The organism is Bacillus sp. JCM 19034, from assembly GCF_001310635.1.
GTDB lineage: Bacteria > Bacillota > Bacilli > Bacillales > Bacillaceae_D > Halalkalibacter.
Genome location: NZ_BAXR01000001.1, coordinates 460,079 through 575,421, shown reverse-complemented (window position 1 = coordinate 575,421; position 115,343 = coordinate 460,079). Strand labels below are relative to the sequence as shown.

General features: G+C 35.9%; 118 protein-coding genes, 25 pseudogenes and 3 riboswitches (1 of these 146 cut by a window edge). Of the genes and pseudogenes, 103 read left to right on the top strand and 40 right to left on the bottom strand.

The genetic code is table 11. The features are described 5' to 3' along the window. Both JCM19034_RS03040 and JCM19034_RS03035 read right to left on the bottom strand, forming a co-directional pair. Positions 1-107: the 5' portion of a glycosyltransferase gene (locus tag JCM19034_RS03040; RefSeq protein ID WP_062047158.1), read on the bottom strand. Its footprint begins 658 nt before the window's first position; the window shows 107 of its 765 coding nt (coding positions 1-107); it begins with the start codon at positions 105-107; its stop codon lies off the left edge, out of view. Between the two features lie 258 nt (positions 108-365). Next, positions 366-1,112: a sulfotransferase gene (locus JCM19034_RS03035; protein ID WP_062047156.1), complete on the bottom strand. Its 747-nt coding sequence runs from the start codon at positions 1,110-1,112 to the stop codon at positions 366-368. A gap of 183 nt (positions 1,113-1,295) precedes the next feature. Between JCM19034_RS03035 and JCM19034_RS03030 the strand changes: the two genes are divergently transcribed. Next, the gene (locus JCM19034_RS03030; protein WP_062047155.1) at positions 1,296-2,087 is read left to right on the top strand and encodes a PHP domain-containing protein; all 792 of its coding nucleotides are present in this window, start codon (positions 1,296-1,298) and stop codon (positions 2,085-2,087) included. Between the two features lie 167 nt (positions 2,088-2,254). Beyond that, positions 2,255-3,106 carry a CsxC family protein gene (locus tag JCM19034_RS03025; RefSeq protein WP_062047152.1) on the top strand — a complete coding sequence of 284 codons (852 nt, stop codon included), beginning with the start codon at positions 2,255-2,257 and terminating at the stop codon, positions 3,104-3,106. A 34-nt stretch (positions 3,107-3,140) separates the two neighbouring features. On the opposite strand, the gene JCM19034_RS03020 is transcribed toward JCM19034_RS03025, so the two are convergent. The 6 genes from JCM19034_RS03020 to JCM19034_RS24515 all read right to left on the bottom strand — a co-directional run bounded on the left by JCM19034_RS03020 (position 3,141) and on the right by JCM19034_RS24515 (position 5,563). Next, the gene (locus JCM19034_RS03020; RefSeq protein WP_062047150.1) at positions 3,141-3,569 is read right to left on the bottom strand and encodes a glycosyltransferase; all 429 of its coding nucleotides are present in this window, start codon (positions 3,567-3,569) and stop codon (positions 3,141-3,143) included. Beyond that, positions 3,542-3,778, bottom strand: coding sequence for a DUF3880 domain-containing protein (locus tag JCM19034_RS24530; protein ID WP_370621805.1), 237 nt, complete (start codon positions 3,776-3,778; stop codon positions 3,542-3,544). The genes JCM19034_RS03020 and JCM19034_RS24530 overlap by 28 nt, the downstream gene beginning before the upstream one ends. Next, complete coding sequence (locus JCM19034_RS03015) at positions 3,733-4,107, bottom strand: hypothetical protein (RefSeq protein WP_062047148.1); 375 nt, start codon at positions 4,105-4,107, stop codon at positions 3,733-3,735. The genes JCM19034_RS24530 and JCM19034_RS03015 overlap by 46 nt, the downstream gene beginning before the upstream one ends. 31 nt (positions 4,108-4,138) lie before the next feature. Further along, a complete protein-coding gene (locus JCM19034_RS24525) occupies positions 4,139-4,507 on the bottom strand; it encodes a hypothetical protein (RefSeq protein WP_370621787.1) in 369 nt (122 codons plus the stop codon). Positions 4,508-4,589: 82 nt separating this feature from the next. Further along, complete coding sequence (locus JCM19034_RS24520) at positions 4,590-4,742, bottom strand: hypothetical protein (protein ID WP_370621786.1); 153 nt, start codon at positions 4,740-4,742, stop codon at positions 4,590-4,592. A 26-nt stretch (positions 4,743-4,768) separates the two neighbouring features. Further along, positions 4,769-5,563 (bottom strand): hypothetical protein, encoded by a 795-nt coding sequence (locus JCM19034_RS24515; RefSeq protein ID WP_370621785.1) that lies wholly within the window; start codon positions 5,561-5,563, stop codon positions 4,769-4,771. A 232-nt stretch (positions 5,564-5,795) separates the two neighbouring features. On the opposite strand from JCM19034_RS24515, the gene JCM19034_RS22750 reads away from it, so the two are divergent. The 7 genes from JCM19034_RS22750 (at position 5,796) to JCM19034_RS02980 (ending at position 10,421) form a co-directional block, all read left to right on the top strand. Then, complete coding sequence (locus JCM19034_RS22750) at positions 5,796-6,041, top strand: hypothetical protein (RefSeq protein WP_231686777.1); 246 nt, start codon at positions 5,796-5,798, stop codon at positions 6,039-6,041. After that, the gene (locus JCM19034_RS03005; protein WP_231686776.1) at positions 6,041-6,679 is read left to right on the top strand and encodes a GNAT family N-acetyltransferase; all 639 of its coding nucleotides are present in this window, start codon (positions 6,041-6,043) and stop codon (positions 6,677-6,679) included. The genes JCM19034_RS22750 and JCM19034_RS03005 overlap by 1 nt, the downstream gene beginning before the upstream one ends. Positions 6,680-6,834: 155 nt before the next feature. Beyond that, positions 6,835-7,395, top strand: a complete 561-nt coding sequence (locus JCM19034_RS03000; protein ID WP_062047146.1) for a sugar O-acetyltransferase — start codon at positions 6,835-6,837, stop codon at positions 7,393-7,395. 224 nt (positions 7,396-7,619) lie between these two features. Further along, positions 7,620-8,516: a DUF2268 domain-containing protein gene (locus tag JCM19034_RS02995; protein WP_062047144.1), complete on the top strand. Its 897-nt coding sequence runs from the start codon at positions 7,620-7,622 to the stop codon at positions 8,514-8,516. Between the two features lie 444 nt (positions 8,517-8,960). Next, entirely contained in the window at positions 8,961-9,467 is a 507-nt protein-coding gene (locus tag JCM19034_RS02990) for a hydrolase (protein WP_370621784.1), read from the top strand. A 103-nt stretch (positions 9,468-9,570) separates the two neighbouring features. Next, entirely contained in the window at positions 9,571-9,924 is a 354-nt protein-coding gene (locus JCM19034_RS02985; RefSeq protein WP_082393716.1) for a DUF4440 domain-containing protein, read from the top strand. 104 nt (positions 9,925-10,028) lie between these two features. Next, positions 10,029-10,421 carry a RidA family protein gene (locus JCM19034_RS02980; protein WP_062047140.1) on the top strand — a complete coding sequence of 131 codons (393 nt, stop codon included), beginning with the start codon at positions 10,029-10,031 and terminating at the stop codon, positions 10,419-10,421. Between the two features lie 135 nt (positions 10,422-10,556). Here the strand turns inward: JCM19034_RS02980 and JCM19034_RS02975 are convergent, their stop codons facing one another. Then, on the bottom strand, positions 10,557-10,985 hold the full coding sequence (locus tag JCM19034_RS02975) for a DUF2383 domain-containing protein (RefSeq protein WP_231686775.1): 429 nt from the start codon (positions 10,983-10,985) through the stop codon (positions 10,557-10,559). Between the two features lie 518 nt (positions 10,986-11,503). Here JCM19034_RS02975 and JCM19034_RS21500 point away from each other — a divergent pair. Continuing rightward, positions 11,504-11,689: pseudogene (locus JCM19034_RS21500) on the top strand (IS110 family transposase); the annotation flags it as partial. Positions 11,690-12,091: 402 nt separating this feature from the next. On the opposite strand, the gene JCM19034_RS02970 reads toward JCM19034_RS21500, so the two are convergent. Beyond that, positions 12,092-12,682 (bottom strand): GntR family transcriptional regulator, encoded by a 591-nt coding sequence (locus tag JCM19034_RS02970; RefSeq protein WP_062047136.1) that lies wholly within the window; start codon positions 12,680-12,682, stop codon positions 12,092-12,094. A gap of 304 nt (positions 12,683-12,986) precedes the next feature. After that, positions 12,987-13,100 (bottom strand): annotated as a pseudogene (locus JCM19034_RS20780) (IS3 family transposase); the annotation flags it as partial. 316 nt (positions 13,101-13,416) lie between these two features. Here JCM19034_RS20780 and phnD point away from each other — a divergent pair. The 15 genes and pseudogenes from phnD (at position 13,417) to JCM19034_RS02905 (ending at position 24,083) form a co-directional block, all read left to right on the top strand. Further along, entirely contained in the window at positions 13,417-14,337 is a 921-nt protein-coding gene (gene phnD / locus JCM19034_RS02965; protein ID WP_062047134.1) for a phosphate/phosphite/phosphonate ABC transporter substrate-binding protein, read from the top strand. A gap of 1 nt (position 14,338) precedes the next feature. Beyond that, a complete protein-coding gene (gene phnC / locus JCM19034_RS02960) occupies positions 14,339-15,175 on the top strand; it encodes a phosphonate ABC transporter ATP-binding protein (protein WP_062047132.1) in 837 nt (278 codons plus the stop codon). Then, positions 15,172-15,966 carry a phosphonate ABC transporter, permease protein PhnE gene (gene phnE / locus JCM19034_RS02955; RefSeq protein WP_062047130.1) on the top strand — a complete coding sequence of 265 codons (795 nt, stop codon included), beginning with the start codon at positions 15,172-15,174 and terminating at the stop codon, positions 15,964-15,966. The genes phnC and phnE overlap by 4 nt, the downstream gene beginning before the upstream one ends. Before the next feature lie 17 nt (positions 15,967-15,983). Further along, positions 15,984-16,781 carry an ABC transporter permease gene (locus JCM19034_RS02950; protein ID WP_062047129.1) on the top strand — a complete coding sequence of 266 codons (798 nt, stop codon included), beginning with the start codon at positions 15,984-15,986 and terminating at the stop codon, positions 16,779-16,781. A 38-nt stretch (positions 16,782-16,819) separates the two neighbouring features. After that, the gene (locus JCM19034_RS02945; protein WP_156323853.1) at positions 16,820-17,569 is read left to right on the top strand and encodes a tyrosine-protein phosphatase; all 750 of its coding nucleotides are present in this window, start codon (positions 16,820-16,822) and stop codon (positions 17,567-17,569) included. Positions 17,570-17,635: 66 nt separating this feature from the next. Beyond that, a pseudogene (locus JCM19034_RS24510) lies at positions 17,636-17,835 on the top strand (IS200/IS605 family transposase); the annotation flags it as partial. A gap of 270 nt (positions 17,836-18,105) precedes the next feature. Next, positions 18,106-18,303, top strand: a complete 198-nt coding sequence (locus JCM19034_RS02940) for a hypothetical protein (RefSeq protein WP_062047124.1) — start codon at positions 18,106-18,108, stop codon at positions 18,301-18,303. A gap of 52 nt (positions 18,304-18,355) precedes the next feature. Further along, positions 18,356-19,061: pseudogene (locus JCM19034_RS02935) on the top strand (DNA alkylation repair protein). Between the two features lie 300 nt (positions 19,062-19,361). Beyond that, positions 19,362-19,841: a hypothetical protein gene (locus JCM19034_RS02930; RefSeq protein WP_062047122.1), complete on the top strand. Its 480-nt coding sequence runs from the start codon at positions 19,362-19,364 to the stop codon at positions 19,839-19,841. Between the two features lie 163 nt (positions 19,842-20,004). After that, complete coding sequence (locus JCM19034_RS21490; protein WP_156323852.1) at positions 20,005-20,166, top strand: hypothetical protein; 162 nt, start codon at positions 20,005-20,007, stop codon at positions 20,164-20,166. Between the two features lie 19 nt (positions 20,167-20,185). After that, positions 20,186-20,722 (top strand): AAA family ATPase, encoded by a 537-nt coding sequence (locus JCM19034_RS02925; protein ID WP_062047120.1) that lies wholly within the window; start codon positions 20,186-20,188, stop codon positions 20,720-20,722. 190 nt (positions 20,723-20,912) lie between these two features. Beyond that, positions 20,913-21,794 (top strand): aminoglycoside 6-adenylyltransferase, encoded by an 882-nt coding sequence (locus tag JCM19034_RS02920; RefSeq protein WP_062047118.1) that lies wholly within the window; start codon positions 20,913-20,915, stop codon positions 21,792-21,794. Positions 21,795-21,930: 136 nt separating this feature from the next. Further along, complete coding sequence (locus JCM19034_RS02915; protein WP_062047116.1) at positions 21,931-22,338, top strand: hypothetical protein; 408 nt, start codon at positions 21,931-21,933, stop codon at positions 22,336-22,338. Positions 22,339-22,599: 261 nt separating this feature from the next. After that, positions 22,600-23,170: pseudogene (locus tag JCM19034_RS02910) on the top strand (GNAT family N-acetyltransferase). 361 nt (positions 23,171-23,531) lie between these two features. Further along, entirely contained in the window at positions 23,532-24,083 is a 552-nt protein-coding gene (locus JCM19034_RS02905) for a GNAT family N-acetyltransferase (RefSeq protein WP_062047114.1), read from the top strand. A gap of 40 nt (positions 24,084-24,123) precedes the next feature. Here JCM19034_RS02905 and JCM19034_RS02900 read toward each other — a convergent pair. Then, positions 24,124-25,355 (bottom strand): annotated as a pseudogene (locus JCM19034_RS02900) (aminopeptidase). Between the two features lie 115 nt (positions 25,356-25,470). Further along, positions 25,471-25,514: riboswitch (PreQ1 riboswitch) on the top strand. Positions 25,515-25,643: 129 nt separating this feature from the next. Between JCM19034_RS02900 and queC the strand changes: the two are divergent. The 6 genes and pseudogenes from queC (at position 25,644) to JCM19034_RS02875 (ending at position 28,656) form a co-directional block, all read left to right on the top strand. After that, positions 25,644-26,357 carry a 7-cyano-7-deazaguanine synthase QueC gene (queC, locus tag JCM19034_RS02895; RefSeq protein ID WP_062047112.1) on the top strand — a complete coding sequence of 238 codons (714 nt, stop codon included), beginning with the start codon at positions 25,644-25,646 and terminating at the stop codon, positions 26,355-26,357. Beyond that, positions 26,311-26,736 carry a 6-carboxytetrahydropterin synthase QueD gene (queD, locus tag JCM19034_RS02890; protein WP_062047110.1) on the top strand — a complete coding sequence of 142 codons (426 nt, stop codon included), beginning with the start codon at positions 26,311-26,313 and terminating at the stop codon, positions 26,734-26,736. Before queC ends, queD begins: the two co-directional genes overlap by 47 nt. Beyond that, positions 26,733-27,440 (top strand): 7-carboxy-7-deazaguanine synthase QueE, encoded by a 708-nt coding sequence (queE, locus tag JCM19034_RS02885; RefSeq protein ID WP_062047108.1) that lies wholly within the window; start codon positions 26,733-26,735, stop codon positions 27,438-27,440. The genes queD and queE overlap by 4 nt, the downstream gene beginning before the upstream one ends. 15 nt (positions 27,441-27,455) lie before the next feature. Then, a pseudogene (gene queF, locus JCM19034_RS02880) lies at positions 27,456-27,951 on the top strand (preQ(1) synthase). A gap of 88 nt (positions 27,952-28,039) precedes the next feature. Continuing rightward, the gene (locus JCM19034_RS21485) at positions 28,040-28,207 is read left to right on the top strand and encodes a hypothetical protein (protein WP_156323851.1); all 168 of its coding nucleotides are present in this window, start codon (positions 28,040-28,042) and stop codon (positions 28,205-28,207) included. A 197-nt stretch (positions 28,208-28,404) separates the two neighbouring features. Next, positions 28,405-28,656: a hypothetical protein gene (locus JCM19034_RS02875; RefSeq protein ID WP_062047106.1), complete on the top strand. Its 252-nt coding sequence runs from the start codon at positions 28,405-28,407 to the stop codon at positions 28,654-28,656. A gap of 46 nt (positions 28,657-28,702) precedes the next feature. Here JCM19034_RS02875 and JCM19034_RS02870 read toward each other — a convergent pair whose 3' ends face one another. Further along, positions 28,703-29,215, bottom strand: a complete 513-nt coding sequence (locus JCM19034_RS02870) for a manganese efflux pump (protein WP_062047104.1) — start codon at positions 29,213-29,215, stop codon at positions 28,703-28,705. Between the two features lie 82 nt (positions 29,216-29,297). Between JCM19034_RS02870 and JCM19034_RS22745 the strand changes: the two genes are divergently transcribed. From JCM19034_RS22745 to JCM19034_RS02850, 4 genes and pseudogenes are all read left to right on the top strand, one after another. Continuing rightward, positions 29,298-29,720, top strand: coding sequence for an aminotransferase class V-fold PLP-dependent enzyme (locus JCM19034_RS22745; RefSeq protein ID WP_062047102.1), 423 nt, complete (start codon positions 29,298-29,300; stop codon positions 29,718-29,720). Positions 29,721-29,776: 56 nt separating this feature from the next. After that, the gene (locus tag JCM19034_RS22740; protein ID WP_370621783.1) at positions 29,777-29,962 is read left to right on the top strand and encodes a hypothetical protein; all 186 of its coding nucleotides are present in this window, start codon (positions 29,777-29,779) and stop codon (positions 29,960-29,962) included. A 221-nt stretch (positions 29,963-30,183) separates the two neighbouring features. Beyond that, positions 30,184-30,824 (top strand): annotated as a pseudogene (locus tag JCM19034_RS02855) (nitroreductase family protein). 77 nt (positions 30,825-30,901) lie between these two features. After that, the gene (locus JCM19034_RS02850; protein ID WP_062047099.1) at positions 30,902-31,186 is read left to right on the top strand and encodes a hypothetical protein; all 285 of its coding nucleotides are present in this window, start codon (positions 30,902-30,904) and stop codon (positions 31,184-31,186) included. Here JCM19034_RS02850 and JCM19034_RS02845 read toward each other — a convergent pair. After that, positions 31,175-31,753: a hypothetical protein gene (locus JCM19034_RS02845; protein ID WP_062047097.1), complete on the bottom strand. Its 579-nt coding sequence runs from the start codon at positions 31,751-31,753 to the stop codon at positions 31,175-31,177. The genes JCM19034_RS02850 and JCM19034_RS02845 overlap by 12 nt on opposite strands. Positions 31,754-32,009: 256 nt before the next feature. Between JCM19034_RS02845 and JCM19034_RS02840 the strand changes: the two genes are divergently transcribed. The 4 genes from JCM19034_RS02840 (at position 32,010) to JCM19034_RS02825 (ending at position 37,046) form a co-directional block, all read left to right on the top strand. Further along, entirely contained in the window at positions 32,010-34,853 is a 2,844-nt protein-coding gene (locus tag JCM19034_RS02840; protein WP_062047095.1) for a 2-oxoglutarate dehydrogenase E1 component, read from the top strand. Positions 34,854-34,868: 15 nt separating this feature from the next. Then, entirely contained in the window at positions 34,869-36,098 is a 1,230-nt protein-coding gene (gene odhB / locus JCM19034_RS02835; protein WP_062047093.1) for a 2-oxoglutarate dehydrogenase complex dihydrolipoyllysine-residue succinyltransferase, read from the top strand. A 105-nt stretch (positions 36,099-36,203) separates the two neighbouring features. Next, positions 36,204-36,404, top strand: coding sequence for a DUF6501 family protein (locus JCM19034_RS02830; protein ID WP_062047091.1), 201 nt, complete (start codon positions 36,204-36,206; stop codon positions 36,402-36,404). 24 nt (positions 36,405-36,428) lie between these two features. Further along, a complete protein-coding gene (locus JCM19034_RS02825) occupies positions 36,429-37,046 on the top strand; it encodes a DedA family protein (RefSeq protein ID WP_062047089.1) in 618 nt (205 codons plus the stop codon). Between the two features lie 22 nt (positions 37,047-37,068). Here the strand turns inward: JCM19034_RS02825 and JCM19034_RS02820 are convergent. Next, positions 37,069-38,665: pseudogene (locus tag JCM19034_RS02820) on the bottom strand (ABC-F family ATP-binding cassette domain-containing protein). Between the two features lie 164 nt (positions 38,666-38,829). Then, the gene (locus JCM19034_RS02815; RefSeq protein WP_062047087.1) at positions 38,830-39,090 is read right to left on the bottom strand and encodes a hypothetical protein; all 261 of its coding nucleotides are present in this window, start codon (positions 39,088-39,090) and stop codon (positions 38,830-38,832) included. A gap of 85 nt (positions 39,091-39,175) precedes the next feature. Here JCM19034_RS02815 and JCM19034_RS24505 point away from each other — a divergent pair, with 85 nt between their 5' ends. From JCM19034_RS24505 to JCM19034_RS02790, 6 genes are all read left to right on the top strand, one after another. Next, positions 39,176-39,883: a RecQ family ATP-dependent DNA helicase gene (locus tag JCM19034_RS24505; protein WP_370621782.1), complete on the top strand. Its 708-nt coding sequence runs from the start codon at positions 39,176-39,178 to the stop codon at positions 39,881-39,883. After that, positions 39,880-41,280 carry an RQC domain-containing protein gene (locus JCM19034_RS02810; protein WP_370621804.1) on the top strand — a complete coding sequence of 467 codons (1,401 nt, stop codon included), beginning with the start codon at positions 39,880-39,882 and terminating at the stop codon, positions 41,278-41,280. Before JCM19034_RS24505 ends, JCM19034_RS02810 begins: the two co-directional genes overlap by 4 nt. A gap of 67 nt (positions 41,281-41,347) precedes the next feature. Next, complete coding sequence (locus tag JCM19034_RS02805) at positions 41,348-42,190, top strand: DegV family protein (RefSeq protein ID WP_062047085.1); 843 nt, start codon at positions 41,348-41,350, stop codon at positions 42,188-42,190. 14 nt (positions 42,191-42,204) lie between these two features. Continuing rightward, positions 42,205-42,546: a bacillithiol system redox-active protein YtxJ gene (ytxJ, locus tag JCM19034_RS02800; protein ID WP_062047082.1), complete on the top strand. Its 342-nt coding sequence runs from the start codon at positions 42,205-42,207 to the stop codon at positions 42,544-42,546. 136 nt (positions 42,547-42,682) lie between these two features. Beyond that, positions 42,683-43,627 (top strand): DUF4349 domain-containing protein, encoded by a 945-nt coding sequence (locus tag JCM19034_RS02795; RefSeq protein WP_062047081.1) that lies wholly within the window; start codon positions 42,683-42,685, stop codon positions 43,625-43,627. A gap of 23 nt (positions 43,628-43,650) precedes the next feature. Next, the gene (locus JCM19034_RS02790; RefSeq protein ID WP_062047079.1) at positions 43,651-44,328 is read left to right on the top strand and encodes a hypothetical protein; all 678 of its coding nucleotides are present in this window, start codon (positions 43,651-43,653) and stop codon (positions 44,326-44,328) included. Between the two features lie 91 nt (positions 44,329-44,419). On the opposite strand, the gene JCM19034_RS02785 is transcribed toward JCM19034_RS02790, so the two are convergent. The 3 genes from JCM19034_RS02785 to JCM19034_RS02775 form a co-directional block, all read right to left on the bottom strand. Next, positions 44,420-44,920 carry a GNAT family N-acetyltransferase gene (locus tag JCM19034_RS02785; RefSeq protein WP_062047078.1) on the bottom strand — a complete coding sequence of 167 codons (501 nt, stop codon included), beginning with the start codon at positions 44,918-44,920 and terminating at the stop codon, positions 44,420-44,422. Between the two features lie 132 nt (positions 44,921-45,052). Then, complete coding sequence (bshB2, locus tag JCM19034_RS02780) at positions 45,053-45,724, bottom strand: bacillithiol biosynthesis deacetylase BshB2 (RefSeq protein ID WP_062047076.1); 672 nt, start codon at positions 45,722-45,724, stop codon at positions 45,053-45,055. 16 nt (positions 45,725-45,740) lie between these two features. After that, positions 45,741-46,088 (bottom strand): YojF family protein, encoded by a 348-nt coding sequence (locus JCM19034_RS02775; protein WP_062047074.1) that lies wholly within the window; start codon positions 46,086-46,088, stop codon positions 45,741-45,743. A gap of 143 nt (positions 46,089-46,231) precedes the next feature. On the opposite strand from JCM19034_RS02775, the gene JCM19034_RS02770 reads away from it, so the two are divergent. The 5 genes and pseudogenes from JCM19034_RS02770 to JCM19034_RS02750 all read left to right on the top strand — a co-directional run bounded on the left by JCM19034_RS02770 (position 46,232) and on the right by JCM19034_RS02750 (position 50,104). Next, positions 46,232-46,567, top strand: a complete 336-nt coding sequence (locus JCM19034_RS02770; RefSeq protein ID WP_062047073.1) for a hypothetical protein — start codon at positions 46,232-46,234, stop codon at positions 46,565-46,567. Next, entirely contained in the window at positions 46,561-47,013 is a 453-nt protein-coding gene (locus JCM19034_RS02765) for a S1C family serine protease (RefSeq protein ID WP_062047071.1), read from the top strand. Before JCM19034_RS02770 ends, JCM19034_RS02765 begins: the two co-directional genes overlap by 7 nt. A 123-nt stretch (positions 47,014-47,136) precedes the next feature. Next, the gene (locus JCM19034_RS02760) at positions 47,137-47,427 is read left to right on the top strand and encodes a metal-sensitive transcriptional regulator (protein WP_062047069.1); all 291 of its coding nucleotides are present in this window, start codon (positions 47,137-47,139) and stop codon (positions 47,425-47,427) included. Positions 47,428-47,484: 57 nt separating this feature from the next. Further along, the gene (gene copZ / locus JCM19034_RS02755) at positions 47,485-47,694 is read left to right on the top strand and encodes a copper chaperone CopZ (protein WP_062047067.1); all 210 of its coding nucleotides are present in this window, start codon (positions 47,485-47,487) and stop codon (positions 47,692-47,694) included. A 14-nt stretch (positions 47,695-47,708) separates the two neighbouring features. Then, positions 47,709-50,104: pseudogene (locus JCM19034_RS02750) on the top strand (heavy metal translocating P-type ATPase). 82 nt (positions 50,105-50,186) lie between these two features. On the opposite strand, the gene JCM19034_RS02745 reads toward JCM19034_RS02750, so the two are convergent. Further along, a complete protein-coding gene (locus tag JCM19034_RS02745; protein WP_062047065.1) occupies positions 50,187-51,113 on the bottom strand; it encodes a transcriptional regulator in 927 nt (308 codons plus the stop codon). A gap of 188 nt (positions 51,114-51,301) precedes the next feature. On the opposite strand from JCM19034_RS02745, the gene JCM19034_RS02740 reads away from it, so the two are divergent. Continuing rightward, positions 51,302-52,372: a branched-chain amino acid aminotransferase gene (locus JCM19034_RS02740; protein ID WP_062047062.1), complete on the top strand. Its 1,071-nt coding sequence runs from the start codon at positions 51,302-51,304 to the stop codon at positions 52,370-52,372. A gap of 42 nt (positions 52,373-52,414) precedes the next feature. On the opposite strand, the gene JCM19034_RS02735 is transcribed toward JCM19034_RS02740, so the two are convergent. After that, entirely contained in the window at positions 52,415-53,419 is a 1,005-nt protein-coding gene (locus tag JCM19034_RS02735) for a DoxX family membrane protein (RefSeq protein ID WP_062047060.1), read from the bottom strand. A 178-nt stretch (positions 53,420-53,597) separates the two neighbouring features. Between JCM19034_RS02735 and JCM19034_RS02730 the strand changes: the two genes are divergently transcribed. From JCM19034_RS02730 to JCM19034_RS24500, 9 genes and pseudogenes are all read left to right on the top strand, one after another. Then, positions 53,598-54,386, top strand: a complete 789-nt coding sequence (locus JCM19034_RS02730; RefSeq protein ID WP_062047058.1) for an HAD family hydrolase — start codon at positions 53,598-53,600, stop codon at positions 54,384-54,386. Between the two features lie 164 nt (positions 54,387-54,550). Further along, positions 54,551-55,531: a ring-cleaving dioxygenase gene (locus JCM19034_RS02725; protein ID WP_062047056.1), complete on the top strand. Its 981-nt coding sequence runs from the start codon at positions 54,551-54,553 to the stop codon at positions 55,529-55,531. Positions 55,532-55,542: 11 nt separating this feature from the next. Next, on the top strand, positions 55,543-56,151 hold the full coding sequence (locus JCM19034_RS02720) for an alpha/beta hydrolase (RefSeq protein ID WP_062047053.1): 609 nt from the start codon (positions 55,543-55,545) through the stop codon (positions 56,149-56,151). Positions 56,152-56,264: 113 nt separating this feature from the next. After that, entirely contained in the window at positions 56,265-56,615 is a 351-nt protein-coding gene (locus JCM19034_RS02715) for a hypothetical protein (RefSeq protein WP_062047051.1), read from the top strand. A 71-nt stretch (positions 56,616-56,686) separates the two neighbouring features. Beyond that, complete coding sequence (locus JCM19034_RS02710) at positions 56,687-57,031, top strand: hypothetical protein (protein WP_062047049.1); 345 nt, start codon at positions 56,687-56,689, stop codon at positions 57,029-57,031. Continuing rightward, on the top strand, positions 56,986-58,578 hold the full coding sequence (gene helD / locus JCM19034_RS02705) for an RNA polymerase recycling motor HelD (protein WP_062047047.1): 1,593 nt from the start codon (positions 56,986-56,988) through the stop codon (positions 58,576-58,578). Before JCM19034_RS02710 ends, helD begins: the two co-directional genes overlap by 46 nt. Positions 58,579-58,639: 61 nt before the next feature. Then, positions 58,640-59,625, top strand: a pseudogene (locus JCM19034_RS02700) (aldo/keto reductase). A gap of 202 nt (positions 59,626-59,827) precedes the next feature. Next, a complete protein-coding gene (locus JCM19034_RS02695; RefSeq protein WP_370621781.1) occupies positions 59,828-60,373 on the top strand; it encodes a CAP domain-containing protein in 546 nt (181 codons plus the stop codon). Between the two features lie 231 nt (positions 60,374-60,604). Continuing rightward, positions 60,605-60,688, top strand: a pseudogene (locus tag JCM19034_RS24500) (YjcZ family sporulation protein); the annotation flags it as partial. 164 nt (positions 60,689-60,852) lie between these two features. Here JCM19034_RS24500 and JCM19034_RS02690 read toward each other — a convergent pair. After that, on the bottom strand, positions 60,853-61,083 hold the full coding sequence (locus JCM19034_RS02690; RefSeq protein ID WP_370621780.1) for a hypothetical protein: 231 nt from the start codon (positions 61,081-61,083) through the stop codon (positions 60,853-60,855). 133 nt (positions 61,084-61,216) lie between these two features. Here JCM19034_RS02690 and JCM19034_RS02685 point away from each other — a divergent pair, with 133 nt between their 5' ends. The 4 genes and pseudogenes from JCM19034_RS02685 (at position 61,217) to JCM19034_RS02670 (ending at position 66,597) form a co-directional block, all read left to right on the top strand. Next, positions 61,217-61,909 carry a class I SAM-dependent methyltransferase gene (locus tag JCM19034_RS02685; protein ID WP_062047043.1) on the top strand — a complete coding sequence of 231 codons (693 nt, stop codon included), beginning with the start codon at positions 61,217-61,219 and terminating at the stop codon, positions 61,907-61,909. A gap of 275 nt (positions 61,910-62,184) precedes the next feature. Continuing rightward, positions 62,185-63,664: pseudogene (gene zwf, locus JCM19034_RS02680) on the top strand (glucose-6-phosphate dehydrogenase). 208 nt (positions 63,665-63,872) lie between these two features. After that, positions 63,873-65,515: pseudogene (locus JCM19034_RS02675) on the top strand (catalase). Positions 65,516-65,730: 215 nt separating this feature from the next. Then, positions 65,731-66,597, top strand: a complete 867-nt coding sequence (locus JCM19034_RS02670; RefSeq protein WP_062047041.1) for a 5'-3' exonuclease — start codon at positions 65,731-65,733, stop codon at positions 66,595-66,597. Positions 66,598-66,676: 79 nt separating this feature from the next. On the opposite strand, the gene JCM19034_RS02665 is transcribed toward JCM19034_RS02670, so the two are convergent. Beyond that, complete coding sequence (locus tag JCM19034_RS02665; RefSeq protein ID WP_062047347.1) at positions 66,677-67,924, bottom strand: MFS transporter; 1,248 nt, start codon at positions 67,922-67,924, stop codon at positions 66,677-66,679. 418 nt (positions 67,925-68,342) lie between these two features. On the opposite strand from JCM19034_RS02665, the gene JCM19034_RS23890 reads away from it, so the two are divergent. After that, a complete protein-coding gene (locus JCM19034_RS23890) occupies positions 68,343-68,477 on the top strand; it encodes a hypothetical protein (protein WP_269431650.1) in 135 nt (44 codons plus the stop codon). 69 nt (positions 68,478-68,546) lie between these two features. Here JCM19034_RS23890 and JCM19034_RS02660 read toward each other — a convergent pair. Further along, a pseudogene (locus tag JCM19034_RS02660) lies at positions 68,547-68,971 on the bottom strand (CBS domain-containing protein). A 135-nt stretch (positions 68,972-69,106) separates the two neighbouring features. Here JCM19034_RS02660 and JCM19034_RS02655 point away from each other — a divergent pair. The 4 genes from JCM19034_RS02655 (at position 69,107) to JCM19034_RS02640 (ending at position 71,910) form a co-directional block, all read left to right on the top strand. Continuing rightward, the gene (locus tag JCM19034_RS02655) at positions 69,107-69,415 is read left to right on the top strand and encodes a hypothetical protein (RefSeq protein ID WP_062047039.1); all 309 of its coding nucleotides are present in this window, start codon (positions 69,107-69,109) and stop codon (positions 69,413-69,415) included. Positions 69,416-69,626: 211 nt separating this feature from the next. After that, complete coding sequence (locus JCM19034_RS02650; RefSeq protein ID WP_062047037.1) at positions 69,627-70,157, top strand: RNA polymerase sigma factor; 531 nt, start codon at positions 69,627-69,629, stop codon at positions 70,155-70,157. After that, a complete protein-coding gene (locus JCM19034_RS02645; protein WP_062047035.1) occupies positions 70,154-70,963 on the top strand; it encodes a hypothetical protein in 810 nt (269 codons plus the stop codon). The genes JCM19034_RS02650 and JCM19034_RS02645 overlap by 4 nt, the downstream gene beginning before the upstream one ends. 317 nt (positions 70,964-71,280) lie before the next feature. Next, positions 71,281-71,910 (top strand): LysE family transporter, encoded by a 630-nt coding sequence (locus tag JCM19034_RS02640; RefSeq protein WP_062047032.1) that lies wholly within the window; start codon positions 71,281-71,283, stop codon positions 71,908-71,910. Here JCM19034_RS02640 and JCM19034_RS02635 read toward each other — a convergent pair. Both JCM19034_RS02635 and JCM19034_RS02630 read right to left on the bottom strand, forming a co-directional pair. After that, positions 71,897-73,242: pseudogene (locus JCM19034_RS02635) on the bottom strand (amino acid permease). The gene JCM19034_RS02640 and the pseudogene JCM19034_RS02635 overlap by 14 nt on opposite strands. A gap of 141 nt (positions 73,243-73,383) precedes the next feature. Further along, positions 73,384-74,258, bottom strand: a pseudogene (locus JCM19034_RS02630) (dimethylarginine dimethylaminohydrolase family protein). A gap of 114 nt (positions 74,259-74,372) precedes the next feature. Between JCM19034_RS02630 and JCM19034_RS02625 the strand changes: the two are divergent. Together JCM19034_RS02625 and JCM19034_RS02620 are read left to right on the top strand one after the other, a co-directional pair. Then, a pseudogene (locus tag JCM19034_RS02625) lies at positions 74,373-75,658 on the top strand (glycoside hydrolase family 18 protein). A 51-nt stretch (positions 75,659-75,709) separates the two neighbouring features. After that, a complete protein-coding gene (locus tag JCM19034_RS02620) occupies positions 75,710-76,348 on the top strand; it encodes an MOSC domain-containing protein (protein WP_062047030.1) in 639 nt (212 codons plus the stop codon). 292 nt (positions 76,349-76,640) lie between these two features. Here JCM19034_RS02620 and thiC read toward each other — a convergent pair. Then, positions 76,641-78,413, bottom strand: a pseudogene (gene thiC, locus JCM19034_RS02615) (phosphomethylpyrimidine synthase ThiC). A gap of 120 nt (positions 78,414-78,533) precedes the next feature. Next, positions 78,534-78,648, bottom strand: a riboswitch (TPP riboswitch). 171 nt (positions 78,649-78,819) lie between these two features. Here thiC and JCM19034_RS02610 point away from each other — a divergent pair. Genes JCM19034_RS02610 through JCM19034_RS02595 form a run of 4 tightly spaced genes read left to right on the top strand, consistent with a single transcriptional unit; the run spans position 78,820 to position 81,639 of the window. Beyond that, positions 78,820-79,140 (top strand): hypothetical protein, encoded by a 321-nt coding sequence (locus JCM19034_RS02610; RefSeq protein ID WP_062047028.1) that lies wholly within the window; start codon positions 78,820-78,822, stop codon positions 79,138-79,140. After that, a complete protein-coding gene (locus JCM19034_RS02605; RefSeq protein ID WP_062047026.1) occupies positions 79,137-79,592 on the top strand; it encodes a BMP family ABC transporter substrate-binding protein in 456 nt (151 codons plus the stop codon). Before JCM19034_RS02610 ends, JCM19034_RS02605 begins: the two co-directional genes overlap by 4 nt. Positions 79,593-79,651: 59 nt before the next feature. Next, on the top strand, positions 79,652-79,819 hold the full coding sequence (locus JCM19034_RS02600) for a hypothetical protein (RefSeq protein WP_156323850.1): 168 nt from the start codon (positions 79,652-79,654) through the stop codon (positions 79,817-79,819). Positions 79,820-79,836: 17 nt separating this feature from the next. Beyond that, positions 79,837-81,639: a PAS domain-containing sensor histidine kinase gene (locus tag JCM19034_RS02595; RefSeq protein ID WP_062047022.1), complete on the top strand. Its 1,803-nt coding sequence runs from the start codon at positions 79,837-79,839 to the stop codon at positions 81,637-81,639. Between the two features lie 5 nt (positions 81,640-81,644). On the opposite strand, the gene JCM19034_RS02590 is transcribed toward JCM19034_RS02595, so the two are convergent. Then, complete coding sequence (locus JCM19034_RS02590) at positions 81,645-82,352, bottom strand: MmcB family DNA repair protein (protein ID WP_062047021.1); 708 nt, start codon at positions 82,350-82,352, stop codon at positions 81,645-81,647. A 224-nt stretch (positions 82,353-82,576) separates the two neighbouring features. Between JCM19034_RS02590 and JCM19034_RS24495 the strand changes: the two genes are divergently transcribed. From JCM19034_RS24495 to gndA, 6 genes and pseudogenes are all read left to right on the top strand, one after another. Continuing rightward, complete coding sequence (locus JCM19034_RS24495; protein WP_370621779.1) at positions 82,577-83,200, top strand: AAA family ATPase; 624 nt, start codon at positions 82,577-82,579, stop codon at positions 83,198-83,200. Next, positions 83,197-83,547, top strand: coding sequence for an AAA family ATPase (locus JCM19034_RS24490; RefSeq protein ID WP_370621778.1), 351 nt, complete (start codon positions 83,197-83,199; stop codon positions 83,545-83,547). Before JCM19034_RS24495 ends, JCM19034_RS24490 begins: the two co-directional genes overlap by 4 nt. Continuing rightward, positions 83,544-84,641 carry a DUF58 domain-containing protein gene (locus JCM19034_RS02580; RefSeq protein ID WP_062047019.1) on the top strand — a complete coding sequence of 366 codons (1,098 nt, stop codon included), beginning with the start codon at positions 83,544-83,546 and terminating at the stop codon, positions 84,639-84,641. The genes JCM19034_RS24490 and JCM19034_RS02580 overlap by 4 nt, the downstream gene beginning before the upstream one ends. Beyond that, the gene (locus JCM19034_RS02575; RefSeq protein WP_062047017.1) at positions 84,631-85,398 is read left to right on the top strand and encodes a hypothetical protein; all 768 of its coding nucleotides are present in this window, start codon (positions 84,631-84,633) and stop codon (positions 85,396-85,398) included. Before JCM19034_RS02580 ends, JCM19034_RS02575 begins: the two co-directional genes overlap by 11 nt. A gap of 146 nt (positions 85,399-85,544) precedes the next feature. Further along, positions 85,545-85,964, top strand: a complete 420-nt coding sequence (locus JCM19034_RS02570) for a DUF4129 domain-containing protein (RefSeq protein WP_062047015.1) — start codon at positions 85,545-85,547, stop codon at positions 85,962-85,964. Positions 85,965-86,057: 93 nt separating this feature from the next. Further along, positions 86,058-87,463 (top strand): annotated as a pseudogene (gene gndA, locus JCM19034_RS02565) (NADP-dependent phosphogluconate dehydrogenase). 61 nt (positions 87,464-87,524) lie between these two features. On the opposite strand, the gene JCM19034_RS02560 reads toward gndA, so the two are convergent. The 4 genes from JCM19034_RS02560 to JCM19034_RS02545 all read right to left on the bottom strand — a co-directional run bounded on the left by JCM19034_RS02560 (position 87,525) and on the right by JCM19034_RS02545 (position 89,623). Continuing rightward, positions 87,525-87,710 carry an H-type small acid-soluble spore protein gene (locus JCM19034_RS02560; protein WP_062047013.1) on the bottom strand — a complete coding sequence of 62 codons (186 nt, stop codon included), beginning with the start codon at positions 87,708-87,710 and terminating at the stop codon, positions 87,525-87,527. 69 nt (positions 87,711-87,779) lie between these two features. Next, on the bottom strand, positions 87,780-88,730 hold the full coding sequence (locus JCM19034_RS02555) for a calcium/sodium antiporter (RefSeq protein WP_062047011.1): 951 nt from the start codon (positions 88,728-88,730) through the stop codon (positions 87,780-87,782). 46 nt (positions 88,731-88,776) lie between these two features. Next, a complete protein-coding gene (locus JCM19034_RS20765; RefSeq protein WP_062047010.1) occupies positions 88,777-89,145 on the bottom strand; it encodes a VanW family protein in 369 nt (122 codons plus the stop codon). A gap of 217 nt (positions 89,146-89,362) precedes the next feature. Then, positions 89,363-89,623 carry a hypothetical protein gene (locus JCM19034_RS02545; RefSeq protein WP_062047009.1) on the bottom strand — a complete coding sequence of 87 codons (261 nt, stop codon included), beginning with the start codon at positions 89,621-89,623 and terminating at the stop codon, positions 89,363-89,365. Positions 89,624-89,728: 105 nt separating this feature from the next. Here JCM19034_RS02545 and speD point away from each other — a divergent pair, with 105 nt between their 5' ends. From speD to JCM19034_RS22735, 3 genes are all read left to right on the top strand, one after another. Next, positions 89,729-90,532 (top strand): adenosylmethionine decarboxylase, encoded by an 804-nt coding sequence (speD, locus tag JCM19034_RS02540; RefSeq protein ID WP_062047008.1) that lies wholly within the window; start codon positions 89,729-89,731, stop codon positions 90,530-90,532. A gap of 61 nt (positions 90,533-90,593) precedes the next feature. Next, positions 90,594-91,553 carry a sporulation integral membrane protein YtvI gene (gene ytvI, locus JCM19034_RS02535; RefSeq protein WP_062047007.1) on the top strand — a complete coding sequence of 320 codons (960 nt, stop codon included), beginning with the start codon at positions 90,594-90,596 and terminating at the stop codon, positions 91,551-91,553. After that, a complete protein-coding gene (locus JCM19034_RS22735) occupies positions 91,553-91,702 on the top strand; it encodes a hypothetical protein (RefSeq protein ID WP_231686773.1) in 150 nt (49 codons plus the stop codon). The genes ytvI and JCM19034_RS22735 overlap by 1 nt, the downstream gene beginning before the upstream one ends. Positions 91,703-91,724: 22 nt before the next feature. Here the strand turns inward: JCM19034_RS22735 and JCM19034_RS22160 are convergent, their stop codons facing one another. Beyond that, positions 91,725-91,880, bottom strand: a complete 156-nt coding sequence (locus JCM19034_RS22160; protein WP_197276331.1) for a hypothetical protein — start codon at positions 91,878-91,880, stop codon at positions 91,725-91,727. A 133-nt stretch (positions 91,881-92,013) separates the two neighbouring features. Here JCM19034_RS22160 and JCM19034_RS02530 point away from each other — a divergent pair, with 133 nt between their 5' ends. Continuing rightward, entirely contained in the window at positions 92,014-93,393 is a 1,380-nt protein-coding gene (locus JCM19034_RS02530) for a Glu/Leu/Phe/Val dehydrogenase (RefSeq protein WP_062047005.1), read from the top strand. Positions 93,394-93,682: 289 nt separating this feature from the next. Here JCM19034_RS02530 and JCM19034_RS02525 read toward each other — a convergent pair whose 3' ends face one another. Beyond that, positions 93,683-94,672 (bottom strand): AbrB family transcriptional regulator, encoded by a 990-nt coding sequence (locus tag JCM19034_RS02525; RefSeq protein WP_156323847.1) that lies wholly within the window; start codon positions 94,670-94,672, stop codon positions 93,683-93,685. 216 nt (positions 94,673-94,888) lie between these two features. Here JCM19034_RS02525 and JCM19034_RS02520 point away from each other — a divergent pair, with 216 nt between their 5' ends. Beyond that, a complete protein-coding gene (locus tag JCM19034_RS02520; RefSeq protein WP_082393689.1) occupies positions 94,889-95,269 on the top strand; it encodes a hypothetical protein in 381 nt (126 codons plus the stop codon). Further along, positions 95,259-95,819 (top strand): hypothetical protein, encoded by a 561-nt coding sequence (locus JCM19034_RS02515; RefSeq protein WP_062046996.1) that lies wholly within the window; start codon positions 95,259-95,261, stop codon positions 95,817-95,819. The genes JCM19034_RS02520 and JCM19034_RS02515 overlap by 11 nt, the downstream gene beginning before the upstream one ends. Positions 95,820-95,884: 65 nt before the next feature. Here JCM19034_RS02515 and JCM19034_RS02510 read toward each other — a convergent pair. Next, positions 95,885-96,525 (bottom strand): annotated as a pseudogene (locus tag JCM19034_RS02510) (trimeric intracellular cation channel family protein). A gap of 168 nt (positions 96,526-96,693) precedes the next feature. On the opposite strand from JCM19034_RS02510, the pseudogene JCM19034_RS02505 reads away from it, so the two are divergent. After that, a pseudogene (locus tag JCM19034_RS02505) lies at positions 96,694-97,865 on the top strand (LL-diaminopimelate aminotransferase). Between the two features lie 48 nt (positions 97,866-97,913). On the opposite strand, the gene JCM19034_RS02500 reads toward JCM19034_RS02505, so the two are convergent. Then, on the bottom strand, positions 97,914-98,870 hold the full coding sequence (locus JCM19034_RS02500; protein WP_062046993.1) for an L-lactate dehydrogenase: 957 nt from the start codon (positions 98,868-98,870) through the stop codon (positions 97,914-97,916). A gap of 179 nt (positions 98,871-99,049) precedes the next feature. Between JCM19034_RS02500 and JCM19034_RS02495 the strand changes: the two genes are divergently transcribed. After that, positions 99,050-99,892, top strand: a complete 843-nt coding sequence (locus tag JCM19034_RS02495) for a hypothetical protein (protein WP_062046991.1) — start codon at positions 99,050-99,052, stop codon at positions 99,890-99,892. 120 nt (positions 99,893-100,012) lie between these two features. Further along, positions 100,013-100,531: pseudogene (locus JCM19034_RS02490) on the top strand (methyl-accepting chemotaxis protein); the annotation flags it as partial. Between the two features lie 92 nt (positions 100,532-100,623). On the opposite strand, the gene JCM19034_RS02485 reads toward JCM19034_RS02490, so the two are convergent. From JCM19034_RS02485 to JCM19034_RS02460, 4 genes are all read right to left on the bottom strand, one after another. Continuing rightward, positions 100,624-101,367, bottom strand: coding sequence for a glycerophosphodiester phosphodiesterase (locus tag JCM19034_RS02485; RefSeq protein ID WP_062046988.1), 744 nt, complete (start codon positions 101,365-101,367; stop codon positions 100,624-100,626). Positions 101,368-101,751: 384 nt separating this feature from the next. Then, positions 101,752-102,834: a tyrosine-type recombinase/integrase gene (locus tag JCM19034_RS02480; protein ID WP_062046986.1), complete on the bottom strand. Its 1,083-nt coding sequence runs from the start codon at positions 102,832-102,834 to the stop codon at positions 101,752-101,754. 646 nt (positions 102,835-103,480) lie between these two features. Further along, positions 103,481-103,678, bottom strand: coding sequence for a hypothetical protein (locus JCM19034_RS02475; protein ID WP_156323846.1), 198 nt, complete (start codon positions 103,676-103,678; stop codon positions 103,481-103,483). A 1,341-nt stretch (positions 103,679-105,019) separates the two neighbouring features. Then, complete coding sequence (locus JCM19034_RS02460) at positions 105,020-105,694, bottom strand: TatD family hydrolase (protein ID WP_082393687.1); 675 nt, start codon at positions 105,692-105,694, stop codon at positions 105,020-105,022. Between the two features lie 224 nt (positions 105,695-105,918). Here JCM19034_RS02460 and JCM19034_RS02455 point away from each other — a divergent pair, with 224 nt between their 5' ends. The 13 genes and pseudogenes from JCM19034_RS02455 to cysI all read left to right on the top strand — a co-directional run bounded on the left by JCM19034_RS02455 (position 105,919) and on the right by cysI (position 115,322). Further along, positions 105,919-106,677 (top strand): DeoR/GlpR family DNA-binding transcription regulator, encoded by a 759-nt coding sequence (locus JCM19034_RS02455; protein ID WP_062046978.1) that lies wholly within the window; start codon positions 105,919-105,921, stop codon positions 106,675-106,677. A gap of 135 nt (positions 106,678-106,812) precedes the next feature. Further along, positions 106,813-107,624 (top strand): annotated as a pseudogene (locus JCM19034_RS02450) (histidinol-phosphatase). Positions 107,625-107,774: 150 nt separating this feature from the next. Continuing rightward, positions 107,775-107,972 (top strand): hypothetical protein, encoded by a 198-nt coding sequence (locus tag JCM19034_RS02445; protein ID WP_062046976.1) that lies wholly within the window; start codon positions 107,775-107,777, stop codon positions 107,970-107,972. Positions 107,973-108,014: 42 nt separating this feature from the next. Then, a riboswitch (TPP riboswitch) is annotated at positions 108,015-108,125 on the top strand. 80 nt (positions 108,126-108,205) lie between these two features. Continuing rightward, positions 108,206-108,823, top strand: coding sequence for an ABC transporter permease (locus JCM19034_RS02440; RefSeq protein WP_197276330.1), 618 nt, complete (start codon positions 108,206-108,208; stop codon positions 108,821-108,823). Next, entirely contained in the window at positions 108,799-109,074 is a 276-nt protein-coding gene (locus JCM19034_RS22155) for a hypothetical protein (protein ID WP_197276329.1), read from the top strand. The genes JCM19034_RS02440 and JCM19034_RS22155 overlap by 25 nt, the downstream gene beginning before the upstream one ends. Continuing rightward, the gene (locus JCM19034_RS02435; protein ID WP_062046974.1) at positions 108,992-110,035 is read left to right on the top strand and encodes an ABC transporter substrate-binding protein; all 1,044 of its coding nucleotides are present in this window, start codon (positions 108,992-108,994) and stop codon (positions 110,033-110,035) included. The genes JCM19034_RS22155 and JCM19034_RS02435 overlap by 83 nt, the downstream gene beginning before the upstream one ends. A gap of 15 nt (positions 110,036-110,050) precedes the next feature. After that, positions 110,051-110,365: an ATP-binding cassette domain-containing protein gene (locus JCM19034_RS23885; protein ID WP_197276328.1), complete on the top strand. Its 315-nt coding sequence runs from the start codon at positions 110,051-110,053 to the stop codon at positions 110,363-110,365. Continuing rightward, positions 110,337-110,792 (top strand): ABC transporter ATP-binding protein, encoded by a 456-nt coding sequence (locus JCM19034_RS23880; RefSeq protein WP_269431655.1) that lies wholly within the window; start codon positions 110,337-110,339, stop codon positions 110,790-110,792. The genes JCM19034_RS23885 and JCM19034_RS23880 overlap by 29 nt, the downstream gene beginning before the upstream one ends. A 22-nt stretch (positions 110,793-110,814) precedes the next feature. Further along, complete coding sequence (tenA, locus tag JCM19034_RS02425) at positions 110,815-111,480, top strand: thiaminase II (RefSeq protein ID WP_062046967.1); 666 nt, start codon at positions 110,815-110,817, stop codon at positions 111,478-111,480. A 255-nt stretch (positions 111,481-111,735) separates the two neighbouring features. Continuing rightward, positions 111,736-112,122 (top strand): flavodoxin domain-containing protein, encoded by a 387-nt coding sequence (locus JCM19034_RS24485; RefSeq protein ID WP_370621777.1) that lies wholly within the window; start codon positions 111,736-111,738, stop codon positions 112,120-112,122. Continuing rightward, the gene (locus JCM19034_RS24480) at positions 112,067-112,231 is read left to right on the top strand and encodes a flavodoxin domain-containing protein (RefSeq protein ID WP_370621776.1); all 165 of its coding nucleotides are present in this window, start codon (positions 112,067-112,069) and stop codon (positions 112,229-112,231) included. Before JCM19034_RS24485 ends, JCM19034_RS24480 begins: the two co-directional genes overlap by 56 nt. Before the next feature lie 26 nt (positions 112,232-112,257). Beyond that, positions 112,258-113,577: pseudogene (locus JCM19034_RS02420) on the top strand (assimilatory sulfite reductase (NADPH) flavoprotein subunit); the annotation flags it as partial. A gap of 26 nt (positions 113,578-113,603) precedes the next feature. Then, entirely contained in the window at positions 113,604-115,322 is a 1,719-nt protein-coding gene (gene cysI / locus JCM19034_RS02415) for an assimilatory sulfite reductase (NADPH) hemoprotein subunit (protein WP_062046965.1), read from the top strand. Positions 115,323-115,343: the final 21 nt, after the last annotated feature.

Here is a 115,343-nt window from a genome sequence, read left to right as displayed (position 1 = left end):
CATGATGATTCTTCAGTTATAATAAAATCATACTTCTTTGCCTTATGAATATAGTCGGATATTCGGTACGGATCGTTGACTACCCATAATCCGATAGGAACTTTCAAGTGCTTAAGGTATTGTAGTGCCTGGTGTGTATCTTGACCAAATAAAACGATTATCGTAGGTTGAAATTCTTTTAACTTTCTCTGTAAGGACTGTTGTGCCCCATTTAGGAATAAATGATCTAGAAACTGGAAATCATCTCGGTCTTTTTCTAACTGCTTAAAAGCGAGAGTTAGACTTGGTGTTAGATCAGATAACGTTTTTTTCCTGAAGAAATATACAATAAGCGAATCATCGTATCACCTCAATCATAAAGTTCATTACCAATCGAATTTCCGACCAAGTAACTCATTTAATTCTTTGTTATATGGTTCGTAAAATGCTTGTAGTTTTCTCTTCGTATTAGGATTCATGTTAATTGCTGTTTGACTTTTCTGATAACGTTTATAATCATTTAATTGAAATTCTTCAATGTCTAAAAAACGTAGAACACGTTTATATGAAGATTTCGGATTTCTGAAGAATTGCTCGCTTTTAATGATATGAAACTGTTCAATTGGATAATACTTTAGCCATCTTTTTATTTGTTTACTATAAATCCCTCTTTCTAAATAATCGATCCAGCGATTATTATGGTTGTGTAAGCCTGCCTCAATAATTGAATCGAATGAGTACTTTTCTGTATCGTTATAACGAAGTCTTTTCTTTTCTTTCTCAAATTCCATTTTATATTGAGAAAATGCACGTTCTACCGGATTGCGTAATAAGATGATAAGTTTTATATTTGGAAAATGTTTATACACTCTTTCCGGTACGATAGCATTATATAAATAACGAGGTGTTGCCTCGCCAGTAATCATATTTGGCGAATGGATAAATTGATTTTTATACCATTCAATTCCTTTACCATAAAACTTCGTATCAAAAAAATGAATCTCTCTTCTAGTTTTTGTTGGATTAATTTGAGGATGTTGTATTAAGTAATGGTAAAGAGATGTGGTTCCACACTTCTGAGCACCAATGATTAAATACGAGGGGAATGGATGACTCGTAATCGAAGAAGTCAAAGTCAATCTCCTCTCTTTCGATTGATTTACGTAATATCGTAGATACCGATATAATTAGAAATCGTATATAATTACTTATGTATAAAAGATTGAGGATGTTCACTAATCAATTAGAAGTCTAGGCCTATTTTTATATAAAACGATTAAAGAATGTTAAATATTAGTGAGTGGAGGCTGAATAGTTTGGATTTAAATCAAGCATTACAAACTAAATTTGATTTACACATGCACACAACGGCATCTGATGGAGACTATACCCCAGCTGAATTAGTAAAAAAAGCATATAAGTGTGGCTTAGAAACGATTGCAATCACCGATCATGATACGTTAGATGGAATTAAGGAGGCACAAAATGCAGCTGAAAAATATCATATAACGGTTATACCTGCTGTCGAGCTAAGCACAAAGTATAATGGTAATAGTGTTGATATATTAGGGTATAACATTTCTCCAAGTGAGGAATTAAATGAAACGTTAAAGCTTTTACAAGTAGGAAGAATTGATCGTGCAAAACGAATTATCGAAAAGTTCAATGAGATTGGCTTCAAAATAACAATGGAAGATGTAAAAGAGTATAGTGAAGATGGCGTTATTGCAAGGCCACATATTGCTAAGGCGATCGTAAAAAAGGGTTATGTGGCAGACTATCAAATGGTATTTGATGAATATTTAGCGGATGGGAAACCATGTGCTTTGCCGAAGAAAGTATTAACTCCAAAAGAAGGGGTCGAGATCATTCATCAAGCAGGTGGCTTGGCTGTTTTAGCTCATCCTGTTTATTTAGAGTTACAAGTCGTTGAGCAATTACTCCAGTTTCCATTTGATGGAATAGAGGTCTGGCATCGTAATCATAAAGAAGAGCATCGTCAATTGTTTAAACAACTTGCACAAGAAAATCAGCTTATTATGACAGGGGGCTCTGATTTCCATACGGATGAACATTCGTTGGGGGAATTTGGTTTTACGAGGGCATAAGGTTATAGTGATTTGTTCGTGAGGGATTAAACCATTTTATGTCATTTTATTTGAAAATTGATGGTAATGTCTAAACCTGTCTTTCATCCCTGCATATGTAAGTAGTAAATCAACTAACGACTCACAGTTGTACGGTTGGTTAAAAACTTACAATAAGGAGTGACAGCATGAACAATAATCGAAACGAATTTGTCCGTAGTGAAAATGGGTTAATCCCTGCTGTTGTATCAAATAGGAAGAAGAAGGTATCGGGTTATACAAATCAAACGTGTCCAACAGCAAATAATAATCAAAAATGTCCCCCAGCAAAGCAAAATCAAAAGGCTAAAGTCAAGCAAATAGATGCAGAGGCAATTGGTTTAGGAGTAGAAGGAAATGTATTAAATGTACCGGTTATTGATGCACCAGTTGCATTAGCAGAGGTAGAATTAGCTGCAAATGTCGAGGCTGATATTACTTTACCGACGTATGCAACAGAAATTAAGAACATTCGCAAAAATGTTTCGTTAACGCAGTGTAAGGCGGTTCCATCATTAGCTGGTCCAAATTTTGTTACATTATTTATTTCAGGGATCATTCATAAAAATATTCAATATTCAGATGGAAGTGGTTTTATTAGAGACTACGCGGTAGATGTACCGTTTAGTACAAACCAAACAATTGCACTTGTTAATCCACGAGATAGAGCCAATGTTAGTGTGAAGAACTCCGTTACTGAGCGTAGGGAATTAGCTAAGAATGGACATGGTGCTGACCGCTGTACTCATGGCCAAGTTAACTTTGAATATTTCAATGAACCAATTAAATGTAAGCTACTAGCATCATTTATTAATGAGGTTGATATTACAAATGATTTTGACAAGCAAGGTCGTTTCCGTTGTATAACAGAGAAAATGGAAGTGATTCTATTCATTAAATTAACTCAAAATCAGCAGGTTGCAATTGGCGAAGCTGAGAATGCTGAAACAGAATCAATCCGCACACGTATTCAGGAGTTAAACGAACAAAACGAACTATAATATAACAATCAAAAGAGATTGCGTAGTCAATTGACTATTCAATCTCTTCTTTTATGATTGTCATCATTTTTTCAATCCGCTGCAAAAATGTATGATCTGTTAAAACTCGTTTTCGAGCATTGAGGGCAATTTGCTTTCGTTCCTTTTGATTTTTTAAGTAATAGGATATTTTAGCGAGCAGGTCATTTGTATCATCGTAAGATACAATTTCTTTTCCTAGCTCAAAATGATGTTCAATGTCGTTCTTATGTTCAATTAGTTGAAATTGTTGAGCACAAGCTACGTCAAAGGTACGGTTGTTTATACTCATGCTCTTTATTTGATGTTTGTTATGATTTTGTTTTAAATCAGCCGGACGATGTGGGTTTAAATGAATAGAAGCTAACGGCAATAACTGATTCACTTCGCTTGGAGCCAACCATTCAGCTTTAACTGTTAGCCTTGGATATTTCTTAGTTGGCAAATAGTTATCCCAATTTTCCCTACGATTAAAATCGAGTAATGAGATGATGTAAGAATTTTTTGAATTAGCTTCACTCGATTAGGATAAGGGGTACCGATTAACATCAAATCATATTGCTTTACACACGTTGAGTTTATTGGCTTGTAAATAGTAGGATCAGTTCCTAACGGTAAATAATGAGTATTCGGATGACCTGCTTGACGGTATATCGCTGCAGCAGCTGAATCAATAGTAAATACATAATCAAATGAAAAGATGGTTTGATGGTATCATCGATAAAATAAGGGTCCTCTGTTAACCAAACAGCTGTAGCGATATTTTTATCCTGTAACATAGTTATCGTTTTCGTTTGCAAGTTGTTTCCGAGTAATGTAAGAATTAGATCATGACTGTTAATATGACTATGTTGAATCAATTCTTGTTCACTAAAAGCTGAATCTTGTCTGCTTTCGCCAAGTACATGTAATGCTTTTGCAATAGTCTGATCAAAATAGTGATAAATATTTGGATAACCTGATTGTACATACGCAATGTTCACTTCGGTCACCTCTAGTTAATCGTCTGCTCTTTTAAAGAAATAATAGTCCATATATCGTTGCAATGCTTAAACCGATCACAACGGGGAAGAAGCTTTTGCGTACAAGGTCAATAACAGAAATACGAGCAAAGCCTGCAATTGCGATAATTGGTGACCATGCTACTAATGTTCCTCCACCAACCCAAATCGCTCCTACTTGACCAATAGCTGCGAGCGTTGCGGCATCTACTCCAGAAGTATGTGAAAAGGCTTCTGCGATCGAACCGATTAACAACAAACCAGAAAAGCCAGAACCATCTAAGCCGGAAACCATTCCTAAAACTAAGATACCAAATCCAGTAAAGAAGGCATGATCAGGAATGAAGCTTTGACTAGCATGAACGAGGTCAAATAGAAACATTGGAGCTTCGTCTGCTTCAATTCGAAAAATACTTGCCGCATAGTTATTACTACCAATAAAGAAAAACCTGCGACTGGTATGACTAGCCCATCACTTTAAAAGCATAAACAAATCCGTTAATAAGGTGGTCACTTACTTCTTGTAATGACCTTTTGAAATTACGAACTCCAGCAATTAGTAACAAAAGGATGATCGCTGTCCCACCAATTAATGAAGCACCTGATCCATCTTCCATATCCGGAAGATAAGAGGTGAACGTTGCTACGATGACATAAATGACAATGGCGAGGAAAGAAATCGGGACAATGACAGCAAACCAGTTACTATATGGCCCTTTTTAATCACTAAATGATCATCGTCGACTTTTGTCGCATTCTCCCCTTTCTGCTCCCAGCTGACAATATTTTTATTAGAAGGTGCTACAATGTCTTTCCTTATAAGAAAATATACGATCGATAAAGCGATTACACCGGTTATTAAAGACAAAATAAGAGAGCGATCAGCGACAGCTGTTGCAGAAATGATCGAAGAAGCAGATGCTGATAAGCTAGGTGCTACTTGCAGCACGAAATCTGAGGACAATGCCATTCCATGTCCAGCAAGCGATACGGCTAATGCTGTCGCTAAAGGTGATAATCCTGAGCGGATGGCGACTGGAATAAGAAGTGCACCGATAAGCGGTACTGCGGGAGCTGGCCAGAAAAATAAAGATAATGCATAAGTTACGAAAACGACAATCCAATAAGACCAATGACCATTAACCATTATTTTCTGAAAAGGGATAATCATTTTTTTGTCTGCTTCAATGGATTTTAGCCCTTGTAGTAGGGCAGTCATTATCGCAATGATGAGAAAAATATGAAACAGTTCTCTGGCAGCAATTAAATTAGCGTTAAATATAACATGAATGCCGTCTAGAAATGAATGTGTATAAACGGCACCAACGATATATGTCATGATTAAAGCAGGGACAACGACATTTTGGCGTAATAGCATTGTTAAAATAATGAGACAGGTGCCTGTTAAGTAAAGCCAATGTGCTAAAGTTAATTCCATGACTGTGTTTCCCCCTTACGTCCATATGCTACTTGCTACTGTAGTTTATGAATAAAAGCATGGGCAGGTGATGAATTTCTACGTCCGCCATTTGGTATATCTTGTCTAATGGTTGGTAGTACTGTACTTTAATTACGCTGATGTTGCGTTAGTAAATGTATGGAAACTTGAATTGGTAAACTTAGAAGACTGTGGGATAATAATAGAAAAAGTTAGGGGATGAGCAGAGGAAATGAGAGGTTTAACGTTTGTTAAGGATTACAAACATAATGAGAAACTGAGGAGGAGCTTTAATGAGCTTGCCACTTTGATTTTTGACTTGAATTTTGAAGCTTGGTATACAAAAGGATTTTGGAATAACCGTTATATACCCTATTCTTATGCAGAAGGGGATAAAATTGTAGCAAACGTGTCAGTTAACCTCTTAGCCTTCGTCATAAATAATGAGAAAAAAGAGCGATACAAATCGGTACGGTGATGACTCATCCAGAATATCGAAATCATGGACTTTCAGCAAGCTTAATAAATCTGGTTTTAGAAGAATATAAGAATCATTATGATTTCATGTACCTATTTGCCAATCAACACGTTTTAGATTTTTATCCTAAGTTTGGCTTCCAACGAGTAAACGAATATCAATTTTCAATGACCTATTCACCACATCAATCAGTTGAAGCAGGTCGTATTCGTAAGTTAGATGGTAGCAATATCAAAGATCTAAAATTTATTTATAAAGTTGCCTCCGAAAGAGTACCTGTTTCTAATCTGTTCGGCACATTAAACAGTCAAGGGGTGCTCATGTTTTATTGTATTTATGTGTTCAATAATGATATTTACTATATAGAAGATCAAGATGCGATCGTTATTTTTAGAACAGAAGGCAGGCAAACTGATATTTTTGATATTATTAGTAAAAAAGAAATCAACATTCATCATATTCTTCCGAAGATCACAAATAGAGATACGAATAAAATCGTTTTTCACTATACTCCGAGTTATAAAGGAATTGATGCGCATAGTCAAACTTTTAGTGGTGCTGATGTATTGTTTGTAAAAACGAGCGGTAGTAACTATTTCCCATTAAACGTTAAACACCCTATTACCTCACAGGCATGAAACCTTACCTTGTGATACATTCAACTTAAAGAAATGGGATTTTACATATTGCAGATTGATGAGAAAATATACTACATAAGCTTTATTGGGGGTTTTTTGAAGTGAAACATAGGATAAGGGATTGTAGATCAAACGAAGGAAAGTAGGTATGTTAAATGAAAACAGAAAAAGAAAAAATGTTAGCTGGAGAAATGTACAAACCTTCTGATTCTCAATTATTAAAGGAACGTGAGGAAGCAAGACGAAGGGTGAGAATCTATAATCAAACAATTGAAACGGAAATTGAAAAACGAACAAAACTATTAAAGGAGTTACTAGGTACAGCTGGAGAAAACATCTATATGGAGCCGAACATCCGTTTTGATTATGGTTACAACACGCACGTAGGAGAAAACTTTTTTGCCAACTTCGATTGTACGATTTTAGATGTTTGTGAAGTAAGAATCGGTGATAATTGTATGCTAGCTCCTAGAGTGCAAATTTATACTGCCACACACCCCATTCATCCAACTGAACGTAATTCTGGCAGAGAATACGCAAAACCGATTACGATTGGAAGTAATGTCTGGATCGGTGGAGGTGCCGTAATAAATCCAGGAGTTACAATAGGAGACAATGTCGTTGTTGCATCTGGTGCTGTCGTTACGAAAGATGTACCAAATCATGTCGTTGTAGGTGGAAACCCAGCCAAAATCATTAAACAAATAGAGTTATAAAAGTTTTGGTAACTCTTATATTAAATGAAGATCGTATGAATTGTGTTTATAGACGTTTAAAACTCGTGCGTTGCTGCAATATGCAGTAACGTTTTTTATTTTTTCTCTATTCAGGGAGGATGAGCTGAAAATGATGTTTGACATTAACGCTGCGTCATACATTATGCTTTTATTTAAAGAATTCCGTAATGATTCTACTAATTATAGAAAGGGGTAATCCACTAATGAAGATTGAAGTCGTTAATACAGTAGAGCAATATAAAGCATTAATAAATAAGGACTTAGACGATAGGGATATTTATTTTAAGGACAAGATGATGAAGCCTTTTGAATCAATGTGGTTATCAATAAATGTACCTATGAATGCAAAACAACAAGGTGGCTATGATGTGAAAATGGCAACACAAATGTTAGGATTTGAGAGTTTAGAAAATACCGAAAGTATCAAAGAGGCTTTAGTTAAGTTAATAGAGTTAAATATAGAGTATCTTGCTCGTAAAACGCTCAGTGAGTGCCTCAAAGCTTCAGAAAAAGCAGGCTTGAAGATTAGTTCAGATTTACTCAAATTTGCTGCTTTTATCTCCGCTAAAGGAAACCCACATGTATATAATGATTATGTCGGGTTCGGTGGCATTCCTGGCTATATTATCATTATGCTGAGACCGAATGACTATAACATACCTAGGATTCCTTCATTAATTGCTCATGAATTTCATCATAATTTGAGATTTTCTTATTTTGATTGGAATCATGGTAATGTTACGTTAGGTGACTATATTGTAATAGAAGGTCTTGCAGAATCGTTTGCAACGGAAATGTATGGAGAAGAATATTTAGGTCCTTGGGTTACATCAATTGTGGGTGAAGAGCTAGAGTATTCTACTCATGTTATAGGAGAAAATGTAAACCAAAAAGGTTTCGCTGAAGTAAGTAGTTATATGTTCGGGGATGAACAAGCAAAAAGTCAGGGCTATAATCCAGTAGGGCTTTCCGCTGGAGCTGGTTACGCTGTTGGTTATCAAGTAGTCCAAAGTTTTTTAAAGAAGCAGAATAGAACAATATATGATGCTACGTTACTTGGTACAGATGAAATCATCAAAGGTTCGGGTATGTTTAGATAATTCTTGCTGTTGTTAAGAACTAGGAGCTGTTTACCCGGCTCCTTTTTGTATTAATAGAACATATACATGGTTTGCGATAGCATGGTAATAGTTGGTATTTAAAGACATGGATATGGGAATTAATGTTATAATTACTTGATAAATGTGATTGACATATTAGATTTATTTAACATGTGATTAAAGGAGTCTATTACAAATAATCGACCAAGATTAATGATCAATTGATTATAGGATAGGAGTTTTAATGTAATGACATAGATTGGTTAAATAATTTCTGAAATGGGTTCTACTATATTGGAAAACTTAAATTAGGTTTATTAAGAGAAGAAATAGGGGGAAATAAATTGGGTTCTAGAATAATGCACGTGATAATTGCAAACAAAATTGCTGATAACTTATCGATTAAAGATAAAACATCATTTCTTATCGGGGGAATTGCAGCCGATGCAGCTTCACAAAAGACTCTTCGCACTTTTCAAAGGAGATGTTAAAGACTATTCTCGATATATTGACTACAATGAATTCGTACATAAATATGGCTTGAATAAAAATTCCGATTATATACTTGGATATTATACTCACTTAATTGCTGATGACATTTGGCTTAAAGGATTTTATTTGCCTTGGTTAAAAAACCGAATGGAGGCAGATGAAAACGTCAGTAATCAATACCATAATGACTTTCAATTACTTAACGGGAAACTATTAGAGTACTATGGTTACAGGCAACAATTAAGTGATGCATTAAATAGAAGTGTAACAATCATTGAAACCGAAGAAGTAAAATCTAGCGATATTAAGAAGCTTATCCCATATGTATTAAGTGATATGGATTATAATAGGAACAATATTGAAAAACCACTAACAGTGTTCACTCTTGAACAGATCATAGGTTATATAGAGACTTCAGTTGATAAAGGTTTAATATGCATTAAATCTTTAAAAATATAATGTAATTGATAGATTAGTTTTCGCAAAATTGATTAAGTATATTGAGATGATCTTACTTAATGGAGGAAATGAAGTTGAATAGGGGGAGAGTTTGGTGGAAGATATGTTATTAAAAGAACAAATTCTGTATCTTGAAAAGAAGTTAATGACGTATACGTATAAAGAATTAAATGAGCATCTCTCAGATGATTTTTTAGAGTTTGGAAGCTCTGGTAATGTATTCGATAAAAACGTTCAGCTTGATGAAGCAAGAAATGATCACGCTCTCACTAGTCCTATTCAATATACAGTAAATGATTTCCATATTAAACTACTGGCCCCGGATGTTGTTTTAGCAACATATCGCACAATGAGGCATAACGATCATAAAAATACAATACGAAGTTCTATTTGGAAATGTAATGATGGTAAATGGCAAATGGTATTTCATCAAGGAACACCAACTCAAACTTCCTAAATTGTGGAAATGATGAATGCTAGATTTTTGGTAAACGCGTAACTCAAATCCTGTTACAATGTATTATATCTTTGTTTTAAATTAACAGTAAAGGAATGATTTAAATGAAAACCTCGCGTAATCCAGAAACCGTTCATCAACCAGTAGCACCATATGTACATCAAATAGAGGTAACAGGTCGTAATAGATGGCTTACTTTGTCTGGACAATTAGGTATGGAAGTAGACGGATCAATACCAGAAGACTCATTAGAACAGCTCCAGCTAGCCTTAGAGAATATAAGAAGAAACCTAAAGTCAGCTAATATGGACGTAGAAGATTTAACAAAGTTAGTGTTTTACTTAGTAGGAGAATTTGATGCAGATAAAAGAAGGAAAATCATTGGAGGTTTTTTAGGTGAGCATCTGCCATGTACAACTATGATTTATGTAGTTGCATTGGCAGCACCAGTGTTTAAAGTAGAAGTAGATGCATGGGCATGTAAGGAGATGGATTAGTTACTTCTAAAAAATATATTACATGGTATGAGACACTTTATTTAGCAAACGAGTTGCCGTACCTTGTGACACAGGGTTAAAAAGTGAGTATAAAAATTAGTAGGACCATCAATTTGCTTTGATGGTCTATTCACGTTAATGGAGAAGGTGCTGTAACTTTTCAACATGTCTTCGGTTCGTGTCAAGCACTTCTTTAACCATTTTTTTGCTAGTCTCATCTAAATCTCCTCGAACCATTTCCTCTGAATATTCCACTCCATAGTGATCGATTCCTTTTATTGCATCTTCAATGATTTTATTGGCATCATCAGGCAGCATGACTTTGTGCATGAAACTGTGCATGGATCCAGTGATCCCTTCACTATCAGCAGGCATTCCTCCTAAATCCTGAATACGCTCAGCTAGTTTTGCAGCACTATGCTTTAACTCTTGCTGCATTGTTTGAAATTCCTGTCTTAATTCAGTCTTATCAAGCTCTTGAATATAATGCTCAAATGATCGTATACCCATGTATGTTCCTCTTAGTAAAGTATTTAATTCCTCAATAACTATATCATTCTGCACATTGATCACATCCTTTTTTAATTTGATTTTCATTCCGATGATTATTTTATAGCATATCCATAATTTGTTTATTTACTATGGGTTGGTAAAAACCTTTGAAATTTAATATTCTGGTTACAATGGACGTAGTTGCTACGAGAGTAATACTAAGTGGAGATGTTGAGATTGAAAACGAGCTACATTTGCATTACACTCTTCAAAAATGAATTGAGATGATTCGGTTTTTCCGAGTTTCCATCTATTTATTATAGGTTTTTTAGTTTTTGATTAGTTTTATAATAAGAGTAGAATATAGGTAGTCAACTAAGAGTCAAAAATCAGTATTATCTATAAATAAACTACAAATCGTAAACATTACTCAGGAACTGCTAGTAATACCCCGTAGATAGCCTTAGGCAAATGCCTTAAAAAGAAAAAATCTCCCAAATACTAATTGAAAAAAATGGATAGTTTATTGTTAATCGATGCATGTCAAGAAAAGTAAAGAACTCGATGACAATTGGCCGATACTCTGTACTAATCTTTAGATGGCATTTATGCGGAACTAAGAGAATGCGTAAAATTTGAGATCGGCTATCTGTACATTTAATGATTACAGAAGGTCGCATTCAAAATCTGATTCAACGCTATTTTCAGAGTTTTCCGATGTATTTGCAGATTGGGAAGGAAATGCAGTTCTCTTTACCAAGGGAATGATCACCTTTAATTGATTTTTTTGTAAAGTTATTCGTTTTTACTATCGCACTTATTTTGAAGAAGAGTATCTAACATAAGAAAGTCATTAGCTGTGCGTTAAAAAGAGACTGGTAAAAGAATACCCTATTAAAGAGACTTTTGGATTTTAAAGTGATCGCCTTTGAAGGCCTTGTAATGTCTTACCTATGTAGTAATGCAGCTTTGGTAGTTTCGTTACTATCGGCGAATCAGAAGTTGTAATCTTCAAGGCCTTAAATTACTGTTATCCTACCACAACATTTGATTTAGAACCTAAAAAAAACAGAAAAGCCTTGAAGATTCGGAAATTCGGCAGAAGCTAAGTACCTCTAACTATATATTCCAACTTTGATTAAACCGTTTTCGGCTGTTAGAGAGCTGATTTTTTATGATTATTTTAATTGTGTCATAGGCTTCTGCTCGATTGCTCTAAGTAATTTTAGGTTATAATCGTTCGCGGAGTAATGTTTCTCATTTGGGCTGCGTTTCCACCTTAGAATGGCTGAGCGTAAGGTTCTTAAACGTAATGAATCATAGGTTTCGATCATTATTTGATTATTAGAAGCTTCGATCATTGCTCTGCCGAATAAAATGGATTGTTCCACGTATTCGATATAATTTTCCGCTTCAGTTGCTTCCAATTGTAGATTTAAATGATATTTTAATTTGTCTATATCAAAAGTAATTAAACCATCAGCTGCTAGATCGACTGCATAGTTTTTCATGGAATCATTTAAGGCAGCGATATCTAATAATTCTTTATTAGAAGTATCCTTTACTAGAATACCGAGATTTTTAAATGTAACGACAAAACCTTCAGAAGCGAGCCTCGATAATGCTGTTCTTATCGGTGTTCTACTCATATTCATTTCCTTAGATAGTTCATTCTCCGAAAGAACTACTTCAGGTAATAACTCTCCGTAGACGATTTTATCCCTTAATTGTTGGTAAGCCTTGTCGGCTAATGATTCAGTAGTTGCCATACATATACATCCTTCCTATGTGTTCATAAACTTTAGTTACTATATCAATATTATCACAAATTAATTGTATACAAATTTTTGAAAAATAGATAGATTTACAATACTTTTACATGAACCCTAAATTATTTTAATAAACAGTCTGTAAGGTAGTAAATGAATCGAAATACAAGTTGTATTCAATTAAAATACAAGGAGGAGGTTAACAACGAATGGACTGTCAACACATAATTAGGCAATATTTTTAAGGCGTTTTGATTTTTAAGTAAATGGACTTAAACTCAGTGCTTGAAGCTAATTCTTGATAAACAAGATAGGCATCTTTCCTTTTGCAAGTACTATAACCGATTAACTCACGATTAAAGAGATCAATAAATATCCATATATAGTGCCATTTTTTATTGACTCGTACATATGTTAAGTAATCCGGTTATCCTTTGCTTTGAAAAATTAGAATTTTGACTTTGAGATACCCAACAAAAGTTGAATGGGTTAAGTCATATTCATGAATAGTCACTTTACGTGATTTCCCATCATGATAAAGGACGATTTGTCTTTTAAATTCTACTGAATGTACGACGTTTACTTTTGGTCAGCAAAAATTATCTTTACTTGTAGTCACCTTGTCCTTAAAAAATCTGTCCAACTTTTACGTATATAAAACGAATGCATTCGTCGTAGCTATTTGACTGTGGTACTACTTAAAAATCTATCATAATAAAAGGGAGATATTTAAAATGAAGACATTATTAAAAGGAATATTATTTAGCGGATTAATTTTATTTGTAGCAGCTTGTAGCAGTGTAGTTGATGGGACTTCAGAGCAAGGTGAAAATAACGAATGGCCAAAGGAACTGTCTATCGTGCAAATGCCGAATGAAGATAATCCAAATGCAGCTTCTATGCATTCGCAACTAAGAGAGCATTTAGCAGAAGAGCTTGGAGTAGAAGTGATTGAATATGAAGGTGGTAACTATGCAGTTGGTATTGAAGCGATGGCTAGTGAGAATATCGATATAATGCTTGTTACACCAATGAGTTATTACCAAGCGCTAACCAAAGCGAATGCAGAACTACTTGTGACACCACAGTCGGGTGAGAAGATGGAATACTATACGGCTTTTATTACACAAGCTGACAATGATGAGATTAATAGTATTGAAGATTTAGAAGGAACGAACTTTGCATTCGTTAATGCATCGTCATCATCTGGATATCTTTATCCAAAAGGAACGTTAGTACAAGAATTAGGGCTTGATCCAGATTTAGTCGAACAGTCAGGTTACTTTTTTAATAATGTTGTTTTCTCACAATCGCATCAAAATAGCTTTACGGGTGTTGCGATGGGAGACTTTGAAGCAGCAGCAGTGTCAGCAGGACAATATGAGATGATGCTTGAAGCATTAAATATTGATGAGAATGAGATTAAAGTGATTGGACGTACACAGGATATTCCGGATCCTTCTTATGCCATCCGCGGGGATTTACCAGAAGATTTTAAGGCAGCCGTTGTAGAAGCATTTGTCAGCTTTGATGATGTTGAGTATTTTGAGGCTATCCATGGAGACGCCGAAGTCCGTTTCAAGGCAACTGATCAGGATTATTATGCAGAAACGATTGAAATGTTAGATTCAATTAATGCGTTGGAGGAAGAATAAAATGAATCCGATCCTTTCGATTAAAAACTTAGTGAAGGTATATGGAGAGAAGACACGTGCGCTAAACGGTATTTCACTCGATTTCTATCCAGGTGAGTTTATCGTTGTGATCGGTCCATCTGGAGCTGGGAAATCGACATTTATCCGCTGTATCAATCGTTTAGTGGATCCGACGGAAGGACAAATTGTTTTTGCGGGGAAGAATTTAGAGAAGTTGGGAGCACGGAAGCTACGAAAAGAACGCTCAAAAATTGGAATGATCTTCCAACATTATAATTTAATCGGGCGAACGAATGTGATTAAAAACGTCCTACACGGGAGATTATACAACACGCCTATTTATAAAAGTATCTTTGGTCTATTTAGTCACGAAGATAAAAAAGAAGCGATTGAACTCTTAGAGAAAGTCGGGTTAGAGGATCAAATTTACAAACGTGCCAATGCACTTTCCGGTGGACAGATGCAACGTGTTGGGATTTGCCGTGCGCTATTGCAAAGACCAAAGCTTCTCCTAGCCGATGAACCGATTGCATCACTCGATCCAAAGTCAGCAAATATAGTGATGGAGCAGCTTCACAACATTTCAACCGAAAAGAAACTAACGTGTATCGTGAATCTGCACCAGGTGGACTATGCGATGAAATTTGCAACAAGAATTATTGGGATTAAAAAAGGTGAGGTTGTCTTTGATGGAGCACCTGCACAATTGACAGAGGAAATGACGCAGCATATATATGAAGGAAAAGAATCACAAATGAAACTACAAAAAGAAACGGTAGTTCAACGAGTGCCCGAGGATCATAGAGAATTACAATTAACTGGAGGACAAAAAGGATGAAGCAATACAGACAAAAGATAAAGCTTGATCAACAGGATCCGAAAAAGCTGCTATTGATTGTCGCTACTATTACAGTGATGCTTCTATTTTCCATCATGTATCTTAGAATTTCAGTGATTGACATGGTGATGGGGTTACCGAACTTTCTTTTCTTCTTCTTTGAAAAGTTCCTCCCTCCTAAATTAGATAATATAATGCAGTACATTCCAGCAGTTGGAGATACGATTGCTTATGCAGTTATTGCAACATTTCTATCAAGTATTATCGCATTAATTCTTGGGATTCTTATCTCAGAAAATACAAATAAATTTAAAAGTATTCGAGTGGTATGTCGCGGGTTTGTGTCCATCCTACGTAATATACCATTTGTAATCTGGGGTGCACTCTTAGTTTATATTTTTGGACTAGGTGGCATTGTAGGAGTTCTCGCGCTAATTCTCGTAACGATTGGATTTTTAGGGAAGAGCTACGCAGAATCGATTGATGAAATATCAGGAGAGAAGCTAGAAGCACTCCGAGCAAATGGCTCGTCCTATTTTCAAATTCTGCTCCATGGAGTGATTCCACAATTTATTCCTTCATGGATTAATTGGACGCTATTCTCATTTGAAATTAATGTACGTGCCTCTGTTGTAGTAGGGCTAGTAGGTGCTGGTGGTATCGGGGTTCTAATCGATACGAACATCAATTTATTCCGGTACCAGGAAGCTTTAGGAATTATTCTAGTCGTTGTAACAATTATTTTATTAACCGAATTTGTTACAAACAAAATCCGGACTAAGATAGCATAAGGGAGGATTGATTCACTATGGAAACGAATTATATTCGTGTTACGTCTAAAGGTACAATTTGGAAGACAATCCTCCTTATTGTCATTCTAGGAGCAATCTTTCTAATATCAGCCAATATGGTTAATTTAAACATGGCACAATTCTTTGAGCGCTTGGAGAATTTCCCAAACGTCTTAAGAAGTATGATAGCCATTGATTTAACGATTATTCCAAGAGCCTTACTCGAAATCTTGACGAGCTTATCGCTAGCCTTTCTAGCTTTAGTTGTCGGTGTCATTTTAGCGTTATTTCTAAGCTTTCTCGCAGCGACGAATATTGGCCCAAATAACATCATATCTGGCTTGATTAAGGGGGCCTTTGCTGTCATTCGCTCTGTCCCGTCACTTGTGTGGGGACTAATGGTTATTGCTAGTCTAGGTTTTGGGAATACGTCTGGATTTATCGCGATGCTATTCTCTTCGATTGGTTACTTGGTGAAAATGTTTACTGGAAGTATTGAGGATGTTGGGACAGACGTTATTGAAGCGATGCGTTCAACAGGTGCTTCCTGGTTCAATATTGTCTACCACGGACTCTTACCACTTGTGATTACTTCATTTGTCGCCTGGATCACGGTTCGTTTTGAAGGGAATATTTCTGAATCCATTAGTCTCGGAATCATTGGGGTAGGTGGAATCGGACTATTATTAACACAAGCAATTAGCTCATACAATTATGCACAAACAACGACAATTGTCATTCTAATCTGTAGCTTCATGCTCGTGATTGAATATTTAATGACTTTTATCAAGAGTAAGATTACACATGGGAATTGATAACGTTTAGAGAAGGTGAAAGGGGATAAATAAATTTGATGAATGCAAAGTTACATTGGGTACGTTTACCGCTTGAAGGAGTGGAGAACTGCCGTGAATTAGGTGGGTATAGTACAAATAATGGAGAGCAAATGAAGTGGCATTCATTTTTACGTTCGAGTGATCTCCATGAGTTGACTGAGATGGATATTTCATTTTTAGAAGATTACGGTGTAAAAACAGTCATTGATTTACGTGGAGAGGATGAGGTTACGAATAGATTGAATCCTCTAGCTGAAAGGCCGTTTTGCAACTATCATAATATTCCATTGGGGGGACAGCTGATACAGGAATTAAATTCAACGAAGGACATGACGATGGGAGAATCGTATATTTTCCTTTTGAAACATAGCGAACAAATAAAAACGATCTTCAATACGATTGCAACAGCAGAAGATGGTGTCATATTGTTCCACTGTGTAGCTGGGAAAGATCGTACAGGCATTTTAGCGATGTTATTACTTGGGCTAGCAGGTGTAGAGAGAAAAGATATCATCTCTAATTATGAGGTGACATATACAAATATGGAGTCCTTTAATCGATCTAAAAAAGATAGAGTTCTACCTGCTCATGTACCTGAAGCATATCTGTATTCAAGTAGGGAATATATTGAAGCAGCGTATGATTATATTATTGCAACACATGGCACATTTGAAAAATATCTATTGGCAAAGGATATTGATCAAGAAATGATTGATTGCGTGAAGAAAAGATGTGTTGACATAAGTGTTGGAGTGAAGCATATATAGAAAGCATGGAGTGGCAGGTGACTTTGGGATAAGAGGTTGCCTGTTTTTTATTTTGTGAGATTGAATAGAAGACAAGCGGGATATGTTAAGAACATTATGCAAAGGAAAGGTGTAGCTTGTAAGGATCACATACTTACTTTGGTCAGTATCCAAAGATAAGCGTGTCTTCTTTTGCAGGATATATAAAAGGGAAAAGTAGTCTAATGAATTTTGACGCATCTGTCTTTAGCGATACAGTAGGAAGAAATAAAAAAGTAATTAAGAATATTACTAGTGTTGCATTAATTTAATTTGAGTATAAGGAATACTCAAAATGTTCAATAATCTTACTTTGTGCAAAGAGAAAGTCCTTTATAATGGATAAGGCAGGAATTATCCCGTCCCAATCCACTAGTAAGGGATGGCTAAGATTACACAAAAAGGCGTTCCTTTTATTAGGGGCGTTTTTTCTATGTAAATAAAAGGGAATTAATGTTAAAATAATGTGAACTGTAAATGACCTGTTTGATGTCAGTGTTTTCATAAAGGGAGATATTATGTCTAGGTTAATGAAATCAATGTTACTCTGGATGACCGTATTTCCGTTAACGGTAATCTCTCTTTTATTACTAATTGACAATATTTCAGGTGAACCGATTAAGCCTGTTTCTTATTTGCCTAACTTTCTAGGTTTTGCATTAGGTGGACTGTTCATCGGCTTTATATTGTATCATGTGAAAAAGTTCAAACAATAGAAGTCATTTTCATACGTAACTTATGGAGGCGATCCTAGGGAAGTGACAAATGATGGATTTAATAACGATTATGCAAGAACTTGAAGCACTCGGTAAGGAACGAACGAAAAAAATATACATTTCCAATGGTGCCGTGAGCCTCTATTTGGTGTGGCTACCGGTGCTATGAAACCAATGGCAAAGAAAATAAAAATAAACCAACGTTTAGCAGAGGAGTTATATGCGACGGGGAACTACGATGCCATGTATTTTGCAGGCATTATTGCAGACCCAAATGCTATGACGGAGTCGGATTATGACCGTTGGATGGATGATGCATATTTTTATATGCTTTCAGATTATGTCGTAGCCGTAACTTTATCAGAATCAGGTATGGCACAAGACGTTGCTGATAAATGGATTGAAAGCGGTGATGAGTTAAGAATGTCAGCAGGGTGGAGTTGTTATTGCTGGCTTATAGGGAATCGAAATGACGATGAATTTTCCAAAAGTAAGATTGCCAATAAGCTTGATTCGCTGAAAAATTCTATTCATCGTTCACCTGAGAGAACGAAAGCTTCAATGAATAATTTTCTATATAACGTGGGGGTTTCATATTTGCCATTACATGAGAAGGCAGTCGAGATAGCAAAGGAAGTTGGAATAGTGGAAGTCAAACGAGACAAGAAAAACCTAGTCTTTTGAACGCTTATGAAAGTATTCAAAAAGACATAGAAAAAGGGAGGATTGGGTTCAAACGTAAGTATGTTAGATGTTAACTAACGCTAGGGAAATAGTACAGAGAAATATGGATTAATGTCTTCCAAATTAAAACGATCCCTACCTTAATATAAAAAGACCATATTTCCTACCTTTAATCGTGAGAGGGCACAATCTAATGCAAGCTATAAGATTGAAACTTGAAACATAAATCGTAAACACCACTCCGAAACTGCTAGTAATACCCGTAGAAAGCCACAGTGCAAATGCCTTAAAAAGAAAAATCCCCAAATACTAATTGAAAAAAATGGATAACTTATGCCAGAATGAGAAGAGCATCGATGAAAGGAGGAGGTTCTTTGCGAAAGCTGAAAGGAATCGCCTTAGTTCAAGTGATGATGGTAACAGGAGGATGTATGATGAATGCACCAGATGTTCCTGCGTTTGAAGATGAATTTACGCGAGAATTTATGAAGTCGACGAAGGAAGTGGAGGAAGGGTTTTATTTGTTTGAATCGAAAACAGGAGGGTATACGATTTGGTTTCCGGAGAATGCGGTAACTGAATCTGAATATTATTACCAACAAGGTGATGGAAGAGAAAGTATGAGCATAATGGAGATGTATGGTGATAATTTAGTATATCGTGCTAGGCTCCAATATGAACATAGTGGTTTAACCGATTCAATAGATACTCAATTAAGCGTCTTATCTAGCCTAGCTGGGGGGTATGAGGGGAATTACGAGAAATTTATTTTGAAGACAATACATATTATTATGCTAAGGATGTATATGAAACAAAAAGAGGATTTAAAGTATATCGTTTTTTTAGTTATATAAAATCTAATTTATATCAAAAAAATATTAAATTTACTTATGAAGCATCTTGCTATAATTTTTGGGATACATGTAATGTGGATGTGGATCAACAAGAGGAACATGCACTCTAGTTAATGAAATCAATGGAGTTTCAAGAATAAGTAATGTGAGCAGGTGAATACTCATGGATTCGCAAGGTGTTTTAAATGAAGAACTATTAAGAGCTAGAATTGTTAGATTGGAATATGATGAGGTAACTGAGTCGGAAGTCAGAAGAATAATACTTGAAGAAACAGGTAAAAAGGCACCTGAAAATTACTTTTTCTTTAAAGAAACATTTACATAAAGGTAAATAAAGGAGAATAATAGTGAAAAAAATTCACATATTGGGGGCTTCTGGAGCAGGTACTACAACACTTGGTTCTTCATTATCAAAGGTGTTGGCTCATACCCATCTAGATAGCGATGATTACTTTTGGACAACTAAATTCACGAAACAAAGAGACGTACCTGAAAGAAGAATGCTACTTGAAAAAGATTTATCATTATATGAAAACTGGATTCTTTCCGGTGCAGTTTGTGGTTGGGGTGATCATTTCAAACATTATTTCGATCTAGTTATATTTTTATCGATTCCTCAAGACATCAGGCTTGAAAGGCTAAAACAGAGGGAATTCGAGCGTTATGGAAATGAAATAGTAGCTGGTGGTAGCAAATATGATCAATCAAAGACATTTTTAGAATGGGCCTCCCTATATGATAGTGCTGGAATGGACGTTAGAAGTAAAGCGTTACATGAGCATTGGATGGCAGAATTGTCTTGTCCAGTATTAAAAATTGAAGGGGATTATACAATTAATGAAAGAGTCGATCTTGTTTTAGATTACATAAGTACGGAATGAATTATTTAGTTGCTTCGACTCTATTAGGTGACACAGTTCATTCTGTATATAACCGAAGACATTTAAATTATTCGAAAGAATGAAGGAGACAGATGGTGAATGCTTACCAGTTAGATTGAATTTATCCCACTCACAAGCTTCTCCATTGTATTTTGTTAATAAACTAGCTATTAAATAGGAGGGGAAGTAATTGAGAAATGAAAAAGAAATGATAGAACTTATAATAAACTTTGCAAAAGAAGATGAACGTATCCGGGCCGTTTATATGAATGGCTCAAGAACAAATCCGAATGTTCCAAAAGATATTTTTCAAGATTATGATGTTGTGTTTGTCGTGACGGAAACGATAACTTTTATAGAGGATAAGAAGTGGATTAGTGAATTTGGAGAATTAATCATGATGCAGGAACCAGACAAAAATGATTTTGGCAGAAATATCGATTTAAATTTCATAATGTCTTATGGTTTTTTAATGCTTTTTTCAGATGGAAATCGCATCGACCTTCGTCTCCAAACAAAAGAAATCATGATTGAAGAGTATGGTAAAGATAAGCTTACTTTGCCCTTAATGGACAAAGATAACCTTTTGCCAGCAATTCCTTGTCCTACTGATATTGATTACCATGTTAAAAAGCCAACCAAAGCAGAGTATGAAAGTTATACAAACAATTTCTGGTGGTGTTTACAAAACGTCGCAAAGGGCATTTGGCGTGATGAGCTTCCGTATGCAAAACTCATGTTTGAACACACGACAAGAGAATCTTTGGATAAAATGGTTACATGGTGGATTGGGATCCAACAAGAGTTCCAAGTTTCAACTGGAAAGTTCGGGAAGTATTTTAAGCAATACCTACCAGATTCATTATGGGAAATGTATGAAAGAACCTATTCAAGTTCTGATTATTCTACTATGTGGGATTCAATATTTGTTACTTGTGAATTGTTTAGAATCTTATCCCAAGATGTTGCTAAGCATTTTCAATTCACGTATCCAATTGAAGATGATAAAAACATGACTAAATATCTTAAAGACGTCAGAGATTTACCTATAAATGCAAAGGAAATATATTAAGTAAATGGACGTTGCACCCTGCAAAAAAAAGTATACAGGTGCATTAGTTAATCCCTCCTTTTTTAACAGAAGCAGGAGCGTTTTTTCGCTAAAATGGAGCCAAAATATTGTAGGAATGATTTAGGAGGAAGAAACAATGTTTAAGGAGCTTTTTGGGTTTAAAGATAGAGATTTATTAGTAAATATTAACTTGGAAAATATCAAAAAAAAGATGTATGAAATCGGATTTAATAAGGAAATTGTCGAAGACATAATGGTTGTTTTAGAAAAGAGGTTTCGACAAAATAGCAAAGAAAATTTTCAAGATTGGTTTTACGGACTGAATTATCGTTTACCAGAGGAATTTAATGATGAAATTGTTGCGATTAAGATTTACGAAAAGCATTCCCAGTTGATTGAGGAGCAAATAAAAATATTAGAAAATGAAACAAAGTTATCTTGGGAAATACAATCAGAAGATATTATAAACATCAATGAAAAAGCAAGAAAAGTTCAGTTAGTCCTAAGAGATAGACTCTCAGCCATCGCCTTAGATTTATGCTAGTGATAAGCATTTCTTTTAGAAGGGAGATGCTTTCTTTTGGTAGTATAGGACTAGTGAAGTAGGCATTTGAAATCACAAATAGAGAGTATCACTCATAAGGGACGTTTCGATTGCTCGTTACAATCTAAAATATGCTTTATAATACTTAATTATATTGAAGGCTCAATGGTAGTGACCGTTTTTGTTTAAGCATAGAGTGTGGGATTGTTATCTTATTGTTAATTTGTGTAAAAACTAAAGGTGAATAGGGGAAAGACTATTATGTTTGATGAGTTGGTAGGGGAGAAAATTCGCATTGTACCGTTAAAGCGAAACCATGTACAAGAATTATATAATATAAGTAAGGATAAGATGATTTGGAAACACTTGCCAACGGAAATTATAACTATAAATGATATGAACACTTTTGTAGAAGAGGCATTATGCAAAAAGGAATCTGGAATAGAACTACCGCTAGTTGTGTTGCTTCGTAGTAACAACAACATTGTTGGCACCACACGTTTTCTTAATATATCAAATACACATAAAAGTTTGGAAATAGGGTGGACTTGGTATTCTCCATCTGTTTGGGGAACACGTATCAATACAGAATGTAAATACTTGTTATTAAGATTTTGCTTTGAAACCTTTAAACTTTATCCGAGTTCAATTCAAAACAGATGAACAAAATATAAGGTCACAAAAAGCAATAGAAAAAATAGGTGCTGTAAAGGAAGGAATTTTAAGAAATCATATGATACGTAAAAACGGGTCCTACAGAAACTCTGTATTTTACAGTGTTATTGAAAGTGAATGGAGAACTGTAAAGAATAGATTGGAGAGTATGTTATAGATTTTTAACACAATCTGACTTTTGTAAAAAATGTAGTGAAACAGTTGTATTCTTCCTAGTGCAGGTTAGGTTCTACATTATTGTATCTATCTTAAAAGGTAAAATATTATTGAACGAACGAATACTCCAAAAAAAAGTAAAAGGGAATTAATGTTAAAATAAAGAGGCCAATTTAACTCTATAATAATACTATTAAAAAAGAATGTGAAAGATTGAAGATAATTTCTATAGTACCCATAATTGTTATATCCATATGTGCTTACAGTACCTGATCTTACAGTGAAGTAAATCAATTAGTTGCAGCGGATCATGTTTTAGAGTTTAAGTATGACTATAAAGTATAGGAACAAGGAGGAAGGTTGTGATTCAATTAAGATTCTTTCAAAGAACAGATTTTCAACAACTAATAGATTGGATCGACACTCCACAATTTTTACTCCAATGGGGTGGTCCTAATTTTAGTTTTCCATTAACTGAGAGGCAATTAGAGAATTATGTGAAGAATGCCAACGATGTTAATTCTCACGTATTCGTATACAGTGTTATAGATACTATCACTGAGGATTTAGTAGGACATATTTCACTAGGGAATATTGACAAACAAAACAAATCTGCAAGGGTTGGGAAAGTGTTAGTTGGAGATAAAAATGTAAGAGGTAAAGGGATAGGTCAACGAATGATGAAAGAAATTCTCAAAATTGCATTTGATGAACTTAACTTACAGAAAGTTAGTCTAGTTGTTTTTGATTTTAACACTTCGGCAATAGCTTGTTATGAAAAAGTGGGGTTCGTAAAAGAAGGTTTACATAGAGACGCGAGAAAAATAGGTAATGAATATTGGAGTTTATGGGAAATGAGTATTTTAGAGAATGAGTGGAAGAAGATGAATCGTTCAGATAATAAAGAACGCTAGAGCAATGATACGTTCATTACTCTAACGTGAATTAATTTTCTTAAAACGCCCAGTTTCCATCACGGAAGATCGGCTCACGTTTGCCGTCTTCATAGACGCCATCGATGTTCATATCACTAGAACCCATCATAAAATCAACGTGAGTTAAGCTTGTGTTAAGTCCATTCTTTTCTAACTCTTCTTTTGACATTTCTTTTCCGCCTTCAATACTAAACGCGTAGGCGGAGCCTAAAGCTAAATGATTGGAGGCATTTTCATCGAATAACGTATTGTAGAAAATAATATCGGCATTCGAAATAGGTGAATCATGAGGGACAAGTGCAACTTCACCAATGAAGCTAGAGCCCTCGTCTGTTTCGAGTAGACGCTTTAGAGTTTCGTAGCCTTCTTCAGCTTTGAAATCAATCACTTTCCCGTCTTTAAATGTTAGTGAAAATTGATTAATGAGTGTACCGCCATAATTTAATGGCTTTGTGCTCGCAACCGTTCCGTTAACTCCTGTTTTCTTCGCTGATGTGAAAACTTCCTCAGTAGGCATGTTTGCTACAAAAGGTACACCATCTTTATTAACACTTCCCCCACTAACCCAAAGGTGTGTTTAGGTAATTCAATGACTAGGTCGGTTCCTTCAGATTGATAATGAAGGGCATGGTAATGTTTTTCATTCAATGTTTTCATTTTCGAATCGAGAGTTCCTAAATGTTCTTTCCATGCGGATACAGGGTCAGCAAGATCAATTCGTGTTGCCGCAAAAATAGCATCCCAAAGCTGCTCCATTGCTTTATCTACTGACAAATCAGGGAAGACCTTCTGTGCCCAGCCTTCAGAAGGAACAGCAACAATTGACCAGCTTACTTTATCGCTCATAACATATGAGCGGAATCCTTCCATTGCCTTACCGCTAGTTTTATTCCAATTAGAAACTCGTTGTGGATCAGCATTTTTTAACAGATCAGGGTTTGAACCTGTAATACTTAGAAAAGCGGCACCCTTTTCGGCTAACGTTTCATGGCCTTTGGCGATCCACTCAGGAAATTCGTGAAACGCTTCATCTGGAGCTAGCTCAAATTTTGTTTTTGTTATTTCTTCGTCACTCCACTCAACATGGACATTTTTTGCTCCTGCTTCATACGCTTTTTTCGTGACAAGGCGGACGAGCTCAACTGCTGAGATTGGTGTTCGAATAACAAGTGTTTGTCCTTCTTGAATGTTTACACCAACTTTTACGGCTAGCTCGGCATATTTCTCTAATTTTTCTTGAAAACTTGACATAAAGACATTCCTCATTTCTATTGTAATAATCGTTTCCATTAAATACTATACCAATATTATCATGGAGAGAAAAGATTAGCGTCTTTCCAGTCTTTTATGCTATCATGGTGGTGGAAAGAAAGAGGTTCGCGAACTCCCTCTATAAAAAACTAAGGTGATAACTGTACAGCGGGTACAGTTTTCTTGTCGTTTGAAGGTTTTAACTACTTAAATGATTAACCTTTTTGGAGTGATCGAATGCTCGTTCTTCATAAATAGCCTATGTGCTAGTTAAAGGAGAAATGAGACATGAAAAAAGAAAAAGCAGTCGTCGTCTTTAGTGGGGGACAGGATAGCACGACTTGTTTATTTTGGGCATTGCAACAATTTGAAGAAGTGACAACCGTAACATTTGATTACGGACAACGTCATCATGAAGAGATTAACTGTGCTAAGGAAATTGCTGATGAGTTAGGTGTATCCTTTCATGTTTTAGATATGACTTTCATAAATCAGCTTTCCCCTAATGCCTTGACACATCATGATATAGAAGTGAAAGAAGGGGAAGACGGGGAGTTACCGTCAACCTTTGTACCTGGACGCAATCATTTATTCTTATCATTTGCTGCTGTGTACGCTCATAGTATAGGAGCGAAGCATATCGTAACAGGTGTTTGCGAGACGGATTTTAGTGGATATCCCGATTGCCGCGATCAATTCGTTAAGTCATTAAATGTGACACTTAATTTGGCGATGGACAAGCAATTTGTTATCCATACTCCGCTTATGTGGTTAAACAAAGCAGAGACATGGGAACTCGCTGATCAGCTTGAAGCACTTGAATTTATCCGTGAAAAAACAGTAACTTGTTATCATGGAGTGCGTGGTGATGGCTGTGGAGAGTGCCCATCGTGTAAACTAAGAATGAATGGTTTACAACAATATTTAAAAAGAAAAAGAAAGGAGGGGAGCATAAATGCTACAGCAATTTTATCCGCAAGTACCTCATTCATATCGCTATGAATTAAATAAAGATATGAACTTGTCTGCGGCTCACTTTATTCCAAATGAAAAAGCGGGAGTTTGCCAAAACATGCATGGCCATACGTACTTTATCAATGTAACAATTGCTGGCGATCAGCTTGATGAACTCGGGTTTTTAATTGATTTCAAACAAATAAAGGACCTTGTTCATAAACGTTACGATCATACATTATTAAATGATCATGCTGAATATGAAGAAGTATTTCCAACAACTGAACGTGTTGCAGAGCAAATTTGGAAGACGATACATGCAAAACTAATTACACTTCCACATCAGCCAAAATGCTTACAAGTTCTCGTTCGTGAAACACCAACAAGTTATGTTGTTTATCGTCCTAAACCGGAGGAATTACAATGAAAATCCCGGTAATGGAAGTTTTTGGCCCGACGATTCAAGGTGAAGGTATCGTAATTGGCCAAAAGACGATGTTTGTTCGTACAGGTGGCTGCGATTATCGTTGCTCATGGTGTGATTCGAGCTTCACCTGGGATGGTACTGGGAAAAGTGAGTTAATGGAAGCTTCTGCGATTGTCACTTCTCTTAAAGAGATCGGTGATAATCGCTTTTCTCATGTAACGATCTCTGGAGGTAATCCCGCTTTGCATAGAGGCTTAGGGGAATTCGTAAGTTTATGTCATCAAGAAAATTGGACCGTAGCGATTGAAACACAAGGGTCTATATGGCAAGACTGGCTGTTTGAGGTCGATGAAGTAACAGTGTCACCAAAACCACCCAGTTCAAACATGGAAACAGATTATACGAAGCTTGATTATATGTTGTCACAGCTTTCTATTAATAAAGTAAGTTTAAAAGTTGTTATTTTTGATGAAAGAGACTTTGATTATGCTCTTCATATTCATAAACGCTATCCGGAAGTTAGGATGTTTTTACAAGTCGGGAATAACGAGTTAACAATGATGGATAATGACCAACTCATTTCTAAGCTATTACAACGTTATGAATGGTTAGTTGAGCAAACGCTGAGAAGTTCGGAAATGAATAATGTGAGAGTATTGCCGCAGTTGCATACATTTTTATGGGGAAATAAGCGCGGTGTTTAAGAAGGAGGCAGCCAAATGAGTGGACGATCGGATAAAGAGTTAGAAGGTGTTGAATTACTTGGTAATCAAGGTACAGAGTATACATTCTCATATAATCCTTCTGTATTAGAAGTGTTTGAGAACAAGCATCAAAATAGAGACTATTTTGTGAAATTTAATTGTCCGGAATTTACATCACTATGTCCAAAGACGAATCAGCCAGATTTCGCAACAATTTATATCAGCTATATACCTGATGTGAAAATGGTAGAAAGTAAGTCGTTAAAGCTATATTTGTTCAGCTTCCGTAATCATGGTGATTTCCACGAAGACTGCATGAATATTATTATGAACGATTTAATTGAATTAATGGATCCACGTTATATTGAAGTATGGGGGAAATTTACTCCTAGAGGTGGAATATCAATTGACCGTATACGAATTACGGGAAGCCAGGAACAAAATATGAAAAATGGCTGAATATCGTTTGATGAATCATGATATGTATCCTGAAACAGTAGATAATCGCTAACTTTCAGTAAACTTAATATCGTTTAAAAAGAGGATTAATAGGCAATTGTATAGAATAGTTAGTGTAATTCTTTTAGGAGGTGATGATGGTGCGTCAAGTGAAAGTTATTAAAACATCTTCATCCAAAACGATGGAGGATCGCATTAATGAAACGATTGCTAATTTAAGTGGGGAATTTATTGATATTAAATTAACTGGAGCGTATGATGGCTCAAGTGAACGGTTTCTAGCGATTATTATTTATGAAAAAAGTTAATTTCTTAACACCTGTAATGATTGTCATTACGGGTGTTTTTATGATAATTACTGTCGATTAAGGAGTAAGGTCCTTTAAAATTGTGTTGTACTTTGTAGATTACTGCGCTTGCCTAGGAAATATTCCTTTGTAATAGTTGCCGATTTCCCTTGTAACGATTAAGATAGATTTAGATTATTTGAAAGTGAGGAATACGTATGAGCATACCTCAATACCCCGAAGACTTTACTGACCGAGTTCGTAATAAGCGAACAACTGATGAAAAACTACATAATCGCATTAATGAAGAAATTCATCAAATAATTCAATTTATGAAAGAAAATAACACGAATAATCATTCTGTATCTTTTGAAGATGTTCTTATTATTATTGATCGAATTTATGAAGACGATGATGATTACTTTGAAATCTCAGTTGCTAAGCAGCATAGTGTAGGTATTGTGAGATAAGAGAACTCAAGAGGCTAATCCCTCATGAGTTCTTTTCATGTTGCTGTTATTTCAGTAATTTGATCACACCTAGAAAGAAGAATAAGAAACAAGGTAAGAGACGTAAATAATGTAAAATAATTCTCCTAGCCGTAATATGGCCATAAATGATTCCGGTTATAAAGGCGATAAAGATTAACAATCCTGCTAATGGAGCAAAGAAGATTGGATGATTCAAAAAACCAGCTTGGAAACCATAGCCTATATTATCGATATTAATAAATAATGTAATGATTAAAAAGAAGGATTTGCGGTAATATCGTATTTCGTAAAAAAGGTGGTAAAAGGATAACCCAATTAAAAAAAGACCTGATATATTATCTGTTAATGATATCGGTATGAAATCTCCTACTATTTTACCGATACCCATTGTAATTAGAAGAACAATACTTGAAAAGCAAGAGATGACAGTAATGATAGAAATGGGGATGCGAATGCGTTTAAGCCCGAATAAAAAGCCGATTGCAAAAGCATCAAGACTAACTAACAAAGCCATTAGAAAAATCGTTATATAGGTCAAGAAGAATCACCTCAGTAAAACTATATGAAAACAAGCTAGGAACTAGTCTACAAAATCTATAATCATAATGGAGTGAGCACATGTGGCGATTTATTTAGATTATAATGCTAGCACCCCGATTGCCAGTGAGGTGATTGAAGCAATGAAACCTTCTTTTCAGCACCATTTTGGTAATCCATCTACGAATCATTTTGCTGCTGTTGAGGCAAAACGATCAATTCAGGGTGCACGTCAAAAGGTTTCGTCCATCATTGGAGCACAAGCAAATGAGATTATCTTTACGAGTGGGGGCACAGAGTCAAACAATCACGTGATAAAAGGAGTAGTAGAAGCATGTAAACAACGAGGGAGACATGTTATCACGTCTACGATTGAGCACCCTGCTATTCTTGAACCAATACGCTATTTAGAGGGGAAAAATGGGGTAGAAATTCGCCCATATATGCTGGCCATGAGAAAGGGATACGTGCCGGTACAGAAAATGTATTGTTTATTACCGCATTAGGAGAAGCATGTCGGCTTTGTAATGAAAAATTACATGTTATGCAAAAGGTTAAACAGATGCGTAACGACTTTAAAGTTGAATTAAAAAAAGCATTTGGAGAACTCGTTGTCATTAATGGGGACTTGGAAAAAAGTTTACCTAATACATTAAATGTCAGTTTCAAAGGGAAGGTTGGACAAGATATTCTTACTATGATTCCTGAAGTTGCAGCATCTACAGGGTCTCCCTTATCATTCGGGTGAGGTATCTCTTTCACCTGTCTTAGAAGCAATGGGAGTTGCTAAGGAGGTTGGAATGGGAGCGATTCGTTTTAGCTTAGGTAGGGAGACGACAAAAGACGAGTTGAATCAAGTTATTCAGTTATTAAATGAGCGCCTTAATTGAGCATAACAGTTTACACTTATAGGAGAACTTAGGTAGTATAGATATGGGAAAAAGAGTATGAAAGGAAGATAAAAAAGAAATGAGTATCCAACAACAGATAGCTAGTGCAACATCGATTATGAGAAATCGCCACTCCGTTAAGCATTATAAACGAGGCCTAATGATTTCCAAAGAAGAAATGAATGAGTTAATTGAGATTGCTACATCTGCACCATCTGCATGGAATCTGCAGCATTGGCGTTTTTTAGTAATTGATGATCAACAGCAAAAAGAAAAATTATTACCGATTGCTTACTACCAACAACAAATTGTTGATAGCTCCGCTGTAATCGTCTTATTAGGTGATTGCGAGGCTGGCCAAGAAGCGAATGGAATTTATTCATCAGTCGTTGATAAAGGCTAATGACTGAAGAAGTAATGAATACACTCGTTAGCCAAATTGAACGCGCATATGAAAATGGAAATAATACATCATTTGCTCGTGACGCAGCTTTTTTAAATGCTTCCTTAGCTGGTATGCAATTTATGCTGGCTGCTAAGGAAAAAGGGTACGATACGTGTCCAATAGGTGGATTTAAACGAGACGAATTAATCGAGGCGTTCCATATTCCAGCTCGTTATGTACCGATTATGTTGATGACGGTTGGAACCGCAGAAAAGGAAGCCTATCCGTCTGAAAGAAAGCCAGTAGAAGAAGTAACGATTTATAATAGTTTTTAAGTAATAGATAGAAAAGAAGTCCTCCTACCGGACTTCTTTTTCATAATCCAACAGCTGCTATGAAAGAGGAGATAATAATGATTGATTTAGAATTTAAGAGTTATGATGAGTGCACACTATCTAATTTTGAACTAATTGATTCCTACGACGTGAACCATTGGACCCATTATGTGATTCGGTTTTCTGGAAATATCCCTAAAGAATTAATTGACCCGGAAGCACTAGTAATTGCTTCTTCAGATCAAACGATTTTACAAATTGTATTACGAGATGAGGGCTGTGATTGTCATTTGTTTCAATTTACTGAAACAGAAAAAAGGCAGCTTGAAAAATGGATGGAGGAAAATGTGCTACTTAATTGATTGGAAATATTGAATGACTTCATTCGGATTATGTAACAAATCAATAGAACGCTCTTTCAGCAAATGACTATGCTGCTTTTGAAACTCACGTGTTTCATGATGCATCGCTTTGATTGCACTTGTCATAGTAAGCTGTTCCTCCTCGGTTAATTGCTCTTCAATTGTTGAACAAATAAAAGAACGACAAACGGCATTTTTAAACTTTGGCTGTAACGAACAGCCTTTCCCAATTTCAAATAGTTGACAAATTGAATGGTTTATTTTTAAATCCTCTTCTTCTAAGCTAGTAAAATCGTCACAGCTTATGTTCTGAAATGATTCATCTATATTTGCTTGTAACAAAATCGTATAAGGACGAATAATGGTAGCCGGATGCTGATAAATCTCCCAAAATTGTTTAATATCGTCTTGACACATTTTACTAATTTCTAGTAATTGGAAAGTTGGACTATATGAACAGCAACCGACCTTTGTTATATAGGGATTTGGTGGCTGGAAATGTGGATCTTGACAATTAAGACAAGCTTTTGAAAGTATTTGATTGTTTTGCTGGTCAATTTGAATCATCTTTAACCTCCTATCGTTGTAAAATATCATATTTTTTCACTTTCGTAAAAGGAATCTTTCTTATTTGCTAAAATGCTCAAATATATAACAAAAAATATCGAAACGAATGTCAAATAATTTGACAAAATAATTCTATGAATATATGGAGTTAAACTTTAACAAATGCGTACAATATGTTAAAATACGTCTGTAAGCGTTATATATTGATTTCTATCATAGATGTTAGTGAGGAAGCAAATTAGGAGGTAATGACATCATGTCAAGCAAGGAGCACAATCCGGGAGAACCATGGCAGGGGTTTCATGGTCCGAATCTTGGCGTCGCCATTGAGTTGTACGAATCATATTTAGAAAACCCCAATTCAGTTGATGACCATATGCGTAAATTATTTGAAGAATGGGGGCCTCCACCAACTGACCAAGATACGGCATCAGGAAGTCGTGATTTTGTTTCAGCTTCACAAGTTGAGCCTTCATCAAATCAGATGAGGACGTATGTGAATGCGGTAAAATTAGCAGATATGATACGACGTAAAGGGCATTTAGCATCAGAAACCAATCCAATTAACCAAACAAATAAGCATTCTGAACTATTCGAGTTAAAACAATATCAATTGACGGAAGAAGCGTTAAAAGCTGTACCAGTCGATTTAATTTGTCCAGATGCTCCTGCTTATGTTAAAGATGGATTGGATGCTATTAATTATTTGAAAGAGGTGTATACAAAGAAAATCTCTTTTGAATTTAACCATGTTCATGATATAGAAGAGCGGCAATGGTTAGTTCAAATGGTAGAATCTGGGGAGTATATACCGTCATTTACAAAAGAAGAAAAAGTAAATTTATTAAAACGTTTGACACAAGTAGAAGGATTTGAAAAATTTATTCATCGTACATTTGTTGGTCAAAAACGTTTCTCAATTGAAGGTTTAGACATGCTTGTACCGATGTTAGATGAAGCGGTTCGAGATGTTGTACATAGTGGTACGAAACACGTTCTAATTGGTATGGCTCACCGCGGTCGATTAAATGTATTAGCGCATACGCTTAATAAGCCTTATAAAATGATTTTTTCTGAATTTTTGCATGCTCCAAAAGATATTCTTTCATCTGATAATTCGACAGGCACGAAAAATGGTTGGACTGGGGATGTGAAATATCATTTAGGTGCGGATCGACAAATTCGTGATGAGAGTACAGCTGAGGCGATTGTTTCATTAGCGAATAACCCGAGTCATTTAGAATTTGTCAGTCCAATCGTTGAAGGCTATGCTCGTGCAGCACAAGAGGATCGTAGTGAAAAAGGCTTTCCGAAGCAGGATGTTTCAAAAGCGTATTCTATCTTAATTCACGGTGATGCTGCGTTCCCAGGACAAGGAATCGTTACAGAGACCCTTAATTTAAGTCGGTTAAAAGGATATCAAGTAGGGGGATCTCTTCATATTATCGCTAATAATAACATTGGCTTTACAACTGAAACGTATGATTCGCGATCAACGACATATGCAAGTGATCCGGCAAAAGGTTTTGAAATTCCAATCATTCATGTTAATGCTGATGATCCTGAGGCCTGTATTGCGGCGATTCACTTTGCAGTACAATATCGTAATAAATATAAGAAAGACTTCCTCATTGATTTAATTGGCTATCGCCGTTTTGGACACAATGAAATGGATGAACCTGCAGTTACGCAACCAGGTACTTATGAAAAAATTCGTAAGCATCCAACTGTACGAGCGATCTATGCGGAACAATTATCTCAAAATAATATTGTAAATAAATTATATGGTGACGAGTTAGATCAGGAGTTTCAGTCAGCACTGCAAGCTGATTACGATGAAGTTGTAGCAAAGAAAAGAGAGAAGTCTTTAGTACTATCTCCACCAGATTACATTGTTAATGGCTTGCCTAAAGTGAAAACGAGTGTTCCCCTTGAAACGTTAACGAGTATTAACGAACAGTTGCTTGATTGGCCGAAAGAATTTAAGCCAAATACAAAGCTTGAAAAGATCTTAAAGCGTCGTGGTGAAGCCTTTAAAGGTGGAAAAGTGGACTGGGCATTAGCGGAAACGTTAGCGTTTGCAACGATCTTACATGATGGAACACCAATTCGTCTATCAGGTCAAGATTCAGAGCGGGGGACATTTGCTCATCGGCACCTCGTATTACATGATCGAACGAATGATGAGGTTTTTACTCCGCTTCAGGAATTTGAAGCTGCCAATGCATCATTTGCCGTTTATAATAGTCCGTTAACAGAGCAAGCTGTTGTTGGTTTTGAATATGGCTATAACGTACAATCTCCTGAAACTCTCGTTCTTTGGGAAGCACAATTTGGTGATTTCGCAAATGGTGCACAAGTCATTTTTGACCAATGGGTATCAGCTGGACGTGCAAAATGGGGACAAAAATCAGGTCTAGTCATTTTACTTCCGCATGGTTATGAAGGGCAAGGGCCAGAACACTCTAGTGGTAGAGTAGAACGATTCTTAGTATTGGCTGCTGAGAATAACTGGACAATTGCCAATTGTACGTCAGCAGCACAATATTTCCATATATTACGAAGACAAGCAAAAATTCTTAAAAAGAATTCTGTAAGACCTTTAATTATTATGACACCGAAAAGTTTGCTTCGGAACCAAGATGTTGCCTCAACTCCTGACGCTTTTACAGATGGTGAATTTTTACCAGTTTATGAGCAAGCTGGTTTAGGAGAAAAGATTGAAAAGGTAGAACGTATTATATTATGTAGTGGAAAAGTAGCCATTGATTTAGCTGATTATATTAAAAAATCAGACCAAGATTGGGATTGGTTGCATATTGCAAGAGTAGAAGAGCTTTATCCATTTCCAAAGCGACCAATTCGTCAGATGTTCTCTAAATATAATAATCTTAAAGAAGTTGTATGGGTTCAAGAAGAACCAAAGAATATGGGAGCATGGCCTTTTATGGAGTCAAGAATAAAAGATATTGCACCAGAAGGCGTTTCTGTTAGCTATATAGGTCGTACGCATCGATCTAGTCCATCAGAAGGGGATCCTGTCTCTCATAAAAAAGAACAACAACGTATTGTAACAGAATCTTTGACACGTAAACATTAAGAGGAGGCCATTACGGTGATAGAGATTAAAGTACCAGAATTAGCGGAATCGATTACAGAGGGAACGATAGCGCAATGGTTAAAGGGAGTAGGAGAGCAAGTAAATCAAGGGGAATATATCGCCGAGCTTGAAACAGATAAAGTAAACGTCGAGATTATTGCCGAACATTCAGGTGTTATTAAAGAATTCACGAAGCAGCCAGGTGATACAGTAGAGGTAGGCGAAGTGATTGCGATAATTGATGAGAATGGTTCAGCTTCAACTCCTTCTGCACCAGTTGAGGAGCGGTCAGAACAAGCACAACCTGAACAAACACAACCTGCTGTAGAAAAAAATGAAGAAGCACAAGCCAATGAACGATTGCTAGCCTCTCCAGCTGCTCGAAAGTTAGCAAGAGAAAAAGGTATTGATCTACATGCTGTTCAAACAACTGACCCTACGGGAAGAATTCGTAAACAAGATGTCGAAGGGCATCAAACGAAGCCTGCACAGCCAGCAGAAAAGCCGCAAACAGCTAATAAAGTGGAAACAACTATTGATGAAAAACCAGTAGAGCGTATCAAAATGTCAAGACGTCGTCAAACAATTGCGAAACGTCTAGTTGAATCGCAACAAACAGCGGCGATGCTAACAACTTTTAATGAAATTGATATGACTGCTGTAATGGATGTCCGTAAGCGGAGAAAGGATGCTTTCTTTGAAAAGCACGGAGTGAAACTAGGCTTCATGTCATTCTTTACAAAAGCAGTCATCGGTGCTTTAAAAGAATTCCCGTTATTAAATGCTGAGATTCAAGGCGATGAAATTATTAAAAAGAATTACTATGATATCGGTGTTGCCGTTTCAACTGATGATGGGCTTGTTGTTCCAGTGGTACGTGATGCTGATAAACTAGGTTTCGCTGGTATTGAAAGAGAAATTTCAACTCTAGGTATGAAAGCTCGTGACAATAAATTAGCTCTATCAGATTTACAAGGCGGTACTTTTACAATTACAAATGGTGGCGTATTCGGTTCGTTATGGTCAACGCCTATATTAAATGCACCTCAAGTAGGTATTTTGGGAATGCACAAAATTCAGTGGCGTCCAGTTGCGATTGATCAAGAAAATTATGAAAACAGACCGATGATGTATATTGCATTGTCTTATGATCATAGAATTGTTGATGGAAAAGAAGCAGTAAGTTTCCTCGTACGTATAAAGGAAATGCTTGAAGACCCTGAAACATTACTTCTAGAAGGTTAATTTCTTTAGTGTGAGGATGTCTAAACAGACGTCCTCTTTTCCTGTTAAGAATATTTAAATTCATGTTATACTATATTGACAACATCATTAGAGGAAGTGATTAGTTTGATTCATTTAAGCTGGGATAAACGTAAAACGATTAGAGAGGTCGAGTGTATCCACACGAATGCGAAAAAATACATGGTAGATCGTGCGTTAACAAAAGGGAAAAAGTATGAATTGAAAAATGAAACGGATGAGTTTTATTTTGTAATCGATAATACCGGAGCAGTTGGGGGCTATTATAAAGATTATTTTAAAGGCTAAGCCTAACCTAGGGGAGGGAATAGGATGGAGTCAGATCTATCGATATGGGTTTCGCTCATATACCAATACGGTTATTTAGCGTTATTTTTCATTTTGATTATAGGTCTTTTCTTGTTCCCTGTTCCTAATGAAGTGTTATTAATGAGTTGTGGCTTAATTGCAACAAAAACATTTCTATCACCATTTCCGACATTTTGCGTTTTATTTGCTAGTGTTCTATTTCATGGGAGCATGTTATATATAATAGGGACAAAAATCAAATTACGTGCAGCTGGTTCATTTGAACAATCTGAAACTTCCAAGTGGAGGAAAGCAGCATATAAGGGTAAAGAGCTACTTGATTGCTACGGACTTAAGGTAGCAAGTTTCAGTTACTTTTTTCCGTTCCTTCGTCATGCTGTACCGCTTGGGATGGGAATGTCAAAGGTCCATTACAGGTGGTTTGCTATTGTGGCTTTTTCTTCTGGATTTATATGGACTAGTTTGTATTTTTGGATTGGTTTTTATTTTGGACGTATGATCTCAGATTGGACATCATTTGTGTATTCTCTTATTGTGATGATGGCAATTATTGTATTCTTGTTTTTCCTCGTTCATGTAGGAAAAAGTTGGTTACGTAAAAAAGGACAAAGCCCTAGTTAATTAACTAGAGCCTATCTTTCATTTATCCTTTTTTCCGAAACTCTAAATATTCGTTATAATTCATTTGCTTATCAATGATACCCTCATCAGTAAATTCAATAATTCGATTTGAAATCGTTTCATTAAATTGGTGATCATGTGAACTAAAGATCATCGCACCTTTGAAATTAATTAACCCATTATTTACAGCTGTAATTGATTCTAAATCAAGGTGGTTCGTCGGCTCATCAAGAAGTAACACGTTAGCACCACTAAGCATCATTTTTGAAAGCATACATCGTACCTTTTCTCCACCGGACAATACGCTAGCCTTTTTCTTTACTTCATCTCCTGAAAATAGCATTCTTCCAAGAAATCCACGTAAAAATGTGTCACTATCATCTTCCGGAGAGTATTGACGTAACCAGTCAACTAAGTTCAGATCACTGCCTTCGAAATACTCCGAGTTATCTTTTGGAAAATAAGCTTGTGAGGTTGTAATTCCCCATTTAACTTGACCACTATCGGGTTCTAATTCTCCAGCTAAAATCTTAAATAACGTAGTCTTGGCAATTTCATGGTCACCAACAAGAGCAATTTTGTCCTCACGGTTCATTGAAAAGCTTACGTTATTTAATACTAGTTGACCATCAATTGACTTACTAATCCCTTCAACACTCAAGACATCGTTTCCGATTTCACGTTCAGGTGCGAAATGAACATACGGATACTTTCGAGAAGATGGTCGAATATCATCAAGTTCAATTTTGTCTAGTAGTTTTTTTCGTGATGTAGCTTGTTTTGATTTAGATGCATTCGCACTAAATCTTGCAATAAAGCTTTGTAATTCTTTAATTTTCTCTTCTTTTTTCTTTATTTTGATCTTGGGCCATCTTTGATGCAAGCTGGCTTGATTCATACCAAAAATCATAATTTCCGACGTAAATTTGAATTTTACCGAAATCAAGATCAGCGATATGAGTACAAACTTTGTTTAAGAAGTGTCGGTCATGTGAAACAACGATAACGGTGTTCTCAAAATTAATTAGAAATTCCTCTAACCATTGAATCGCTGCTATGTCTAAATGGTTCGTAGGCTCATCTAATAAGAGGACATCTGGCTCACCGAATAATGCCTGGGCAAGAAGGACTTTTATTTTTTCCGATCCAGTTAATTCCGCCATTTTTTTCGTGTGCAACTCTTCTTTTATGCCGAGCCCTTTTAAAAGAATAGCAGCCTCTGATTCCGCTTCCCATCCGTTAAGTTCTGCAAATTCACCCTCAAGCTCAGCCGCTTTTATACCGTCTTCATCAGTAAAATTCTCTTTCATGTAAATAGCGTCTTTTTCCTGCATGACCTGATATAGACGTTGATGCCCCATGATCACTGTTGTGAGAACTTCTACCTCTTCATATTCAAAGTGATTTTGTTTAAGTACAGCCATTCGTTGTCCAGGTTTTAGGTGAACGTCACCTTTTTGTGGCTCAATTTCTCCTGACAACACTTTTAAAAATGTTGACTTACCTGCTCCATTTGCACCGATAAGCCCATAGCAATTTCCAGGAGTGAATTTAATATTCACGTCTTCAAATAATTTTCGATCTCCATATTGTAAACCTACATTTGTAACTGTTATCATTTATTACATTTCCTCCAAAGTCGTTATATCGACTGAATTATACCATTCTAAGAGAGAAAGAGATAGTGATATCATATAATTTCATCAATTTTTTAATGGAAATGGAAGAAATGAATGAGTTTATTGTATATGGTCGTCGTATAAACGAATATATGCTACGATCATTATGTTAAAAAGATATAGACGAGTAAGCCAGCAATCGCTGCGATCATAATGATAAAGAGTAACTTCGATGATTTTATGGAGTAATTGACGATCACTCCCCCTAATAAAATTGCATAATAAAGCGTTAAATCAAGAGGGAAAAATTGGTATGAATCTATAAATGGAGCACCAGTAAAGAGCCATATGAAGACAGGCAAAAGCATGAGGACACTTAAAATAATGATACAGATTGTATTATAGCGTTTTAACGACTCTTGCATGTTACACACCTCTTTTTTCATCGTTACCTATAAGATAACCATTTCATATTGATCACATACAATTAATGAGTAAAGGAGAAAATTGATGGAATCGTTAATGAATACAGCCAATCATCATTTAAAAACGATATACGGGTACGACTCATTTCGTAAAGGACAGGAGCAAATTATTCAATCTGTTTTATCTAATAATGATACGCTCGGGATCATGCCTACTGGAGGAGGTAAGTCGATCTGTTACCAAATTCCAGCCATTATGTTCTCTGGATTAACAATTGTCATATCACCTTTAATCTCATTGATGAAGGATCAAGTTGATTCATTAGAAGAGCTTGAGGTTGCTGCTACTTATATAAATAGTTCACTATCAGCAAATGAAGAAAAAAATCGTTATGAAGGTATGTTACGAGGTGATTACCAATTAGTTTATGTCGCACCAGAACGGTTGGAGCAAAGCCAATTTCAATCGGTTATCAATCAAATTGATATTTCGCTCATTGCAATAGATGAAGCTCATTGTATGTCACAATGGGGCCATGATTTTAGACCGAGCTACTTAACAATACCCGAGTGGATTCAACAGTTGAATAGTTCACCAGTCGTATTGGCTTTAACCGCAACTGCAACGAAACAAGTTCAAAAAGATTTACAATCATTTCTAAATGTAACAGATGAACATACGATCGTTACAGGATTTGCCCGAGATAATTTACGATTTCAAGTAAAGAAAGGAATTGACAAAAAGGCTTATATTTATAACTATGTAAAAATAGAGGACAAGATTCTGGCATAATTTATACGGCTACACGTAAAGATGTAGAGTCTATTACTGAACATTTACAATCAAAGCAAATCAAGGTTTCTGCTTATCATGGGGGAATGGCTGATAAGGAACGCAATGTTGCTCAAGAAGCATTTATACACGATCGTTCTACTGTGATTGTGGCAACGAACGCATTTGGGATGGGGATTGATAAGTCGAATGTCCGCTATGTCATTCACTATCAGATGCCTCGTACGATTGAGGCTTATTATCAGGAGGCCGGTCGTGCGGGGCGTGATGGAGAAGAAAGTGATTGTATACTGCTGTTTTCTCCACAAGACATTCGAACACAATCATTTCTTATTGAACAATCATCATTAAGCGAAGATAGAATGAAACTTGAATATGGAAAATTGCAGCAAATGACAAGCTTTTGCCATACTGAACGGTGTCTTCCGTTATATTTACTCGATTATTTTGGTGATCGTTCAAATGAAGTGTGTCGTAAATGCTCAAATTGTAATAAAAAAGGTGAGAAGGTTGACCGAACGAAGGAAGCACAAATGATTTTCTCATGTATAAAAAGAGTAAGAGAAAAATTCGGGAAAACAATCATCGCTCAAATTTTAGTTGGCTCACAAAATCAAAAAATAAAACAATTACGCTTAGATCAATTACCTACATATGGATTATTGAAAACGTGGAGCCAAAAGGAAGTAGCTCAGTTAATAGATTTGCTCATTGCCGAAGGATATATCAAGCCTGCTGGTCATGCGTATCCGACATTGTCGTTATGTGAAAAAGCATTGCCCATTTTAAAAGGGGAAGAGTCAATTTATGTTTACGCACAAAGAGAAGAAGAAGCACGAGAGGAACAAAATGATGTGTTTGAGGCGTTAAGGGGCCTACGAAAGACAGTTGCAGCTGAACATAACATTGCACCGTATATGGTTTTTTCCGATCGAACGTTGCGAGAAATGAGTCAGTATATTCCGCTTACAAAAGAGGAGTTTCTAAACATTAACGGAGTAGGTGAGCAAAAGTGGGATAAATACGGTCAACTATTTCTAAATGTTTTAATTCCGTTTAAGGATCGCAGGCCAGAGCAGCCGATTATAGAGCATAAACAACCATTAAGGAAACAAAGAGCCCATTATTTAGAAACTGCAAACCGTTTTAAAGAGCAAGCATCTGTTCAAGCTTTAGCAAACTATTTTTCATTAAGTGAATCGACGATTATTAAACATCTCGTACGTGCTGAGCAAGAAGGAAGTGAATTGAATTTACAAAATTATGTTGATCAAGATAAACAAATTCTTATTCAGAATGCAGCAAAAGAGTATGGAACAGATAAGCTTAAGCCGATTAAAGAAGCATTGCCAGCATCGATTTCATATCAAGATATTCGTTTCACATTATTGAAATAAAATGAGATCATTATCATAACAATATTGTGGTATAGTAGTAACAAGATTACTTGTAAGGAGAGCTTTTATGACGATTAAAATTGTAACGGATTCTACTTGTGATTTACCGATAGAGGTTATAGAAAAGTATGACATTACCGTAATACCACTTTCTATTGCGTTTAAGGGAGAAACCTTTTTAGATGGGGTTGATATAACAAAATCGGAATTTTTGAGGAAACTTGTATCTTCTAAGGAATTACCCAAGACATCCCAACCTTCCATCGGCTATTTTTCAAATGTATATGAGCAGCTGCTTAGCGAAGCTGAAACAACACATGTTATTTCGATTCATATAACCGAAGGTATGAGCGGTACGTATCAGACAGCTCATGCTGCAGCACAATCATTTAACGGTAAAGTGACGGTTGTTAACTCCGCTTTTATATCGCAGGCTCTTGGGTTCCAAGTTTTAGAAGCGGCAGAATACGCAAAAAATGGGAAATCAGTTAATGACATTTTGGCACATATTAACCAAGTTCGCGAGCATACTTCTTTGTATATGATGATTGATACGTTAGAATATTTAGTAAAAGGAGGACGCATTGGACGAGGTAAGGCGTTAATCGGTTCTTTTTTAAAAATGAAGCCAATCGCATCATTAGCGGATGGTGTGTATACACCGGTGGCTAAGGTGCGGACTGAAGCAAAGATTTTATCATTTTTTAAGCAGAAATTTGAGGAAGAAACAAAAGGGAAGATCGTTAAACGAATTGGAATTTCTCAAATCGATGCAGCACAACTAACAGCTAAAGTTGAGAGTATGATTCGCTTACTAACAGATGCTCCCCTAATGATTACTGAGACATCTCCGATTATTAGCACGCATACAGGTCCAGGTGCTCTAGCATTTATGTACTATTACGAATAATGAGGTGTGTGGAAATGAATGAAAAAGTAAAAGAGCTTGTATCAATGGATGATTGGAAGGTACTTTTGGAAAAAGGAACACCAACGCTTTTATTAAAGCATAGTACAACATGTCCAATTAGTGCTGAAGCATATAACCAGTTTATGGCTTATGTTGAAGGGCAAAACAGTGACAACAATGTTGAATTTGCACTCGTGAAGGTTATTGAAATGAGACCAATATCTAATCAAATTGCTGAAGATCTTCAATTAAAACATGAGTCACCACAATGTGTTTATATGAAAAACCAAGAAGTCGCATGGTCGGCAACTCATTGGAATGTTACGGAAGAAGCCATTAAGGAAAATGTTAATTAAATTCAAAAAAGCTCCATGAAGGTTAAATCCCTTTTATGGAGCTTTTTTCTATAACTGGAGTACTGTTTGTGTATGCTATCTCTAAAGTTGAAACCATCGTTATATTCAACACGTCTCATATGTAAACGAACATGGGGTGGTCGAAGATGAAACGAATGATTTTCGTAATTTTTATTTAGTTTTTTCACTTTTTTTGGTTGGATGTCAAAATAATGGGAAAGAATTAATTTCAGAGGATACTTCTGAATATGCTGTTGAAAGTGAAAGTTATTCGGTTGGAGTAGAAGGATATGCAGGTTTCGATGAAGAAGCAAGTAGTGAGAGTTATTCGGTTGAAGTAGGAGAATATTCAGGTTTCGATGAAGCAGCAAATACTGAGATAGGTGAAATAGACTTTTCTGATCAGCGGATGGTCAGTTATCAAGCAAATATGAATGTCGATGTTGAAAATGTAACCGAGAGTATCGGCTATATTCAGGAGCTAGCTTCTCGTTATAATGGTTATTTAGTTGAATCTTCCTATACAGAATCAAAAACGGATCCAAATGCTTCATTGGTATTTAAAATCCCTGACTCCTCTTTCACCGATTTTATGGAGGAAGTGAGTAATCATGTTCGTGCAGTGACGTTTCAAGAGATATATACACAGGATATGACGGAGGAATATGTTGATTTAGATTCACGATTATCATCAAAACAAGCTGTTGAGAAACGGTTATTGCAATTTCTTGAAGATGCTGAAGATACCGAGAATGTTTTAGCTATTTCAAAAGAATTAGCGAAAACACAGGAGGAAATCGAACGGATTTTAGGTAGAATGAGATACATTGAAAATAAAGTAATATACTCTACTGTGTATCTATATTTAAAAGAAGATCTTGTGAGGATAGGTACTTTACAAGGGGAAGGAGAGCTAAATACATGGCAAAAGGCTAAAAAGTTATTTATCGATACAGTTAATTTCGTATTATCTCTTTTCTCAACAGTTATTGTATTTTTAATTGGATTAAGTCCAGTGATGATCCCGCTTATCATCTTGTCCCTTTTAATCTGGCTAAAAAGGAAACGTAGTAGAACATAATTTCATTATTTGGAGGGTGAAATATGAAAAAGCTACTGAAAGTAAGTATCGGAATTCCTATGATAACTATCCTCACAGCGTGTGGCACTCAAGGTGAACTAGACCCTGTTGAAGAGCAACAAGGAGAGCAAGCGAGCGTTCCTAGCTTTGAAGTTGAAGATGAGAATGAAGAAATAGAGGAAGAGGCCCCTGAATATGAGGACGTTATAACTGAACCAATGAAGGAACAAAGTGAGCAAAGTGATATCAAAGAAATCATGGTTCATGTTGAAGGGGAATCGGAGTTACGAGAAGCTCAATTTCACCGAAGTGATTATCATTACGGTGTGTATATTCTAGATGGATTTACGTTTACTAGTGAGGAACCACAACGTGATGTGATCGTGTCCACCTATGATGAAGAATATTTTACAAGGATTATTACTCATTCAGGGGAAGTTAGCCCAAGTGATATTAAACAAAACTTATTAGATAATACGGATGCAAAGCTTGACGAGGTACAAAATCAAATAGAAGGTGCAGATTTTGTATTACGTGAAGAATATTTAGATGAAAATGGAAAAATGACGGTCATTTATCATGCCGTTAAGTCATATGAGGATGACAGAGTTCTGCAATTTACTGTTTTTTTACCAGTGAGAGAGCCGATTGAAGGAATTGCTCCAAGTATGTGGTCGATGTTAAATACAATCGAATGGTAACTATAAAGGAACGAGACATATATGATGAATAAAAGCTTTTATGTCTCGTTCGCTCATTATCCGCAACTCATAAGTAAATTCAAGTACCTCATTAAAAATTTGGCCGCCATTCAATTTCGCCAAACTGTTCTTCTTCATTAACTTCGACATCAAAATGATGCTTCTCATAAAAATGGATGAGTCTATCGAGATGGTCCCAGTCACGCTTGGCAAGATCGCCTTTAATACGATGGATGTTCTGATCTTTCGCATGGTCTTTTAAATAATCAATACAAATGGATCCATATCCTCTATTTTCTTCCCCTTTTATATCACCGATAAAAAGGGTGAACTCTTCAATGTATTGAGCTTGCAACATAAAATCCCAATGTCCGCGATAGGCGGAATTACATTGATGTATCATAATGTGGCATGAGTTTCCATCGTCCATCATGGATACAATCACCCATTCTTCCTCTTTCGTTTGTTCAATTCCAATTACTTGCTTATCCTTAGCAATTTCCTTCACATTTTGTTGCATTCGAAAAAGCTGGAATTCGATATCCTCACGCGTTGCTTGCTTTTCTTCCGTGCGTCGCTCGGTTAAAAGCACAGAATCACTCCTTTATTTACCGATTTAACAGTAGATACTACACAAGTAATATAGTATACAAGAGAAAAAAAAGAAGTGCAAGTTGTCCCAAAAAGGATTGAATCTCTTTTTGGGACGGTTGTTTGTATTGTTTTAAAAAGCAAATGGGTATGTCCAAAATCGTTCAGTTTCTAGCCAAGCTAATGCCTCCGGATCACCTTTTTTCCATTTTGGCTCCATGTCCTCTAGCATCCACGCAGTTTGTGATAGGTGTGCACGTAACGCTTCTATCTTAATTTCTGCATAAGGTTTAATATCTACGATAACGTCCGCTTCTCCAATGTCATGTAAATGGTTATTGGAAAAGGCGAGACAATGAACTTTAGGTCTCTCAGCAATTGGTAATGATTGTACAGCATTTATAACAGCATAAGCAGTCGCTTCATGGTCAGGATGTACTGAATGACCTGGATAGAAGGTAATTATTAATGATGGGTTAAGTTCCTTGATTAAATTTAACACAACCGCTTGCAATTCTTCCTCTGGTTCAAACTCAATCGTTTTATCACGATAACCTAACATTCGTAAATCATCTATACCGATAACATTAGCGGCATTTTCCAATTCCTTCTTGCGAATTAATGGTAGAGATTCGCGAGTGGCAAATGGGGGATTTCCTAAGTTTCTTCCCATTTCACCTAATGTTAAGCATGCATATGTAACGGGTGTTCCCTGCCTTGCATGCATGGCAATCGTTCCAGCAGCTCCAAACGTCTCGTCATCGGGATGGGGGAAGATAACGAGTAATTGTCTCTCTTTATTCATAATAACCTCTCCTTTCTTATGAAAATGGTTTCTCACTGATTTGCAGGGCTACAGCTAATTTTCCATCGGAGCCATGACCAGCTAATAATAGTCGTTCTTGACTGTCAATTTCAAAGTGTGTTAAACCTTCTGCATATATCCAACCTAACTCAAGCTTTAAACCGACTCGAAAAGGCCCGTTCCCCGTAATCTTACTGTGATTATAAGTCACTTTTGCATTTCTAATAAAAGCTCCAGCTGAAAAAAACGATTCATCATGGTGAGAAGCGTAGGCACCGTTAGTCGTTTCTAAATGAATAAATATTGGCTTTTGACAATAGGAATCAAGTTTATGTTGAACTTCTTCAACAAGAATGGGTTGCATTGATTAACCTCCTTACCTATAGAACTGATTTCTATTATATAGCAAATATTTGTTGGCAAACAGTAATACGCCTATCAATTTACGGGCTGTTTCTTTTTTGGTAAACTAAGAATAGAATTGAACAAGAAAAAGGTGATCACGTAGTGAAAGAAACAGATGAAATTAATAATGATTCATTTGAAGAACCAGCTCCGGAAGATTTCCTAGAAGAAGAAGAGACAGAGGAAGATAAGAGAAGAAAAAGACGGAAAAAGATCGTGTATCGCTTGATAGGGATTGGTGTTGCGTTATTATTAATTAGTCAATTGTTAAACTTATGGTTTGACTTACTCTCTCCACAGTCCCGTGAACTAGCTCGGGTATCTGATGAATTAAGTATGAATGAAGAGGTAGAAGTATATAAGGAATCAGTTGCCGTTATTGTCGGTAGTAATAGTCGCGGAACAGGATTTTTCATTACCCTAATGGGTATATGCTAACGAATCACCATGTTATTGATCAAAATGAGCCTTTTCGTATTAGTTTGCCAAATGGTGATCAATACATGGCTGAAGTGATTGATTCTATTGAAAACCCGGATTTAGCTCTTCTAAAAGTGGAAGGAGATGATTTGCCCTATTTACCATTACGGGAATATGGAGCAAAGATCGATGAAAAGGTTTATGTAATAGGAAATCCTGGTTTACAGCAATCGATAGTTAGTGAAGGTGAGATAGATCGGACAGAAGGCCATTATCAACGAATGCGTATTACAAATACAATATTACCAGGTCATAGTGGAAGTCCTGTTTTATCAAAAGATGGTCAAGTGGTAGGGGTTGTTTATGCGCGTACAATTGGGAATGATAGTGGATATGGGTTAGCAGTCCCACTAGAACAAATTTATGAGCATTTTCCTCATTTAAAAGAAGAACTTTATAATTGATTTAAGCATTTTGACTTTAGCGTCTGGGTTGTCTATACCTTGTGTATATGGCAATCTTTTTTTCGTATACTCTCTTATGATATAATGGAAATATACCTATACTAGGTATGAGGAGGGGAATAGATGTCAAGTGAAAAACATACACATCGTCAAGCTGATGAAAAGACACAGTTACTTAATCGCTTAAAGCGAATTGAAGGGCAGGTACGAGGAATTCAAAAAATGGTAGAGGAAGATCGCTACTGCGTAGACATATTAATACAAATATCCGCCATTCAAGCAGCAATGAAAAAAGTGAGCTTGAATCTAATGGAAAATCATACGAAACATTGTGTAAAAGGAGCGATCAAAAAAGGCGAAGGGGATGAAGTAATTTCTGAACTAATGGAGGTAATTGAAAAAATAGTGAAGTAAAAACATTTGAATACCTTAGGGGGGTATAGTATAATCCGAAGGAAGGAGGTAAGAAAAATGGATAAAATAAAATTACATGTTCAAGGAATGTCTTGTAGTCATTGCATTTCAGCAATAGAGGGAAGTGTGAGTCAATTGAACGGAGTAAAGATGGTGGAGGTTCAACTAGATCAACAAACTGTTACTGTTGCGATTGATTCCAGCTTGATAACAACGAGTGAAATCAAAAATGCGATTGAAGATCAAGGCTATGATGTCATTGATTAATTCAAATAGGGGGGATGAATATGGCAAATAAAATGACACTCCCTATAGTGGGTATGACATGTGCTGCGTGTTCCACTCGAGTAGAAAAAGCAATAAAAAAGCTTGAAGGTGTTAAAGATGCTTCTGTTCAATTAACAACTGAAAAAGCATTTGTTGAATATGACGATCATCAAACTAGTTTGGAGGAAATTACCGATAAAGTTGGTCAGTTAGGTTACTCGGTGCCTTTGAATAAGCTAGAATTTAACGTTATCGGAATGACATGTGCTGCATGTGCTAATCGAATTGAAAAAAGACTGATGAAAGTAACAGGCATAATAGAAGTCAACGTCAATTTAACGACGGAAAAAGCAACGATTTCCTTTATAGAAGGTTTCATTGATGAAGAGAAAGTGAAACAAATTGTTGAAAAGCTCGGATATGAATTTGTCTCGGTTAAAGTGAATAATAAGGTATACAAAGAGGATGAACGAAATAAACAATTGAGGAGGTTTTTCGTTTCCCTGATATTAACCATTCCTTTAGTATGGTCAATGGTAACCCACTTTCAGTTCACTTCTTTTATTTGGATGCCAGAAATCTTTATGAATCCGTGGTTTCAATTTCTACTAGCGACACCTGTACAATTTGTAGTAGGTGCACAGTTTTATAGAGGTGCTTATTATGCACTGCGTAATAAAAGTGCAAATATGGATGTACTCGTAGCATTAGGAACGTCTGCTGCTTATTTTTATAGCATTTATTTAGCGATTGAAGCAACACAATTAGGTATTCATATGCCTAATCTTTATTTCGAGACTGCTACTGTTATTATTACGCTAATCGTTCTCGGTAAATTATTTGAAGCAAATGCGAAAGGACGAACGAGCGAAGCGATTCAAAAGCTATTAAACCTCCAAGTGAAAACGGCAAATGTCGAAAGAAATGGGGAAGTTGTGGAAATTCCAATAGAACGAGTAGTAGTCGGTGATACATTGGTCATTAAGCCAGGGGAGAAGATACCGGTTGATGGAGAAGTACTCACTGGCACTACAACGGTAGATGAATCAATGCTAACGGGGGAAAGCATTCCTGTTGAAAAAACAGTCGGAAATTCAGTTATTGGTTCAACTATAAATAAAAACGGTTCAATTAAAATGACTGCTACAAAAGTTGGGCAAGATACGGTTCTCGCTCAAATTGTTTCTATTGTAGAAAAGCACAAGGATCAAAACCATCTATTCAACGGATGACAGATAAAGTGTCGGGGGTATTTGTACCAATTGTCGTTATGATTGCCGTAGCTACTTTTATTACATGGTATTTTTTCGTTGACCCGGGGAATGTAACTTCAGCATTAGTTCCGACCATATCTATATTAGTCATTGCATGTCCGTGTGCATTAGGACTTGCAACACCGACGTCAATTATGGCTGGTTCGGGTCGAGCTGCCGAAAAGGGATTACTCTTCAAAGGCGGAGAATACCTTGAGACAGCAGGCTCAATCGATACAGTCGTTTTAGATAAAACAGGGACAATTACAAAAGGTGAACCAACGTTAGTTGCTGTTGAATTTCCAGAAAAAGAAGATTACTACTTGAAGTTAGTCGCTTCGGTAGAATCATATTCCGAACACCCAATTGCTGAAGCGATCGTTTTAGGTGCTAAAGAGCGTCAAATCTCAATACTTGATGTCGATCAATTTCAATCAATACCTGGTCATGGTGTTAAAGCAACTGTTGAGAACCGTAAAGTCATTATTGGGAATAGAGCTTTAATGGATTTAGAAAGAATTGAAATTAACCCATTATATTATAATCAATTAGAGTTTCATGAAAGAAACGGAGAAACGGCGATGCTAGTTGCTGTAGAGCAGAAATGTGTAGGAATTGTGAGCGTAGCCGATACCGTTAAAGAAACATCAAAAGATGCGGTTGCCGCATTACAGCAGCTTGGCTTAGAGGTAATGATGTTAACTGGAGATAATAAGCTGGCGGCACAATCAATCGCAAATCAAGTTGGGATTGATCATGTTATAGCGGAAGTGCATCCTGAGCAAAAAAGTGAAGCAATCGATCAGCTGAAGTCACAAGGTAGAAAGGTTGCAATGGTTGGAGATGGAATAAATGATGCACCAGCTTTAGTGACAGCGAACATTGGCATGGCGATTGGAACTGGAACGGATATTGCTATTGAAGCAGCTGATATAACATTAATGCGTGGGGATTTACGTAGTGTTGCTGAAGCTATTATATTAAGCCGAAAAACAATGAAAAATATAAAACAAAATCTATTCTTTGCGTTTGTCTATAATAGCTGTGGGATACCAATTGCAGCGGCAGGGTTGCTTGCCCCGTGGCTAGCTGGAGCTGCAATGGCTTTTAGTTCTGTTTCAGTTGTCTTGAATGCATTGAGATTACAGAAAGCGTAATGCATACTAATAGATGAAAAGAGGTGTAGAATATTTCTACACCTCTTAAGATGCTTTTATATAATGACACTCTGCTACTATGTTATGCCTTTTGGTCTTCGAGACCTTTTGCATAAAATAAACGAAATACAATATCTTGATTGTAGTTACCAAATCCTGAACCAAATAACGTAACTCCTCCAATATGTTCGGCATCATCATGGATTGCAATTCGAAACGTCCACTGTTTTTCCTCGATATCGATATCAGAAATTGTATGATTAGAAATTTTAATTCCGTCAAGAAACGTACCGGTTTCCGTTACTCGTATACATTTTAAAAGACCGTATTGATTTATGACACGTGGCCACCAATCAGGAGTATATTTCCCAAGACTATCACCAAAGTCACCAGGACTGGTCCATTTCCCAAGCTCAACTCCATTAAAAATAAACGAAATATCAGAAGGCCAATGCTCATTTGTTAATGGTGCTTCAGAGGAAAGCTCCATTGAGATCTCAAGCGCTTTCGGTGTTTCATTTGAGAGTAGAAAATTAGGAGCTTTATACTCAATAAATCCTTTTCCAAACCAAAGTATTTTGGCATTAAACCGCTCAGGGTCTAAAAAATAACGAACATCATCGAAGTGTCCGATGACCTTTTTTTCTGTAGCGAGACCACAAGTAGGCTCAATCGAAAAATCTGTGAAATGTCCAACGGAAATCGTTGTTTGATGGAATTCTAGTGATTGATTTTGTTTAATAGGAAATAAAACATTTATTTCATCCACATTTAAAATACAAAGCTTTTGTATCCCAGCTTTACCAGGGACCATTTCCGTTCTTATTATGGATGCTTTTTCTAACTTTTTTATGTGCATCGTCATAATTGCACTACTTAGCCCAACCGCTTCAGCTAATTCTCTTATATTTGAAGACTTTTCTGATAGGATTTGAATAATCGATAGGCGTACAGTGCTTGCTAAAGCTTCAAAGACTGGCAATGATTTGTTCGATATATCGAGTTGCATCTCGTTCCTCCAACTAAATTAATTGATTACGGTTCCATATTTATGTCTTTTTATTATACATATAAGAAATCTTTTAATCAAATAAAGGCTGTAAATAAAAGCTTCATAGAGATAATTGGATAATTGCATTGTATTGAGCGTCTTCTTTGAATTAAAATAAAGTCATGGTAATTGAAAGGAGTGCAAAAATGAGTACATTACATATTGAGCAAGTAGCAAAGCGGAAAACGATTCCTAATACGAGTGAGCTAGTGTTTGGAAAGCATTACAGTGATCATATGTTTTTAATGAATTATGAAGAAGGAAAAGGATGGTTTGACCCTCGGATTGTCCCATATCAACCGATTTCACTGGATCCAGCTGCAATGATTTTTCACTATGGACAAACAGTTTTTGAAGGGTTAAAAGCGTACAGAACTGATGATGATCAAATACTGTTGTTTCGGCCTGAAGAAAATGTCAAACGATTGAATCGCTCTAGTGAGCGTTTAAGCATACCAAAAGTAAATGTTGAAGAAGTATTACAATATTTAAAAGAGCTTGTAAAACTTGATCAGGAATGGATACCGACAGAAGAGGGGTATTCATTGTATATACGCCCCTTTATCATTTCAACAGAACCTAATTTAAGCGTAGCACCCTCAAAAACGTATACATTTATGATTATTCTATCGCCAGTTGGTTCCTATTATAAGGAAGGAATTCAGCCTGTTCGTATTCATGTTGAAGAGAATTATACTAGAGCGGTTAAAGGTGGTACTGGGTTTGCTAAAACAGCAGGAAATTATTCTGCTGCTTATAAAGCACAAGAAAAAGCTACTGAAGAAGGGTATTCTCAAGTCCTTTGGTTAGATGGAATTGAAAAAAAATACATCGAAGAAGTTGGAAGTATGAACGTCTTCTTTAAAATAAATGGTGAAGTGATTACACCTAAATTGAATGGCAGCATACTTGAAGGAATTACGAGAAAGTCAATTATTGAATTACTTAATAGTTGGGAAATGAAAGTTTCAGAACGCCAAATTTCAATTGAAGAATTATTTGCTGCTTATGAAAAAGGCGAAGTTGAAGAAGTGTTTGGAACAGGAACGGCTGCAGTTATTTCTCCAATTGGTGAAATGAAATGGAAAGATCGTCAAATAATTATAAACAATCGCCAAACAGGTGAATTAGCAAAGAAGCTATATTCTACGTTAACAAGAATCCAAACAGGGAAAGAGTCAGATCCGTTCGGCTGGGTTGTAAAAGTAAATAATTGATTGAAAAAGAGCTTGTCCTTATTGAGGATAAGCTCTTCTCATTTAAGCAAAACGATAGTAAATCAATAAAATGGTTGAAAGAACAAAGATGAAGTTTAAGAATACGAATATCATTTGATCCAATACAGTTTTATGAATTTTAATCGGTGGCTTATAAAATGACACTCCTTCAATAATAAAGATTACTAAAATGATATGAATCATAAAATGTCCCGCTACCTCAACCCAGCCAAACAGTATCGTCGTCATGATAAAAATACAGGTGAGAACAAAGGCCAATAATCGGTTTAAAATACCAACTACGAGTAAATAACCGACAATAAATTCAATAAACGCACTGAGAGAAACAAAGGTTGCAGCAGGCAAAAAGAACGTTGGCACATTATGCATTGTTACGATATCTAGAGCCATATCTGGGTATACCCATTTTTCTACTGCTACCCAACAAAGCGATAACCCTGTTGCTAAATAAAGGAATGGGAAACTCCATGATTCGTACTTCGTTTTAGTCATAAACAAAACAAAGATGATCGCTAAATAAAAGCCGTAATCAAGCATATGGAAAATTCCGTAGCTGATTGTAACTGTTACAAATAGTATAAATAAAATCGTTGCTGCTATTTTTGTCGTGAAAGGGTTTGGAATTAGTAATAAAATGATCGTTAACCACGTAAATGCTTGTATCACTATAGAATTATGTGTGACCTCAGGAGCGAATATTGAGCCTGACAATGATTGAATTACAAGGGCAATAGCTGTACCGTATTTTAAAATGTTGATCGTAAACGGTCGAAAGCTTTCTAATTTCTTGTCCAATCGTTTAAATCGTTGCCATTGCATCATTTTAGGGACAATTTGTGGTAGAACAGCTAATAACAATGCTGATAGAATGGTGAGAATTAGAAACAAAGGTGAAAGTATTTGTTCAATTGCCTCTTTTTCAGGTTCTAATTCTGTGAACCATTTCACGTGTGCTTCCATTGTAAATGGTGTGATTATCACAGCAATGATGATTAAAATCACGCTACTATATAGTAAATGTCTCATCGGCCACCTCAATATGATGTTATTTATTGAAAAAGTTGTAAAATCATTTACATCATAGTCAAATGAAATAGGGATGTCAATTTCATTCGGATGTCGGATAATTTCAAAAACTGTTTACATCGGCTAATCTGAACGGTAATCTATAATAGAAATGAATTGAATTATAGGGGGAGCAAGAATGCTAAAGGCTATTTTTTTTGATTTAGACGATACGCTTCTATGGGACCAGAAAAGTGTAGCGAAAGCTTTTGAGGCTACGTGCAAAGTAGCACAAGAAAAATATGGTATTGATCCAAATAATTTAGAAGAAGCTGTTAGAGAGGAAGCAAGAAAACTTTATGCTTCTTATGAGACATATGAGTTTACGCAAATGATCGGGATTAATCCATTTGAAGGATTATGGGGTCATTTTCTAGATGATCATGATGACTTTAGAAAAATGAGTGAAATTGTCCCTACATACAGAAAGAATGCATGGACGAACGGTTTGAAGGCTTTAGGAATAGATGATCAAAGCTTCGGTGCACAGCTTGCTGAACGTTTCCCAGAAGAACGTCGGAAACATCCTTTTGTTTACGAAGAAACATTTCCTGTATTAGATAAGCTTAAGGGAGAGTATAAGCTCCTATTATTAACGAACGGTTCACCTGATTTACAACAAACGAAGTTGACGATTACACCAGAGATAGCACCATATTTTGATGAAATTATTATTTCAGGTGGTTTCGGTAAAGGAAAACCTGATCCAACGATTTTTGAACATGCACTTGAACGTATTGGTGTAAACAAAGATGAAGCTATTATGGTGGGAGATAACTTAATGACCGATATTTTAGGAGCAAATAGAGTGGGAATTCCTTCTGTTTGGATTAACCGCCATAATAAGGAACGTAATGAAGTCATCCCTACATACGAAATTACTCATCTTAATGAACTGTTTCCTTTAATTGAACAGCTAACTAAATAAGCGATTGGCCTAATAATTACTTAACGAACAACGATTGTTACGTTAAGTAATTATTTTCATAAATATTTCTATATTGAACTATTTTATATTGAACTAAATGATGATATGATTGTCATAATGTGCATACTAATTCTATCATCGAAAATTAAAGGGAGTGGCTCATAATGGAATTGAAATCTTTAAAAGGGCAGCATCATGTTTCAGCTATTACTGCGAAGGCAGAGCATAATTACCAATTTTACACAAATATACTAGGGATGAGATTAGTTAAAAAAACGGTTAATCAAGATGACACATCGGTGTATCATCTATTTTATGCTGATGAACGAGGTAACCCTGGCACAGATTTAACCTTTTTTGAATTACCTTATGCAGGTCAAACGTACCGAGGGACGAATAGTATTTCATTGACAAGCTTACGAGTTCCTTCAAACGAAGCACTTCAGTATTGGAAAAAGCGATTTGAAGAAAAAGAAGTTCATCATGAGCAAATACGTGATTATTCAGGACGAAAAACATTGTATTTTGAAGATTTTGAGGGGCAACGATTACAGCTAGTATCGGATGAAGGCAGTGAGGGAGTGGCTGGTGGTATTCCTTGGGGTGAGAGTCCTGTACCTAAAGAATATGCGATCATTGGTTTAGGTCCTGTGCAGCTGACAGTTCCTTCATCAGAGCCTACAGCACAGATCTTAACAGAGGTACTTGGATTTCGGGAAACAAGAGCTTATCGTTCTTTAACGGAAGGACTGAACGATATTCGGGTTTTCGAGACAGGGGAAGGTGGAACAGGAGCTGAAGTTCATTTAGAGGAGCGATCAGATTTACCTCGTGAACGTCCTGGCCGTGGCAGTGTTCATCATGTAGCTTTTCGCGTCGAAGATGAAAATGAATTGAAAAAGTGGGTTGAGCGTTTAAAGCAACTACGTTTGCCAAGTTCAGGCTTTGTTGAACGCTATTATTTCCGCTCACTATATTTCCGTGAACCAAATGGAATTTTATTTGAACTAGCTACAGATGGCCCTGGTTTCGAAGGTGACGAATCATTTGAATCGTTAGGTGAAACGTTAGCTCTTCCTCCATATTTGGAAGATCAGCGTTCACAAATTGAAGCAATGATTAAACCATTAAATACAAAACGTTAGGAGCATGTAAATTGAAGCATTTATTTCGTAAAGGTAAAGATTTAAATAGAGTGACATTTTTATTGCTACATGGAACAGGTGGAAATGAAGAAGATTTATTACCAATTGCCGACATGATAGATCCTGATGCGAATGTATTAAGTGTAAGGGGAAATGTGTTAGAACATGGTATGCCACGTTTTTTCCGTAGAATAGCAGAAGGTGTTTTTGATATTGAAGATTTAATTTTTAGAACGAAGGAGCTGTATTCATTTATACAAGAAAAAGCAGAAGAATATCGCTTTGATCCTACTCAACTTGTAGCAATTGGCTATTCAAATGGGGCTAATATCGCGGCAAGCCTGTTATTTCATTATGAGGATGCTTTAAATGGGGCTATTCTGTATCACGCGATGGTACCACTTAGAGATATAGAGTTACCTAATTTAAATCAAGCTTCAATCTTTATTGGTGCGGGTAAACAGGATCCTTTAATTCCAGCTGCTGAGACAGAAGAATTAATTACTTTATTACAAAGTGCTCATGCAAACGTAACGGCTTATTGGCTAGATGGAGGTCACCAATTAACTAGAGAGGAAGTAGAGGAGAGCAAAAAGTGGTTTAGTCAAACGTATAAATAAGGGTGCAAGGTTTGTCATCAAGGCAAACCTCTTTTTATTTTGTAGCGGTATAGATTTTCAAAGTATGATATAAGATAATGTAAGTTAGGTTGTTGTAAGGAGTGATTATGTAGATGAATCAAGATGATTTATTTGAAGAACAAAAACGAGTAGATACCGTTATCACCTATATTGATGAATGTTTGCGGAAATTGGATGAGCAATTGTCCGATCGAGAAAAAGATGTTATTTATATAAAGAAGAATTTTTGGGAGGATGTTACTGTTAATCTTGATAATGATGAAGAAAAGGCTGAAACATTCTCTAGTATAAAACAGCAGGCTGATTTGCTTTCAGAGCGAGAGCGTTCGCAAAAACATGATGCAAACCAATATAAAAAGCTTGAGCGTTTAAAGGATTCACCATATTTTGGGAGAATTGATTTTATTGAGGAGGGGAAACGAAGGCGGAACAAATTTATATAGGCATATCATCACTCGTAAATGAAGATGGGTATGACTTTTATATATATGATTGGCGTGCTCCAATTTCTAGTATGTACTATGATTACGGACCTGGTGAAGCTAGCTATCAAACTCCAGCAGAAACGATTACAGGTGAGATTACAGTAAAAAAGCAAATGCTCATTCGCCAGGGAGAAGTGAAGCATGTTTTTGAAACAGGAGTGACCATTGGGGATGATGTACTGCAAGAAGTATTAGGTAATCAATCATCATCACAAATGAAAAGCATTGTTTCGACAATTCAGCAAGAACAAAATCAAATTATCCGTAATGAGAAAGGAAGATTCTTGTTGTCAATGGAGTTGCCGGCAGTGGAAAAACGTCTGTTGCGATGCAACGTGTTGCATATTTGCTCTATCGCTACCGTGAACAAATGAATGCTGATCAAGTTATTCTATTTTCGCCAAATGCATTATTTAACCAATATGTCGCTCAAGTGTTACCTGAATTAGGCGAAGAGAATATGCAACAAACTACTTTTCAGGCCTATTTAGAACATCGTTTAAGCACGGAGTGGAGAATAGAGGATTCGTATGATCAACTTGAATATGTATTGACGAGACAACATGACAGCGATTACTTTCAACGATTAGAGTCAATCGGAATCAAGTCGTCTTTAGTGTTTATGGATGAACTGGATCGCTATTTTCAATCGTTGCAGCAGAAAGGATTATTATTCCGTGATATCAACTTTCGTGGACAGCGGTTATTTCAAGCCAATTGGATACAAGAGCATTTTTATAAGATTGACCAATCACTTTCGACTCCACATCGCTTAGAGATTCTAATTGATATTCTTTTAAAGCATCTTGACATTTTTGAAAAAGAAGAGCGAAAAAAGAACTGGGTTTTAGAAGAGGTAGAACAGCTATCCGTGGAGGTTATTCAATCTGTATTTAAAAGAGTTGAACGGGAAAGTGACGGGTATATGGATGAACTTAGGCAAGAGCAATTACTACGTGCACTTGTTGTTAGAAGGAAATTAAAGCCTATAAGGGCATTTATTCAACAAGCAAGATTTCTTGACCTTTCAATGTTATATAAAGATTTTTTGCAAAATATTCAGCGACAGCTATTTTCTAATTATTTATATTTTAATGAAGTGATTGATACGACAATTCAACGATTGCAAAATAGGCAGCTCTATTATGAAGATATGACGCCATATCTTTATTTAAAAAGTATGATCGAAGGTTTTGAAGTGAATATGGCGATAAGACATGTTTTGATTGATGAAGCCCAGGATTATTCTCCATTTCAACTATCGTATATATTAAAATTGTTCCCAAAGGCTCGATTTACGATTTTAGGTGACTTGAATCAGGCTATTTATGCTCATTCGTATCAATCAAAGTCATTTCAACTATTTTCTTCAAATTTATTTGATGGCAAAGTCGAAACTTACTCATTAACAAAGAGCTATCGTTCAACAAGGCAAATAATGGAATTAGCGAATCGCATCATTCAGTCAGATATTGAACCATTTAATCGTACAGGAGTAAAACCTACTCTAATAAAAATAGATAATGAGAAAGAACGGTGCAAAGAAATAATCCAGCTTGTGAAAAAGACTAACGCAAACTCTGATAGGAAATTAGCGATCATTTGTAAGTCAGATCAACAAGCATACATCGCATATAAACAATTAAAGGAACAGTTAGATGTTACTTACGTAAAAAAAGATACGACTGAGGTGTCAAATTCGGTTATCGTTACTCCAGCTTATTTAGCAAAAGGAATGGAATATGATCATGTCATCGTTTACGATGCATCTAGCGATTCATATGCAGAGGAAAAGGATCGGAATATGATCTATATAACTTGTACGAGAGCGATGCATACTCTCCATTTATTTTATCAAGGGGAATTAAGTTCTCTTTTACCTGATCAGGAAAGTGGACTATACATGACAAATTTCAATTAAGTCATGTATAGTAATAGCAATGGAGAAAGCGATATCTTAGAGAGTTAGGAGAAGACCGATCATGAAATATAATCAATTAGGAAATACAGACTTACACATTAGTGAATTAAGCTTTGGTACGTGGGCAATTGGTGGTTCTTGGGGAAAATCAGATGACAAAGAGGCTTTGCGAGGCTTAGAACGGGCAATGGAATTAGGTGTTAACTTTTTTGATACTGCCGATGTTTATGGAGATGGCCATAGTGAGGAGTTACTCGCAAAAGCAACAAAAGGAAAAGAAGATAAGATTTATATTGCAACAAAATTTTGCCGAGCAGGTGATATTCATGATTTACATACATATTCGAAAGAGCAAGTTCGTGCCTACTGTGAAGCTAGCCTGAGGCGATTAGGACGAGATAGAATTGACTTATTTCAAATTCATTGTCCACCATTTGAGATCATTAAAGAAGGTAGTGTCTTTCATGTACTCGATCAACTACAACAAGAAGGTAAAATTCGTTATTACGGTGTAAGCGTTGAATCAATGGATGAAGGTTTATTCGTCATAGAAAACAATCCAAATGTTCGAGCACTACAAATAATCTTTAATGTCTTACGTCAAAAGCCACTAAAAGAATTATTGCCTAAAGCAATTGATAAGAAAGTAGGCATTCTAGCAAGAGTTCCGTTAGCTAGTGGTCTTTTGACTGGTAAATTTTCTAAAAATACATCGTTTGAAATGATGATCATCGCTCCTTTAATCGTAACGGTGCTGCCTTTAATGTTGGTGAAACGTTTTCGGGACTGCCTTTTGAAAAAGGGGTGGAATTAAGTGAGGAAGTAAAATGGATACAAGAGAATCGTGGGACATTAGCACAAGCGGCATTACGTTGGATTCTAGATCAAGAAGGTGTAACAAGTGCTATACCAGGTTTCAAAACGGTGCAGCAAGTTGAAGATAATTTACATTCAATTAATGTTGAGCCTTTTAGTAATCAAGAGAAAGAAAAATTACGTTCGTTTTATGAGAAAGAGGTTCATTCATTTATCAGAGGTGTTTACTAAAAAGGTAGCGTTTAGGGCTAAAAGGAGAATTCCTTTTAGCCTTTTTTCTAATAAAGAGATTACAGTAGGAAGGATGAGACATGCTCGATATAAGTTATTCACTAAATATGTAAAAAAAAGCAGTTTCTTTGTTATTCGTGTATTGAAAAATGACCGCTAGACAAACTAATAGTGATATTACTTCATAACGGAGGTCTTGAAAATGAAAAAATTGCAAATTAGTTTGTTGATTGCCATGATTGTATGTATATTGTTACCAGGTTTTGCAAGTGCCGAAACGACACAACCGCCATTTTCCCATTATAAGGTTTCAAGTGGTGATACGTTTTGGTTTATTGCCAAGCGGTATGGTTTAGACTATCGTGAATTAATGCGATTAAATCCTGATGTAGAACCACGTAATATGCACGTTGGAGAAGTCATTCGCTTAAAGCCTGAAGCACAGCATCACAGTACATTTGAAGATCGTGTAGTAGAGCTTGTCAATCAGGAAAGAGCAAAAGCAGGGTTAGGAGCGTTGCAGCATCGGCAAGACTTAAAGCATGTTGCCCATAAGAAAGCCGAAGATTTAATTCACTCAAACTATTTCTCACATACGAGTCCAAACTATGGTTCCCCATTTGATATGATGCGTACATTTGGGATTCAGTACCGTACGGCAGGAGAAAATATTGCAAAAGGACAAACAACACCTGAACAAGTCATGCAAGACTGGATGAATTCACCAGGCATCGTCAAAATATTTTAAAGCCAGAATATGACGCTATTGGTGTTGGCTTTTACCATAGTGCATGGGTACAAATGTTTATACAAACAAGGTAAATAAGGAAGTAGGAGATTTCTCACGTGGACGTACGACCCATTTGAAATCTCCTTTTCGTTTAACAACCCATCCGCCCAATCATTTTTAATTAGTTAAACATACGTTAATCACTGTGAAGCAATCATGCTTCAACATTTTGATAAGGGGTGTTGTTAAATGAGTACTGCTGGATATGGTGGAGGTTTCTCATTGGTCGTCGTATTATTTATTTTGCTAGTAATTGTAGGAGCTAGTTGGTTAGGAACAGGTTACAGTGCACCATCATATGGATATAGTGGCTATGGATATTAATGAGTAGAGTGGTGGCAATGGATGATCCATTATTCATTTAATGGGATTGCCATCATCTATGTATGTTTATGCCGTTATTATTGTAGTAACGGCATAAACTCTATATCCTCACTCTACCAGAAAAATAAGGGTGCTAACGCTAGACCTGCAATAAAGCCTAGTGCTATTGGATATCCAAAACCGAAGAAACCATAACTATAACCACAATAATCGTCCTGATCAGGTTTAATATATACATGTGTTGGAGTGATATGAGTAATCGTGCCAACATGCTTTCTTCCACTTTTATCGGTTATACAAACTCGCTCTCCTTTATATCTGCAACAAATATCATAGTAAGACATAGACATTTCCCTCCCTATTAGCTGTCTCCATTTATCTTATTTAACTAATTTATAATTGCTTGTGAGTAAGCCTACGGATTAGTGGATTTGTACGATAGCCTTTAGATATAGTAGGAAAGGAACGAGGAGAATAGTGAATTATATACAATTATTAAAAGAACTTTCGGTCAATAGTGCTCATCCCGGTGGGCTTCGATTAACAAAGAAACTTATTGAAAATGAAGAAATCTCGAATGACGATATCGTTCTAGAGGTTGGATGTGGAATCGGATCAAGTGCTTCATTATTGTATGGATTGACCTCGTGTCATTTAACTGTTATTGATCAGGATAAGGAGATGATTCAAAAGGCCCAAGCACGTTTTCGACAATTAAAGGAACCGATTATGGCCATTCATAGTTCAGTTGAATCTTTACCATTTTCTAATCAAACGTTTGATTTCATTTTAGCTGAATCGGTGTTAGCATTTGCTAGTAATGAAGCAATTCGCGAATGCTTTCGCGTATTAAAAAATGGAGGAAGACTATTGCTTCATGAAATGACTCTCACTGACTCACTTACAAATAATGAATATAGGCGTTTACAACAATTTTACGGGTTTAAACAGTTTAACCAAAAGCATGAGTGGACTGATATCCTTTTAAATGCAGGTTTTGTACAAATTGAGGAAGTTAAGCTTGGTCCAATTGAAGAAGACGATAGTTCATTTTTAATAACAGATGAAATTGATCAGGAAACATGGGAATGTCTAAATGAGCACATTCAATTATTAAAGGAGTTTAAACATCGAATGGTCAGTTCAGTTTTCCGTTGTTGGAAAGAATAAATGTATAAATTTTCAGAAATCTATTGACTATTTACAATTATCGGTTTATTATTTTTTGAATAATAATTAATTTTTTGTTATAAAAACACATCATGTTTATAGGTAAAAGTATTCGTATGAGGAGTTGAGGAATGAACGTATAAATATGATCAAATGATTTGTTTGGATATGGTTTAGAAAATGAAAAAACAGAATAGTTGATTTTTGTTAGTAAAGTACGATACATTTAGATACAGATAAATTAAGAGTCCTAAAGAGTAAAGAGAGGCAAAACAATGGAATCAAATTACCCTAAAACGACAATGGTTATTTTTGGAGCGACAGGAGATTTAGCGAAAAGAAAGCTTTTTCCGTCTATATTCAGACTGTTCAAAGCAGGTAAAATTTCAAATGAATTTGCAGTAGTAGGAGTGGCTAGACGTGAGTGGTCTGATGAAACGTTACGAGAGGTGATTACTGAATCACTAAAAAATGAGGATCCGAATCTCGTTGAGGAGTTTTGTACTCATTTTTATTACTTAGCGTTTGACGTAACGAATAATGAGTCCTACAAAAAGTTAGACGATATGCTAACAAAATTAGAAGAAAAATATCATATTCCAGGTAATCGCATATTCTACATGGCGATGTCACCACAATATTTCGGTACGATTGCTGTAAATTTAAAACAGGAGAAAGTAACAGAGACGAATGGCTGGACAAGATTAATGATTGAAAAACCATTCGGACATGATCTACCTTCAGCTCAAAAATTAAATAAACAAATTAGAGAAGCTTTTTCTGAAAATGAAATTTACCGTATTGATCATTATTTAGGAAAAGAGATGGTACAAAATATTGAAGTTATACGATTTGCCAATGCCATCTTTGAACCATTATGGAACAATCAGTACATATCGAATGTTCAAGTAACATCTAGTGAGGTTCTTGGTGTTGAAGATCGTGGCGGATATTATGAGCATTCTGGTGCATTGCGTGATATGGTTCAAAATCATATGCTGCAAATGGTATCATTATTAGCGATGGACCACCAATCGTTTAACAACGAACGAGATTCGTAGTGAAAAGATCAAAGTATTTCGGGCACTACGTAAGCTGTCTGCTGATCAAATTCAGGAGCATATTGTCCGTGGTCAATATGGTCCAGGCCGAATTAACGGTCAAGAGGTTACAGGTTATCGCAGTGAAAAGAACGTTGATCCTGAATCAAACACTGAAACATTTGTGGCTGCCAAGTTATTAATTGATAATCACCGTTGGGCCGGAGTACCATTTTACATTCGTACCGGTAAACGGATGAAGGCGAAATCCACGAAAATTGTTATCGAATTTAAAAATCGCCCAATGAAGCTATATTATAGTGAAAATGATGAATTGAAAACGAATTTACTTGAAATTAATATACAGCCTGATGAAGGTATTACGTTACATTTAAATGGTAAGAAAGTCGGTAGCTCAGGTAAATCGATTCCTGTTGAGCTAACTTATAGTAATGATAGTGATGCATCAGCTAATACACCAGAAGCATATGAACGGTTAATTTATGATTGTATGCTAGGCGATGCTACGAATTTTGCTCATTGGGATGAAGTTGACCTATCTTGGACATATATCGATACAATATCAAAGGCATGGTCACATGGTCATAGTGACTTAGCGATTTATGAATCTGGTACGATGGGTCCACAAGCATCTGACGATTTATTAGCGAAAGATGGCTTTAAATGGTGGCCAGTCATTGATGATATAGACTAATGTGTAAATAATGCTCTAAGGAGGACAAATCCTTAGAGCATTATTTTCTTATGATAATAAATAAATGATCCTTGCCGATTAAATAGCCAGTAGGTTCAACACGTTTATCGTATGATGAATGTTAAATGATCGAATAACGATTGTATACGTATAAATTTTCCAGATGAGGGAAAATAATTAGTGAACCTAATTTAAGGAGGGATCGTTTTTGTCAGTTAACAGTGGTAAATCCAATGAGAAAGATGTGGATCGTGAAACGCTAACAACGCGTCAGGGTCATCCAGTATCGGATAACCAGAACATTCGAACAATAGGGAACCGTGGACCAGCTACACTGGAAAATTATCATTTTATTGAAAAGATATCTCATTTTGATCGTGAAGAAGTGCCAGAGCGAGTTGTTCACGCTCGTGGAACTGGTGCATTTGGCTATTTCGAAACGTATGGTAAAGTTGGAAATGAACCAGTAGAGAAGTATACCCGTGCAAAGGTATTTCAAGGTGCGGGGAAGCAAACGCCATTAATGGTCCGTTTTTCAACTGTAGCGGGTGCGAAGGATTCGCCGGAAACAGCAAGAGACCCACGCGGCTTTGCTGTAAAAATGTATACGGAGGATGGGAACTGGGATTTGGTTGGGAATAACCTTAAAATTTTCTTTATTCGCGATGCGATGAAATTTCCTGATATGATACACGCATTTAAAGCTGATCCCGCTTCAAATGTGCCCAATCCTCAGCGAATGTTTGACTTTGTTTCCCGTACACCTGAGGCAACTCATATGATTACATTCCTGTTTTCTCCTTGGGGGATTCCAGCCACATATCGCCATATGCAAGGTTCTGGGGTAAATACGTATAAGTGGGTAAATGACAAAGGTGAGGCTGTATTGGTGAAATATCATTGGGAGCCGAAGCAAGGAATCCGTAATTTAACACAAGAAGAGGCTGAAGCGATTCAGGCAAAAAACGTTGGTCATGCGACACAAGATTTATATGAGGCAATTGAGAATGGAGATTATCCAGAGTGGGAACTGTTTGTCCAAATAATGGAGGATGATTACCATCCTGAACTTGATTTTGATCCATTGGATGATACAAAGCTTTGGCCCGAAGATAAATTTCCTTGGTTGCCAGTTGGGCGTATGGTCTTAAATCGCAATCCAAAGGATTTCCATGCAGAGATTGAACAAGCAGCTTTCGGGACAGGGGTTCTTGTTGATGGAATGGATTTTTCAGATGATAAGATGTTGCAAGGTCGTACTTTTTCTTATTCCGATACGCAGCGCTATCGTGTTGGTGCGAACTATTTGCAACTGCCTGTGAACGCACCAAAAGCACCTGTTCGCACGAATCAACACCGTGGACAAATGGATTATCGAGATGCAAAAGAATCGGGAGATAACCCACATATTAACTATGAACCATCCATGCTCGGTGGTCTTGAAGAAGCAAATAGAGAAGGACGTGCCCACATCAACCAACATATAATGAAGCTGCGATGAGTGCACCAATTGACAGGCCGAACAACTATGGGCAAGCGGGTCATACATACCGTAGTTTCAAGGATTGGGAGCGAGACGAATTAATTAAAAATTTATCTGAAGCACTTGCGGTTTGTGATAAACGAATCCAAGATGCAATGATTGAACACTTCTCATATGCCGATGAGGATTACGGTCGTCGTGTGAAGGAAGGTATTGAGAAGAAAATGAAAGAATTAGAAAAAATGGACAAAGAAAACCTTGTACCTGGTCGTGATGCAGGTCATACGAAATTTGGACAAGGTTCGTTAGGCGAAAACGAAGCGACAAAAGACGCAATAAAGAAAAGCCACGAAGCAGATCCTTATTAATGATGAAATAATAAAATTTTGGCCATGTTTATGTAAGACAAAAGCACCTTCAAATTAATAGAAGGTGCTTTTCAATTTATGTCATAGTATTCATACATGGAAGGGGATATAACATATTAACAAGATTTAGAGGTCACATATTGATTGCCCATGTAGTATAATAAAACTTATTTGCTTACTAGAATAATAAAATTTTGAAAAGGGGAGTTAAAATATTGACAAATCAACATTTGATGATAGTAGATGGCATGGCACTTTTATTTCGCTCTTTTTACGCAACTGCTGTGAACAATTATTTTATGATAAATAGTAAAGGTATTCCGACTAATGCACTCTTTGGACTTGTTAAGCATTTATTTGCTGCAAAGGAGCACTTTAACCCTACCCATATTATTTGTTGTTGGGATATGGAGGGACAAACCCATAGATCGAAAATATATCCTGAATACAAGGCAAATCGCGGTGAGGCTCCATTAGAACTATTACCCCAATTCAGTTTAGCAAAAGAACTTATTTCTGCACTAGATATCCCTAATGTTGGTATAAAAGGATACGAGGCTGACGATTGCATAGGCACGATCGTAGATGAAATTAGTAAGGATACGAAAATTACTGTAGTTACAGGTGATAAAGATTTATTGCAATTAATTAATGATCACACCTCTGTAGCTATAATGAAAAAGGGTATTGGAAATTATGATGTATTTACATTTGATAAATTTGTTCAAGAATATGGTATAGTACCGAATCAATTTAGCGATGTAAAAGCACTAATGGGTGATTCATCTGATAATTATCCAGGAGTAAAGGGAATAGGAGAAAAGACTGCAATCAAATTAATTAAAGAATTTAATTCAATCGATGGATTATTAGAGAATTTGGATAAATTAACAAATTCTCAAAGAAATAAGATAGAAACAGACTTAGAAAATTTAGATATTGCAAAAAGATTAGCAAAAATCGATAGTAACGTACCGATAAATTATGAATTGCAACAATCTGAGTTAAAAATAAAGAAGTCAAAAGCATTAGAAATGTTTGAAAATCTTGAGTTTAAAGGCTTAGATAAAATTATAAGTTAACAGTCAAAGTTGTATATATTACAAGAATAGGCCTAATGAAAAGGAGACAACCTTTTCATTAGGCCTATTTATATGAGCTTTAAGAACTATACGTATTCTCTTTGATCCACTTGTCTGAGGGTAGGAAAATGGAACATAAACCCAACAGAGGTATTGAAACGGTGAGAAGAATTGTTTTTTCCAACCCAATAATGTCAGCTAGCATCCCTAAAACAATTGAGCCTATTGCACCCATGCCAAATGCTAAACCAACTATTAGACCTGAAATGAGACCAATTTTTCCAGGGATTAATTCCTGTCCGTACACTACAGCTACAGAAAAGCTAGATAAAATGGTAAAACCTAGTAATGCAATTAAAGGATAAGCAATCAAAGGTGTGACGTGTGGTAATAGTAAACTTAATGGTGCTGATAATAGCATAGATAACAATAAGATTGTTTTCTTGCCAAAGCGGTCAGCTAAAGGCCCTCCTGCAAACGTCCCAATTGCTCCAAAAGCTAGAAATAAAAATAAATAAATTTGTGCTTGTTGAATGGAAATTCCGTATTGTTCAATGGCATAGAAAGCATAATAATTCGTTAATCCTGCGTGAAAAAGCGATCGTGCAAAAACAAAGAATAAAAGAAGGATCATTGCAGATGTAACTACTTTTTTTACTTGGATATTCTTCTTCGATTCAGTTTGTGTCCGTTTGTTAATCGTGCTGTTCTTTTTAAGAGTAATGCTTTTTGCATACCAATTTGCTATATAAAGTAATAACCCGATAGCCATTGCTGCGATTAATGTAAACCAAATCGAGCCAAATTGTCCTAATGGTACTAAAATAAATGCTGTAATTAAAGGAGCTAATGCCTGACCTGCATTTCCTCCAACTTGATAAATAGACTGTGCTAAGCCACGTTTATTTCCTGCTGCCATATAGGCCACTCTAGAGCCTTCAGGATGGAACGTCGCTGAACCAACACCGATTAGAATAACTGAAATAACGACAATGAGAAAGCTTGGTGCAAATGCTAATCCTAATACACCAAAAAAAGTAAAGGTTAGCCCGAGCGGCAGGGCATATGGTGAAGGTTTACGGTCAGTATATGTTCCAATAATTGGTTGGATGATAGAAGCTGTTACGTTGAGGGCGAAGGCAATCAACCCTAGCTCGGTAAAAGATAACCCCATTGATTTTTGTAATATGGGAAACATTGCTGGCACTAGTGCCTGAATGGCATCATTCAATAAATGAACAAACCCGATAATCAATAAAATATGATACATTGTTTTCGTTTCGTTTTTTGATTGTACGTTTGTTTGTTTTAATACGCTTGCTTGCATAATGTTCCTTCTCTCTATGAATCCTTTTTCCATTTTTGTTTTCAACATAAAAAAGCGATAACGATTGACACGACCAATACAAAATCCTCCAATGGCACAAGAGGAAAACAGTACATAAAAGCAAATGAAAAAGCGATTATGAAATGACGATTTATAAACCTGGTCAATAAATGTAAAAAAGCAGCTATCAATTGGTTGATATCGCTGATTAAAAGCTTCAAGTGTGTATAATACGGTTGCTAAAGGCAATAATAATATCTGATTCGTAAAAGTGAAAGAGAAACTGTAATGACAGTAGATGCTTGTTGTTTGGTTCCATTATAACGTTATACTTCAGGTAATTGAAGCCGGATTCTTATTATATAAAGAATGAATTTCTTGTTATTGTCTATAATAATTGGCGAAAGGAGGGATTTTCATGGCAAAACGTAATAAAAATAAAAACAACCAAGATCAACAACAGCAACAGTCGAATAATGTTGAGATGGCTCAAGAAACAGAGGCTCAAGATTTAAACGGTAAAGACAAAAAGAAGCGTAAGAAGAAACAATAACATACTTATATGATGAAGGGGTTGTCCTTAAAACTAAGGACAACCCTGAACTATTACATGGTAGCTTCTTTATGACCGGTGTTCATGCTCCGATATACTAGAAAGAGCTTCACCAGCTTCATTTACTAGCTGATCTTCAAGTGCAAGGTCTCCGATGGAAACCATCCCCACTAATTCGTTGTTCTCAACAATAGGTAACCGTCTTATTTGATGCTGGCTCATTATGCTAGCTGCTTCATGGACATCCGTGTTCGGGGTAACTGATTTTATATTTGTTGACATACATTCTTGAACAGGTATCGTGACGTCAGAGCCTCAGCGGTTGAACGAAGAGTAATATCGCGGTCAGTAATTATGCCAATTAGCTGCTTTCCTTGAACAACAGGAATCGAACCTATATCGTAATGCTTCATTAAATTTGCCGCTTCCTGTATAGATTGATTTGGTTCAATCGTGACGATGTTTGTTGACATACAATCTGAAATAGTATTCATCAATATCCCTCCTTCATAGTCAGTATGAGTCAAATATGATTTGTTATACATTTGCTAATAAGTAATAATATCCATTGTTGAATACTCATAGTTTTTACTTCAGTACACAAACTAGAGATAAGAAAGGGTGAGAAAATGAATTATTCAACTGATTCTAGAGGCACGATATTTTTCCCGATTATCGGTCGATTTAATTTTGGTGATAATGAATCAATAAAAAATGCACATGATACGTATGATGTCTATGTTGACGAGGAATTCATCGGTCAAAAACAACTATTGACAGAAAATGATGACATTAATGATGTGCTAGATTTTGTTGAAAAACAAGGTATTAATCATGTCCAAGCACATTTAAAAGGGGATCACTATATAATCGAGGCTAACAAAGAGGATTTAGAAAAGGTAAAAAGAGCAATATCCACTTATCTTGAAAATCGTTAGATAGAGTATAGTTGCTACTATGAAAAGGTTGTTTTAAAGGAAGGAATTCCTTTGATCCATCCTTTTTTTATTTGTTATACTTAAATGTATTTAGTAAGAAAACTATTAATTTACTCGAAAAAAGAAGATTTTTTAGAGAAAGGCTGTAACGATTTGAAACATTGAATCGTTTAATGAATGATTGCAAAGTTGAATGATGGGGGTAACAACGATGGAGGAACAGTTGTTGTTAAGGGCCAAAAACGGTGAGCAGGAAGCTTTTAGCCAACTTGTCGAAATGCACTTAAAAACCGTAGAGAAATTTGCCTTTCAAATTGGCGTTTTACCAACGGATATTGATGATGTAACACAAGAAGTGTTCTTAAAGGTGTATCGCTTTATTCATAAACACGACCGTGGTAAATTTACAACCTGGCTATATTCCGTAACGATGAACGTCGTACGTGATTTTTATCGTAAGGAACAACAAATGAAACGAAAAACAGTCGAATTTCAACGCTATGCAGAAAAGCAAACATACATTGAAGATTACTTTGATGAGGATTCCAAAGAATTACATGCTATGATTCAAAAGTTAGATGAACGCTATCGAATTCCTATTATTTTACACTATTTTCATGGGCTTCAATACCAGGAAATTGCCGATGTACTTGAGGTTACAGAAGGTGCTATTAAAACACGGATGCTTAGAGCGAAGCAAAAGTTAAAAGCGGAATATGAGAAAGAAGGTGTTCAACTATGAGCGATCCTTTAGTTAAGAAACTGAACCAACTAAAAAAACAGTATGATGATATGCCGACACAAACATCTGTAGAACGTATCATGACTCGGATAAAGGTAGAAGAAAAAGGAAATAGGCGTTATTTCTTCCCGAAAAATTTACGAATAGTAGCGTTGCTCATGATAATGGTTGGGATTGGCTATATTTTAGGGATGAATCAGCTTGCTAAAGATGAAGAGTTAACAGCTTTTGAAGAAATGGCTGAGGAAATGTATATTCATGAATCATCTGATGCTGCAAAGAGTGGATCTGAGGAAAGTGAGGAGATGGCTTTAGGAGATGAAGATAATATAATGTTTGAAATTGCTATCAATAATGCTAAAGAAGAAGTGATAAACGTCTTAGACGAAGAAGGAATGGAGACTGAGAAAACCGTTAAACGTTTAGATGCTGGCATTTTTTCAACGTTATATGATTCCAATTTTCATTATGTGAAAAAGCAATCATTAGATATAACGAGACATCAAGTATATTCACATTTAACTGGTGAAAATGAAGAACCGATTGTATTTGAATTGAGTTATTTTCACAATGGAGCTTATGCAGATTCTCTAGGAGATTATATTGAAAATTACGAACGGATATTAGAAAATGAGGGCTTTTCACAGTTTGAAGAAACTAATAATCTTACCGAGAAAGATTTAAATCTAAATGCTGATATGATATACGAATTTAAAGCAAAAGATGAGCCTTTTCAAACTTTTGTTGCCGTATTGAAGTTTAATGGAGAATATTATTTTTTACGTACGAGTGAATATGAACTATGAAGAAATAAATGGGGGGATCAATTATGAATTTCGTTTTATGGTAAATGAATTAACTTTTAGATAAAAAGTAAATTGAACGGTAAATCCGAATTTGAATAAGTTCGGATTTTTTATCTTGTCAATTTAAACCACTTTTTCACACATTAGAGAATGGTGGGTTGATCTCGTCTCTCGTGGATTTTAAATATAAGCGGGTCTGTTTACAGCCTCTAATTTTACCCCAATAGACTTTTGTAAAAAATATAGTGTTATTACGCCTCTTATCTGCATAGAATGTACAGGCAATGGTTGTCCATTCATTTGTAAGGAGGCGTACTATGAGTGTCTTTTTTAGTTATATCGTTTTAGGTTTATCTCTTGCAGCACCAATAGGGCCAGTGAATGCTGCTCAAATCGACCGAGGAATTAAAAGTGGTTTTTGGCATTCATGGTTAGTCGGGTTAGGTGCAACAATAGCAGATGCCATTTTTATGGCACTTGTTTATTTTGGAGTTGTTCGTTTTATTGAGATGCCGTACGTTCAATTATTTCTTTGGATATTTGGTTTCTTTCTTCTTGTTTATTTAGGAATAGAAAGCATTACGAGTGCAGGTAAAGTTATTGAACATAAAAGAAGCAGTGCTCAAGAATCGAAAATCAAATCCTTCTTTGCCGGTTTTTTTATGTCATTATTCAACCCACTTTCGATCTTGTTTTGGCTAGGAATATTCGGTTCAATATTAGCAAAAACGATAACAGTAAACGACACGTTTCATGTGATGCTATACTGTATGGCGATTTTTATCGGTATTACGATCTGGGATTTTACGATGGCGGTATTATCGAGTACAATGCGCCAACTGTTAACGAATAAATTCCTTTTTCTCATATCTATGATCTCTGGCTTTTCCTTAATTGGATTCGGCGTGTACTTTGGTTATCAAGCCTTATCAATTATATTTTTTTAAACAACGTTGAATCATCATCCGTACTCGTTTTTTTCCAGCGTGATCTCATGATTAACGTGACGAGTGCAATGATCACTAAAAAAGCAATGCTCAAGAAGAAACCAGGTCTACTCGTATGGTGGAACAACGTCCCACCTATTGCAGTCAAGATAAAAAGAGAACCTAAAATACGTTTAAATTGTTCTGAACCTTTTAAAGAAAGAATACGACCAAATGATGCAAGAATAAAGAGCCAATTATATAGAAGCATTAATCCAGCAGCAGTTGTGACAAATTCATAAATATTATCTGGCATTACAATTGATAAAACAATCGATACGATAATTCCACCTGTTGTTAATAATATCGCAGGAAGCTCTAATTTATTTTTCATTTTTTAGCAAAGAGCTTTGGTGCATCATGATCCTCTGCTAACGTAACAAGTATACGGATTACAGCAAAAAGAGATGCAACCATTGTTGAGAAACCAGCAATAATAAATACCCCTGTAAATAGATCTTGGACAAAGTTAATATTATACTGATTTAAAGCCGTTACAAAGGGGCTTTCATCAATGTTCATTTGCTTCCAATTGACTAAAATCATTGCCAAACTTAATGAAAGAATATAGATGATAATGAGTAATAATAGCATCACTTTTCCAGACTTCGGAGCTTCCTTCATATCACGTAAACGGATAGCGAGTAAACTCATGATTTCAATACCACCGAAGCCGTAAAAACCAAAAATAAGAGCAGGTAATAAACCGGTTATACCATTTGGAAAAAGAGACGGAAGCGTTCGTGGGATTGGATTCGGATTTGCATTAGCTCCAAAGATACCAAACAAAGCTAATATAGCTAATATAATAAACATTAAAATCGCAGCTGCTTTTAAAACAGCAAGCAAATTTTCTACACGATCAAACCCTTTTGGGCCTATTAAGATGACAAGTAATGCTAATCCAGCATATATGGAAGCAAACACCCAAATTTGAATGTTCGGAAACCAAAATTGCGTGAAAATTGAAATGGCTGTTAATTGACTTCCGATAATTAACATTTCTGAAGCCCAATACACCCAGCCACTGCTAAAACCAGCCCAACGTCCATAAGCATTTTTTGCATACGTTCGAAATGCACCTTTTTGTGGGTTATCAATCATTAATTTTGAAAGTGCTTCATATACACAATAAGTGCCAATTGCTGCCAGTATATAAGCGAGTAAGGCAGATGGACCAGCCAAATTAATAGCAATGCTAGATCCAAGGAAAAATCCTGTTCCAATTGTGCACGCCACTCCTAATAATGAAAGTTGCCACCATGATAACGGTTTATCGGTTGTCGATGCCATCTTCTTGTCCTCCTCTTTTAGCACTTATATTGTTTGAAGGAGGAAGAAGGTTTATGTATCCAGAAATTTCAAATTGTTATACTTAAAATAAAAACTACAACCGTCAGAAAGGTGACGATTGTAATTGAATGGATGAAAACGTTAGAATTCAGTGGATTCAGTTTCTTCTCTTCGAATTGGTAATGTACAGCATCTAAATGAGCCACCAGATTTAATGATCTCCGTAATATCGACCTCAATAACGTTATATCCTCGTTCACGCAAGACCTTATTCACTTCTTTGTTAACAGGAAGGCTAAACAATGTTTTATTGCCGACGGATAATACGTTTGTCCCTAATGTAAATTGTTCCTCATCGGAAACTTCAATTAATTGATATCGTTCGCTAAGGAGCTCATATTCCTTTTTTGTAAAGGCTTTTGGGTAGCAAAGGGCTTCTGTAGGTGAAATGATATTAAATACACAGTCAAGATGTAAATATTTCTCAGTAAAAGGAACTGCAATCACTTCATAGTCAGGTAATATCTTTTGCAAATGGCGAATGGCGTTTTCATTCGTCCTGTTACTAATTCCAACAAATAATGTTTTACCATCAATGATTACATCTCCGCCTTCAATCATATCGCCAAGTAAGTTGTAATAAGATATCTTTTGATCTTGTAACCAAGACTTTAATAAGTCTTCTTCACCTTGTCTAATTTTGTGAGACATTTCGGCAACGAAAATAATCGGTCCAACTGTGAAGCCGATATCTCTAGTAAACACTTGTTCAGGAAATAGGTGAATTGGTGGAAGTAATATGACCTCGATATTCTGCTTTTTAGTTGTTTGACAAACTCTTTATGTTGTCTAATTGCTAATTCAATATGAATTCCCTCATCAATAAACTTTTTTTGAGTTTCATTAATAATGTCGCGAATGCTCATATATTTTGGCTCACATAGAACAACCGTATGTAATGGTGCGTACTCGGTTTGGCAGTAAGGTAATGCTGGTTTTCGATTGAAAATCGACATGTACAATCCTCCTAAGATTTGTCGTATTTATAATATAACCGATTATCAATGAAATCATGAGACAAAACATCGATACATATAATTAGTACAAAATTGTTATTGAAGGGGGATCTTATGCAAATATATGTCATCCAACCTGGTGATACGTTATGGAATATTGCACAAGAATACCAGTCATCTGTTGAGGATATTGTCGATGCAAATGGATTATTTGATTCAAATCAGATAACAGTCGGTCAAGCAATCGTAATTCCGATAGTAGGACAATTTTATTTCGTTCAACCAGGCGATAGTTTATGGTCGATTAGTAATCGGTATCAAATTGACTACCAAGTATTAGCCGAAGTGAATCAGCTTTCAACTCAACAGCCATTACAAGTTGGGATGAGGTTATATATTCCAGAAGGATCGAAACAAGAAATTGAGTCAAATGCTTATATAGAGCCATTAGGAGATACCGTTAGTGAAACGCTGTTAGAAAATGCAAGAAATGTTGGTCGGTATTTAACGTATTTAGCTCCTTTCAGCTATGAAGCTCGTCGCGATGGGACATTAGATCCACAACCCCTTAATGGAATACCAGAGATTGCAAGCGAGACAGGTTCATCTTTAATGATGGTGATAACAAATCTTGAAGGTGGACAATTTAGTGGTGAGTTAGCAGCTGAAATATTGCAAAGTGAAGAGACTCAAGATACACTACTTAATCAAATACTTGAAGAGGCTACTCGCGTTGGTTATAGAGATATCCATTTTGATTTTGAATTTTTACCGAGTGATCAACGTGAAGCTTACAATCAATTTCTAAGAAAAGCTGCCGAAAGAATACATGAGCAGGGATTACTTATTTCAACAGCGTTAGCTCCTAAAACAAGAGCAGATCAACCTGGTCAATGGTATGAAGCTCATGATTATCGTACCCACGGTGAAATTGTTGACTTCGTTGTGTTGATGACATATGAGTGGGGATATTCAGGAGGCCCGCCAATGGCTGTATCACCAATTGGTCCAGTCGAGGAGGTTGTTCAGTACGCATTAACAGAAATGCCGAGTGAAAAAATCATGTTAGGACAAAATTTATATGGTTATGACTGGACATTGCCCTTTGAGCCAGGAGGGGAGTATGCAGAAGCACTAAGTCCACAAGAAGCTGTACGTAGAGCTGGAGAATACCAGGTGCCAATTCAGTATGATAGTGAATCACAAGCTCCCTTTTTCAATATGTAGATGAAGAAGGTAGAGAGCATGAGGTTTGGTTTGAGGATCCTAGATCGATCCAAGCTAAATTTGATTTAATAGAAAGGCTGCAGTTACGTGGCATTAGCTATTGGAAATTAGGCTTAGCTTTTCCGCAAAATTGGCTCTTGTTAGCGAATCAATTTCATATAGTAAAGCGGTAATTGTGTGTTAAAATACTCATATATTTTATTATATTGAGGAGAATTGCACGAGTGTATACAATTAAATCTTTAAACATTGGCAAAATTGAGACATTAGAGAAAAAACGAGAGCAAGTAATAAAGTCAGGTATTATGAAACAGCCGATCGACAATAAAAACGTGTATTTATCAAAAATATCTCTTGAAGGTGACGAGCAAGCGGATTTAGTAAATCATGGAGGAGTGGATAAAGCAGTTTGTATTTATCCAACGGAACATTTATCATACTGGGAACAAAGATATAATAAATCGTTTAATTATGGAGCTTTCGGTGAAAATGTTTCGATTGCTGGATTAACAGAGAACATCGTTTGCATTGGTGATCAGTTTTCTTGGGGAGAAGCGTTAATTGAAATAAGTCAACCAAGAAGTCCTTGCTTTAAAGTTGCTCTAAAACATCAAGTAAAACAACTACCATTGCATATTCAAGAGACTGGTTATTCTGGTTACTATGTTCGCGTTATAAAGGAAGGCTATGTATCTGTAAATGAGCCTTTTAAACTACATAAAAAAGGTACAGATATTTCAATTGCGTATGTGAACGAATTGACATATAGCAAAAAGGTTGCACATAAACAAATAAAGGATCTATTAGTCGTACCAGCATTATCAAACGCTTGGAAAAAAACGCTAGAAAAGAAGCTGAAGTAAAACGTAATAAAGTTATGTTAACTAAACCTTGAGAAAAAAAGAGGTTGGGCCAAAAGTATTTTAATAAATGAGAAAGCGAATAAATACAGAGTGGAGCATATTCACCGCTCCTGAAATACACTTCGCTTTCCGCGGGAAGCTGGTGAGCCTCCTCGTGCTGCGCACTGTGGGGTCTCACCTTTACTTTTCATCCCGCAGGAGTCTACGTATATTTCATCCGCTACGTTACTAAATTGTTCGGATGCTCAGCTAAACACTTTTGTTATGTCCCAGCCACTTGTGCTATTAAAGCTTATTTATATAGTTTACTTCCCACTTTTTTGAACTCTTCTGCTTTTTCCTTCATCCCTTGTTCAATGGCTTCAGAAGTATTTAAATCATTTTTCTCGGCGTACTGTCTAATATCATGTGAAATTCTCATACTGCAAAATTTAGGACCGCACATTGAGCAAAAATGGGCCGTTTTCGCTCCTTCTGCTGGCAATGTTTCATCGTGATATTCTAATGCTCGTTCTGGATCAAGTGATAAGTGGAATTGATCTCGCCAACGAAATTCAAAACGAGCTTTTGACAGTGCATCATCACGTTTTTGGGCATTTGGATGGCCTTTTGCTAAGTCGGCAGCATGAGCGGCAATTTTGTATGCAATAACTCCCTCTCTTACATCATCTTTATTAGGTAAGCCGAGATGCTCCTTTGGTGTCACATAACAAAGCATAGCAGTACCATACCAACCAATCATAGCCGCTCCAATTGCTGAGGTAATGTGATCATAACCTGGTGCGATATCGGTCGTTAATGGTCCTAACGTATAAAAAGGAGCCTCTTGGCACGTTTCTAATTGTTTATCCATGTTTTCTTTTATTAAGTGCATCGGAACATGACCTGGTCCTTCTACCATCACTTGAACATCATGTTCCCATGCTATTTTTGTTAATTCACCTAGTGTATCTAATTCTGCAAATTGAGCTTCGTCATTAGCATCGGCAATCGATCCAGGACGTAATCCATCACCTAATGAAAAGGCGATATCATATGCTTTCATAATTTCACAAATCTCTTCAAAATGTGTATATAAAAAGTTTTCCTTATGATGGTATAAACACCACTGTGCCATGATTGAGCCCCCACGGGAAACGATCCCGGTTACTCTGTTCGCTGTAAGTGGAACATAACGAAGGAGGACGCCAGCATGAATGGTGAAGTATGATACACCTTGTTCTGCTTGTTCAATTAATGTATCACGATAAATGTTCCAAGTTAAATGCTCTGCAATTCCTTTTACTTTTTCAAGTGCTTGATAGAGTGGTACAGTACCAACAGGAACAGGGGAATTACGGATAATCCACTCACGAGTAGTGTGGATATTTTTCCCTGTAGATAAATCCATAATCGTATCGGCACCCCAACGCGTCGCCCAAGTCATTTTTTCGACCTCTTCCTCTATTGAGGATGAAACCGAGGAATTACCTATATTTGCATTGATTTTCACATGAAAATTTCTACCGATAATCATCGGTTCGCTTTCTGGATGATTAATGTTTGCTGGAATAATTGCCCGCCCTTCGGCGACCTCGTTGCGAACAAATTCTGGAGTTAACCCTTCTCGGATCGCAATGTATTCCATTTCAGGTGTGATAATTCCTTTTTTTGCGTAATGTAGCTGTGTAACATTTTCTCCTTTTTTTGCTTTTTAAAACTTTCTTTGATTTCTTTGGATATGTATTTAATGGACGATCTGTTTCCTTACGTCCATCATCTTCTGGCTTTACTTCTCGTCCATCGACGTATTCTACATTTCCTCTCTCTAAAATCCAATCTTTTCTAATAGGAGCTAATCCTTTATTAATATCAACATGATAGTTTCATCAGTATATGGTCCACTTGCATCATATACTCGTAAAGGCTCGTTTGATTTTTCGTATGCTTCTGTCAAGGTCGGAGAAAGGCTAATTTCTCGCATCGGGACTTGGATGTCCGGTCTGCTACCTTGGACATATACTTTCTTACTTCCTGGTAAAGTAGACTTGATTGAAATAGATTGTTCGTTTAATGAATGAGTCATCGAATCTCTCCTTAAATAAATAGATTTATCATAATGAGACCGTTGGAACAATCAACGAAAGAAAAAAGCTGAGTTCATCAAAAAAGATGGACCCAGCTCATACGCAATTAATAATATACGTACTGTATTAGCTAACTTCCCTACGCTGGCATGATCCAGATCAGGTCCCAAGGGTCAAAGAACTTCAAAGCGTTCTCCTCTCAGCCCAACTCATTGGACTCCCCTAGTTATGACATATTTAATTCTATTCAATAGTAACACATTGGGAGAATATTGGAAAGGGTTTTATAAAACATATAGGTTTACTAGTATTTTTGTCGAATTATACAGAAAAAAATAATTTGAATATGGTAATTCGCTCTTTTATTCGTTATGATAAGAAAATAGAAACAAAGGAGGGCTCTTGATGCAGGCTAAACAAATTCGATTTATTTTAAGCATTACAATTGGATTAGCTGTTATTTTATTATTAGTCCTTTTATTTAAAGTGTATGGAGTTATTCAAGATACAAAAGCGAGTACGAAGTTTGAACATACAAAGGTTGCGATTATAACGTCTGACTGTCTTGGAGATCAAAGCTGGGGAAGCTTAGCTTATAAAGGTAAATTAAAAATAGAAGAGCGATTTCCAGTATCTGTTGTACTATTTGATGAAGTTGATGAACAAAATGAGCGAATGATTACTGAAACGATCGTACAAGCTGCTGAGTGGGGGCTGAGATTGTGATTGGTCACGGACGTGAATTTTCAACCCCGTTTTCCAATGTAGCACTATGGTATGAAGACGTTCATTTTGTGACCATACAAGGAGAAGCTACAGTTGCAAATCAAACCGCGTATACGTTCAACCAAGGCGAGGCAGATTATTTTGCCGCATTGGCAGCAGCACTAAAAACAAAATCAAATAAAATTGCGATATTGGATTCTTTCTATATTAAAGAAAGAAAAAATGAATTTGAGCTTGCTTTACAATACTATTTACCAGAAGCTATATTATATCATGAGTCGGTTAACAGTCGTGTTGACAGCGAAAAAGCAATTGAACTCATGGACAGGTTATTGGATAAGGGTGTAGATGTTGTTTACACACGAGGAAATGCTTATAATTCTGATATTATCCATATGGCTAAAACTAAAGGATTTTACGTTATCGGCTATTTAGAGGATCAAGCTATCTAGCTCCTAATCATGTTTTGACAAGTGTACTGCACAATATTCCGCAAGTCTATGAATCCATTATGGAAGATTATTATAGTGAGGAGGGCATACCTGCTGGGGATATTATACTATCGCATGAGGAATTTGTCACAGAGCTATCACCTTTTGGTACAATGTTTACACAAAAAGAGATTGATTTTATTCTTCATGAAATGGAACGTTATGAAAGAGGAGATTTGGTTTTTTAAATTGAGGAGAGGTTGTAATGGATAATTGGTTAAACCGAATGACATTTAGGACAAAAATATTATCTGCTCTTCTCATCATTACATTAGTTTTAAGTAGCTTATCGCTACTTCTAGTACAGTTTATTAAAGATGTCAATCAAGTTAGTATTGATTTACGAGATCAAGATGTACCAACAGTCATACTGTTAAGTCAATGGGAGAGGGAACTGGCAGCTAAGAGGCAATTAATCAAAGACGTTCTTGCGAATGGTACTTGCTGTGATATTGTTGACCACTATAATTCTATTGAATTTGATGAAGAAGAAGAAATAAATCATTTCACAACACCTGAACAGCTTCGAACATTATCGCGTGAAATGCATTTACTTGATTTTCTAATACATAATGAATTACAAGGGTTTATCAACTATGACGATACAAAATCTGCGGAACGTTTCTTGGAAGAAGTGTATTTGACGGAGCTGAATGAATTACAAACCAAAGTTGAGCAGCAACAAACGGAAAATTACCATGAATTACAAAATAAATCCTATGAATTTACTAATATTATTGAAACGGCATTAGCTTTATTAACGGTCGTTACAATCATTGTTGTTATTATATCGATTTATTTGTCCTACCGGATTAGTAATGGGCTAACTTCACCAATTGAACTACTCATAAAGAAAGTAAATAGGATTGCTTACGGACAATATGGCTTAACGTTTAAAACGAAAAATCAACAAGTTGAATTAGAGGCCTTAACTCATTCAATAAATCGAATGTCAATAAAATTGAAGGAGTCATTTGAAACAATTATAAATGATAAGCAATATAGGGAACAAATTGTTAACTCTCTACCTATTGGAATGGTAATAATTGATTATAAATCTAACCAATTGGTCTTAAACAAGGCAGCACATGGTTTATTGGGGCAGGTTGCCGAAACCTTAACCGATGTTACTTCGATTCCAATTGAATCAGAAAATAATGAATTCTGGGAGATTTTACGATCCGAACAGCTGTGCCAAAATGTTAAGGTTGTATATAAGCAGGAAGAAAAGGATCTATTTTTTCTTGTTTCGCAATCCAATTTGCGAGATGTGGAAGGGTGTGCAATTGGTCGGATCTTCCAATTTATAGATATAACTGAAACAGAAAAGTTAGAAAATCGCATACACCAGTCTGAAAAGCTAGCACTAGTTGGTGAAATGGCTGCAGGGGCTGCCCATGAGATCCGAAACCCTTTAACGGTTATTCACGGTTTTTTATTAATAATGAGTCAATCTCTATCTAAAGAGCAGCACGATTATTACCGTATGCCGCTATTAATGAAAGAAATAGAGCGAATTAATTTTATCATTGAAGAAATGCTTTTACTCGCAAAGCCAAGTGCACCACATTTTAAAACATGCTATCTGGAAGAAGTGGTAAACGAGATTATCCCATTAATGAAGCAATCACCAGATACGGAGCAAATTGAGATCACTGTACAATTAGATCCGGTTCCTTTAGCATTAGATGCAAAGCAAATAAAACAAGTTTTTTACAACTTAATCCGAAACAGTAGTGAAGCTATGGAGTATAGTGGCAATATTCATATCTACTCAAAAGTTGGGGATGATTATGAAGTATATATTGTTGATGAAGGAGCTGGAATACCGCAGGAAAAACAAGGTGATATTTTTGAGCCTTTTTCAACATTAAAAGAAAGCGGGACGGGTTTAGGGTTAACAATTGTTAAACGCATCATTGAAAATCATCACGGGGATATTACATTATGGTCTAGCTCAGATGAAGGAACGACCTTTCTCATTCGTTTACCAATAAAAGGAGGATAAGGAGCCTAAATAAGCTCCTTATCCTCCTTTGTGCTTAAATGTAGTATTTGCCGAAGAAATTCTTGATTATAACCGGTAACAGTATGTACGCGAGCTTTATCTAATGGAATTGTTTGTTGACAACTTTTTTTAAGGCATTCAACTGTTTGCTGCCCTTTTTCGATTAAATATTTGTTACGTTGTTTACATTGCGGGCAAGTAGCACTAATTAAAAAAATGGTTGCTCCTTTGGAAAAAGCACCGCTAGTAACATCCTTCGTATCATATGACAGCTCTTTATATAAAAGGGTATTTGTTGCTGCTCTGCCGGTACGTTTAATGATTGTTTCAAGTTTAAGGAATGGTTTTTGGTTTTTTGTTGGTTTTCGTTTGACTGTTATTTTGTCAAATTCATCAATTTCTAATAAACCGTAGCCTTTAGGGAGTTCTTCTAATGCTAGCAAATTCTCAGGTGTAAGTAGATAGCAGTAATGTGCTAAATGGTGGTAACCATACTCACTATATAATGTTTCATCCCGTAGAAAGTCTTGCCGACTTGTTTTCACTTCAATTATGCGAACTTCTTTACGTTTCATATTAATCCCAACTGCATCAGCGATTACACGTTTTCTACGGACAAAGAGCTTCACCTCATTTGCACATAAGTCAGTCATTTTTTCTTTAAGCCAATAAAGTGATTCTTTTTTTAAATGTTTATGAAGATGACTTTCCATATAAAACCCTCTCTGTTTGTCTTTGTTCTAACAATTGCTTTATTAGCTGTGATCATTATAGAATGGAAGTTAGTAATAAAACTTTTCGTGTTCTCTTTGTATCATAGATTAGTAAGAAGGACAACTATTAAGATGTTCTAATTTTGAAAACGTAATCATATGTAAAGGGGACAACTATAAGCAACGTTAGAACAACGAAAAATATAAAAATGGGAGAGATACAAATGGATGTATCGTTTATTCAAGACTTAGCAAAAAAGGTCAAGAGCAACATTCAAAGGGTGGTGGTTGGAAAGGATGAAATCATAGACCAATTGTTAGTAGCGATGATTTCATCAGGTCATGTACTCTTAGAGGATGTCCCTGGCATGGGGAAAACAATGCTTGCTAAATCAATAGCAAAATCACTATCGTGCACCTTTAACAGAATTCAGTTTACTCCGGATTTATTGCCAGCTGACGTTACAGGATTAAATTTTTATAGTCAAAAGGAGCATGATTTCACTTTTCGTAAAGGGCCGATCTTTGCGAATATCGTTTTAGCTGATGAAGTGAATCGGGCGACGCCAAGAACGCAATCTAGTTTACTAGAATGTATGGAAGAAAAGCAAGTAACAATAGATGGAGAAACGAAAGCTCTACAATTACCTTTTATGATTATTGCTACGCAAAACCCGATTGAAAGTCAAGGAACCTTTCCTTTACCGGAAGCACAGCTAGATCGTTTCTTAATGAAATTAGATTTAGGTTATCCATCAAAGGAAGAAGGAATTGAGATTTTAAAGCGTTTCAAGGAAGGAAATCCAGTCGAAACACTCTACCTGTTGCCGAAATTGAGGATATTATGAAAGCACAAAAAATGTACACTTCTGTCTATGTACATGATGATCTCTATGAATATATCATTCAAATTGTTGAAGAAACTCGTAACCATCCTAACATCGAACTAGGTATTAGTCCAAGAGGGAGCCAAGCACTATTAAGAGCTGTACAAGCTTATGCAGCTGTTAAAGGACGTACATATGCGACACCAGATGATATAAAAGCAATGTTACAGCCGGTCGTTGCTCACAGGCTTGTCCTGTCACATGCTGCTAAATTTAAGAGAAATGAAACGAGAAAAATTTTAGAAGAAGTGCTTGCAAATGTTGCCGTACCAACAGAATCTATGGAAAAAGGAATGACAACATTATGAGCATCGCATGGCTCATTTTCATAACGGTGATATTCTTTTTTCTTCAAGGAGTTATATATGTAAGATGGGGATTAGCTAAAATTGATTATCATCGTACATTTAGTCAAGCAACAGCATACGTAGGTGAAGAAATTGAATTGATTGATGAGATAGCCAATAAGAAGCTTTTACCTGTACCATGGGTTCGGCTAGAATCAAAAATTAATAAAAATTTGCAGTTTGGACAAGTAGAAGGAACGAGCCGAGGTGAAATGCATCGAACGTTATTTAGTTTAATGCCATATCAAAAAATTAAACGGCGACAAAAAGTATTATGCACGAAAAGAGGCTATTACCAATTTGAAACGGTTTCGATGTCAACGGGTGATGCGATTGGATTTGATGAAGCGTTTAAAACGGTACATTCATCAGCTGCGGTTACAGTATTTCCAAAGATTAGGGAGAAAGAGGATATTCCTTTACCAGCACAGAGCTGGGTAGGGGAGATCATGGTGAAACGTTGGATTATTGAAGATCCTTTTTTAGTAGCTGGTGTCCGTGAATATTCTACAAGTGATCCGATGCACACGATTAATTGGAAGGCGACAGCTAGAACAGGAAAAATGCAAGTTAATCAATATGACTATACCGCAGATCTTTGTCTGATGATTTATGTGAACTTTGATCAGACAGAAGATAAATGGAGACCGATTGTTAACGAGGATACAATTGAAAGGGCGTTATCATATGCTGCTTCTATTGCCCATTATTCGATCGATCAAGGTATTGCAACAGGATTTGGCTGTAATTCTTATTTAGTGACCAATCGTGATAAAAAAGAATCCATTCGCATAACGCCAGGAAACGGTCATAGCCACTTAACATTCATGTTAGATCATATGGCAAAAGCTCATACCGATATTAGTTCATTGTTTTATGAGTTTTTAGAGGAAGATGTTACCCGCCAACGAGAAAAAACTGATTTTCTTATTATTACAAACGTCATAACTGAAAAAGTAAAACATCATATTACCATTCTTGAGAAACAGGGTCACAGTGTTGAAACGCTCTTATTAGAAGATGACAGGGGAGCAGGTGATGTGTATGCATCGTAAAAGACATCTGCAAATAGTCATGGTTGGTATACTTGAGTACTTACTGCTTTTTCCTCTCTTGTTAACGATTGCCTTACTTGCATTAAATGAGGATATACGTTCATTGTGGCTATTTACATTACCATTTGTTTTTGCTCTTGCTTATTTTATTTCGACACTCATTACAAGTAATAAAAGAATAGTATCGGTTATGACGATAACGATCATGAGTTTGATTATCGGAGGATTATTTTGCATTTTCACATCAATATCGTTCTTTCTATGGCCGATCTTTATTTGTATTTACACTTTTATTATGTTTCGTGCATTCGCTTATCGTGAATACGATATTGATGATCTATTTAAAGTTCATTACTTTTGGACAGTGGCATTACCTTGCTATTTTGTTGGTTATTTCTTTTATGAGCACATCGAACAGCTAAACCAATATCGCGATCATTTTCAGGTAGCAGGTATACTAACACTTTTGGTCACATTATTTATTTCTAATCATTCAATGCTCAGAAGGGCAACCTATTCTAAGGAGAAAAGTCCTGTAATAGGGAGATCGTTAACGCTTCAAAATCGTCTATTTATGGTAGGAACGATAGTATTGCTTTTTCTATTGGCGAATCTAGGTTTCGTACGGGATGTGTTGATTTTTATAAGAAATGCAGTCGGTCGTGTTGTTCTATTTTTGCAACATTATTCAGTACCGATAAATCCAATGTTATTAACGATAGCCCACAAGTCCAACAGCCTGCTTTTCCACAAATAGAACCAACGGAACCGTCATTACTTGGCCAATTGCTAGATAAGTTCGCTTCCTATCTCGGTTTGTTTCTAGCTTGTGTCCTTCTACTAGTCGCTATCTTACTAATTTTTCGAAAGCTAAAATCATTTCTTTCACGAGCAATTGATTATTTGAAAACATTAGTCAACCGTCTCCTGCCAGGTGACGACCGTACAGATGGGGTGAACATTTATATTGATGAAAAGGAAAGTTTACTTAATGTTAAAAGTTGGTTTAAAAACAAGGCAAACAATGTAATACAATTTGTAACAACTGTTTCAGAAAGACGTATAAAGTGGTCCTTATTAACAAATAGTGAAAAAGTCAGGTATATTTACCGTGAAATGGTTATGGGTCAAATAAAACGCGGGTTCGTTTATCGTAAAGATTTAACGGCACATGAAGTATTATCAAAAATCAAAATGAAACAAACAGAGGATAGTCAATCGCTTCAGAAATTGGATCAACTCTATAATGCTGCTCGTTATAGTGACAAACCAATTGAAGAACGTAAGGTAATGGAAGTTGAAAAGATAGGAATGAAACAATAAAATCGAAATTTTTTTAAAATTGTCATGTTCATGATAAAATAAGAACGAAAATATGGTAGAATAAAAAAATGTTAAGAAAGAGGAGTGGTAGAGATGAGTAAGCAACAAATTGGTGTGATTGGTCTTGCTGTAATGGGACGCAATCTAGCCTAAACATTGAAAGTAGAGGATATTCTGTCTCTGTTTATAACAGATCTTCTGATAAAACAGAACAAATGCTAAAGGAAGCAGCTGGGAAAAATGTTGTTGGTACATATAGCATTGAGGAATTTGTTCAGTCACTAGAAACACCTCGTAAAATTATGCTAATGGTTAAAGCGGGTTTTGCTACTGATGCAACAATCGAGCAATTGTTACCACATTTAGATAAAGGTGATGTTCTAATTGATGGTGGTAATACGTTCTTTGAAGACACTCGTCGTCGTAATAAAGATTTGGCTGAATCAGGTATTCATTTCATTGGAACGGGTGTTTCAGGTGGAGAAGAAGGAGCTCTAAAAGGACCATCTATTATGCCTGGAGGTCAAAAAGAAGCATATGAGCTAGTAGCTCCGATTTTTGAAGCTATTTCTGCAAAAGTTGGTGATGATGCGTGTACAACGTATATTGGACCAGATGGAGCAGGACATTATGTGAAGATGGTTCATAATGGAATTGAATATGGTGATATGCAATTAATTTGTGAATCGTATCATTTAATGAAAAATGTATTAGGGTTAAGTGCCAAGGAGCTTCATGAAACCTTTAGCGAATGGAATGAAGGCGAGCTTGACAGCTATTTAATTGAAATTACGAAGGATATTTTCACAAAAGTGGATGATGAAACAGGAAAGCCGCTTGTGGATCTTATTTTAGATACAGCCGGTCAAAAAGGAACGGGTAAATGGACAAGCCAAAGTTCATTAGATTTAGGTGTACCGCTTTCAGTTATCACTGAATCTGTATTTTCACGTTTCATTTCTGCAATGAAGGATGAACGCGTAAAAGCAAGCCAAATTTTAAATGGACCAAACACAACATTTGATGGAGATAAAGCGGAATTTATTGAAAAGATCCGTAAAGCTCTTTACTTAAGTAAAATTGTTTCATATGCACAAGGCTTTGCCCAAATGAAAGTAGCTTCTGAAGAGTACGACTGGAATTTAAACCTTGGAGATATTTCAATGATTTTCCGTGGCGGTTGTATCATTCGTGCTCGTTTCTTGCAAAACATTAAAGAGGCATATGACCGTGATCCGAACTTAACAAATCTATTGCTTGATCCGTATTTCAAAGAAATCGTTGAAAAGTATCAAGAGGCAGCACGTGAGGTTGTTGCTACGGCTATAACATTAGGAATTCCTGTACCAGGATTATCAAGTGCCTTAGCTTATTACGATAGTTACCGTTCTGCTGTACTACCAGCAAACTTACTTCAGGCTCAACGCGATTATTTTGGTGCACACACGTATCAACGTGTTGATAAAGAAGGCGTATTCCATACAAACTGGATGGAATAATGTTCGAAAATACGAGAAAGCTGTTCTAAAGGAGTTGCCCTTTGGAACAGCTTTTTTTGATTTAAAATGAATGTTCTGTTAATAAACTAACATCTACATCAAATTCATGTTCAGGCTCGTTGAGAGGGAAAATTCGTGCTGTTTCATTTTGCTCGTCTACATGCTGAATATAAATTTGTTGGTCTAAATAGGTAACATGCTTCATTTCAGGCAACTCGGAAATTTCTTTAGCACGAAAAACATTCATGAACAAAACTCCTTTCTAAAATGACTGTTTCAACTGTATTTTCCCTAATCGTAAAACGTCTTATTCCGTTTAATTGCGAATGATAATGTAAATGAGGTAGGAGATATAGGATAATGATAAAATGAGACCTTCTGTTTTTCCTATCGTATAGCTTGTCCGAGAAAATATAAATAACATTAAAGTTAAAATGAGTAGTGCAATGATATCAATGGTGATTATCGATACAACGGTTAATGGAGTAATAACAGATGACAATCCTAACACAAAGAAAACATTAAAAATAGAGCTTCCGACGACGTTACCTAAAGCCATTTCACTATGTTTTTTCATCGCTGCAGCAATAGATGTGACAAGCTCAGGTAAAGACGAGCCGATGGCAACGATTGTCAATCCAACAAGTGTTTCACTCATACCGAACTGATAGGCGATTGTTGTACTTGTTTCAACGACTAAATATCCGCCAATAATAATGGCAATCAAACCTAAAATGGAGTAAACAATACTTTTTTTCAAAGAATAGACGGATTCAACTGCTGTTTCAATAGAATCATTTCGGCTATTTTTTGCAGCTTCAATAACGTAATACATAAAAATAGAAAAAAACAAAAGCAATATGACACCATCACTACGCGTAATGAGGTAAAGAAAATCGTCTGAAGTAGATTCAAACAAAAGGGCTAACAATACAACGGCAGAGAGAAAGGCAAAAGGAATCTCTTTTCGAATCGATACAGATTGAACCTTTAATGGGTAAATAACCGCTGTTAGTCCAACTACAAATGATAAATTTAAAATATTACTTCCAACTATATTACCGATCGTAACATCTGCATTACCTTCCAAGGCTGCAATAATACTAACCGTTGCTTCTGGTGCACCTGTTCCGAATGCTACTATCGTTAAACCAATAATAAGCGGAGATATTTTATAAATGCTTGCAATTGAAGCTGAGCCATCGACGAACCAGTCCGCTCCTTTAATTAACAACAGGAAACCAATAATCAACAATAAATAGGTCATTAGATTTTTCACATCCTATAATAATTTCACGTACCGTATTACATAACTATTGTAAATCAATATCATCTGAGGAAAAGAGCGAAATCGTCATTTGTCCACCAGATACGAAACTTCGTATTAATATAGGTTGATTATAATTATTTTGAAATGAGAAATCTGGACCATACCAACTAACTGTAGCATCTCGTCCGGGAGGGACGTAAGGGACTTGTTTACTATGGCTATAACGCTGAATAACTTTTAAATGGGCGAGATCAACTGCATTAAATAATGTTGATGACACTTGACATATCCCTCCACCAACTCCTTCAGACAACTCACCCCGTATGATAATAGGAGCTGGCAAATACCCACGTTCAATCGTGCGTTTACCTACAGTAGTATTAAATGAAAAAACCTCACCTGGAAATAGCACAACATTATTTATAGATTCTGCCGCTAATTTTATATTATGAGTTCTTTTTTGTGTTTTTGATTAAAATAAGTTGTAAAAGAACTGAGCTGATTTGTTTTTATATGAGCAAGTAATTCAAGATCAACTTTTGGATGAGTAACGATAAGAGGTGCTTTTATATTCGTCATTGATTGATTATAGAAATACTCCAAAATGTATTGAGTCATAAGCTGTTGATTTAAACTATACCTTGTTCTTCGGCAATCATAGCACCGTTTTTCCCTATCCTCGCATTTTTTGCCGGCTTTCTTACTTGCACGTCAATAGATCTAAGCATTTCATCGACTTGTTGATCATTTATGACTGAATCACCTAATAATGGATTCTGTAATGATTGATGATCAATAGAATAGATCAATTCTTCATCATGATAGATCATAAAGGGTTCTTCAGTTGCTGGTGATGAGATTAAAAAGGACAATAAAACGAAAATTAGCATTTTTTTAATACCTCCTGACGTTAGTATGTGTCAAATGAATTATTTCTATTGTTAGCTATTCATTTTTTGGGAATGGTAAAAATAAGTGATTGAGGAGGAATGATAATGAACGATCAAACGAATCAACGAATTGAGCTACATGGTTTTAATAATTTAACGAAAACATTAAGTTTTAATATGTATGACATATGCTATACAGAAACGAAAAAAGAAAGGGAAGCTTATATCGAATATATTGATCAAGAGTATAACGCTGACCGCTTACAACATATATTAACAAATGTCACTGATATGATTGGTGCTCATATTTTAAATATAGCTAAGCAAGATTATGTACCTCAAGGATCGAGTGTAACGATACTCGTATCAGAAGGTCCTGTTGTCGAAGTTCCGGTTGATTCAAATAATGACCATATCCCAATGCCTGATTCTGTTGTTATGCAATTGGATAAAAGTCATATTACAGTTCATACGTACCCGGAGTACCATCCATATGAAGGAATTAGTACATTTCGAGCCGATATCGATGTTTCAACATGTGGGGAGATATCACCTTTGAAGGCGTTGCCATATCTCATTCATTCTTTTGAAACAGATATTATGGCGATTGACTATCGAGTACGTGGGTTTACGAGAGATGTAAATGGCCATAAATTATACATTGATCATGACATAGATTCTATTCAAGATTACCTTCCTGACAAAATAAAAGCGGCATATGACATGTATGATGCGAACGTACCTAAGGAGCAAATTTATTATACAAAGTGTCGGATTCGGAATTTCGATATAGCAGATTATTTGTTTAGGCCTAATAAAGGATTAACCGAAAAGGAAAAAGGCGACATTGAAGCAAAAGTGAAAAATGAAATGGATGAAATATTTTATGGAAAGGAAAAAACTGAATAATTAACGACTTGCTTTCATAATTATGGACAAGATGTGTGGGAATAAAAAGGGGAGAGTTAAAATGAATACGGCTCAAGTTACACGGCTAGTTATGTTAATTATCGGTCTGATCATAGGGTGGTATCTATTATCAACGCTATTTATGGTCACATTCCCTTTTCTTCTTGCCACTTTCCTCGCTTTTTTAATGAATCCACTTGTGACGCTTTTTGAGAAACAGATTAAGCTACCACGAACGTTATCTGTTATGGTAGCTATCTTTTTTATATTTGGTGTATTGGGTACTCTCATTACACTTATTATTTGGTTAGTCATAGATGGCGTTGTTTATTTATCACATTATATTCCACCTTATATTGAAAAAGCGTCAGTCGCGTTACAGTTTTATATGAATGAACATATCCTACCATTTTGGAATTCAAGTATCGGCTTTATCGAACGATTAGAAACGAATCAACGCTCTTTTTTGGAGAATGGCATTGAACAGTTAGGGGAGCAATTGGCAATTTTATTAGGGGTTATGGGACAATCACTTGCAAATGGTTTATCTCATGTTGTGACTGCGTTGCCTTTCACCTTTACGGCAATGATCGTTACACTTTTGTCCTTATATTTCATTAGTCGAGATTGGAATCATTACGTAAGCGAAATAAAAAAAAGAACTTCACAAAGTGTAATTGTACGGATTCATGCGGTTATTAAATCATTACAAAAGAAAGTCATAGGCTATTTATATGCACAATGTATTTTAATTTCGATAACAGCTTTGATCTACTTTTTTGGGTTTCTCATTATAGATGTGGAACATCCTTTAACGATGGCTTTAATTATAGGTTTAATCGATTTTATTCCGTATCTTGGTACAGGCATTATCATATTACCCTGGGTTATTTATTCTTTTATTGTAGCTGATTATTTGTTTGCGATTGGGTTAAGTCTACTATTTGCAATCGCGATGTTAATCCGCCAATTAATCGAGCCTAAAGTATTATCTTCAAATATGGCTTGCATCCGCTTTTAATGTTAATCGCACTATTTGCTGGATTTCAATTATTTGGTGTAATTGGTTTAGCATTAGGTCCAATTTTATTAGTAATTGCTGTTTCCTTATATCAAGAACATGTATGGCATGATCTTTGGAATGTTATGATGAGTGAAGGAAAAAAGTGATTTTCACTCACTCATCTCTCTTTTATGTTGGATTATGCTGGCTCTCTTCATATGCGACAAGTCGAACATTCTTACCTAATTCTTTTGCAAAACGCTCTTCAATCATTTGGATCTCGGCAACTTTTTCCGAGTCTAAGTTAGCAGCTACGTAACGATCATGTATCTTTTCATCAGACATCTATTTTAACGCCTCCTTCTAAACTTATTCTGTTACTTCATTAGTGTACCCATCATGATTCATGTATAATATAACTGAACATATGGCTAAATTACGTAAATAAGGAAAGCTTAAGGAAAATGGAGGGGTTAGGATGGCAAAACAAACGAGTGATATTATTAAACAGTCGTTAGAGGCATTAATGGGAAATGGTGAATTTTTACGGGAATTAACCGGAGAAGCACGAACGAAAGCATTTGGATCATTAACTGCCATTTTATCAACACCTAACAAAGTACATAAATCATTTCTACGTATCTCTTTAGAAAATGGTGAAGTTGTTCGAATTCCAGCTTTTCGAGTTCAACATAACAATGCGTTAGGTCCATATAAGGGAGGCATTCGATTTCACGAAACGGTCAATGAAGGAGAAGTGATTAATTTAGCAGCTTTGATGACGTTGAAAAATGCCTTACATGATGTTCCATTTGGAGGTGGTAAGGGTGGAGTTATTATTAATCCACGTGAACGATCTATCAAGGAATTAAATCTTATTTGTAAGAAATATGTTCAATATTTTAGTGATAGCTTAGGTCCAGATAAAGATATACCAGCCCCAGATGTTGGCACAAGTGAACGAGAAATGGATTGGATGATGGCAGAATATAAAAGCATTCGACCAGGGGAGCCATATTTAGGAAGTGTAACGGGAAAGAGTATAGCCAATGGTGGATCCTTAGGAAGACGAGAAGCGACTGGTAAAGGAGTTTACTTTTCATTACGTTATTTGTTTCATCAGTTTTTAAAGGAAAATAAATCATTGTTAACGAATACGGGTAATCAATATGCAAAATCTTTATTATCGTATGAAGATAAACCATTGACGATTGCAGTACAAGGGTTTGGGAATGTAGGTTCTATCGCGGCACTCGAAGCTTACCATTGCACGTACTTACAAAATAAAGTTGTTAGTGTAAGTGATCGAAATGTGATGCTGTACAATTCAGAAGGGTTAGATATACCATCATTAATGACATTTGCTAAAGCACATAATGGCGATTTGCCAGCAAATGAACAGCAGTTAGATGAATATAATATTAAAGCAACGATTAATCCGAATGATAATATCTTAACATTAGATGTGGATGTATTAGTTCTAGCAGCACTAGAAGATCAAATTAATCAGGAAAACGTTGAACATGTTAAAGCGAAAATTATCGTTGAGGGAGCAAATGCACCTGTTACAGCACAAGCAGATGAGCATTTAAATGATAAAGGAGTTATTATTATTCCCGATATTTTAGCAAATGCAGGTGGGGTTATTGTTTCGTATTTTGAGTGGCTGCAAGGAAGAGAAACACAATTTCGCTCAGAAGATGAAATTACGAAAATGCTCTATCAAAAAATGCAAACAACATTGGAAACGATCTTACCTCAGTTTTTTGGAGATCCATTTCCATTAAGGCAAAATTGCTATATTCACTCTGTCATGAAGCTATCAAATGTTTTGTTTAAGCAAGGGAAGTTGTATTAAATGGTAAGGAGAATAATAACTTATCAAAAGCATAGCTTAGATTCGATATCTGAAAAAAGATAGCTACATATTTTCTAAACTACGAACAAAATTATAAGAGTCTGATACAAATAAAGGTATCTAACTAAGGCCTGGAACTTTCAAACAAGTAAAACAAATCCACTTAGGTTAAGAATGAATTCTTCCTAAGTGGACTTTTTTATATTCCTTGAAATAGCACTTTTGCAGGACAAGAGCCAAGTGTTTGTAGTAGCGTTAGTAAGCGATCTCTTTATTCGTTATGGATACGCTATTCATGAATCTTATGTTTTCGACTAAAATACCACTTTAAAGTTACCGGGACAATGGTAATAATCATAAATATGCGAATCATTTGTAAGGAGCTAACAACAGCTGGGTCTCCACCAACGGAGGAGGCTGTTAATCCCATTTCAATTAATCCGCCTGGTGCAATACTTAATATTGCAGTTGCATGATCCATCGTAGTAATGACTGACATTAAGATGCCTAATCCGAATGACACACTAATGATTAACATAGAGGCAAGAAAATAAGGAATGCAATAAACGCCTCCACTTTTAATATCTTTTATCGAAATATTTTGTGCTAAACTGATGCCCACTGAGATTTGAGCGACAATCAGTATCCATTCGGGAATTGATGGTAAATCAATTATCGTTAAGTTAATACCGACAGTTAGGAGCATCGGGATTAGGACTATTCCAGCTGGTATTTTGTCTTTAAAGAAAAATCCGACAGCAATAGGAATAATAAACCAGCCGTATGTTAATAGGGAAGCAGCTGTAGGTTCGTGATAAGCTAAAAGTGATTCTGGCTGTGAACTTGTCGTTTGAAATAAAAGGACAGCAGTTGTTGGAACGGTAAAGAGTACGGTAATAAGTCTAATCGTTTGAAAAATTAGAACATACGATGATTTTGCTTTCATATCTTCACTTGCAATCACCATTTCCGTTAATCCGCCTGGAATCGTACTAAATACACTTGTAACTTGGTCAATAGGAAGCCACTTTGAAAGCAATAGTCCGATAGTGATGCTTATAATGATTAAACAAATAGTAATAAATACATAGGGAAGTAGATATGGAACGATTATTTGCAAGGAGGCTAGTGAAAAATAAAGCCCAAAATAGATTCCTAAAATAGATAAACTTGAATTTTTTAATGGGTTTGGCCATATATAGGACTTTTTTCGAATGTACTTCCATACGATGATCATCATAAATGGACCTAATACCATGGAAGTGGGATAGAAAGCCAATACGCAATAAATCCCCCTAGCACCGCATAGATAATGATCTCAGTTATCCGTAGTGGTTTCATAAATGTCGGTCAACTCCGATATATAAATAGACTATGTTTCTTGTCGAACTTCTGACTATTGTCGTATTTTTATATTTTAAATCGAAATTATGCTACTTTCAATGTATAATAAGAAATGGTTGAATTACGTACATTTAATAGGAAGGAAGTGTAAATGATGGGATGGGCGTTACTTCTCATTTTTATAGTTGCGATTATTTTACTTTGTTGGTCTATCGTTTCTAAAGAGCAATCAGCAGAGAAAAGAGAGATGGAACAATTTTCAGTCTCTGTTATGGAGGAGGTTGATCGCCTGCAAGAGCAAATACGCAATTTAGAACTAGATCAAGAAATTATCGCCCAAGAAGCGGAAATACCTTCTAGAACGGCACAAGATCGTAAAATATTTAGAGATTTATTAGATTTGTACAAAAGAGGGTATTCAGTAGAAGGGATAGCAAATGAAAAAGGATTAACGACTAATGAGGTTACGCTACTGTTAACTCCTTATATAGAAAGCAAGCCAGAAAGGAGACAAGCGGCAAATGAAAGCTAAGACAGTAAGGGCATTTGCCTCAGGTCTTCTTCTTGCCGGTGCTGTTTGCGGTATTACGTATACGGTAGAATCAGGAGGCTCCAATAAGAGTGACCAGGTAGAAGAAGAATCACTCGATTTAGAAATTGAAGAGACTGAATTAGATGTGATTGTTGAACATGAACCGTCAGTAGATGAAATAATGGATAAATTACTAACTGAGGGTTATATCGTTAAGAAAGAAGAAGAGTGGCAAGCTCTTCTTGATGATATGACGGCGGATCATGAAGATGAACTCACTGATTTACTTGAGCAAATTAGTGAATTAGAAGATGAATTAGAAAATGTCGAAGACGGGCAAGTTATTTATCGAACAATATTAACCGTTACATCCGGGATGACTAGTATTGATGTAGGACAGGCACTTGAGCGAGCGAACATCATAGATCGAGCAATGGATTTCTTTGATGAAGTCGAAGATCAAGATTTATCTCAAAACTTAAAACCTGGTACGTATGAGGTTGATAGCAGCATGTCGATGTCTAAAATAATTAAAATAATTTTTAAATAAAAAAGCGAATGAAGCTAATAATGTAGCTTCATTCGCTTTTTCTATCTAGAATGAAAAGAGATCACTTATTTATATGATTTATAATAGTGCGAGGAATTTGTCTGTTTAAATTGTAATTTTGGTAATTGCCAATCAAAATGAACGGACAAAAGCCTTAGTGTAACAATGATTCCAAGTAATAAATATAAGCTCATATCTGATGGAAATAAATTAAGTCCAATTAATAGACCAGCTACCATCGCCCAAAGTGCGTAAATTTCTTTTCTAAATATCATTGGCTGACGTTTCGCAAGTAAATCCCGTACAACTCCACCGCCACATCCAGTTAGGCTGCTGCCGTTATAACTGCAATTAAAGGTAGCCTGGCATCTATTGCAAACATGGCTCCTTGTATCGCAAAAGCGGCAAGTCCGAATGCGTCCATTGTCTGTCCCCACTTATGCCAATGATTCATAAAAAGACGAGGGAAAATAAATAATAGTGTAATAGAAATAAAGGCTACGATAAATAAAGTTCCTTGTTCCCATAGTGCTGAAACGGGAACGCCAATAAGTAAGTTACGGATTGCCCCACCACCAAATGCACAGCAAAACCCAAGTGCATAAACACCTAATAAATCGTAATCACATTCTTTGTCTAATGCAACCATCGCTCCGCTTAGGGCAAAAGCAATTGTTCCGATAATATTTAAAACATCCCATACCACAGCGAAGTACACTCCTTCAAACGAACTTTGACATACATCCAACATTATAAAGCAAATAAAAGAAAAATAGTGAACTTTTTTAAATATTTTCATAAAAATGTTCGGATTTACTTGTTTGGATAAGTGAAATTGGTATAATACAGGAAAACAATAACTAGAGGTGTCTAAATGTTTGTAGCGTTTTCTAAAAAAATGGAGCATTTTCAAAAGAGTATTTTTAATGAATTAGCCGATTATAAAATAAAGAAAGCAAAAGAAGGTCAACAAATTATCGACTTAAGTATCGGAAGTCCTGATCTACCCCCGCCGCCGTTTGTTATAGAAGAATTAAAATCGGAAGTAGGAAACCTTCATCATTATAAGTATGCTTTAGATGGGATTAGTGAGCTGCATGATGCTATACATTCGTATTATGTTCGAAATTATGATGTGAAGTTGAACAAGGAAGATGAGATTTTAACACTAATGGGTTCTCAAGACGGTCTTGTACACATTCCAAGTGTATTTGCTAATGAAGGAGATATCATTTTAGTGCCTAATCCAGGATATACAGCATACTCAGCAGGAATTAGTTTAGCAGGTGCTATACCTTATTCTATGCCATTAAAGCAGGAAAATGAATTTTTACCTGATCTAGAAGCCATTCCACACAGCATAAGAGAAAAAGCAAAATTAATGATCTTAAATATGCCAGGAAATCCGATACCAACTATGGCAGATGAAGCATTTTTTGAAAAAGTCGTTCAGTTTGCAAAAAAGCATCACATTTTTTTATTACATGATTTTGCTTATTCAGAGCTATATTATGAGAGAAAACCAATAAGTTTACTATCAATTGAAGGTGCAAAAGATGTCGCGATTGAATTTAATTCCCTATCGAAAAGCTTTAATATGGCCGGCTGCCGTATTGGATATGTAGTGGGAAATGAGACCGTTATTCAAGCATTAAAACGCTTGAAGTCAAACCTGGATTTTGGTGTATTTATACCTATTCAAAAGGCTGCAGCACGTGCGTTACTGGATAAATCAGGCTATAGCGATCATTTACGAGAGGTTTATAAAAAAAGACGTGATACGTTAGTTCATGGATTACATTCAATCGGTTGGATGGTTGAAAACCGCAAGCATCGATGTTCATTTGGGCGAAAATACCTTTTTCGATCGTATCGTCAGATTTGGCATATCGACTCATTGATGAGACGGGGGTTGTTATGATTCCTGGTACAGCATTTGGTTCGGAAGGGGAAGGCTATATGAGAATTGCTTTTGTTCAAGATGATGAAGTATTAGAAAAAGCCGTACTTCAACTAAAAACGAGCCAATTATTTTGTGAAAGGTAGTAAGCAGAGGAGGTTAACCCACTCTGCTTACTAAAAGTCATCTTGTAATTAATTTATATGAAAGTGTGGAGAAAGGATATCTTTTAAAATGTTAGCACTATTAGAAAAGGCTTTAGCTTCCTCTTGATTTAAATCAAGCTCGACAATTTCACGAATGCCCTCTCTGTTAATAATAGAAGGTACACCAATGTAAACATCGTGATTTCCATATTCACCATCAAGATAAGATGAGACGGTTAAAATAGCATTTTCATTGTTTAAAATCGCTTTCGTTATCCGAACTAAGGCCATCGCAATACCATAGTAAGTCGCACCTTTTCCTTTAATAATATGGTAGGCGGCATCACGAACATTTTCAAACAATGGTTGTAAATCCTCTTCTTTAAATTGTTCATTACGCTCAATCATTTTTGTAATCGGAACCCCACCAATATCTGCGAGACTATACACTGGTAATTCACTATCACCATGTTCTCCGATAATATAGGCATGTACATTTGCAGGTGACACATTGAAATACTCACCTAGCATGAAACGAAAGCGTGCTGTATCAAGTGTTGTTCCAGAACCAATAACACGCTCTTTAGGGAGTTTGCTAAATTTCCAAGTTGCATAAGTAAGAATGTCGACTGGATTTGTTGCAATTAAAAAGATTCCATCAAACCCACTATTCATCACGCTATCAACGATTGTTTTGAAGATTTTGATGTTCTTTTCAACGAGATCTAATCTAGTTTCTCCAGGCTTTTGATTCGCACCTGCACATATGACAACAATATCTACATGATGACAATCCTCATATGTTCCAAAACGTACATGTGTTGGGTTTGGTGCGAACACTTTCCCATGGTTGAGATCCATCACATCTCCTTGTGCTTTTTCCGTATTTAAATCAATTAAAATTAATTCATCAACAATACCTTGGTTAATAAGTGAAAAGGCATAGCTTGAACCGACAAAACCTGTCCCGATTAGTGCAACTCGATTTAATTTAATAGCAGTCATGTAATCACACCCTTAATCAATTGATTTATACTATATAGATATCATACCACTATTTCAAATTTTATCCATAAGTTTGCTCAATATTTCACAAAGTATTCATACTTAATTGTAAAACAAATTGAAATTAAAATATGGTAAAATAGTAGTGTGATTGATCTTATTTGAAGAGGTGGAGCAGCATGGATAGTGTAAAAGGAATGGTGCTAAAAGATTATAAATTAAAGAACAAAATGATGCTAATTATTTATTCGATTAGTCTTTTAGTTGGTATGTCTTTAGCTTTTGTACGAGCAGATATTCAGTTAGGTTTGTATTATTTTAGTCAAATGATTGTTTTGATTGCTGCATTTATCATTGTTTCATACATAGTAAATAAGATTGAATTATTTCCATATTTCTATACTTTAATTGTTGCCACCTATACGATCTCGTTTACTTTATTTTTTGGTGGGGGATTTAGTGTCATCTTTATTGCGTTTTTCTATTTGCTTTTCTCTTCGTTTCATTATCGCTATTCTGTGTATGGGATTGGCTTAATAATGGGTTTAATCATGATGGTCGTCGAGTTTAATCTCGGTGAAGCACAGCAAGAGCCGTTTGTTTCGTTACAGCCGTTTGTTTTATTAATTTATTTATTATTCAGTCTTGTTTTATTTGGTATGATCCGGATTAACCAGAAGCAGTTTACTTCGATGCAAGAGATGTTTAAAAATGAGGAGAAGAAAAGTATTGAAGAAACAGGACAAAAAATGTTTTTATTTAATGGTTTAACTGATATTACCGAGAATGTAGTCCAAACTAAAGGAAAATTGCAAACAAATCTTGAGTCACAAACCGAAATGGCGACTGCTATTAACCAAATTGCTGCAGGGAGCCAAACGCAAAGTGAACAAGTTGTTGATATTTCAATGAATGCACAAACAACGTTATCAATGATGAAGCATTTAAACGAACAGTCCGTTTCATTAAAAAACAAACGAGTTCAACTGCCAATCAAGCTAGCGAAGGACAGAAGCTTGTGAGTGAATTACAGCTAGCGATGAATGAACTCCAAACCTTTTTCGGTGAATTAAATGAGACGTTTAAAACATTAACAAGGAAAAATAGAGGAAACAACTACTTTTACAAGTGATATACGTGATATTACTGAGCAAACCAATTTACTCGCATTAAATGCATCCATTGAAGCAGCTAGAGCTGGTGAAGCTGGGAAGGGCTTTTCTGTTGTGGCAAATGAAATAAAGAAGTTAGCAGATGTTACAAATCAAATGACAGAGAAAATCACGGCAAATTTACAAGATGTTAATGAACATAACAGGCTCACTGTCGAAAAGTTATCACAAAGTGATCAGCAATTTGAGTCTATTTTACAATCAACAGATGTTGTGACAAGTAATTTTTCTACAATAACAGATACATTGCAGCATCTAACAAATCAATTTAATGAGTTTGATCAGCTTACGGATGATGTCCAAACACAATCGTCAAACGTAGATGAATCAACTCGCTCACTTGCTAGCATTATTTATGAAACATCAGCTAGTCTTGAAGAACTTACCGCAACGATTGAAACGTTAAAACATGAAAATGAGGAAACTGTAAAGCTAGTCGAAGCAACTTCAGTTCGGGCGGAGGAAATTATGGGGAAAAATGTGACGTAAGCAAAATGTATCAAACTTGTTACAGCTAAAAAATCGCTCCAAAGAATAATTTCTTCTAGGAGCGGTTTTTTATTTAGTATAAAAGATGTACTCTATCCGTTGTCTTGAAGCTGATTACGTATCGCTACCGCTTTATCAACGTGATCGGTTATAATTGCCGAGCAGTTAAACGAAATCATTTTTGTTAGATCATCTTCACTATTTACAGTAAATGGTCTGACTGCGATATTCTCCACTAGTGCTTGTTCAACTAAAGGCTTTTGTGCAATAGGGTAATAGCAATGAAGGCCACTAGCACCTACTGTTCGAGCATAATCCCACGGTTTATACAATCCTTCCAAAAATAAGATCGCTGTTTCGATCTTCGGGTTTAATCGCGAAACTTCTGCAAGGCTATAGTGGTTAAAAGAAGAAATAATCACTTTGTTTTCTAACTGGTATTCATTAATTAATGATAAAACTATTTCCTCCAGCCCGTCATATAAAATAATGCCGTTCTTTAATTCGATATTAGTGACAAGATCGGTTTGTTGTACCCACTTGAAATACTCCTCTAAACTTGGAATCGATCCGAAATGGTCATTGTTTGTTTGCGTCCCTGTATTCCATTGTTTCAGTTCATTTAATGTGTAGTCTTTTACATAGCCTGTACCGTTTGTTGTTCTGTCAATCGTTTCATCGTGGATAATGATTGGTATTTTATCTTTTGTTAATTGTACATCTAGTTCAATTCCGTCTGCACCAAATTTATGTGCTGCCCGAAAAGCATCCATCGTATTTTCTGGATAACGTGCAGAAAAGCCTCGATGAGCAAAAATGGCTGTTTGTTGTTTCATATGAATACGCTCCTTTTTCTATCCTTCGATATTGCTTATATTCGTTACGAACGAATAAGTTTCCTTCGATAGTAGCGTGATCTTTACAAAAACTTAAAAGGGTGTTATTAATGGTTAACATAAATAATGTCGATGTTGAAATTGTAGTAGCATAATAGGGTTTGAGGAAAACAAACATGCAGTTTAGTTATAGTTGTTAATAATCTTGAACTAATTTTTGTCTAAAGAGAGTTTATGATCATAGAATCAGGTTGAAAGAAAAACTTCCTCAAAAAAAAAAGAAGTTGTAGAGGTAAGTGGATAAAAAGGTAAAGCCAATAACGATTGATTTCTTAGATTATAATAGAACAAGCCAAGTGGTAATACAAACCGCTTGGCTTTTTTTTAATTAAAATTTAATGATGTAATAGCTTTTTTAAGTGCTTCTTTCTGTACATGAGAGTAGATTTGAGTTGTAGACACACTACTATGTCCTAATAACACTTGAATGGTTAGGATATCGACCCCTTTTGCTGTCAGTTCAGTTGCAAAACTATGTCTTAGTTTATGTGCAGTAATACGTTTATTATATAAGAAAGGTAAATCATCTTTGGCTTTTTTTAGAGTCCTATTAATTGCTTTCTGAATTGTTGTAATATCTAATTTTTTCGTGTATTTCTTTTTGGTAAGATCATAACCGATGATTAAATGATCAGTCAGTAAAGTTGGACGATGGTTCGTAGGTATTGAATGTAAATAATCTTGGATAATGGTTAGTGTTTCTTCAGTCACTGGAATCGACCTTTCTTTATTTCCTTTTCCAATGACTTTGATAAGTTGATTAGACATATCAATAGAATTAAGTTGTAAAGAAGCCAGCTCCGAAACGCGTAGCCCAGTAAATAAGAACAAGTAAAAAATAACATAATCTCGTTTGTTAAGTTTTTCTTGGTAAAAGGCTTGTTTTTCTGTTTCATACGTTCGATTGTTCAGCCAACGTAGCAACGATTTTATTTCATGGCTTGTAAGATAGATAGGCTCCTTTTTTGGATTCTTTGGTCGGCTTACAGATGCGACAGGATTATAAGTGGTATAGTCACGTACAATCAAGAAATCAAATAATGATTGTAAAGCAGAGATTTTGCGATTAATCGTTTTTGGTTCGTTTTCGATTTCAATAGACAAATATGATATGTAATGTTCGATACCTTCTTTTTTAATTTCAAGGAAATCATCTAGTGTAATTTTTGTTAAATCTAAATCCTTATTATCAGTTGCAAATTTTATAAAACGGAAAAAGTCTACATAATCATAAATATAACGTTGGATCGTATTAGCTGAATATTTTAATGACAAAAGGTTGAGTAAGTATTCCTGGATAAACACTGGCATTTGGTGAACTTGTTTGAAATGTTTCAATGAATGCAACTGTTTATTATTTGAATTAGGATCATTTATCTTCACATTAATTTTTGCTAGTAATGACAACTATATCACCTCAATAGTATTTTATCGCAAAATTTACGTTCTGTGAAATATATGTTTCATGGAACGTTATAATTATTGAAAAATCATGGTCCATATTCAATACTCCTCATAATAAAACCAACAAATGATATTTTATATATTGGTAACATTGGGGATTTTACTCAGGTTCTTATATTTGAATGTTTTAAATTATATAATATAAAAAACCCGAATAAGGAATACTTTTTAAAAGTTTTCCTTAATCAGGTTGTATTTGAAACTAAACGGGAGTTTGAATCACTTTTATTATTAAGTTCGCACTAAATAATAAGTACCTTCAGTAAAACTCCCAACTTTTCTAGGAGAAGAAGCTGAAACATAAGTTTCTCCCATTGGTACGCCATTCAAGTATTATGAAAGCCAACCCCAAGTTCTGTTTAATCTAGGTGAAAATCCTCTAAGTCTATCTCTTCTATACCATTTTCGGTTACTAGAATAGGACGTTCTAGATAAATATCCTCATGTGTATCATAAACGGCGTTTTCCTGATAATCCACTTCATATCTTTCACTACTACTAGCAGAAACTGAATGAGTACCTAATAATAATGCAAATTAAATAGATAAAATAATAGTAAATTTCTTCATCTTTTTCCTCAAGAATATAATTAGTTTAACTCAATATTCCCATAATAATCATCAGTAATGAAGTAGAAATAACCATCATCATTTAATTCAATTTGTTCTGATTCAGTAGGAGTCTTATAAACTAAACTCTTTATCGATGAATCAAAAACTTTTCCAATTAATATGGTGGTGTCTTCCATAGAGAAAGCAATGAAACTATAATCCTCTTGTACTGGCAAACTATAACTACCGCCAAATTCGATAATTCTATAAGATCCCTCTTCATAACTTAATTTCAAATGACTTATAGTATTATTTTGCTCGAAAAAATAATCTCTTCATCATGAGAAATTGGAAATTGCGTAATGATCTTATAATCTTTTTGTGCTATTTCTAACATAAAGTAATGTATTGCCTCTGTTTTTGTGTCAAAAAGCATATCAGATTTACAACCAAACAATGATAAGAATGCAATTAAAGACAGTAATAACCTTTTCACAGTTCATCTCCTTTCAATAATTAATTCAATTATTTAATATTAAATGTACTTATAGTTTCATCTTTTTCTATATTAATATGTAAAAGATCACTTTTATCTATTAAATTGAAAAAGGTAGATAAAATAAATAATTACTTTTTTCCACCTCGTATTCCCTAAGAGGTATTGATAGGATATGTGTATCGTAATCCATGTCTAAAGTTATATTGTCTATATCACCTGAGTAAGTCCCCCAAAAATAAGAGAAAGTTCTTTCAGGTGTATTTATCACCTCGTATTCCCATACGATATCGTCGTTCAATAACTCATTTGAAATTATGCTCGAATTGATGAGGTTGTCTTCAGTTAAAATTTGAGACTCTATTGCATTCCCTATATTAATGAAGTGAATAGTCACCTCATCAAATTTAAAGGTATGGAAAGGAGTTTCTTTGTCCTCTGTACTTTCAAGAGACATACAAGAAATTAACTAAAAGAAACACAAAATAAATAAAAGCCAAGATATTTTTTAATAAGCTCACTTCCTCTACTAAACATTCCCATTATAAATCTTATATAGGCACAATGACATAACTTTCCATTAGTTACTATAATCCCCTAAAAAATTTACAGTTTTAACAAAAAAATATCTTAATATATTTTCTTGCAGTGTTTAAAAGTAGTCGTTTATTAAGGTTGTTAAAAGAGGAAACACATGGAAAGTAGAAAATAATATTAAAATGCAATGTCTATACTATTATCATTTGTTAGATGAAGTAATAATTACGACTAAGTATTCTATTTTTATACTCTCCTTCTTATATCTCTCTAATCTTTTCTATATATAGGATTCAGCACCAACATAATAGATGAAAGGATTGAGAGGTATATGTCAATTTCAATAAAGGTTTTATTAACGTTATTGGTCTTTTCCAGTATCGCAATCATCTATGGTAGTTTATTAAGGAGTTCCTTTCATTTGATATGATAAACAAAATTGTTGAACTATACTTTATCTACAATGAGTAGCATTGTTTCGTATTTAATTCTATTTGGTGAATGAGCTCTTTTTCCGTTTTGTTTGTAAGCAGACGTAAACATTTTATGATCTCGAATAGAAGTAGAGGTGTTGTTTGTTGATGATGAAATACGTTGTCATATTGCCAAGTCCATCCGTTTCAATTAACAATTGGTGAAGGGGTACATGCTGAACGAGTTTTTGATCGCGCTCTAGGTAACAAATTTCTGGTGTAATAGACACATAATAACCACATTGAATGATGTCAGATAACACGTCTTTTGGCCCTTTAAACCAATGGAAGTGAGCCTGTTGAATGTCGTTCTTTTGCAATATGGAAAGAGCCGTAGCTGCTTTATCATGAACAGCATGAAGGGCAACGGGTAGTTGATATTCTTTTGCCGTGGCTAATAATTCATCTAGTAATTGAATATAAAACGGCATTTTTGCTACATGATTGGCCTCGTAATGAGGGAGACCAATTTCTCCAATGGCAGTCAATTTTGTACGTTCTATTTTGATCAATTGTTTCATCTCATCGATTTCTTTAGATGTTGGTTGTGCAAATTCAGGATGGAAGCCAATACATGCTTTCACAAAATGGGGATATGCTACTTTCAGTTCAAGTGTTCTATAAGCTGAAGCTAAATTTGTTGAAACGGCAATAACATGTTTGATCCCTAATTCTTGCCATAGGGGGATATTAGTTCGTAATTTCTTATCAGAGTATTGATCTAAATGTATATGTGCGTCAATCATTGTGCATTCTCCTTTATATCAAACTAATCGATCTTTCAGAGCTTATACTTATCATTATGAATTGCTAGAACATATTTCTGCAAGAGCTGATTCATCGTTGAGTATGGATTCAATTTATTTACATATAATCGTTAGAAATTATCGTAATTGACTATGATAGTCAACATGATCATGCTAAAATAAAAACATTCAAACATAAACAAAGATAATTATGGGGTGACTAAATGCTTGTAGCGGAAAGACATGAAAAAATAATAGCACTTGTCAATGAACGTGGTAGTATTCGAGTTACAGAGCTAAGTCAACATTTTCAGGTGACAGAGGAAACGATCCGTCGAGATTTAGAACGGCTAGAAAAGGAAGGAAAGCTGCGCAGAAGTCACGGTGGAGCAGTTAGCATTAAAACAAATCAAGTTGAAGCACCATATTTTGAACGGGAGATTCGTAATGTAAAAGAAAAAACAGAAGTAGCAAAGGCAGCACTCACGTATGTGGAAGAGCATGATCGAATTATTCTAGATGCAAGTACGACGGCTTGGTATATGGCAAAGCTTTTACCTAATATCGCTCTGACTGTTGTAACAAATTCATTAAAAGTAGCAATGGAGTTGGCCCAGCACGATAAAGTAACGGTTATCTCATTAGGTGGGATGTTGCTTCCTCGGTCTTTGTCATTTGTCGGACCGATGGCAACGGACTTTCTTGAGCAGTATCATGTTAATAAAGCTTTTCTATCTTGTCAGGGCATTCATCACGAAAGAGGGATTAGTGATTCAAATGAGCTCCAAGCAATTGTGAAAAGGAAAATGATAGAAATATCGGATCAGACCTATTTATTAGCTGATTATTCAAAATTCGGAATTCAAGCCTTTGCCCGTATAGGTTCCTTAGAAAGTGTGCAGATAATTATCACAGATCATTCTACGACTGATAAGCAATTAGCAGAATTTCATGATTTGCCTTTAACGATTGTAAAATCATAGAATAAAAACAGGTAATGCTAAAGCTATGTTACCTTATGTGTTGAGAGGAAATTAGATTTAATAGAGTTACCCTTATTGTAGTAGTGCGAAATATGATAAACTAATAACTATAAATGGTAATACTAGGAGGGTAATATGGCAGTTAGATTTGATTTACATACTCATCACGAACGATGTGGTCACGCAATTGGCACAATTGAGGACTATATTAAGCAAGCGATTCAATATGATTTAGATTATATAGCATATCAGATCACTCACCTCACTTTTATAGTGAAGATGATCATTTGTACCCAGGAATTACGATGAAAAAGAGTGAATTTCAGGCATATGTTGAAGAAGTAGGTCGGTTAAAGGAGAAATACAAAGATCGTATTCACGTACTACTGGGCGTAGAGAGTGATTTCTTTGCTGAACATATTAGCCATTACGAAATGCAATATAAGAAATATCAATTTGATTATATTATCGGCTCTGTTCATTTCGTTGATGGCATTAATATATTTCAAAGAGGAAGGTTCGATTCATTAACTGATGCAGAGCGTATTCAAGTAAAAGAGAGATATTACGAACAAATAAAAGCATCAGCTCAAAGTGGTTTATTTCAAATATTGGGACACATTGATGCAATGAAAGGCTTTTATCCACCTTTTTCAACGTTAAAAACTGAAATGGTTGATCAGACTTTAAAAATCATTGGTGAAGAGCAAGTGGCAATAGAGATCAATACGTCTGGGAAAACTAAGGATGTTGGAGGATGGTACCCAGCAGATGATATATTAGAACGTGCTTTGTTCTACGAAGTTCCTGTTACGTTTGGATCTGATGCACATCATCCGGAGCGAATAGCTGATGATTTCGATGTTGTTCGCCAAAAATTAAAAGAAATCGGTTATAAAGAGTGGGTATATTTTATTAATCGAAAACCTGTTGTTACGAACCTATAGCAATAATGCGATAAGCTCTATCATAATAGTGAGCTTATCGCATTAATTAGTTTACATAATATATTTATGGTCATTACATTATCCCATTCATTTTCGAATGGAATATGTTAAAATAAATGAAATTTTAAAATCCTCAAAAAGGAGTCTTATATGTTATTTCCTGTTGTACTGTCATTTATTGTTTGCGTTGTTGCACTAGTCATTACATTAAAATTAACATCTGCAACAGATGAAGAATACGATAGCAAAAAAAGCATGAAACATATGTCAGTTGTTTATTTTCTCGTCTTTCCTGTCATTTTAGTCGTTGTGTTAGTTGCTTGGTGGATCGTAGAGTTAATGAATTAGCTTGGCTTATAATAATGATTATGTTATGATTTACTAGAAAACTAAATTGGCTAGGGGAGCTATGAGGTTGGCTGAGAGGATATCCCGATGAAGATATCGACCCTTTAACCTGATCTGGGTAATTCCAGCGGAGGGATGTATGTGTTATTTTTTGTATACGTATTTCAGTAATGAACGTCTACATGCCTCCACGCATGTAGACGTTTTTTGGTTTGAAGAGGAGGGGGGTATTCATGAAAGAAATCTTAAAATCAACAAGAAGTGCGCTACCAGCAATTATAACGGTTTTTGTATTTGTTGTGATATGGGAGCTAGTCGTATGGATGACTGAAATTGAGTCCTATATCCTACCAGCTCCAACTGAGATTGTTCTTGCTTTTAGTCAGTCTTGGAGCTTATTGCCGGAACATGTTTGGGTTACGACAATGGAAGCATTACTTGGCTTTGGTCTGGGCATTATAGTAGCTTTATGTATTGCCTTAACATTGGATTCATCGGCTATGCTACGAAAAAGCCTATATCCATTGCTGCTTTTCTCGCAAACGATTCCAATTATCGCAATTGCACCTTTATTAATTATTTGGTTTGGGTATGGAATGTTACCGAAAGTATTAGTTGTGGCATTAGTGACGTTTTTCCCTGTTGCCGTAAATATGATCGAAGGCTTGCAGTCTAGTGATCGTGACATGATTCGGTTATTGCAATCAATGGGAAGCAGTCGACTGCAAACATTACGCTTTGTCCGTATTCCCCATGCATTGCCGTATTTATTTACTGGCTTAAAGATAGCTGCAACTTATAGTGTTTTGGCGGCAGTCATATCTGAATGGTTGGTGCTAGTAAAGGATTAGGTATTTATTTAGTGAGAGCACAAAACTCATTTGCTACTGATAAAGTATTTGTATCGATTATGATTATATCATTTTTAAGTTGTATCTTATTTTCGATTATCGTCCTAATTAGCCGTTGGGCGATGCCTTGGAAATATACATATAAAAAAGAGAAGGAAGTGGAGAGATATGAAACATTTTTGGGTAATGGTGATAGTAGCGATCACTTTGAGCTTAGTTGGTTGTGGAACAGAGCAGGAGGAGGTGGATGAAAATCCTTCAAGCGAAATTGAGCCTCCCTCTTCCGAAGAAGAGGAAACGGCTACAAACGATGATGAGCTTCTTGAAGCAACGATTGTGCTAGATTGGGTACCGAATACGAATCATACAGGTATTTATGTTGCACAAGCGAATGGTTATTTTGCAGAAGAGGGACTTGATGTAACGATTATTGAACCTGCATTAGAAGGAGCGGAACAAATGGTTGCTTCTGGACAAGCCCATTTTGGGATTAGCTCTCAAGATAATGTAACTGTCGCACGGTCAACAGACATTCCAGTTATTTCATTAGCAGCGATCATTCAAGAACATACATCTGGTTTTGCGTCACCTGTTGAAAAGGATATAACGTCTCCTTCAGATTTTGAAGGAAAAACATACGGAGGCTGGGGATCTCCTATGGAAGACGTTATGATTGCTGAAGTTATGAAGACAGAAGGTGCCAACGCATCAACGGTTGAAAATGTTACAGTCGGGACATCTGATTTCTTTGTCAATACATCTAGAGAAATCGACTTTCAATGGATTTTCTATGGATGGACTGGAGTTGAAGCAGAAGTACGTGGTGTTGATATTAATATGATTTATTTACGTGATATTGACCCAGTTTTCACGTATTATTCACCCGTTATTATTAGTAGTGATGGAGTTGTAGAAGAAAGTCCTGAACTCGTTGAGAAATTTATGCATGCGATTAGTCGTGGTTACGAATTTGCAATTGAGCATGTTGATGAAGCTGCAGATATACTAATTGAAGCAACACCCGAGACAGATGAGGATTTAATTCGTGCATCACAAGAATGGTTAAGTTCGCGTTATAAAGGAGATGCCGAGGCTTGGGGACATCAGCAAATTGACATATGGGATACTTATACGGGATGGATGCTGGAGAATGAATTAATTGAAGAAGATGTACCAACTGAAGAAGCGATGACGAATCAATTTCTTCCTTAAATAAAAGGAGCAGCTATGTATTTACAATTGTCTAATATTCATTACGCATTTTCAGATCAAACGACGGTTATAGATAAATTAAACTTAACAGTAAATAAAGGGGAGTTTGTCTCGTTAATTGGGCCGAGCGGGTGTGGGAAAAGTACTTTATTTAATTTAATTGCTGGTTTAGAAAAACCGCAAAAAGGAGATATTCTCCTAGAAAAACGTTCTATAATCGGTGAGCGTAATCACGTTAGTTATATGATGCAAAAGGATTTATTACTACCATGGAAGACTGTCTTGGAGAATGCATTAATTGGTGCTCAAATTAATAAACAAAAATGTTAAAGAATCGCGTAAAAAGGCAATGGAATTACTTCCTTTATTTGGCCTAGAGGGCTATGCTCATTATTACCCTCATGTTTTATCGGGTGGGATGAAACAAAGAGCAGCACTATTAAGAACGTTTCTTCACCAAAATGACCTTTTATTATTGGATGAACCTTTTGGTGCTCTTGATGCGTTAACCCGTGAAAGCATGCATGAATGGCTGTTAGATATTTGGAGCAAATGGCAGCGCTCGGTTTTGTTTATTACGCATAGTATTGATGAAGCTATTTTCTTATCAGATCGTGTTTATGTTTTAGCAGCACGGCCAACCTACGTTCTCACAGAATACGAGGTTAACCTTCCACGACCTAGAAAGAAAGAAATGTCGTTTACAGATGAGTATATGTCACTAAAGAGTAAGCTAGTGCAATCACTAAACAATTAATTTAGAAGGGATGAATGACTTTATGAAATTTTCAGAACACTTAAGAAAGCAAGTAGATTCTATTTGGAAAGCAAGCTTTGAACACCCATTTGTGACAGGAGTTGCTGATGGTACTTTACCCCTTGAAGCATTCAAACACTATGTAAAGCAAGATTCTTATTATTTATCGAAATATGCACAGGTACAATCGATCGGTGCAGCAAAGGCTAACGATTTCTATACGACAAGCCGGATGGCTTTACATGCTAAATCCACCTATGATGCGGAACATATGCTACATGAAGGGTTCGCAAAAGAGCTTGGTCTTTCAAATGATGGGCAAATTATTGTTGAAAACCCAGCACCAACTGCTGTGGCTTATACGAACCACCTATTTGCGTCTGCCTATAAAGGAACGTTAGGTGATGTTATTGCTGCAATTTTACCGTGCTACTGGCTATACTGGGAAATTGGAGAAAAGTTTAAAGGAGCTAAGCCTGGAGTTGCGATTTATCAAAAGTGGATTGATACATATGGCGACGAATGGTTTGGAAATCTTGTTAAAGAACAAATTGACCGAATTGATGAATTGGCAAGTCGTGCTTCTGATGAAGAGAAAAAGCGGATGGAGGACATATTTATTAAAAGCAGTAAGTATGAATATATGTTTTGGCAAATGGCCTACACGTTAGAAGAGTGGCCAGTATAATCAAATTTAAGGCTATTCAAATAGGGGAAATACAGCCCTTTTGAATAGCTTTTTTCTATGTTTGGTATTTGCTGAAATTCAATAAAATAAACGGTTTGAATGCTAAATCCAACTTGACTTATAGGAATAGTGAAGCTATGATTATAGTATCATTTTTTTATATCGTATGAAATAATGAAGTAGAAAATGTCGAAACTAGTCTTATTACATAATATAACGTATGATTAGTTTATATTAATTGTGAGGTGGAATTTGTTGCAACTCCATGTTTTGAACAGTCCGTTTAATGAAGAACAGGTAGAGCAATTGAATAAGCTGTTACCTACATTAACAGAATCACAAAAAATTTGGTTGACTGGATATTTAGCTGCTACGCAAAATCAAACAGCTATTCATCCAAACGCTCCTCAAACACAATCTTCAGAAAATCAAGCAGCACCAGATGCAAATACAGCTGTGGAGCAGGTTATTTCAAAAGATGTAACGATCTTGTATGGATCACAAACCGGTAATGCTCAACATCTAGCTGAGCATTCAGGCAAAACGTTAACTGAAAAAGGATTTAACTGCACGATTTTATCAATGAATGATTTCAAACCGAAAAAATTTAAAAAAGGTAGAAAATTTATTAATTCTTGTTAGTACTCACGGAGAAGGAGATCCTCCTGATAACGCATTAACTTTTCATGAATTTTTACACGGCAAGCGTGCACCTAACTTGATTCGTTACGGTATTCCGTTTTATCGCTAGGTGACAGCTCTTATGAATTTTTCTGTCAAACTGGTAAAGAATTTGATCAACGTTTAGAAGAGCTTGGTGCTACACGTATTCATCCGCGTGTCGATTGTGACTTAGATTTTGATGAGCCTGCGGCAGAATGGCTTGACGGTGTGCTTGCAGGATTGAGTGAAGGTACGACCTCTGCTATACAAGTAACGAATGAGACGACAGCCATTACGGTTGAAAGTGAATATTCGCGAACAAATCCTTTTTATGCTGAAGTTTTGGAAAACATTAATTTAAATGGACGTGGTTCTAATAAGGAAACTCGTCATATTGAATTATCTCTTGAAGGATCAGGACTACAATATGAGCCGGGTGATGCGTTAGGGATTTATCCTGAAAATGATCCTGGATTAGTCCAATTAATATTGGATGAGTTAAATTGGGATCCAGAGGAAATTGTCACCATAAACAAGCAAGGAGATGTTTTATCATTAAAAGATGCTCTTACGAAGCATTTTGAAATTACTGTTTTAACCAAACCGTTATTGGAGCAAGCATTAAAGTTATCAAATCACGAATCGCTACGTAAATTATTATCAGCTGGGAATGAAGCTGAATTAAGAGAATATGTACATGGACGTGACTTATTAGATCTAATACAAGATTTTGGCCCATGGGGCGTATCAGCACAAGAATTGATTTCTATTTTACGTAAAATGCCTGGTCGCTTGTATTCGATTGCGAGTAGTTACGCTGCAAGTGAAGATGAAGTTCATTTAACGATTGGTACTGTTCGTTATGAAGCTCATGGACGAAAGCGTAAGGGCGTTTGTTCAACTTTATGTGCGGAACGTCTTGAACCTGGTGACACGCTACCGATCTACATTCAAAAAAATCCGAACTTTAAATTACCTGGAAATCCAGACACGCCTATTATAATGGTGGGCCCTGGTACAGGAATTGCTCCGTTTCGTGCATTTATGCAAGAGCGTGAAGAACAGGAAGCACAAGGTAAGTCATGGCTGTTCTTTGGCGATCAACATTTTGTAACGGATTTTCTTTATCAAACAGAATGGCAACAATGGCTTAAAGATGGTGTTTTAACGAAAATGGATGTTGCTTTTTCACGGGATACAGATCAAAAGGTTTATGTTCAACATCGCATGCGTGAGCATAGTCAAGAGCTATATTCTTGGATTCAAGAAGGGGCTGTTATTTATATTTGTGGTGATGAGAAACATATGGCACACGATGTTCACGAAACCTTAATCAATATTATCGAGCAAGAAGGTAAGATGAACCGTGAACAGGCAGAACAATACCTTTCAGAAATGCAGCAACAAAAACGATATCAACGAGATGTTTATTGATTTAGGAATGGAAGGAGTCATGCAACATGGGTAATTCAAACTTAACAACACCAGAAGGTAAGCCAAGTGATGTTGAACGAATTAAAGAAGAAAGTAATTATTTACGTGGATCGTTAGAAGAAACGATGCTTGATCGTCTAAGTTCAGGTATTCCTGACGACGATAACCGTTTGATGAAGTTCCATGGTAGTTATTTGCAGGATGATCGCGATTTGCGTAACGAAAGACAAAAACAAAAGTTAGAACCTGCCTATCAATTTATGCTTCGAGTTCGTACGCCAGGTGGGGTTTCTACACCTGAGCAATGGTTAGTAATGGATGAGCTTGCAGATAAATATGGAAACGGCACATTAAAGCTAACAACACGACAAGCATTTCAAATGCATGGGATTCTAAAGTGGAATATGAAGAAAACGATGCAAGAAATCCATGCGTCAATGCTTGATACGATCGCAGCCTGTGGTGACGTTAATCGTAATGTGATGTGTAATCCAAATCCATACCAATCGGAAGTTCATGCTGAAGTGTTCGAGTGGTCTAAAAAGTTAAGTGATGATCTTCTTCCACGTACAAAAGCATATCATGAGCTTTGGTTAGATGAAGAAAAAGTAGCGGGAACACCGGATGTGGAAGAAGTAGAGCCAATGTATGGTCCACTTTATTTACCACGTAAATTTAAAATTGGAATTGCGGTTCCACCATCAAACGATATTGACGTGTTTTCACAGGATATTGGTTATATTGCGATTATAGAAAATAATCAGTTAGTAGGATTTAATGTTGCAATTGGTGGCGGTATGGGCATGACTCATGGTGATACGGCAACTTATCCGCAGCTAGGTAAGATCATTGGTTTTTGTAAGCCAGAGCAAATGGTGGATGTTGCCGAAAAAATCATCACGATTCAACGTGATTACGGAAATCGTTCTGTTCGAAAAAATGCGCGTTTTAAATATACAGTTGATCGCTTAGGTTTAGAAAATGTCGTAGAAGAGCTTGAACGTCGTCTCGGTTGGAAATTAGAAGAGGCACGAGAATTTCACTTTGATCATAATGGTGATCGTTACGGCTGGGAAAAAGGTGTAAATCGTCGCTGGCATTATACTCTTTTTGTTCAAGGCGGTCGAATTGTTGACACAGAAAATTATAAGCTAAAGACAGCGTTAAAAGAAATTGCTAAAATTCATACTGGAGATATTCGCTTAACAGCAAATCAGAACCTCGTTATTGCTAACGTTTCTAGTCAAAAGAAAAAGCAAATTAGTGATATCATTGAACAATATGGTTTAACCGATGGTGCACCTTACTCTGCCTTACGTCGAAGCTCACTTGCTTGTGTGTCGTTGCCAACCTGTGGTTTAGCAATGGCTGAAGCGGAACGTTATTTGCCAACTTTAATTGATAAAATTGAAGAAATCGTCGATAAAAATGGCTTACGTGATAAAGAGATTACAATTCGAATGACAGGCTGTCCGAACAGCTGTGCTCGACCAACTTTAGCTGAAATTGGCTTTATTGGAAAAGCACCAGGAAAATATAATATGTACTTAGGTGCAGCATTTGATGGAAGTCGTTTAAGTAAGCTTTATCGCGAAAACATTGGTGAAGCTGAAATTTTAGCGGAGTTAAATGAATTGCTACCACGATATGCAAAAGAGCGTAACGAAGGTGAACATTTTGGTGATTTTGTGATTCGTGCTGGCATTATTAAGGCGACAACAGACGGTACTAATTTTCACGAATAATCGTTAAAGGTGCTTTATGTG

What these genes read in the sequence shown, in the direction of transcription:
- JCM19034_RS02600 (WP_156323850.1), top strand. Translation starts at nt 79,652, where the DNA reads ATGGAAGATTATTATAGTGAGGAGGGCATACCTGCTGGGGATATTATA.
- JCM19034_RS02980 (WP_062047140.1), top strand. Translation starts at nt 10,029, where the DNA reads ATGAAAACCTCGCGTAATCCAGAAACCGTTCATCAACCAGTAGCACCA.
- JCM19034_RS02945 (WP_156323853.1), top strand. Translation starts at nt 16,820, where the DNA reads ATGAATGCAAAGTTACATTGGGTACGTTTACCGCTTGAAGGAGTGGAG.
- JCM19034_RS22740 (WP_370621783.1), top strand. Translation starts at nt 29,777, where the DNA reads ATGCGTAACGACTTTAAAGTTGAATTAAAAAAAGCATTTGGAGAACTC.
- JCM19034_RS02725 (WP_062047056.1), top strand. Translation starts at nt 54,551, where the DNA reads ATGGAATTGAAATCTTTAAAAGGGCAGCATCATGTTTCAGCTATTACT.
- JCM19034_RS02840 (WP_062047095.1), top strand. Translation starts at nt 32,010, where the DNA reads ATGTCAAGCAAGGAGCACAATCCGGGAGAACCATGGCAGGGGTTTCAT.
- JCM19034_RS24520 (WP_370621786.1), bottom strand. Translation starts at nt 4,742, where the DNA reads ATGGAAGATGGATCAGGTGCTTCATTAATTGGTGGGACAGCGATCATC.
- speD (WP_062047008.1), top strand. Translation starts at nt 89,729, where the DNA reads ATGAACGATCAAACGAATCAACGAATTGAGCTACATGGTTTTAATAAT.
- JCM19034_RS02760 (WP_062047069.1), top strand. Translation starts at nt 47,137, where the DNA reads ATGTCAAGTGAAAAACATACACATCGTCAAGCTGATGAAAAGACACAG.
- JCM19034_RS24515 (WP_370621785.1), bottom strand. Translation starts at nt 5,563, where the DNA reads ATGGAATTAACTTTAGCACATTGGCTTTACTTAACAGGCACCTGTCTC.
- JCM19034_RS02805 (WP_062047085.1), top strand. Translation starts at nt 41,348, where the DNA reads ATGACGATTAAAATTGTAACGGATTCTACTTGTGATTTACCGATAGAG.
- JCM19034_RS21490 (WP_156323852.1), top strand. Translation starts at nt 20,005, where the DNA reads ATGGATTCGCAAGGTGTTTTAAATGAAGAACTATTAAGAGCTAGAATT.
- JCM19034_RS02645 (WP_062047035.1), top strand. Translation starts at nt 70,154, where the DNA reads ATGAGCGATCCTTTAGTTAAGAAACTGAACCAACTAAAAAAACAGTAT.
- queE (WP_062047108.1), top strand. Translation starts at nt 26,733, where the DNA reads ATGAAAATCCCGGTAATGGAAGTTTTTGGCCCGACGATTCAAGGTGAA.
- queD (WP_062047110.1), top strand. Translation starts at nt 26,311, where the DNA reads ATGCTACAGCAATTTTATCCGCAAGTACCTCATTCATATCGCTATGAA.
- JCM19034_RS02875 (WP_062047106.1), top strand. Translation starts at nt 28,405, where the DNA reads ATGAGCATACCTCAATACCCCGAAGACTTTACTGACCGAGTTCGTAAT.
- JCM19034_RS02440 (WP_197276330.1), top strand. Translation starts at nt 108,206, where the DNA reads ATGAAAGAAATCTTAAAATCAACAAGAAGTGCGCTACCAGCAATTATA.
- JCM19034_RS02495 (WP_062046991.1), top strand. Translation starts at nt 99,050, where the DNA reads ATGGATAGTGTAAAAGGAATGGTGCTAAAAGATTATAAATTAAAGAAC.
- JCM19034_RS02655 (WP_062047039.1), top strand. Translation starts at nt 69,107, where the DNA reads ATGAATTATTCAACTGATTCTAGAGGCACGATATTTTTCCCGATTATC.
- JCM19034_RS24490 (WP_370621778.1), top strand. Translation starts at nt 83,197, where the DNA reads ATGAAAGCACAAAAAATGTACACTTCTGTCTATGTACATGATGATCTC.
- JCM19034_RS22750 (WP_231686777.1), top strand. Translation starts at nt 5,796, where the DNA reads ATGAGAGGTTTAACGTTTGTTAAGGATTACAAACATAATGAGAAACTG.
- JCM19034_RS02545 (WP_062047009.1), bottom strand. Translation starts at nt 89,623, where the DNA reads ATGCTAATTTTCGTTTTATTGTCCTTTTTAATCTCATCACCAGCAACT.
- JCM19034_RS02695 (WP_370621781.1), top strand. Translation starts at nt 59,828, where the DNA reads ATGAAAAAATTGCAAATTAGTTTGTTGATTGCCATGATTGTATGTATA.
- JCM19034_RS02715 (WP_062047051.1), top strand. Translation starts at nt 56,265, where the DNA reads ATGAATCAAGATGATTTATTTGAAGAACAAAAACGAGTAGATACCGTT.
- JCM19034_RS02990 (WP_370621784.1), top strand. Translation starts at nt 8,961, where the DNA reads ATGCAGCTTCACAAAAGACTCTTCGCACTTTTCAAAGGAGATGTTAAA.
- queC (WP_062047112.1), top strand. Translation starts at nt 25,644, where the DNA reads ATGAAAAAAGAAAAAGCAGTCGTCGTCTTTAGTGGGGGACAGGATAGC.
- JCM19034_RS02915 (WP_062047116.1), top strand. Translation starts at nt 21,931, where the DNA reads ATGTTTAAGGAGCTTTTTGGGTTTAAAGATAGAGATTTATTAGTAAAT.
- JCM19034_RS02575 (WP_062047017.1), top strand. Translation starts at nt 84,631, where the DNA reads ATGCATCGTAAAAGACATCTGCAAATAGTCATGGTTGGTATACTTGAG.
- JCM19034_RS02460 (WP_082393687.1), bottom strand. Translation starts at nt 105,694, where the DNA reads ATGATTGACGCACATATACATTTAGATCAATACTCTGATAAGAAATTA.
- JCM19034_RS24525 (WP_370621787.1), bottom strand. Translation starts at nt 4,507, where the DNA reads ATGTTTCTATTTGACCTCGTTCATGCTAGTCAAAGCTTCATTCCTGAT.
- ytxJ (WP_062047082.1), top strand. Translation starts at nt 42,205, where the DNA reads ATGAATGAAAAAGTAAAAGAGCTTGTATCAATGGATGATTGGAAGGTA.
- copZ (WP_062047067.1), top strand. Translation starts at nt 47,485, where the DNA reads ATGGATAAAATAAAATTACATGTTCAAGGAATGTCTTGTAGTCATTGC.
- JCM19034_RS02530 (WP_062047005.1), top strand. Translation starts at nt 92,014, where the DNA reads ATGGCAAAACAAACGAGTGATATTATTAAACAGTCGTTAGAGGCATTA.
- JCM19034_RS02775 (WP_062047074.1), bottom strand. Translation starts at nt 46,088, where the DNA reads ATGCAACCCATTCTTGTTGAAGAAGTTCAACATAAACTTGATTCCTAT.
- JCM19034_RS24480 (WP_370621776.1), top strand. Translation starts at nt 112,067, where the DNA reads ATGATTTCAAACCGAAAAAATTTAAAAAAGGTAGAAAATTTATTAATT.
- ytvI (WP_062047007.1), top strand. Translation starts at nt 90,594, where the DNA reads ATGAATACGGCTCAAGTTACACGGCTAGTTATGTTAATTATCGGTCTG.
- cysI (WP_062046965.1), top strand. Translation starts at nt 113,604, where the DNA reads ATGGGTAATTCAAACTTAACAACACCAGAAGGTAAGCCAAGTGATGTT.
- JCM19034_RS02520 (WP_082393689.1), top strand. Translation starts at nt 94,889, where the DNA reads ATGATGGGATGGGCGTTACTTCTCATTTTTATAGTTGCGATTATTTTA.
- JCM19034_RS02590 (WP_062047021.1), bottom strand. Translation starts at nt 82,352, where the DNA reads ATGGAAAGTCATCTTCATAAACATTTAAAAAAAGAATCACTTTATTGG.
- JCM19034_RS22160 (WP_197276331.1), bottom strand. Translation starts at nt 91,880, where the DNA reads ATGTCTGATGAAAAGATACATGATCGTTACGTAGCTGCTAACTTAGAC.
- JCM19034_RS02940 (WP_062047124.1), top strand. Translation starts at nt 18,106, where the DNA reads ATGTCTAGGTTAATGAAATCAATGTTACTCTGGATGACCGTATTTCCG.
- JCM19034_RS02845 (WP_062047097.1), bottom strand. Translation starts at nt 31,753, where the DNA reads ATGATTCAAATTGACCAGCAAAACAATCAAATACTTTCAAAAGCTTGT.
- JCM19034_RS02455 (WP_062046978.1), top strand. Translation starts at nt 105,919, where the DNA reads ATGCTTGTAGCGGAAAGACATGAAAAAATAATAGCACTTGTCAATGAA.
- JCM19034_RS02950 (WP_062047129.1), top strand. Translation starts at nt 15,984, where the DNA reads ATGGAAACGAATTATATTCGTGTTACGTCTAAAGGTACAATTTGGAAG.
- JCM19034_RS02815 (WP_062047087.1), bottom strand. Translation starts at nt 39,090, where the DNA reads ATGCAAGAGTCGTTAAAACGCTATAATACAATCTGTATCATTATTTTA.
- JCM19034_RS02850 (WP_062047099.1), top strand. Translation starts at nt 30,902, where the DNA reads ATGATTGATTTAGAATTTAAGAGTTATGATGAGTGCACACTATCTAAT.
- phnC (WP_062047132.1), top strand. Translation starts at nt 14,339, where the DNA reads ATGAATCCGATCCTTTCGATTAAAAACTTAGTGAAGGTATATGGAGAG.
- JCM19034_RS02580 (WP_062047019.1), top strand. Translation starts at nt 83,544, where the DNA reads ATGAGCATCGCATGGCTCATTTTCATAACGGTGATATTCTTTTTTCTT.
- JCM19034_RS22155 (WP_197276329.1), top strand. Translation starts at nt 108,799, where the DNA reads ATGGTTGGTGCTAGTAAAGGATTAGGTATTTATTTAGTGAGAGCACAA.
- JCM19034_RS02665 (WP_062047347.1), bottom strand. Translation starts at nt 67,924, where the DNA reads ATGCAAGCAAGCGTATTAAAACAAACAAACGTACAATCAAAAAACGAA.
- JCM19034_RS02690 (WP_370621780.1), bottom strand. Translation starts at nt 61,083, where the DNA reads ATGTCTTACTATGATATTTGTTGCAGATATAAAGGAGAGCGAGTTTGT.
- JCM19034_RS22735 (WP_231686773.1), top strand. Translation starts at nt 91,553, where the DNA reads ATGTTAATCGCACTATTTGCTGGATTTCAATTATTTGGTGTAATTGGT.
- phnD (WP_062047134.1), top strand. Translation starts at nt 13,417, where the DNA reads ATGAAGACATTATTAAAAGGAATATTATTTAGCGGATTAATTTTATTT.
- JCM19034_RS02765 (WP_062047071.1), top strand. Translation starts at nt 46,561, where the DNA reads ATGCTAACGAATCACCATGTTATTGATCAAAATGAGCCTTTTCGTATT.
- JCM19034_RS02650 (WP_062047037.1), top strand. Translation starts at nt 69,627, where the DNA reads ATGGAGGAACAGTTGTTGTTAAGGGCCAAAAACGGTGAGCAGGAAGCT.
- JCM19034_RS23885 (WP_197276328.1), top strand. Translation starts at nt 110,051, where the DNA reads ATGTATTTACAATTGTCTAATATTCATTACGCATTTTCAGATCAAACG.
- JCM19034_RS02730 (WP_062047058.1), top strand. Translation starts at nt 53,598, where the DNA reads ATGCTAAAGGCTATTTTTTTTGATTTAGACGATACGCTTCTATGGGAC.
- JCM19034_RS03000 (WP_062047146.1), top strand. Translation starts at nt 6,835, where the DNA reads ATGAAAACAGAAAAAGAAAAAATGTTAGCTGGAGAAATGTACAAACCT.
- JCM19034_RS02790 (WP_062047079.1), top strand. Translation starts at nt 43,651, where the DNA reads ATGAAAAAGCTACTGAAAGTAAGTATCGGAATTCCTATGATAACTATC.
- JCM19034_RS02745 (WP_062047065.1), bottom strand. Translation starts at nt 51,113, where the DNA reads ATGCAACTCGATATATCGAACAAATCATTGCCAGTCTTTGAAGCTTTA.
- JCM19034_RS24495 (WP_370621779.1), top strand. Translation starts at nt 82,577, where the DNA reads ATGGATGTATCGTTTATTCAAGACTTAGCAAAAAAGGTCAAGAGCAAC.
- JCM19034_RS02740 (WP_062047062.1), top strand. Translation starts at nt 51,302, where the DNA reads ATGAGTACATTACATATTGAGCAAGTAGCAAAGCGGAAAACGATTCCT.
- JCM19034_RS02735 (WP_062047060.1), bottom strand. Translation starts at nt 53,419, where the DNA reads ATGAGACATTTACTATATAGTAGCGTGATTTTAATCATCATTGCTGTG.
- JCM19034_RS02555 (WP_062047011.1), bottom strand. Translation starts at nt 88,730, where the DNA reads ATGACCTATTTATTGTTGATTATTGGTTTCCTGTTGTTAATTAAAGGA.
- JCM19034_RS02610 (WP_062047028.1), top strand. Translation starts at nt 78,820, where the DNA reads ATGCAGGCTAAACAAATTCGATTTATTTTAAGCATTACAATTGGATTA.
- tenA (WP_062046967.1), top strand. Translation starts at nt 110,815, where the DNA reads ATGAAATTTTCAGAACACTTAAGAAAGCAAGTAGATTCTATTTGGAAA.
- JCM19034_RS02710 (WP_062047049.1), top strand. Translation starts at nt 56,687, where the DNA reads ATGTACTATGATTACGGACCTGGTGAAGCTAGCTATCAAACTCCAGCA.
- JCM19034_RS02970 (WP_062047136.1), bottom strand. Translation starts at nt 12,682, where the DNA reads ATGGCAACTACTGAATCATTAGCCGACAAGGCTTACCAACAATTAAGG.
- phnE (WP_062047130.1), top strand. Translation starts at nt 15,172, where the DNA reads ATGAAGCAATACAGACAAAAGATAAAGCTTGATCAACAGGATCCGAAA.
- JCM19034_RS02640 (WP_062047032.1), top strand. Translation starts at nt 71,281, where the DNA reads ATGAGTGTCTTTTTTAGTTATATCGTTTTAGGTTTATCTCTTGCAGCA.
- JCM19034_RS02985 (WP_082393716.1), top strand. Translation starts at nt 9,571, where the DNA reads ATGTTATTAAAAGAACAAATTCTGTATCTTGAAAAGAAGTTAATGACG.
- JCM19034_RS23890 (WP_269431650.1), top strand. Translation starts at nt 68,343, where the DNA reads ATGGCAAAACGTAATAAAAATAAAAACAACCAAGATCAACAACAGCAA.
- JCM19034_RS02485 (WP_062046988.1), bottom strand. Translation starts at nt 101,367, where the DNA reads ATGAAACAACAAACAGCCATTTTTGCTCATCGAGGCTTTTCTGCACGT.
- JCM19034_RS02445 (WP_062046976.1), top strand. Translation starts at nt 107,775, where the DNA reads ATGTTATTTCCTGTTGTACTGTCATTTATTGTTTGCGTTGTTGCACTA.
- JCM19034_RS02435 (WP_062046974.1), top strand. Translation starts at nt 108,992, where the DNA reads ATGAAACATTTTTGGGTAATGGTGATAGTAGCGATCACTTTGAGCTTA.
- JCM19034_RS02995 (WP_062047144.1), top strand. Translation starts at nt 7,620, where the DNA reads ATGAAGATTGAAGTCGTTAATACAGTAGAGCAATATAAAGCATTAATA.
- JCM19034_RS02500 (WP_062046993.1), bottom strand. Translation starts at nt 98,870, where the DNA reads ATGACTGCTATTAAATTAAATCGAGTTGCACTAATCGGGACAGGTTTT.
- JCM19034_RS24505 (WP_370621782.1), top strand. Translation starts at nt 39,176, where the DNA reads ATGGAATCGTTAATGAATACAGCCAATCATCATTTAAAAACGATATAC.
- helD (WP_062047047.1), top strand. Translation starts at nt 56,986, where the DNA reads ATGCAACGTGTTGCATATTTGCTCTATCGCTACCGTGAACAAATGAAT.
- JCM19034_RS03025 (WP_062047152.1), top strand. Translation starts at nt 2,255, where the DNA reads ATGAACAATAATCGAAACGAATTTGTCCGTAGTGAAAATGGGTTAATC.
- JCM19034_RS02825 (WP_062047089.1), top strand. Translation starts at nt 36,429, where the DNA reads ATGGAGTCAGATCTATCGATATGGGTTTCGCTCATATACCAATACGGT.
- JCM19034_RS02560 (WP_062047013.1), bottom strand. Translation starts at nt 87,710, where the DNA reads ATGAATGTTTTTCGTGCTAAAGAAATTTCCGAGTTGCCTGAAATGAAG.
- JCM19034_RS03005 (WP_231686776.1), top strand. Translation starts at nt 6,041, where the DNA reads ATGACTCATCCAGAATATCGAAATCATGGACTTTCAGCAAGCTTAATA.
- JCM19034_RS02515 (WP_062046996.1), top strand. Translation starts at nt 95,259, where the DNA reads ATGAAAGCTAAGACAGTAAGGGCATTTGCCTCAGGTCTTCTTCTTGCC.
- JCM19034_RS02595 (WP_062047022.1), top strand. Translation starts at nt 79,837, where the DNA reads ATGGATAATTGGTTAAACCGAATGACATTTAGGACAAAAATATTATCT.
- bshB2 (WP_062047076.1), bottom strand. Translation starts at nt 45,724, where the DNA reads ATGAATAAAGAGAGACAATTACTCGTTATCTTCCCCCATCCCGATGAC.